116 protein-coding genes and 1 tRNA gene (2 of these 117 cut by a window edge) are annotated in these 115,343 nt (G+C 35.5%); 44 read left to right on the forward strand and 73 right to left on the reverse strand.

The genetic code is table 11. The features are described 5' to 3' along the window. The 3 genes in view from NCE97_RS09330 to NCE97_RS09340 are tightly spaced (at most 53 nt apart) and all read right to left on the reverse strand, a layout consistent with a single transcriptional unit that may run on beyond the window. On the reverse strand, positions 1–89 hold the 5' end (the start) of the coding sequence (locus tag NCE97_RS09330; RefSeq protein ID WP_353778812.1) for a DUF6702 family protein. Its footprint begins 421 nt before the window's first position; 89 of the gene's 510 nt are visible here — the first part of the coding sequence; its start codon is at positions 87–89; its stop codon lies off the left edge, out of view. A 53-nt stretch (positions 90–142) separates the two neighbouring features. Then, entirely contained in the window at positions 143–928 is a 786-nt protein-coding gene (locus NCE97_RS09335) for a carboxypeptidase-like regulatory domain-containing protein (protein ID WP_353778814.1), read from the reverse strand. Then, positions 915–1,757, reverse strand: a complete 843-nt coding sequence (locus NCE97_RS09340; protein ID WP_353778815.1) for a carboxypeptidase-like regulatory domain-containing protein — start codon at positions 1,755–1,757, stop codon at positions 915–917. The genes NCE97_RS09335 and NCE97_RS09340 overlap by 14 nt, the downstream gene beginning before the upstream one ends. 94 nt (positions 1,758–1,851) lie before the next feature. Between NCE97_RS09340 and pepE the strand changes: the two genes are divergently transcribed. Next, positions 1,852–2,559, forward strand: coding sequence for a dipeptidase PepE (gene pepE / locus NCE97_RS09345; RefSeq protein ID WP_353778816.1), 708 nt, complete (start codon positions 1,852–1,854; stop codon positions 2,557–2,559). A gap of 6 nt (positions 2,560–2,565) precedes the next feature. On the opposite strand, the gene NCE97_RS09350 is transcribed toward pepE, so the two are convergent. The 43 genes from NCE97_RS09350 to rpsL all read right to left on the reverse strand — a co-directional run bounded on the left by NCE97_RS09350 (position 2,566) and on the right by rpsL (position 30,101). Next, a complete protein-coding gene (locus NCE97_RS09350) occupies positions 2,566–3,483 on the reverse strand; it encodes a helix-turn-helix domain-containing protein (RefSeq protein WP_353778818.1) in 918 nt (305 codons plus the stop codon). A 23-nt stretch (positions 3,484–3,506) separates the two neighbouring features. Next, positions 3,507–4,262 carry an SDR family NAD(P)-dependent oxidoreductase gene (locus NCE97_RS09355; RefSeq protein ID WP_353778819.1) on the reverse strand — a complete coding sequence of 252 codons (756 nt, stop codon included), beginning with the start codon at positions 4,260–4,262 and terminating at the stop codon, positions 3,507–3,509. A 98-nt stretch (positions 4,263–4,360) separates the two neighbouring features. Continuing rightward, the gene (locus tag NCE97_RS09360; protein WP_353778820.1) at positions 4,361–5,170 is read right to left on the reverse strand and encodes a DUF5995 family protein; all 810 of its coding nucleotides are present in this window, start codon (positions 5,168–5,170) and stop codon (positions 4,361–4,363) included. A gap of 81 nt (positions 5,171–5,251) precedes the next feature. Beyond that, positions 5,252–5,324, reverse strand: a tRNA-Gly gene (locus tag NCE97_RS09365). 48 nt (positions 5,325–5,372) lie between these two features. Then, positions 5,373–5,798 (reverse strand): GNAT family N-acetyltransferase, encoded by a 426-nt coding sequence (locus NCE97_RS09370; protein ID WP_353778821.1) that lies wholly within the window; start codon positions 5,796–5,798, stop codon positions 5,373–5,375. A 1-nt stretch (position 5,799) separates the two neighbouring features. Further along, positions 5,800–6,714 (reverse strand): dimethylarginine dimethylaminohydrolase family protein, encoded by a 915-nt coding sequence (locus NCE97_RS09375; protein WP_353778822.1) that lies wholly within the window; start codon positions 6,712–6,714, stop codon positions 5,800–5,802. A gap of 96 nt (positions 6,715–6,810) precedes the next feature. Next, on the reverse strand, positions 6,811–8,097 hold the full coding sequence (locus tag NCE97_RS09380; RefSeq protein WP_353778823.1) for a citrate synthase: 1,287 nt from the start codon (positions 8,095–8,097) through the stop codon (positions 6,811–6,813). Positions 8,098–8,276: 179 nt separating this feature from the next. After that, positions 8,277–8,708, reverse strand: a complete 432-nt coding sequence (locus NCE97_RS09385; RefSeq protein WP_353778825.1) for a DUF350 domain-containing protein — start codon at positions 8,706–8,708, stop codon at positions 8,277–8,279. 82 nt (positions 8,709–8,790) lie between these two features. Then, entirely contained in the window at positions 8,791–9,894 is a 1,104-nt protein-coding gene (locus tag NCE97_RS09390) for a hypothetical protein (protein ID WP_353778827.1), read from the reverse strand. An 85-nt stretch (positions 9,895–9,979) separates the two neighbouring features. Beyond that, positions 9,980–11,272, reverse strand: coding sequence for a phosphopyruvate hydratase (gene eno, locus NCE97_RS09395; protein ID WP_353778829.1), 1,293 nt, complete (start codon positions 11,270–11,272; stop codon positions 9,980–9,982). A gap of 161 nt (positions 11,273–11,433) precedes the next feature. Continuing rightward, positions 11,434–12,537 (reverse strand): glutamine-hydrolyzing carbamoyl-phosphate synthase small subunit, encoded by a 1,104-nt coding sequence (gene carA, locus NCE97_RS09400; protein WP_353778831.1) that lies wholly within the window; start codon positions 12,535–12,537, stop codon positions 11,434–11,436. 83 nt (positions 12,538–12,620) lie between these two features. Further along, the gene (gene rplQ, locus NCE97_RS09405) at positions 12,621–13,094 is read right to left on the reverse strand and encodes a 50S ribosomal protein L17 (RefSeq protein WP_353778832.1); all 474 of its coding nucleotides are present in this window, start codon (positions 13,092–13,094) and stop codon (positions 12,621–12,623) included. 154 nt (positions 13,095–13,248) lie between these two features. Continuing rightward, complete coding sequence (locus NCE97_RS09410) at positions 13,249–14,241, reverse strand: DNA-directed RNA polymerase subunit alpha (protein ID WP_353778833.1); 993 nt, start codon at positions 14,239–14,241, stop codon at positions 13,249–13,251. A 97-nt stretch (positions 14,242–14,338) separates the two neighbouring features. Continuing rightward, positions 14,339–14,944 carry a 30S ribosomal protein S4 gene (gene rpsD / locus NCE97_RS09415; protein WP_353778834.1) on the reverse strand — a complete coding sequence of 202 codons (606 nt, stop codon included), beginning with the start codon at positions 14,942–14,944 and terminating at the stop codon, positions 14,339–14,341. A 200-nt stretch (positions 14,945–15,144) separates the two neighbouring features. Further along, on the reverse strand, positions 15,145–15,528 hold the full coding sequence (gene rpsK / locus NCE97_RS09420; RefSeq protein WP_353778835.1) for a 30S ribosomal protein S11: 384 nt from the start codon (positions 15,526–15,528) through the stop codon (positions 15,145–15,147). Between the two features lie 105 nt (positions 15,529–15,633). Continuing rightward, positions 15,634–16,008 carry a 30S ribosomal protein S13 gene (gene rpsM / locus NCE97_RS09425; protein WP_353778836.1) on the reverse strand — a complete coding sequence of 125 codons (375 nt, stop codon included), beginning with the start codon at positions 16,006–16,008 and terminating at the stop codon, positions 15,634–15,636. Between the two features lie 2 nt (positions 16,009–16,010). Then, a complete protein-coding gene (gene ykgO / locus NCE97_RS09430) occupies positions 16,011–16,127 on the reverse strand; it encodes a type B 50S ribosomal protein L36 (protein WP_008269159.1) in 117 nt (38 codons plus the stop codon). Between the two features lie 4 nt (positions 16,128–16,131). Then, positions 16,132–16,347, reverse strand: a complete 216-nt coding sequence (gene infA, locus NCE97_RS09435) for a translation initiation factor IF-1 (RefSeq protein ID WP_353778837.1) — start codon at positions 16,345–16,347, stop codon at positions 16,132–16,134. Positions 16,348–16,356: 9 nt separating this feature from the next. Further along, positions 16,357–17,721 (reverse strand): preprotein translocase subunit SecY, encoded by a 1,365-nt coding sequence (secY, locus tag NCE97_RS09440; RefSeq protein WP_353778839.1) that lies wholly within the window; start codon positions 17,719–17,721, stop codon positions 16,357–16,359. A 13-nt stretch (positions 17,722–17,734) separates the two neighbouring features. After that, a complete protein-coding gene (gene rplO, locus NCE97_RS09445) occupies positions 17,735–18,187 on the reverse strand; it encodes a 50S ribosomal protein L15 (RefSeq protein ID WP_353778841.1) in 453 nt (150 codons plus the stop codon). Between the two features lie 14 nt (positions 18,188–18,201). Continuing rightward, on the reverse strand, positions 18,202–18,384 hold the full coding sequence (gene rpmD, locus NCE97_RS09450; protein WP_353778842.1) for a 50S ribosomal protein L30: 183 nt from the start codon (positions 18,382–18,384) through the stop codon (positions 18,202–18,204). 11 nt (positions 18,385–18,395) lie between these two features. Further along, positions 18,396–18,920, reverse strand: a complete 525-nt coding sequence (gene rpsE / locus NCE97_RS09455) for a 30S ribosomal protein S5 (protein WP_353778843.1) — start codon at positions 18,918–18,920, stop codon at positions 18,396–18,398. Positions 18,921–18,926: 6 nt separating this feature from the next. Continuing rightward, entirely contained in the window at positions 18,927–19,283 is a 357-nt protein-coding gene (gene rplR / locus NCE97_RS09460) for a 50S ribosomal protein L18 (protein WP_353778844.1), read from the reverse strand. A 10-nt stretch (positions 19,284–19,293) separates the two neighbouring features. After that, positions 19,294–19,836 carry a 50S ribosomal protein L6 gene (rplF, locus tag NCE97_RS09465; protein WP_353778846.1) on the reverse strand — a complete coding sequence of 181 codons (543 nt, stop codon included), beginning with the start codon at positions 19,834–19,836 and terminating at the stop codon, positions 19,294–19,296. A gap of 12 nt (positions 19,837–19,848) precedes the next feature. Next, positions 19,849–20,247: a 30S ribosomal protein S8 gene (gene rpsH / locus NCE97_RS09470; RefSeq protein WP_353778847.1), complete on the reverse strand. Its 399-nt coding sequence runs from the start codon at positions 20,245–20,247 to the stop codon at positions 19,849–19,851. A 69-nt stretch (positions 20,248–20,316) separates the two neighbouring features. Further along, a complete protein-coding gene (gene rpsN / locus NCE97_RS09475) occupies positions 20,317–20,586 on the reverse strand; it encodes a 30S ribosomal protein S14 (protein WP_353778849.1) in 270 nt (89 codons plus the stop codon). A 3-nt stretch (positions 20,587–20,589) separates the two neighbouring features. Further along, positions 20,590–21,141: a 50S ribosomal protein L5 gene (gene rplE / locus NCE97_RS09480; protein WP_353778850.1), complete on the reverse strand. Its 552-nt coding sequence runs from the start codon at positions 21,139–21,141 to the stop codon at positions 20,590–20,592. 2 nt (positions 21,142–21,143) lie between these two features. After that, complete coding sequence (rplX, locus tag NCE97_RS09485; RefSeq protein WP_353778851.1) at positions 21,144–21,452, reverse strand: 50S ribosomal protein L24; 309 nt, start codon at positions 21,450–21,452, stop codon at positions 21,144–21,146. Positions 21,453–21,464: 12 nt separating this feature from the next. Beyond that, a complete protein-coding gene (gene rplN, locus NCE97_RS09490; protein ID WP_353778852.1) occupies positions 21,465–21,833 on the reverse strand; it encodes a 50S ribosomal protein L14 in 369 nt (122 codons plus the stop codon). Between the two features lie 2 nt (positions 21,834–21,835). Beyond that, on the reverse strand, positions 21,836–22,093 hold the full coding sequence (gene rpsQ, locus NCE97_RS09495; RefSeq protein ID WP_353778853.1) for a 30S ribosomal protein S17: 258 nt from the start codon (positions 22,091–22,093) through the stop codon (positions 21,836–21,838). Positions 22,094–22,107: 14 nt separating this feature from the next. Next, positions 22,108–22,296 carry a 50S ribosomal protein L29 gene (gene rpmC, locus NCE97_RS09500; protein ID WP_353778854.1) on the reverse strand — a complete coding sequence of 63 codons (189 nt, stop codon included), beginning with the start codon at positions 22,294–22,296 and terminating at the stop codon, positions 22,108–22,110. Between the two features lie 11 nt (positions 22,297–22,307). Then, positions 22,308–22,727, reverse strand: coding sequence for a 50S ribosomal protein L16 (gene rplP / locus NCE97_RS09505; protein WP_353778855.1), 420 nt, complete (start codon positions 22,725–22,727; stop codon positions 22,308–22,310). A gap of 19 nt (positions 22,728–22,746) precedes the next feature. After that, on the reverse strand, positions 22,747–23,457 hold the full coding sequence (gene rpsC / locus NCE97_RS09510; RefSeq protein ID WP_353778856.1) for a 30S ribosomal protein S3: 711 nt from the start codon (positions 23,455–23,457) through the stop codon (positions 22,747–22,749). A 9-nt stretch (positions 23,458–23,466) separates the two neighbouring features. Continuing rightward, entirely contained in the window at positions 23,467–23,874 is a 408-nt protein-coding gene (gene rplV, locus NCE97_RS09515; protein ID WP_353778857.1) for a 50S ribosomal protein L22, read from the reverse strand. 5 nt (positions 23,875–23,879) lie between these two features. Beyond that, positions 23,880–24,158, reverse strand: a complete 279-nt coding sequence (gene rpsS / locus NCE97_RS09520) for a 30S ribosomal protein S19 (protein ID WP_299188096.1) — start codon at positions 24,156–24,158, stop codon at positions 23,880–23,882. Positions 24,159–24,168: 10 nt separating this feature from the next. Next, positions 24,169–24,996, reverse strand: a complete 828-nt coding sequence (gene rplB, locus NCE97_RS09525) for a 50S ribosomal protein L2 (protein WP_353778859.1) — start codon at positions 24,994–24,996, stop codon at positions 24,169–24,171. Positions 24,997–25,006: 10 nt separating this feature from the next. Then, positions 25,007–25,297, reverse strand: a complete 291-nt coding sequence (gene rplW, locus NCE97_RS09530) for a 50S ribosomal protein L23 (protein ID WP_353778860.1) — start codon at positions 25,295–25,297, stop codon at positions 25,007–25,009. An 8-nt stretch (positions 25,298–25,305) separates the two neighbouring features. Further along, complete coding sequence (gene rplD, locus NCE97_RS09535) at positions 25,306–25,935, reverse strand: 50S ribosomal protein L4 (RefSeq protein WP_353778861.1); 630 nt, start codon at positions 25,933–25,935, stop codon at positions 25,306–25,308. After that, complete coding sequence (gene rplC / locus NCE97_RS09540) at positions 25,935–26,552, reverse strand: 50S ribosomal protein L3 (RefSeq protein WP_353778862.1); 618 nt, start codon at positions 26,550–26,552, stop codon at positions 25,935–25,937. The genes rplD and rplC overlap by 1 nt, the downstream gene beginning before the upstream one ends. 224 nt (positions 26,553–26,776) lie before the next feature. Further along, on the reverse strand, positions 26,777–27,082 hold the full coding sequence (gene rpsJ, locus NCE97_RS09545; protein WP_007650482.1) for a 30S ribosomal protein S10: 306 nt from the start codon (positions 27,080–27,082) through the stop codon (positions 26,777–26,779). Between the two features lie 11 nt (positions 27,083–27,093). Further along, the gene (gene fusA / locus NCE97_RS09550) at positions 27,094–29,220 is read right to left on the reverse strand and encodes an elongation factor G (RefSeq protein ID WP_353778864.1); all 2,127 of its coding nucleotides are present in this window, start codon (positions 29,218–29,220) and stop codon (positions 27,094–27,096) included. A gap of 6 nt (positions 29,221–29,226) precedes the next feature. After that, positions 29,227–29,703 carry a 30S ribosomal protein S7 gene (gene rpsG, locus NCE97_RS09555; RefSeq protein WP_353778865.1) on the reverse strand — a complete coding sequence of 159 codons (477 nt, stop codon included), beginning with the start codon at positions 29,701–29,703 and terminating at the stop codon, positions 29,227–29,229. Positions 29,704–29,726: 23 nt separating this feature from the next. Further along, a complete protein-coding gene (rpsL, locus tag NCE97_RS09560) occupies positions 29,727–30,101 on the reverse strand; it encodes a 30S ribosomal protein S12 (RefSeq protein ID WP_007094992.1) in 375 nt (124 codons plus the stop codon). A gap of 257 nt (positions 30,102–30,358) precedes the next feature. Here rpsL and NCE97_RS09565 point away from each other — a divergent pair, with 257 nt between their 5' ends. The 4 genes from NCE97_RS09565 (at position 30,359) to NCE97_RS09580 (ending at position 37,836) form a co-directional block, all read left to right on the forward strand. Next, positions 30,359–31,969, forward strand: a complete 1,611-nt coding sequence (locus NCE97_RS09565) for a BamA/TamA family outer membrane protein (RefSeq protein ID WP_353778866.1) — start codon at positions 30,359–30,361, stop codon at positions 31,967–31,969. 130 nt (positions 31,970–32,099) lie between these two features. Next, positions 32,100–35,324: a SusC/RagA family TonB-linked outer membrane protein gene (locus NCE97_RS09570; RefSeq protein ID WP_353778867.1), complete on the forward strand. Its 3,225-nt coding sequence runs from the start codon at positions 32,100–32,102 to the stop codon at positions 35,322–35,324. A gap of 11 nt (positions 35,325–35,335) precedes the next feature. Then, a complete protein-coding gene (locus NCE97_RS09575) occupies positions 35,336–36,961 on the forward strand; it encodes a SusD/RagB family nutrient-binding outer membrane lipoprotein (RefSeq protein ID WP_353778868.1) in 1,626 nt (541 codons plus the stop codon). Between the two features lie 14 nt (positions 36,962–36,975). Continuing rightward, positions 36,976–37,836 (forward strand): hypothetical protein, encoded by an 861-nt coding sequence (locus NCE97_RS09580; protein ID WP_353778869.1) that lies wholly within the window; start codon positions 36,976–36,978, stop codon positions 37,834–37,836. Positions 37,837–37,968: 132 nt separating this feature from the next. Here the strand turns inward: NCE97_RS09580 and NCE97_RS09585 are convergent, their stop codons facing one another. Beyond that, positions 37,969–39,708, reverse strand: a complete 1,740-nt coding sequence (locus tag NCE97_RS09585; RefSeq protein ID WP_353778870.1) for a T9SS type A sorting domain-containing protein — start codon at positions 39,706–39,708, stop codon at positions 37,969–37,971. 206 nt (positions 39,709–39,914) lie between these two features. Here NCE97_RS09585 and NCE97_RS09590 point away from each other — a divergent pair, with 206 nt between their 5' ends. Next, complete coding sequence (locus NCE97_RS09590; RefSeq protein WP_353778871.1) at positions 39,915–41,558, forward strand: aryl-sulfate sulfotransferase; 1,644 nt, start codon at positions 39,915–39,917, stop codon at positions 41,556–41,558. 73 nt (positions 41,559–41,631) lie between these two features. Continuing rightward, entirely contained in the window at positions 41,632–42,366 is a 735-nt protein-coding gene (gene rlmB, locus NCE97_RS09595; protein ID WP_353778872.1) for a 23S rRNA (guanosine(2251)-2'-O)-methyltransferase RlmB, read from the forward strand. Here the strand turns inward: rlmB and NCE97_RS09600 are convergent. Next, the gene (locus NCE97_RS09600; RefSeq protein ID WP_353778873.1) at positions 42,363–43,115 is read right to left on the reverse strand and encodes a rhomboid family intramembrane serine protease; all 753 of its coding nucleotides are present in this window, start codon (positions 43,113–43,115) and stop codon (positions 42,363–42,365) included. The genes rlmB and NCE97_RS09600 overlap by 4 nt on opposite strands. Before the next feature lie 88 nt (positions 43,116–43,203). Here NCE97_RS09600 and NCE97_RS09605 point away from each other — a divergent pair, with 88 nt between their 5' ends. Then, positions 43,204–44,484: a replication-associated recombination protein A gene (locus tag NCE97_RS09605; protein WP_353778874.1), complete on the forward strand. Its 1,281-nt coding sequence runs from the start codon at positions 43,204–43,206 to the stop codon at positions 44,482–44,484. On the opposite strand, the gene NCE97_RS09610 is transcribed toward NCE97_RS09605, so the two are convergent. The 4 genes from NCE97_RS09610 to radC all read right to left on the reverse strand — a co-directional run bounded on the left by NCE97_RS09610 (position 44,481) and on the right by radC (position 48,167). Next, positions 44,481–45,377 (reverse strand): hypothetical protein, encoded by an 897-nt coding sequence (locus NCE97_RS09610; protein WP_353778876.1) that lies wholly within the window; start codon positions 45,375–45,377, stop codon positions 44,481–44,483. The genes NCE97_RS09605 and NCE97_RS09610 overlap by 4 nt on opposite strands. A 98-nt stretch (positions 45,378–45,475) precedes the next feature. Beyond that, positions 45,476–46,165 (reverse strand): YjjG family noncanonical pyrimidine nucleotidase, encoded by a 690-nt coding sequence (locus NCE97_RS09615; RefSeq protein ID WP_353778878.1) that lies wholly within the window; start codon positions 46,163–46,165, stop codon positions 45,476–45,478. Next, complete coding sequence (locus tag NCE97_RS09620; RefSeq protein ID WP_353778880.1) at positions 46,155–47,456, reverse strand: polysaccharide deacetylase family protein; 1,302 nt, start codon at positions 47,454–47,456, stop codon at positions 46,155–46,157. Before NCE97_RS09620 ends, NCE97_RS09615 begins: the two co-directional genes overlap by 11 nt. Before the next feature lie 21 nt (positions 47,457–47,477). After that, positions 47,478–48,167: a RadC family protein gene (gene radC, locus NCE97_RS09625; protein ID WP_353778881.1), complete on the reverse strand. Its 690-nt coding sequence runs from the start codon at positions 48,165–48,167 to the stop codon at positions 47,478–47,480. 55 nt (positions 48,168–48,222) lie between these two features. Between radC and NCE97_RS09630 the strand changes: the two genes are divergently transcribed. After that, complete coding sequence (locus tag NCE97_RS09630) at positions 48,223–48,666, forward strand: DUF1569 domain-containing protein (protein ID WP_353778882.1); 444 nt, start codon at positions 48,223–48,225, stop codon at positions 48,664–48,666. A gap of 12 nt (positions 48,667–48,678) precedes the next feature. Here NCE97_RS09630 and NCE97_RS09635 read toward each other — a convergent pair whose 3' ends face one another. The 3 genes from NCE97_RS09635 to NCE97_RS09645 form a co-directional block, all read right to left on the reverse strand. Then, on the reverse strand, positions 48,679–49,320 hold the full coding sequence (locus NCE97_RS09635; RefSeq protein ID WP_353778883.1) for a hypothetical protein: 642 nt from the start codon (positions 49,318–49,320) through the stop codon (positions 48,679–48,681). 101 nt (positions 49,321–49,421) lie between these two features. Beyond that, positions 49,422–50,777, reverse strand: a complete 1,356-nt coding sequence (locus NCE97_RS09640) for a UDP-N-acetylmuramate--L-alanine ligase (RefSeq protein ID WP_353778884.1) — start codon at positions 50,775–50,777, stop codon at positions 49,422–49,424. A 48-nt stretch (positions 50,778–50,825) separates the two neighbouring features. Continuing rightward, a complete protein-coding gene (locus tag NCE97_RS09645) occupies positions 50,826–51,779 on the reverse strand; it encodes a tetratricopeptide repeat protein (protein WP_353778886.1) in 954 nt (317 codons plus the stop codon). 143 nt (positions 51,780–51,922) lie between these two features. On the opposite strand from NCE97_RS09645, the gene NCE97_RS09650 reads away from it, so the two are divergent. After that, positions 51,923–58,369, forward strand: coding sequence for an alpha-2-macroglobulin family protein (locus tag NCE97_RS09650; protein WP_353778888.1), 6,447 nt, complete (start codon positions 51,923–51,925; stop codon positions 58,367–58,369). A gap of 99 nt (positions 58,370–58,468) precedes the next feature. Further along, positions 58,469–58,849, forward strand: coding sequence for a DoxX family membrane protein (locus NCE97_RS09655; RefSeq protein WP_353778889.1), 381 nt, complete (start codon positions 58,469–58,471; stop codon positions 58,847–58,849). 33 nt (positions 58,850–58,882) lie between these two features. Here the strand turns inward: NCE97_RS09655 and NCE97_RS09660 are convergent, their stop codons facing one another. The 3 genes from NCE97_RS09660 to NCE97_RS09670 form a co-directional block, all read right to left on the reverse strand. Then, positions 58,883–59,401, reverse strand: coding sequence for a DUF4136 domain-containing protein (locus NCE97_RS09660; RefSeq protein WP_353778890.1), 519 nt, complete (start codon positions 59,399–59,401; stop codon positions 58,883–58,885). An 80-nt stretch (positions 59,402–59,481) separates the two neighbouring features. Further along, positions 59,482–60,477 (reverse strand): GTPase ObgE, encoded by a 996-nt coding sequence (obgE, locus tag NCE97_RS09665; RefSeq protein WP_353778891.1) that lies wholly within the window; start codon positions 60,475–60,477, stop codon positions 59,482–59,484. A gap of 97 nt (positions 60,478–60,574) precedes the next feature. After that, entirely contained in the window at positions 60,575–61,684 is a 1,110-nt protein-coding gene (locus tag NCE97_RS09670) for an adenylate kinase (protein ID WP_353778892.1), read from the reverse strand. Positions 61,685–61,844: 160 nt separating this feature from the next. On the opposite strand from NCE97_RS09670, the gene NCE97_RS09675 reads away from it, so the two are divergent. From NCE97_RS09675 to NCE97_RS09755, 17 genes are all read left to right on the forward strand, one after another. After that, positions 61,845–63,002, forward strand: a complete 1,158-nt coding sequence (locus NCE97_RS09675; protein WP_353779214.1) for a 5-(carboxyamino)imidazole ribonucleotide synthase — start codon at positions 61,845–61,847, stop codon at positions 63,000–63,002. An 11-nt stretch (positions 63,003–63,013) separates the two neighbouring features. Continuing rightward, the gene (gene purE, locus NCE97_RS09680) at positions 63,014–63,499 is read left to right on the forward strand and encodes a 5-(carboxyamino)imidazole ribonucleotide mutase (RefSeq protein ID WP_353778894.1); all 486 of its coding nucleotides are present in this window, start codon (positions 63,014–63,016) and stop codon (positions 63,497–63,499) included. Positions 63,500–63,707: 208 nt separating this feature from the next. Next, positions 63,708–65,738 carry a M3 family metallopeptidase gene (locus NCE97_RS09685; RefSeq protein ID WP_353778895.1) on the forward strand — a complete coding sequence of 677 codons (2,031 nt, stop codon included), beginning with the start codon at positions 63,708–63,710 and terminating at the stop codon, positions 65,736–65,738. A gap of 83 nt (positions 65,739–65,821) precedes the next feature. After that, positions 65,822–66,343 (forward strand): hypothetical protein, encoded by a 522-nt coding sequence (locus tag NCE97_RS09690; protein ID WP_353778896.1) that lies wholly within the window; start codon positions 65,822–65,824, stop codon positions 66,341–66,343. A 42-nt stretch (positions 66,344–66,385) separates the two neighbouring features. Then, on the forward strand, positions 66,386–67,168 hold the full coding sequence (locus NCE97_RS09695; protein WP_353778897.1) for a hypothetical protein: 783 nt from the start codon (positions 66,386–66,388) through the stop codon (positions 67,166–67,168). Between the two features lie 167 nt (positions 67,169–67,335). Then, positions 67,336–67,839 (forward strand): GbsR/MarR family transcriptional regulator, encoded by a 504-nt coding sequence (locus NCE97_RS09700; RefSeq protein ID WP_353778898.1) that lies wholly within the window; start codon positions 67,336–67,338, stop codon positions 67,837–67,839. A gap of 52 nt (positions 67,840–67,891) precedes the next feature. Further along, a complete protein-coding gene (locus NCE97_RS09705; protein ID WP_353778900.1) occupies positions 67,892–68,245 on the forward strand; it encodes a hypothetical protein in 354 nt (117 codons plus the stop codon). Positions 68,246–68,288: 43 nt separating this feature from the next. Continuing rightward, positions 68,289–68,606 (forward strand): hypothetical protein, encoded by a 318-nt coding sequence (locus NCE97_RS09710; protein WP_353778901.1) that lies wholly within the window; start codon positions 68,289–68,291, stop codon positions 68,604–68,606. Further along, the gene (locus NCE97_RS09715) at positions 68,593–68,976 is read left to right on the forward strand and encodes a hypothetical protein (protein WP_353778903.1); all 384 of its coding nucleotides are present in this window, start codon (positions 68,593–68,595) and stop codon (positions 68,974–68,976) included. Before NCE97_RS09710 ends, NCE97_RS09715 begins: the two co-directional genes overlap by 14 nt. Next, the gene (locus tag NCE97_RS09720) at positions 68,973–69,872 is read left to right on the forward strand and encodes a TIGR01777 family oxidoreductase (protein ID WP_353778904.1); all 900 of its coding nucleotides are present in this window, start codon (positions 68,973–68,975) and stop codon (positions 69,870–69,872) included. Before NCE97_RS09715 ends, NCE97_RS09720 begins: the two co-directional genes overlap by 4 nt. Beyond that, complete coding sequence (locus NCE97_RS09725; RefSeq protein ID WP_353778905.1) at positions 69,869–70,564, forward strand: YqjF family protein; 696 nt, start codon at positions 69,869–69,871, stop codon at positions 70,562–70,564. Before NCE97_RS09720 ends, NCE97_RS09725 begins: the two co-directional genes overlap by 4 nt. Positions 70,565–70,695: 131 nt before the next feature. After that, positions 70,696–71,370 carry a TetR/AcrR family transcriptional regulator gene (locus NCE97_RS09730; RefSeq protein WP_353778906.1) on the forward strand — a complete coding sequence of 225 codons (675 nt, stop codon included), beginning with the start codon at positions 70,696–70,698 and terminating at the stop codon, positions 71,368–71,370. Between the two features lie 3 nt (positions 71,371–71,373). Beyond that, the gene (locus tag NCE97_RS09735; RefSeq protein WP_353778907.1) at positions 71,374–73,020 is read left to right on the forward strand and encodes a peptidase domain-containing ABC transporter; all 1,647 of its coding nucleotides are present in this window, start codon (positions 71,374–71,376) and stop codon (positions 73,018–73,020) included. A gap of 11 nt (positions 73,021–73,031) precedes the next feature. Beyond that, positions 73,032–74,384 (forward strand): HlyD family secretion protein, encoded by a 1,353-nt coding sequence (locus NCE97_RS09740; RefSeq protein ID WP_353778908.1) that lies wholly within the window; start codon positions 73,032–73,034, stop codon positions 74,382–74,384. Further along, positions 74,384–75,775 carry a TolC family protein gene (locus tag NCE97_RS09745; protein WP_353778910.1) on the forward strand — a complete coding sequence of 464 codons (1,392 nt, stop codon included), beginning with the start codon at positions 74,384–74,386 and terminating at the stop codon, positions 75,773–75,775. Before NCE97_RS09740 ends, NCE97_RS09745 begins: the two co-directional genes overlap by 1 nt. A gap of 95 nt (positions 75,776–75,870) precedes the next feature. Beyond that, entirely contained in the window at positions 75,871–76,425 is a 555-nt protein-coding gene (locus tag NCE97_RS09750) for a sigma-70 family RNA polymerase sigma factor (protein WP_353778911.1), read from the forward strand. A gap of 2 nt (positions 76,426–76,427) precedes the next feature. Continuing rightward, complete coding sequence (locus NCE97_RS09755; RefSeq protein ID WP_353778912.1) at positions 76,428–76,682, forward strand: hypothetical protein; 255 nt, start codon at positions 76,428–76,430, stop codon at positions 76,680–76,682. On the opposite strand, the gene NCE97_RS09760 is transcribed toward NCE97_RS09755, so the two are convergent. Then, on the reverse strand, positions 76,668–77,504 hold the full coding sequence (locus NCE97_RS09760) for a UbiA prenyltransferase family protein (RefSeq protein ID WP_353778914.1): 837 nt from the start codon (positions 77,502–77,504) through the stop codon (positions 76,668–76,670). The genes NCE97_RS09755 and NCE97_RS09760 overlap by 15 nt on opposite strands. Positions 77,505–77,623: 119 nt before the next feature. Between NCE97_RS09760 and gcvP the strand changes: the two genes are divergently transcribed. From gcvP to NCE97_RS09785, 5 genes are all read left to right on the forward strand, one after another. After that, positions 77,624–80,470, forward strand: a complete 2,847-nt coding sequence (gene gcvP / locus NCE97_RS09765) for an aminomethyl-transferring glycine dehydrogenase (RefSeq protein ID WP_353778916.1) — start codon at positions 77,624–77,626, stop codon at positions 80,468–80,470. 182 nt (positions 80,471–80,652) lie between these two features. Beyond that, positions 80,653–81,714, forward strand: a complete 1,062-nt coding sequence (locus NCE97_RS09770) for a 3-oxoacyl-ACP synthase III family protein (protein ID WP_353778917.1) — start codon at positions 80,653–80,655, stop codon at positions 81,712–81,714. Position 81,715: 1 nt separating this feature from the next. Next, positions 81,716–82,501, forward strand: coding sequence for a pyrroline-5-carboxylate reductase (gene proC, locus NCE97_RS09775; RefSeq protein ID WP_353778918.1), 786 nt, complete (start codon positions 81,716–81,718; stop codon positions 82,499–82,501). Beyond that, positions 82,502–83,023, forward strand: a complete 522-nt coding sequence (locus tag NCE97_RS09780; protein WP_353778919.1) for a methyltransferase — start codon at positions 82,502–82,504, stop codon at positions 83,021–83,023. Positions 83,024–83,047: 24 nt separating this feature from the next. Next, positions 83,048–83,896, forward strand: a complete 849-nt coding sequence (locus NCE97_RS09785) for a glycosyltransferase family 2 protein (RefSeq protein ID WP_353778921.1) — start codon at positions 83,048–83,050, stop codon at positions 83,894–83,896. Here NCE97_RS09785 and NCE97_RS09790 read toward each other — a convergent pair. Beyond that, a complete protein-coding gene (locus NCE97_RS09790) occupies positions 83,889–84,698 on the reverse strand; it encodes a DNA/RNA non-specific endonuclease (RefSeq protein WP_353778922.1) in 810 nt (269 codons plus the stop codon). The two genes, NCE97_RS09785 and NCE97_RS09790, sit on opposite strands and share 8 nt — an antisense overlap. Positions 84,699–84,874: 176 nt before the next feature. On the opposite strand from NCE97_RS09790, the gene NCE97_RS09795 reads away from it, so the two are divergent. Together NCE97_RS09795 and NCE97_RS09800 are read left to right on the forward strand one after the other, a co-directional pair. Continuing rightward, positions 84,875–85,612 (forward strand): MlaE family ABC transporter permease, encoded by a 738-nt coding sequence (locus NCE97_RS09795; RefSeq protein WP_353778924.1) that lies wholly within the window; start codon positions 84,875–84,877, stop codon positions 85,610–85,612. Beyond that, positions 85,612–86,379 (forward strand): ABC transporter ATP-binding protein, encoded by a 768-nt coding sequence (locus NCE97_RS09800; protein ID WP_353778925.1) that lies wholly within the window; start codon positions 85,612–85,614, stop codon positions 86,377–86,379. Before NCE97_RS09795 ends, NCE97_RS09800 begins: the two co-directional genes overlap by 1 nt. Before the next feature lie 4 nt (positions 86,380–86,383). Here NCE97_RS09800 and NCE97_RS09805 read toward each other — a convergent pair whose 3' ends face one another. The 3 genes from NCE97_RS09805 to NCE97_RS09815 are packed head-to-tail and all read right to left on the reverse strand — an operon-like array spanning position 86,384 to position 89,521. Further along, positions 86,384–87,853: a DUF389 domain-containing protein gene (locus NCE97_RS09805; protein WP_353778927.1), complete on the reverse strand. Its 1,470-nt coding sequence runs from the start codon at positions 87,851–87,853 to the stop codon at positions 86,384–86,386. Continuing rightward, positions 87,846–88,925: a mannose-1-phosphate guanylyltransferase gene (locus tag NCE97_RS09810; protein WP_353778929.1), complete on the reverse strand. Its 1,080-nt coding sequence runs from the start codon at positions 88,923–88,925 to the stop codon at positions 87,846–87,848. The genes NCE97_RS09805 and NCE97_RS09810 overlap by 8 nt, the downstream gene beginning before the upstream one ends. Continuing rightward, complete coding sequence (locus NCE97_RS09815) at positions 88,922–89,521, reverse strand: SprT-like domain-containing protein (RefSeq protein WP_353778930.1); 600 nt, start codon at positions 89,519–89,521, stop codon at positions 88,922–88,924. The genes NCE97_RS09810 and NCE97_RS09815 overlap by 4 nt, the downstream gene beginning before the upstream one ends. A gap of 93 nt (positions 89,522–89,614) precedes the next feature. Here NCE97_RS09815 and NCE97_RS09820 point away from each other — a divergent pair, with 93 nt between their 5' ends. Continuing rightward, a complete protein-coding gene (locus NCE97_RS09820; protein ID WP_353778931.1) occupies positions 89,615–89,986 on the forward strand; it encodes a VOC family protein in 372 nt (123 codons plus the stop codon). Here the strand turns inward: NCE97_RS09820 and NCE97_RS09825 are convergent, their stop codons facing one another. Beyond that, on the reverse strand, positions 89,987–90,853 hold the full coding sequence (locus NCE97_RS09825; protein WP_353778933.1) for a DUF4349 domain-containing protein: 867 nt from the start codon (positions 90,851–90,853) through the stop codon (positions 89,987–89,989). It lies immediately after the preceding gene. Positions 90,854–90,985: 132 nt separating this feature from the next. Between NCE97_RS09825 and NCE97_RS09830 the strand changes: the two genes are divergently transcribed. The 4 genes from NCE97_RS09830 (at position 90,986) to NCE97_RS09845 (ending at position 93,756) form a co-directional block, all read left to right on the forward strand. After that, positions 90,986–91,879: a hypothetical protein gene (locus tag NCE97_RS09830; RefSeq protein ID WP_353778935.1), complete on the forward strand. Its 894-nt coding sequence runs from the start codon at positions 90,986–90,988 to the stop codon at positions 91,877–91,879. 82 nt (positions 91,880–91,961) lie between these two features. Then, positions 91,962–92,384: a hypothetical protein gene (locus tag NCE97_RS09835; protein ID WP_353778936.1), complete on the forward strand. Its 423-nt coding sequence runs from the start codon at positions 91,962–91,964 to the stop codon at positions 92,382–92,384. 36 nt (positions 92,385–92,420) lie between these two features. Further along, on the forward strand, positions 92,421–93,233 hold the full coding sequence (locus tag NCE97_RS09840; protein ID WP_353778938.1) for a cyclase family protein: 813 nt from the start codon (positions 92,421–92,423) through the stop codon (positions 93,231–93,233). Positions 93,234–93,246: 13 nt separating this feature from the next. Beyond that, a complete protein-coding gene (locus tag NCE97_RS09845; protein ID WP_353778939.1) occupies positions 93,247–93,756 on the forward strand; it encodes a cupin domain-containing protein in 510 nt (169 codons plus the stop codon). Here the strand turns inward: NCE97_RS09845 and NCE97_RS09850 are convergent. From NCE97_RS09850 to NCE97_RS09865, 4 genes are read right to left on the reverse strand one after another with little or no spacing between them, the layout of a single operon-like run. After that, entirely contained in the window at positions 93,746–97,768 is a 4,023-nt protein-coding gene (locus tag NCE97_RS09850; protein ID WP_353778941.1) for an FG-GAP-like repeat-containing protein, read from the reverse strand. The two genes, NCE97_RS09845 and NCE97_RS09850, sit on opposite strands and share 11 nt — an antisense overlap. A 24-nt stretch (positions 97,769–97,792) precedes the next feature. Then, on the reverse strand, positions 97,793–98,434 hold the full coding sequence (locus NCE97_RS09855) for an HAD family hydrolase (RefSeq protein ID WP_353778942.1): 642 nt from the start codon (positions 98,432–98,434) through the stop codon (positions 97,793–97,795). A gap of 3 nt (positions 98,435–98,437) precedes the next feature. Next, positions 98,438–99,121: an SDR family NAD(P)-dependent oxidoreductase gene (locus NCE97_RS09860; protein WP_353778944.1), complete on the reverse strand. Its 684-nt coding sequence runs from the start codon at positions 99,119–99,121 to the stop codon at positions 98,438–98,440. Beyond that, positions 99,114–100,061 carry a M20/M25/M40 family metallo-hydrolase gene (locus tag NCE97_RS09865; protein ID WP_353778945.1) on the reverse strand — a complete coding sequence of 316 codons (948 nt, stop codon included), beginning with the start codon at positions 100,059–100,061 and terminating at the stop codon, positions 99,114–99,116. Before NCE97_RS09865 ends, NCE97_RS09860 begins: the two co-directional genes overlap by 8 nt. Positions 100,062–100,164: 103 nt before the next feature. Here NCE97_RS09865 and NCE97_RS09870 point away from each other — a divergent pair, with 103 nt between their 5' ends. Next, complete coding sequence (locus NCE97_RS09870; RefSeq protein ID WP_353778946.1) at positions 100,165–100,968, forward strand: helix-turn-helix domain-containing protein; 804 nt, start codon at positions 100,165–100,167, stop codon at positions 100,966–100,968. Between the two features lie 58 nt (positions 100,969–101,026). On the opposite strand, the gene NCE97_RS09875 is transcribed toward NCE97_RS09870, so the two are convergent. From NCE97_RS09875 to porU, 5 genes are all read right to left on the reverse strand, one after another. Further along, positions 101,027–102,643, reverse strand: a complete 1,617-nt coding sequence (locus NCE97_RS09875) for a pyruvate dehydrogenase complex dihydrolipoamide acetyltransferase (protein WP_353778947.1) — start codon at positions 102,641–102,643, stop codon at positions 101,027–101,029. A 3-nt stretch (positions 102,644–102,646) separates the two neighbouring features. Continuing rightward, a complete protein-coding gene (gene pdhA / locus NCE97_RS09880; protein WP_353778948.1) occupies positions 102,647–103,645 on the reverse strand; it encodes a pyruvate dehydrogenase (acetyl-transferring) E1 component subunit alpha in 999 nt (332 codons plus the stop codon). A 114-nt stretch (positions 103,646–103,759) separates the two neighbouring features. After that, positions 103,760–104,242 (reverse strand): cytidine deaminase, encoded by a 483-nt coding sequence (gene cdd, locus NCE97_RS09885; RefSeq protein WP_353778950.1) that lies wholly within the window; start codon positions 104,240–104,242, stop codon positions 103,760–103,762. 74 nt (positions 104,243–104,316) lie between these two features. Beyond that, positions 104,317–105,534, reverse strand: a complete 1,218-nt coding sequence (porV, locus tag NCE97_RS09890) for a type IX secretion system outer membrane channel protein PorV (RefSeq protein WP_353778951.1) — start codon at positions 105,532–105,534, stop codon at positions 104,317–104,319. A gap of 63 nt (positions 105,535–105,597) precedes the next feature. Further along, a complete protein-coding gene (porU, locus tag NCE97_RS09895; RefSeq protein WP_353778952.1) occupies positions 105,598–109,458 on the reverse strand; it encodes a type IX secretion system sortase PorU in 3,861 nt (1,286 codons plus the stop codon). A 250-nt stretch (positions 109,459–109,708) separates the two neighbouring features. Between porU and gldJ the strand changes: the two genes are divergently transcribed. The 3 genes from gldJ to NCE97_RS09910 form a co-directional block, all read left to right on the forward strand. After that, positions 109,709–111,403 (forward strand): gliding motility lipoprotein GldJ, encoded by a 1,695-nt coding sequence (gene gldJ, locus NCE97_RS09900; RefSeq protein WP_353778953.1) that lies wholly within the window; start codon positions 109,709–109,711, stop codon positions 111,401–111,403. A gap of 68 nt (positions 111,404–111,471) precedes the next feature. Beyond that, on the forward strand, positions 111,472–112,761 hold the full coding sequence (locus NCE97_RS09905; protein WP_353778955.1) for a UDP-N-acetylmuramoyl-tripeptide--D-alanyl-D-alanine ligase: 1,290 nt from the start codon (positions 111,472–111,474) through the stop codon (positions 112,759–112,761). Between the two features lie 106 nt (positions 112,762–112,867). After that, positions 112,868–115,343, forward strand: the 5' portion of a protein-coding gene (locus tag NCE97_RS09910) for a helix-turn-helix and ligand-binding sensor domain-containing protein (RefSeq protein WP_353778957.1). The gene runs 335 nt beyond the window's last position; the window shows 2,476 of its 2,811 coding nt (coding positions 1–2,476); its start codon is at positions 112,868–112,870; the stop codon falls past the right edge of the window.

Consider the following 115,343-nt stretch of genomic DNA (forward strand, 5'->3'; position numbering starts at 1 on the left):
CTGAAGTAATATTTATGCGCCGATTGAAAAGACATTGTTGACACAAAAAGCATCAGTATTAAAGTCTTCTGTATTAATTTTTTAATCATGATTGCAAATGTAATGTTTTGAAAGAATTCAAAAAGTATTCCATTTCTTAATATTATCCTTTGAGGTTTTCTTTATATGTCGACAGCTTCATTCTTAACAACTCAAGAACAGTAATATCATCTTTTGTTTTACAGTCGGTCACAAAATTATCATCATCACTACAGAAGTAAAAAAACTCTGCAATTTGCGCTTCTGTAAATGTTTCATTTTCAAACAAAGGCTCTAAGTAGAGATCTCTTATTCTCAGCACAAATGTGTTTAATCGCTCTGCTTTTACCCTATTCTTCAACTTTTTCGTTCGCCCACTAATTTTATTCAGAATCTTATAGACATTAACACTTGCAGCTATTCCGTAGAAATAGAAATACTTCCCATAGTCCGCATCGTAAAGTCTGGCTTCATTGAGAGTCATCTGTTTTCCTGTGTATCCAGGTATGCCAACATCATAAAAATTAATATCATCCTTTACTTCTGTATTCGCAATATCAGAAGTCAGATTTCCTGTGAGTACTTTACCCACAATAACCTCATCTAGCTCATTAATCTTTTCTTCGAGTATGATGGTTAATGTTTCAGAGTCTAGATGAGATTGATTGATGATAACATTTTCTGCTTTATACTTTACTGATGAAATTGCTATCGTGTCATTTACTCTAGCTGGGATTACAAAATTCCCTCTGCTATCTGTAGTAGAATATTTTGATTGTGAAAGGTTTAAAATATGAATACCTTCGAGTTCAGTCTTGGCTACAACGTTGCCTTTTAAGGTTTTAATTTTAGATTGGGCTAAACAACTAATTGCTGAAAACAGAAGTATTACAAGACTAATCCTTTTCATTTTGAAGCTTCAAAAACAATTGACTTTTTTGAGACAAAAACTCTAAAAACTCTATCTCTTTCCCTGCCTGAAGCAGACTGTAATCCAGCCCATTGCTTTCAGCATAAGCTACAAAGTCATCGATTTTATCCTCAGGGATGTTGAAGTTGTCTGTCAAGAACTTTGCACTATAGTATTCCTTCAACCTATTTACTGGCACTGCTGGCACATCGTATTTCTTCTGTTCTTTACCTTTTTTCTTTCCGAATAAAGGCTTTATCATAGCACCAATAAGATTTCCAACATTGAGTCCATTGGTAATTATAGGTTGCGACTGCGAGTGCATTGCAATGTTTTCTACAGATGTTTTATAATCATCGGAGAACTCATATTCATCGCTATGCTTTATCCCAAAATAAATAGCATTCATATCTGGATTGAAGGTTCTTACACTCTCGATATCTATATTCAATTCTCCAGAAAGTTCATAGGGTAGAATAACCACCTCGTCTAATTTGTTGACCTCTTCAATTAGATACACGGTCATGCGTTTAGACAACACAACATCCTTACTGATTGTTGCTGAGAAATCCTGAAACTGTAACGCTCCAAATTCTAGTACATCATTCTCTTTAACTCGTATCTCAAATTCACCTTTTTCATCTGTTGTGGTGCCTCTATTTGAGGAAGAATTAAATACAGTAATGCCTTCTAGTTCATCAGTCTCTACTACAACTCTACCTTTTATTAAAGTACGTTCTTCCTGCTGAGAAACACCAGCAAAAGAAAATGCTAGAAACAGTGTGACTAGAATTTTTAGTTTCATCGAAGTTGGTTTAAATCTTTTCATAAAGAACGCATTTATTATTCTTAAAAAAATTGCAAGAGCTTATAAACTTTTGTTAAAGGGTCTATTTACCTAAATTTACAAAAAATATAACGGGTTGAAGAATTTGATTATTGCCAGCACATCAACGGTTCATGGGCAAGAACCTCTAGACTATTTACTAAGCACTTTAGACGTATTATACGCAGCAACAGATACTGTACTTTTTATCCCTTATGCCAGACCTGGTGGAATATCTCATGATGAATACACTGCTAAGGTTCAAAAAGCATTTGACAAAATTGGTAAATCTGTAACAGGTATCCACGAGTTTGAAAATCCGAAGGAGGCTGTAAAAAATGCTAAAGGTATTTTTGTTGGTGGAGGCAATACGTTTGTGTTGGTCAATCAGTTGTATAAAAATGATTTGCTTACAGAAATACAAGATGCTGTAGACAGCGGAACACCTTATCTTGGTACTAGTGCTGGCAGCAATATTTGTGGTCTCAGCATGAATACAACTAACGATATGCCTATTGTATATCCACCTAGTTTTAAAACCTTAGGGTTTGTGCCTTTTAATATCAATCCGCATTATTTAGATCCAGATCCTAGTAGTACGCATATGGGTGAAACTCGTGAAACTAGGATTAATGAGTTTCATAAGTTTAATACACAGCCTGTGGTTGGGCTTAGAGAAGGCAGTTGGTTAGAGGTCAAAGGCGATACAATTACCCTAAAGGGTGAGTTGGATGCTAGAATATTTACTTATGATGCCGCTCCTTATGAGGTAAACACTGGAACGGATTTGTCTGGGTTGAGATAGAAAATTTTAATTGTAAGCCTTTCTAAATTCCAAAGGTGACATGTTAGTTTTGTTTTTGAATAGCTTTGTGAAAGAAGCTGGTCGCTCAAAACCTAAATTATAAGCAATCTCACTAATAGTAAGGAATGTTGTTGACAGTTGTTCTTTAGCTTTATCAATCAACTTATCATGAATATGTTGTTGCGTACTTTGTCCTGTTAGAGACTTCAGCATGCTGCTTAGATAATTTGGAGATAAATGCAATTTATCTGCTACCATTTGCACTGTTGGCAACCCTTTCTCAACTAAATTATCTTCTTTAAAATGTTCTGACAATACTTCCTCTAACTGTCCTAAAATCTGATGATTTGAAATTTTTCGTGTGATGAATTGTCTTTCGTAAAATCGCTCTGCGTAATTGAGCAATAACTCAAGCTGTGCAATTATTATCTTTTGACTAAACTTATCAATATTGGATTGATATTCACGTTGGATATTCTTCAAAATATCCAAGATCATTTGTTCCTCTTTTTCAGAAAGGAAAAGGGCTTCATTGGCGGCATATCCAAAAAAATCATAGTCTTTGATAAGCTTGGACAGCGGTGTATTCCACAAAAAATCTGGGTGTATTAATAGTAAATATCCTGATGGTCTGTGATCTGCAACATTAGGGTTATTTTCTAAACTCATAACCTGATTTGGCGCCAAAAACGTCATAAGTCCTTCATCAAAATCATATTCTTGTTGCCCATAAAATAATTTATACGCAATGTTACGTTTCAGTCCTATGGTATAATAATCTTGCTTCCATTTCAGGGTTACAATATCTGGTGGATACTGCACCTGACTATAGTCCACTAAACTTATCAATGGATGTTCAGGTGCAGCTATGTTAGCCAAATTATGATAATCACCGACTTTCTTGAAATGCTTAATATCTTTCATCACGAAAAAATACTCAAAAAATATTAGACTAGCATACCTCCTGAGACTTCAATACGTTGTCCATTAATCCAACCTGCTTTATCTGAGCATAAGAATGCCACAACGCCTCCTACATCTTCTGCTTCTCCTACTCTTCCTAAAGCTGTGAGACTAGAAATTATAGCTACTTTGTCTTCATCTTTATTGCTTCCTCCAGCAAAATCTGTAGCAATAGCTCCAGGAGCAATGACATTGGCAGTAATTTTACGGTCTCCCAATTCTTTAGCTAAATATCGAGTGAATACCTCTATCCCACCTTTCATTAATGCATAGGCAGACATCCCAGGGAAACTAAATCGTGTTAAACCACTAGATATATTAATAATTCTTCCTTCTTCATTAAGATAAGGTAATGCTGCTTGGGTTAAAAAATATACACTTTTTAAATGTACATTCATCATCTCATCAAACTGTGCTTCATTGGTATCGGATACTAAATTGAACGTTCCAGTCCCTGCATTGTTAATTAGAAAATCGAAGTTGGTATTTCCGTTTTCTTCTTTTAAGTAGTTAGTTGCCTTACTTATGAATTCTTGCCCACTTTGATAATCATTGGCATCAAAAGTAAAGGCTGCAGCTTTTTGGCTTAAAGCTTCTACTTCTGAAATGACTTCTTTCGCCTTGGCTTCGTTGTTATGGTAAGAGAAAATAATATTGACTCCATCTTTTGCTAAACTGATTGCCATATCTCTTCCTAACCCTCTACTGCCGCCTGTAATAATTGCTGTTTTTTGACTCATCTTTCTATTGTTTTTATTTACAATACAAAGTTGTGTCAATACGAACAACCTTACTTTTCCAAATCTATGGTTCTCTTTTCCGAATCTATGATTTGAGTTTAGGCCTCTAGAATTTCAATACGCTTTTTTACATTTCCTTTTTCACCTAGTCGGATTATTCCAAAGATCAGTCGCGCAATGAGTCCAGGAGGGCTGATATAGGATACTATTTCGGCTACTTTAGTATCGCGTTCGGCTATCATGTCTTGCCAGTCCCCTTCTTTTGCAGAAAACAATTCGTTTGCAAACTTCCATGCTCCATCTCGTGCTTCCTTCATGCTAAAATTGATTAGGAAGTCATCGATATCTTTTGTCACTTTTAGAATCTTCTTCAATGTTGGCCAAATTTCAGAGAGTTCATGCTCAACGTCGCTAACTAAACCTGCTAATAGATCATTGATTTTATCGAAATCATTCTTCAAATTAATTAGTGGTTCTTGTCGCTCTGTAACGGTTTCAACAGCAGCTATACCCAAATCTAAATTGATATGTGCATTGATACCAAATAATAAATGTTGTAAGACTATTGGCCAATAGTCCTTGGTTTTATCGAATGCTACGTGCCAACTTTGCGTTAACGGTTCTTCTTTAAAATAACTATTATAGGCCTTTAGATGGCGATTGGCAAAAAGTACATCGAGGCGTTCCATGCGTTGACCGTCTTCAAAATCTCCATTGGCTATTCCTTCTTTTACACTTTGTGTAACTTTCCTGTACAATGCTGCAAAATATCCAGCTGGACTGTTATTCGCCTTACTGGTTTCAATGATGTGGTCTAAAGCTGATAAAACTTCGTCTATGGTATTGGCTTGCATGGTATGATCGATAAAGTAGAAGCATGAAATTACACCAAAGCATCTAATAATCAAAATATTAGAAATGTTTACTGCAAATTGCAACTTGGATTATTCCAATAAAAAAAGGCTCCACGTTTTGGTGAAACCTTTTAGAGCGGGAGACCGGGTTCGAACCGGCGACATTCAGCTTGGAAGGCTGACGCTCTACCAACTGAGCTACTCCCGCAAGTTGGTCCTGCAAATATAATAAAGTTCTCTCTTTAGGAAAGAAAAACTATAGTTTCTTTAAAAAATGATAACCTAGAATTTCATAGCCTTCGTTGTAGTAAAACTTATGCGAAGGATAATTTTGTACATAGGTGTTTAACTCCACGGTTTGACAGCCTTTTTCTTTGGCATATTCGTGTATCCATTCAAAAAAACGCTTACCTAGTCCTTGTCCTCGATAACCATCATCGATGTAAACATGGTCCACTTCCATAGTGTACCCTGCATAATGTCGAGTACAATACCATAAGCCTGTGACACCAATAAGCTTATCATCATCATAGATTACAGCGCACTCATAGTCTTCTTCAACCATTATTAAAAAGCGCTCGTTTAAGGTTTCAGCAGATATCTTATGCTCATTTAGTTTTTCAACCAAAGGCACTACAGACAAAATCTCTTCTTTTGGAAGTATTTGAAACCTAATAGACATTTTAATCTCTAATTAACGGCATCGTTGAGCAACGTAATAAACCTTCTTGTTTGGCAATCTCGGCATAAGGAACTTCTTCAACAGTAAATCCATGAGATCGTAACCATGCGTTAAGCCTTGTGAAATTTTGTTCAGAAATAACGACATCTTCAGATATGGAAAAGATATTACTGTTCATGTTATACATTTCATCTTTTGAAATTTCGAACACGTTTTCTTCTCCGAAGAAATCTACCAGCCATTGGTATTCGCTTTCAACTAAGAACCCATTTTTATGCAAAATAGCTTTTCCTTTTCCGATAGGCTGAAAACAACAATCTAAATGTAGAGCATTCTCCTTTGGGTCGGTATTAGATTTTCTAAGTTCGAAAGACTTGACTGTTTTGTGCGGAAACAATTCCTGAATCGCAATAACGGCATCTGTATTAGTGCGTGCCGTTATATAATCTGGATAGTCTTCACCTGAATAAGTTCCTATAAAGATATAGTCGTTCCAAGGCATTACATCACCACCCTCGACGTGACATTCTTCTGGCAGTTCTATAATATTCTCTGGATTGATTTGATCTAATACATGCTGAATGGCTTTGTACTCTCTATCTCTATCTGGAAGTATATTGGCTTTGATTAGTTTGTTCTCAATCACAAAAGCAATGTCCCTCGAAAAAATCTGATTGTAATCTTTGATTTCTTCTGGGCGAAAAACCTTGACATTGTGCTTCTCAAAAACTTTGGCTACAGCATCCATTTCTTTGACCATATCTTCTTGCTTAGGATATGTTCCAGCTAAGACATGTTGCTTACTCTTAGGGTCGTAACAGTCTTCAGGTTTTGGTGTTGGGCCATTACTCGATGCTGTTCCAAGTACTACGGCTCTAAGTCGGGAGGTTTCGTTATTTACGTTTATAGCTAACATATACTAATAAAAAAATGTCATTCGTTTACCAATGAAGAAGATGGTTACAGAGTTCTTCACTGATTTGGAATGACATTCATAAATTTTAAAGGTCTTTTATCTTTGATCTAATGTCTTGAATGGTCTATGGTTTTCGCCTGTATAAATCTGGCGTGGACGTCCAATAGGTTCTTTGCGTAGTCGCATTTCTCTCCATTGTGCTATCCAGCCTGGCAAACGCCCTAATGCAAACATTACTGTGAACATTTCAACTGGAATTCCCATAGCTCTGTAAATGATTCCTGAATAGAAATCTACATTTGGATACAGCTTACGCTTAACAAAATACTCGTCGTTGAGTGCTTCTTGCTCTAATCCTTTAGCGATATCTAAGATTGGATCTTCTACACCAAGATCTCCTAATACTTCATCTGCTGCAACCTTAATGATTCTTGCTCTTGGATCGAAGTTCTTATATACTCTGTGTCCGAATCCCATTAAACGGAATGGATCTTCTTTGTCTTTGGCTTTAGCCATATACTTCTTAGTATCGCCTCCATCTTCTTTAATGGCTTCTAGCATTTCTAATACGGCTTGGTTAGCACCTCCATGGAGTGGTCCCCAAAGTGCTGAAATCCCTGCTGATAGTGATGCAAATAAGCCTGCATGTGATGAGCCTACAATTCTCACAGTCGATGTAGAACAGTTTTGCTCATGATCTGCATGAAGAATCAATAGCTTATCTAAGGCATTGACTAAAATTTCGTTTTGTGTATAGTCTTCATCTGGTCTCTTGAACATCATCTGAAGTACATTTTCAACATATCCTAAAGATGTGCTTCCATAGTTTAGAGGCTGTCCAAGTTTTTTGCGCATTGTCCAAGCTACAAGCACAGGGAATTTCCCTAGAATTCTAACAATAGCGTTGTACATATCCTCTTCGGAATCTACATTCACTGAAGTTGGATTAAATGCTGTTAACGCACTTGTTAAAGAGGATAATACTCCCATTGGATGTGCTGCCTTTGGAAATGCATCTAATATCTTCTTTACATCATCATCAACTACTGCATGAGACTTTATATCTGAATGAAATTTTTCTAATTCTTCTTTAGTAGGAAGTTCTCCAAAAATCAATAAATAAGCGACTTCTAGGAAATCTGCCTTTTCAGCCAGATCTTCAATGGCATATCCTCGGTATCTAAGAATACCTTCTTCACCATTTAAAAATGTAATTCCACTTTCACAAGACCCTGTATTCTTATACCCAGGATCAATAGTAACTACACCTCCTGTAGCTCCTCTTAGTGTTTTTACATCTATTGCAACTTCATTTTCTGTCCCTGTAATTAAAGGAAATTCGTGTTTTTGTCCGTTAATCTCTAACGTCGCTTTATCTGACATATAGTATTGAATTTTTTAGTTTAATTCCTCTGTCGGAATGGAGACCACGAATTTACGAAATATCTAAGGATTATTAAAGTCCTTAAATAAAGGAATTATTAATTATGATATTCTAAAAATCTATCATAAAAAAGAAGTGATTATTGACATATCAATAAACATTGTTTCGATTAGTTTAATCAATTAAATTTCACCACCTCAGGTTGTGGCACATATATATCCAATAAGAAGATTAAGCTATCCTTGCATATTAGGGTTATTGATATCAAAATACTGGATAGCAGAAGTGCTACAGCCATATTATTTTGCTTCAGTTCACTCATTTCTTTAATATACTTAGTCATAGACTTAAGTAAAGTAAACGAAGTGAACAGAATTATACAAGACATTAAAAACCCTATTAATAGTGCAATTGAAGAATACTTAAATATTTCAAAATACATTGAATCTTGTTTATGAATCCTTATTAACTCTATTGCATTAATAATTGATGGGATAATACCACTCAATAAATAACCAATGCTAAATATTATTCCCGAAAAGAAAATACTTATCGCCAGATTATCATTATTTATCTTTTGATCTTTTAACCTAAAGAGTTTTAATAGCATCTTATAGGAGATAAACATTATTACAATAGATAAAACAATTGAAATAATAATTTGACTTAAAGCTAGATAAACTAATTCCATATTATATATTATTGTGCATAAGGACAAAATCCCAATTATCAATGTTTAAAAAATCTTTAGATAAATAACCTATTGGACAGCCTCTTGCTGTTGTTTCTATAAAATAGTACTTCTTATACTTAAATGCCTTAAATTTTCCAGTAGCTGCGATATTTAATCCTAACATTGAATGTTTGTATTCTTTACTATTTAATATAGCAACATCATAATTGAATCTTGATAGTAATGTAAATAGCAGAACCGTTCTAGTATCACAATCTCCGTGCAAATTGGATATATATTCTGCTGGTGCAAAAAGACCAAACTTTACATTGCCGACGCAAGGTTTAACTTCGTCAATGCTGCAAGAATCTGACAAGACTAAACCATAAGGAATATCCTGAATAGCAGTAATCATTAACTCAGCAAATTGCTTTCTATCCAATTTTTTTTGAATCTGATAATTATAGAATTCTAATGCTAAGTCATCAATCAGTGACTTATCATTCTTCACTAAATTTCCATACAACTTTTCCCATGAGAAAGTATATGTACGATAAATTGTTCTAGTTTTAGCATTAAATCTAGTCCCGGTCTTGTTTGAATAATCTACCCTATTTAAAGATTCCCTGTTTTCTTTAGACTTAACTACACTATCATAATCCACTCTAAATTTCATAACATGCTTTCTTCTACGAAAGTCAAACCAAGTTTGCTTACTCTGATAATACTTCTCATATGATGTTTCGGAACTATCAGTATATAATACGACATCTTCGGTTTCAACAACAGCAACTTCTTTCTTATCAGTCAATGGTTTTGGTAATTGTATTTTAGTTATAAACAAACCAAATACGAATAATACAGCTGCTACTTTCAAAATTTCTTTGAAAAAAAACCAAGACTGATAATCCCTTTTGGTATTTATAACGACTTTCTTGTTGTACACAAGATATCCGATGATCCCAATTAAGATAATGCTAAGGAAAATCAAGGTATGTTTATCATACTTGAAATTGAACAACGCTACAAAAGCAATACAAATAAGCAGCATTATTGAAGCAAACATGAGTATCCCAGATAACAAACCGTAAACAAAACGGAGAAAATTATGTAATAGCTTCATAAAACTCATCAGCTAAAAATACAAAAAGTAAAAGCCTTTCTACTTAAAAGAAAGGCTTTTACTTTTTATTACTTTACAATTGCTTTTAGTTTACTTTAAAAGCATTTGTTCCTGGGTAATATGCGGTTTGCCCCAACTCCTCTTCTATCCTTAGGAGCTGGTTGTATTTTGCCATACGATCACTACGAGATGCTGAACCTGTTTTTATTTGCCCAGTATTTAACGCTACGGCTAAATCTGCAATGGTATTGTCTTCAGTTTCTCCAGAACGATGCGACATTACAGATGTGTACCCTGCATTATGCGCCATGTTTACTGCTGCAATGGTTTCGGTTAGTGTTCCTATTTGGTTTACTTTAATTAAGATTGAATTGGCAATTCCATTTTCAATCCCTCTTGATAAGCGTTCTACATTGGTTACAAACAAATCATCACCTACTAACTGAACTTTATCGCCTACCCTTTCGGTAAGGTATTTCCAGCCTTCCCAATCGTTTTCATCCATACCATCTTCAATAGAAATAATTGGGTATTTTTCGCAAAGTTCAGCTAGATAATCTGCTTGCTCTTGACTCGTTCTCACACTGCCTTTATCGCCTTCAAAAATGGTGTAATCGTACTTACCGTCTTTGTAGAATTCGGCTGAAGCACAATCTAAAGCAATCATTACATCATCACCTAATTTATAGCCTGCATTTGCCACAGCCTTTCCAATGGTATCTAGTGCATCTTCAGTACCTCCTTCAAGGTTTGGAGCAAATCCTCCTTCATCTCCAACAGCTGTACTTAAGTTTCTGTCGTGAAGTACTTTCTTTAGATTATGAAAAATCTCAGTTCCCATTTGCATAGCATGAGAAAAATCTCTTGCTTTTACTGGCATTACCATGAACTCTTGAAACGCAATCGGAGCATCACTATGAGAACCACCATTGATGATGTTCATCATTGGTACTGGTAATGTATTTGCTGAAACGCCTCCAACATATCTATAAAGCGGTAAGTTCAATTCATTGGCCGCAGCTTTTGCAACTGCTAAAGACACACCTAAGATTGCATTAGCTCCAAGCTTGGATTTGTTTGGCGTACCATCTAATTCGATCATTAATTGATCAATCGCATTTTGTTCAAAGACTAAAACACCAAGTAATTCTTGAGCAATAATTTCATTGACATTCTTAACGGCTTTAGAAACGCCTTTGCCCATAAAAGTATCTCCTTCATCTCTAAGCTCAACAGCTTCGTGTTCTCCTGTAGAAGCTCCAGATGGTACTGCTGCTCTACCTAATACTCCGTTTTCAGTAATAACATCTACTTCGACAGTTGGATTTCCTCTTGAATCTAAAATTTGTCTAGCGTGAACGTTAACAATAATACTCATGCGATTTTTGTTTTTTTATTGATTAAAAATTTGAAGCACAAATTTACAAAATACTGTGCCCTTATATTCTATTGGTTTACAGTTTTACATTAAAAAATTACTATTCCGTTTTCGTAACAAAAAAATGGCAAAGATTCTTTAGTTTCTTTGCCATTCTTCTATTAGTTTTTGCTCATATTCTCAATGAACTGGTCAAAGAGATAGGATGAGTCGTGTGGTCCAGGGCTTGCCTCTGGATGATATTGTACCGAGAAACAATTCTTACTTTTCATCTTTATACCTGCTACAGTGTGATCGTTTAGATGCACATGCGTGATCTCGATATCTGGATGAGACTCTGTTTCTTCTCTGTTAATTGCAAATCCATGGTTTTGTGAAGTAATTTCTCCTTTGCCTGTTTCTAAGTTCTTTACAGGATGGTTAATTCCTCTATGTCCATGGTGCATTTTGTATGTTGAAATACCATTGGCTAATGCTATAACTTGATGCCCTAAACATATTCCGAACAATGGTAAGTCTCTCTTAATGATCTCTTTGGCTACTTCTTGTGCTTCCTTTAAGGGTTCAGGGTCTCCAGGCCCGTTGGATAAAAAGTATCCATCTGGTTTGAAAGCTTCCATGTCCTCAAATTTAGAATTGTAAGGAAAGACTTTTATATAGGCATCTCTTTTAGCTAGGTTTCTAAGAATGTTTGTCTTGATTCCTATGTCTAAGGCCGAAATCTTGTATTTCGCATTTTCGTTGCCAAAATAATAAGGTTCTTTAGTGGAAACCTGCGATGCCAACTCTAAACCATTCATATCAGGAATTTCAGCTAATTGCTTTTTCAATCCTTCAATATTATCTACATCAGTAGAGATTAAGGCATTCATAGCACCATTATCTCTAATATAGCTTACCAAAGCTCTGGTATCTACATCTGAAATCGCTAAGATATTATTCGCTTCTAAAAAATCTTGTAATGATTCTGTTGCTCTTGGTCTTGAGTAATCGAAACTAAAGTTTCTACAGATCAATCCGGCAATCTTTACTGAGTTAGATTCTACCTCATACTTTTGTGCTCCATAGTTTCCTATATGCACATTTGTAGTTACCATTAATTGACCATAATAAGAAGGGTCCGTGAATATTTCTTGGTAACCAGTTGCACCAGTATTGAAACAAACCTCTCCAAAGGCTGTTCCTTCTTTTCCTATGGATTTACCATAAAAAATTGTTCCGTCTGCAAGTAAAACAAGGGCTTTTTTACGTTTTGTGTATTTCATGTTTAGAAAAGTTTTACAAAAATCCAAAAAAAAAGGATAAACTAAAAAAGTTTATCCTTGATATTTATTAATGCTTATTAACATTATTCTTCTTCGTTTGAAGCTTGAGTTTCAACTGGAGCTGTTGCAGCTGCTTTGCTACCTCCTCTTCTACTTCTACGAGTAGATTTCTTCTTAGGCTTATCAGCATTGTAAAGCTCGTTATAATCAACTAACTCAATCATTGCCATATCAGCATTATCTCCTAGACGATTACCAAGTTTAATGATTCTTGTATATCCTCCTGGACGATCTCCTACTTTTACAGCTACATCTCTGAACAATTCAGTTACTGCTTCTTTTTGTCTTAGTCTAGACATAACGATACGTCTGTTGTGCGTTGTGTCTTCTTTAGACTTTGTTACTAAAGGCTCAATGAACTGCTTTAAAGCTTTCGCTTTTGCTACAGTTGTATTGATACGCTTGTGCTCAATTAAAGAACAAGCCATATTAGCTAACATTGACTTTCTGTGAGCAGTTTTTCTACCTAAGTGGTTGAATTTTTTTCCGTGTCTCATGACATTTGTTTTAAACCTCTATCTTGCTACAACTCTTTTGAGGAGCAAATTATAAAGGAGTTAATTATTAATTTACGACTTTGAACTTGCGATTTCAGGTTTTATATTTTAGACTACTTGAATTCGTTTATCAAAAATCTGTAATCTAAAATTGTTAGTCTTTATCTAATTTATATTTGCTTAAGTCCATTCCGAAGTTTAATCCTTTAACGTTTACAAGCTCTTCAAGCTCAGTTAAAGATTTCTTACCAAAGTTTCGGAATTTCATTAAATCGTTCTTGTTGAATGATACTAAATCTCCTAACGTATCTACTTCTGCTGCCTTAAGACAGTTTAGTGCACGTACAGAAAGATCCATATCTACCAATTTAGTTTTCAATAACTGTCTCATGTGAAGTGATTCTTCATCATAAGTTTCAGTTTGTGCAATTTCATCAGCTTCTAATGTAATACGCTCGTCAGAGAATAACATGAAGTGGTGAATTAAAATCTTAGCAGCTTCAGTTAAAGCATCTTTTGGATGGATTGAACCGTCTGTAATGATTTCGAAAACTAATTTTTCGTAATCTGTTTTTTGCTCTACACGGAAATTCTCAATGCTATACTTAACATTTTTGATTGGTGTGTAGATAGAATCTGTAAAGATAGTTCCGATTGGTGCAGAAGACTTTTTGTTTTCTTCAGCAGGAACATATCCTCTACCTTTTTCTATAGTGATTTCCATATTGATATTCACTTTTGGATCAAGGTTACAGATTACTAAGTCTGTATTTAATACTTGGAATCCTGAAATGAATTTTTGGAAATCTCCAGCAGTGATTTGCTCTTGTCCAGAAATAGAAATTGATACAGACTCATTATCGATCTCGTCGATTTGTCTCTTGAAACGAATTTGTTTTAGGTTCAAGATCATTTCTGTAACATCTTCTACAACACCAGAGATCGTTGAGAACTCATGGTCTACACCTTCTATTCTTACAGAAGTGATTGCAAAACCTTCTAAAGAAGATAATAAAACTCTTCTTAAAGCATTTCCTACTGTTAATCCGTATCCTGGTTCTAAAGGTCTGAATTCAAATTTACCTTCAAAATCAGTTGAATCAATCATGATTACTTTATCCGGCTTCTGAAAATTTAATATTGCCATGTTTTTTTCTTCGTTTTAATTGTTATTTAGTTGCTCGGTCTAAAAGTTTGAAGAAGACCAGTAAACCCTTTGGCTAAATACCAATATGATTAAATTATTATTTAGAGTATAATTCGACGATGTATTGCTCGTTGATTTGTTCTGGAATCTGGATTCTAGCAGGAACTGAAACATAAGTTCCTTCTTTAGTATCGTTATTCCAAGTAATCCACTCATAAACCTGAGTAGAGTTAGTCAAAGAATTTTGAATAACTTCTAACGATTTTGATTTTTCTCTTACACCTACAACATCACCAGCTTTTAGTTGGTATGAAGGAATGTTTACAACACTTCCATTTACTGTAATGTGTCTGTGAGAAACTAATTGTCTTGCTCCACTTCGAGATGGTGCAACTCCCATTCTGAAAACAACATTGTCTAAACGAGACTCACATAATTGTAACAATACCTCACCTGTAATTCCAGGAGCTGCTGTTGCTTTTTTGAATAGGTTACGGAATTGACGCTCTAAGATACCATAAGTGTACTTCGCTTTTTGCTTTTCCATTAATTGTACTGCGTACTCCGATTTTTTACCACGACGTCTGTTGTTACCGTGTTGACCTGGAGGATAATTTCTCTTTTCGAAAGCTTTATCATCTCCATAAATAGCTTGTCCGAATTTACGAGCTATTTTAGTTTTTGGACCAGTATATCTTGCCATTTTAAATTTGTTTTGAGAGTAGTTATGAATTCAGGTCTAAAATTTAATCCTTCGATAACTATTTGATCTCTCTTGTTATACTTAATTATTAATAAAATCGAAACGTACTTTTAAATTAAAAGGACGTTTCGAAAAAAGTTTTGCAAATATAGTAAGAATCTGATAAACAGTAAGACTTTGTTCTGTCTTAGTTTTTCTGATTATACTCTTCTACGTTTTGGAGGTCTACATCCATTGTGTGGTAATGGAGTTACATCCACGATTTCTGTTACTTCAATTCCAGAATTGTGAATTGAACGAATTGCAGATTCTCTTCCGTTACCAGGACCTTTTACAAATACTTTTACCTTCTTTAATCCTGCTTCTTTTGCAGCTTCTGAAGCATCTTCAGCAGCTAACTGTGCAGCATAAGGTGTATTTTTTTTAGAACCTCTGAATCCCATTTTACCAGCAGATGACCAAGAGATTACGTCACCTTTCTTGTTTGTTAATGAGATAATGATGTTATTGAATGAAGCAGCAATATGAGCTTCTCCAATAGCATCAACAATCACTTTACGTTTTTTTGTACTTGACTTTGCCATATGTTATAGTTTCTAGTTGTTAGCTTTTAGTTGTTAGAATCCTAAACATTTCTATTTCAAGCAGATTCATCTAACTACTAAGTACTAATGACTAATGTCTAATTATTATTTAGTTGCTTTCTTTTTGTTAGCAACAGTTTTACGTCTTCCTTTTCTTGTTCTAGAGTTATTCTTAGTACGTTGACCTCTTAGAGGTAAACCAGCTCTATGACGAATTCCTCTGTAACATCCAATATCCATTAATCGCTTAATGTTCAATTGCGTTTCAGAACGTAATTCACCTTCGATAGTAAAGGTACCTACAGCCTCACGAATCTTACCGATTTCATCGTCTGTCCAGTCCGATACTTTTGTACTTTCATCAACTTTAGCTGTAGCTAAAATTTCTTTTGCTCTACTTCTACCTATTCCATAGATATAAGTTAAAGAGATAACTCCTCTTTTTTGTTTTGGTATGTCTACACCTGCAATTCTTGCCATAATTACCCTTGTCTTTGTTTGAATCTAGGATTCTTTTTGTTAATTACGTAAAGTCTACCTTTTCTACGAACCAATTTACAGTCCGCACTTCTTTTTTTAACTGATGCTCTTACTTTCATCGTATTAGTATCTATAAGTTATACGAGCCTTAGTTAGATCGTAAGGACTCATTTCTAATTTTACTTTATCTCCTGGTAACAACTTAATGTAGTGCATACGCATCTTACCAGAAATGTGAGCAGTCACAATATGACCGTTTTCTAATTCTACACGGAACATTGCATTAGATAATGCTTCGCTTATCGTTCCGTCTTGTTCTATTGCTGCTTGTTTTGCCATAGTATAATATTAAGCTACTGCCTTTCTGTTTTTACCTGTTTTCATCAAGCCATCATAGTGTCTATTCAACAAGTATGAATTTACTTGTTGCATCGTGTCTATTGCAACTCCTACCATAATCAACAAAGAAGTTCCACCGAAAAATAGTGCCCAACCTTGTTGTACGTTCATTAGCTTCACAATAATTGCAGGGAACACTGCGATCAATGCTAAAAATAATGAACCTGGGAATGTTATCTGAGACATGATCTTATCTAGATATTCTGAAGTTTCTGTTCCAGGTCTAATACCAGGAATAAATCCTCCACTTCTCTTAAGATCGTCTGCCATCTTATTTGTAGGTACTGTAATTGCCGTATAGAAGTACGTAAATACTATGATTAATAATGCAAATACAACATTGTACCACAATCCGAAAATATCTGAGAACTCTGTTTGCATCCATCTACCAACTCCAGTGTCCTTCAACATGTCTGTTCCTCCAATTAAGCTTGGTACAAACATAATTGCCTGAGCAAAGATGATTGGCATTACTCCTGAAGCGTTAAGCTTCAATGGTAAAAACTGTCTAGATCCAAATACGTTCTTTTCGTATCCTCCAGAAGCCGTTCTACGTGCATACTGGACAGCAATCTTTCTAACAGCCATTACTAACATAACAGATGCTAAAATGATAACAAACCAAATTACTAGTTCTATAAGGATCATCATGAAACCTCCATTACCTGCTCCACCTAATCTAGAAATTGCATTCTGTACAAATGATTGTGGTAATGTAGCGATGATACCTACCATAATTAACAATGAAATACCATTACCAATTCCTTTGTCTGTAATCTTTTCACCTAACCACATTGCGAAAATACATCCTGTAACTAGTATGATTACTGAAGAAAACATAAAGATGTTTTCTGAGAAACCTGGTAATAATAATCCGCCTAAGGAAGGTTGTCCTGCTAAAGAAGGGATACTAACCAAATAACCTGGTGCTTGTACCAAACAAATTGCTATGGTTAACCAACGTGTTATCTGAGTGATTTTCTTACGTCCACTTTCTCCTTCTTTTTGTAGTTTTTGCAGGTAAGGTATAGCAATACCCATTAACTGTACTACAATAGAAGCAGAGATATAAGGCATGATACCAAGTGCAAATACAGATGCATTTGCAAATGCTCCACCTGTAAAGGCGTTCAGTAATCCTAAGATACCTCCTTCTGTACTACCAGCTAAAGCATCTAGTTTACCAATATCTATCCCAGGTAATACAACTTGTGCTCCAAAACGATACACAAGTAATAATCCTAGAGTAAGAATGATACGATCCTTAAGCTCTGTAATCTTCCAAACGTTTTTTAATGTTTCTATTAATTTCATTGTTTATGGGGTCTTATAAAGTTACTGCTTCTCCTCCTGCAGCTTCGATAGCAGCTTTTGCTGAAGCAGTAAATTTATGAGCAGATACTTTTAATTTTGCTTTTAACTCTCCACGACCTAAGATTTTAACAAGCTCATTCTTCCCTGCCAATCTTAAATCCACGATTGTATCAAAATCTAAAGTGTCTTTTATTTTCTTATCATCAACCAATTGCTGAATAGTGTCTAGGTTTACACCTTGATATTCTACACGGTTAATGTTCTTAAATCCAAACTTAGGAACACGTCTTTGTAACGGCATCTGTCCACCTTCGAAACCAAGCTTCTTAGAATACCCTGAACGTGACTTAGCTCCTTTGTGACCACGTGTTGCAGTACCACCTTTTCCAGAACCTTGTCCACGACCAACGCGCTTCCCTTTATTTTTCACTGAACCTTCTGCAGGTTTTAAATTACTTAAATCCATTGTTTAGTAAATATTTATTTTGTCTCCTCTACAGAAACTAAATGTGAAACTTTATTAACCATCCCAAGGATATTTGGTGTGGCATCATGCTCTACAACCTGACCAATTTTTCTTAAACCTAAAGCTTCTAATGTTAACTTTTGGTTCTTTGGACGATTGATTGCGCTTCTTACTTTTGTTACTTTAATCTTTGCCATCTTATCCTAGATTATCCGTTAAATACTTTTTCTATAGAAATTCCTCTTTCTCTCGCGATAGCATTTGCATCTCTTAGTTGTAATAAAGCATCAAAAGTTGCTTTTACAACATTGTGAGGGTTAGAAGAACCTTGAGATTTTGATAATACATCGTGTACACCAACTGCTTCAAGTACTGTTCTTACAGCTCCACCAGCAATAACTCCGGTACCAGGTGCAGCAGGAATAATATTTACTCTTGCTCCTCCGTACTTACCTTTTTGTTCGTGAGGTAATGTTCCTTTTGTAATTGGAATACGTACTAAGTTCTTTTTAGCATCTTCTACAGCTTTAGCGATAGCAGTTGCAACGTCTTTAGATTTTCCTAAACCGTGTCCTACAACTCCATTCTCATCACCAACAACTACGATAGCTGAAAATCCGAACGCTCTACCACCTTTAGTTACTTTAGTAACACGCTGTACACCAACAAGACGATCTTTTAACTCTAATCCTCCTGGTTTTACTAATTCTGCGTTTTTATATTTCTGATACATAATGTCTTAAAATTTTAATCCAGCTTCTCTTGCGCCGTCAGCTAATGATTTTACTCTACCATGATATAAGTAACCACCTCTATCAAAAGAAATAGTTTCTACACCTGCTTTAACTGCTTTTTCTCCTACTGATTTTCCTACTAATGCAGCAATTTCAGTTTTAGTTCCTTTTGAAGAACTTATGTCTTTATCTCTTGAAGATGCAGCAGCAATAGTCTTACCTGTAACATCATCAACGATTTGAGCATAAATTTCTTTATTGCTTCTAAAAACAGATAGACGTGGTCTAGCTTCAGTTCCTGAAACAACCTTGCGGATTCTGTTTTTTATTCTTTGTCTTCTTTCGTTCTTTGTTAATGCCATAACTTAACTATTAAGCTGATTTACCTGCTTTTCTTCTAATTTGCTCACCAACAAACTTGACTCCTTTTCCTTTGTAAGGCTCTGGCTTACGGAATGAACGAATCTTAGCTGCTACTTGACCAACTAATTGCTTATCGTGAGACGTTAATTTAACGATCGGATTTTTACCTTTTTCAGAAATTGTCTCTACTTTAATTTCTGGTGCAAGGCTCATAACGATATTATGAGAGAATCCTAATGCTAAATCTAATTTATTTCCTTGGTTTGAAGCTCTGTATCCAACACCTACTAATTCTAATTCTTTAGTAAATCCTTTTGAAACTCCTTCAACCATATTAGCAATCAATGCTCTGTAAAGACCATGTTTTGCTTTGTGTTCTTTCTTTTCAGATATGCGACTCAATGTTACAGTCCCATCTTCTATCTTTAATTCTACTCCTGAAATATCTTGAGTTAACTCACCTAGTTTACCTTTAACAGTAACTACGTTATCGTTAACTTCTACTGTTACGCCTTCAGGAATTGTTATCGGGCTATTACCTATTCTTGACATTTCTATTCCTTTTTAATACACGTAACACAATACTTCACCACCTACATTTTCTCTTGTAGCTTGTTTCCCTGTCATTACTCCATGAGAGGTAGAAACAATAGCAACACCAAGACCATTAAGTACTCTTGGCATTTCTTTGGCACCAGCATATTTACGTAAACCTGGTTTACTTACTCTTTGAATTTTCTTGATGACAGATTCTTTAGTGCTTGTATTGTACTTAAGAGCAATCTTAATAGTACCTTGAGCTGAAGAATCGTCAAACTTGTAACTTAAAATATATCCTTGATCGAATAATATTTTAGTCATCTCCTTTTTAACTTTAGAAGCAGGAATCTCAACCACTCTGTGGCCAGCCATCGCTGCGTTTCTAATTCTAGTCAAAAAATCCGCAATTGGATCTGTGTACATAACTAATTGATTTGTGATTTTGGTTTTCGGGTTGGTACCGAACCTTAAATCTGATTATTTAAAATAATATTACCAACTTGCTTTTTTAACTCCAGGAATCAACCCTTTGTTAGCCATTTCTCTGAACGTTACACGTGAGATACCAAATTGTCTCATATAACCTTTTGGTCTTCCCGTTAACTTACAACGGTTGTGCATACGAATCGGTGAAGCGTTTTTTGGCAACTTCTGTAATGCTTCGTAATCTCCAGCTTCTTTTAAAGCTTTACGCTTTGCAGCATACTTAGCAACAGTTTTTGCTCTTTTTACCTCACGGGCTTTCATTGATTCTTTAGCCATATCTTAATTCTTTTTAAAAGGTAAACCTAATTCTGATAATAATGATTTTGCTTCTTTATCAGTTTCTGCAGACGTTACAAACGTAATGTCCATACCAGAAATCTTATTGATCTTGTCAATATCAATCTCTGGGAAAATGATTTGTTCAGTAACTCCTAAATTATAGTTACCTCTTCCGTCAAAACCAGTAGCTTTAATTCCACTAAAATCTCTTACTCGTGGTAATGCAGAAGTAACTAATCTGTCTAAGAACTCATACATTTGCTCACCTCTTAATGTTACTTTGGCACCGATTGGCATTCCTTTACGTAACTTAAATGATGCAACGTCTTTCTTAGAGATTGTCGCTATTGCTTTTTGACCTGAGATCTTAGTTAACTCTTCCACAGCGTGGTCGATTAACTTCTTATCTGCAACTGCAGCACCAACACCTTTAGAGATTACTATCTTCTCTAACTTTGGCACTTGCATTACATTTTTGTATCCAAACTCTTCTGTAAGAGCAGACATTACTCTGTCTTTATACTCTTGTTTTAATCTTGGTGTGTAAGCCATAACTAAATTACTTCATTAGATTTTTTAGAAAATCTTACTTTTTTATCACCTTCCATTCTGTATCCTACTCTTGTAGTTTCTCCGTTTGCCATTAAAGACAAATTAGAAATGTGAATAGAAGCTTCTTTCTCTACAATACCACCTTGAGGATTTTGTGCACTTGGCTTAGTGTGTTTCTTTACCAAGTTGATTCCTTCTACGATGGCTCTATTCTTATCTCTTAATACTTTAAGTACTTTACCTTCTGATCCTTTGTGATCTCCAGCAATTACTTTTACTGTATCTCCTGATTTTATTTTAAGCTTTGTCATCTTAATAATGTATTAAAGCACTTCAGGTGCTAATGATACAATTTTCATGAATTGTTTATCACGAAGCTCTCTCGCTACTGGTCCAAATACACGTGTTCCTCTCATCTCACCTTGTGGGTTTAATAAGACACATGCATTGTCGTCGAATCTGATGTAAGATCCATCTGGACGTCTTACTTCTTTTACAGTACGAACAACAACTGCTGTTGATACGGCACCTTTTTTAATGTTTCCATTAGGTGTAGCATCTTTTACAGTTACTACGATTTTGTCTCCAACTGAAGCGTATCGCTTTTTTGTTCCACCTAGTACACGGATAGTTAATACCTCTTTTGCACCAGTGTTATCAGCTACTTTTAATCTTGATTCTTGTTGTACCATAATTACTTCGCTCTTTCAATTATTTCTACTAATCTCCAACACTTAGACTTACTCATAGGACGTGTTTCCATGATCCTTACAGTATCGCCTTCGTTGCAGTCGTTTTGCTCGTCGTGTGCTACGTACTTCTTCGTCTTTAATACGAATTTTCCATACATAGGATGCTTTACTTTCTTAACTTCAGAAACAACAATAGATTTCTGCATTTTGTTACTCGTAACAACACCTATACGTTCTTTTCTTAAATTTCTTTTTTCCATCTTTAGCAGAATGATTATTGTTCTCTTTTAGTTAATTCAGTAGCCAATCTTGCAACTGTTCTTCTTACAGAACGAAGTTGAATTGGATTGTCTAAAGGAGAAATCGCATGAGCCATTTTTAGGTCAGCGTAACTCTGTTTCATATCACTAAGTTTTTCTTGTAACTCAGCTGTAGATAATTCTTTGATTTCTTGTTGCTTCATAATTCTTTCTATTAAGCTTCGTAATCTCTAGCTATAACAAACTTAGTTTTTACTGGAAGTTTTTGGGCTGCCAAACGTAATGCTTCTTTTGCAACGTCCATTGGCACTCCTGCTACTTCAAATAAAATTCTACCTGGTTTAACAACAGCAGCCCAATATTCTACACCACCTTTACCTTTACCCATACGTACTTCCAAAGGCTTTTTTGTAATTGGCTTGTCTGGAAATATTTTGATCCAAAGTTGCCCTTCCCTTTTCATGTAACGTGTAGCGGCAATACGTGCTGCTTCTATTTGACGCGATGTTAAGAAATTAGAGTCTAATGATTTTATACCAAACATACCGTTAGAAAGTTGGTGACCTCTTCCAGAGTTACCCTTCATTCTACCTTTCTGTTGTTTGCGAAATTTTGTTCTTTTCGGCTGTAACATGTTCTTTTACTTTAAAAAATTACTTTCTACGACGTTGTTTGTTATTACCACGTCCACCTTTTCCTTTTTGTTTAGATAAACCAACTAAAGGAGAAAGTTCTCTTTTACCATATACTTCGCCTTTCATGATCCATACTTTAACACCTAATCTACCGTAAGTAGTGTGTGCTTCAACTAAAGCATAGTCAATATCAGCTCTAAATGTTGATAAAGGAATACGTCCTTCTTTGTAGTGCTCGCTACGTGCCATTTCAGCACCGTTTAAACGTCCACTAATTTGAATTTTGATTCCTTCAGCATTCATACGCATTGCTGCAGCGATAGCCATTTTAATTGCACGTCTGTATGAAATTCGGCTTTCAATCTGACGAGCAATACTTGCTCCAACTAATTGCGCATCTAGTTCAGGTCTTTTAATCTCAAAGATGTTTAACTGAACTTCTTTACCTGTAATTTTCTTAAGCTCTTCTTTTAACTTGTCTACTTCTTGTCCTCCTTTACCAATAATGATACCTGGACGAGCAGTAGTAATTGTAACGGTTACAAGTTTAAGCGTACGCTCAATAATTACTCTAGAAACACTAGCTTTAGATAAACGTGCATGGATATACTTTCTGATCTTATCATCTTCAGCAAGCTTATCTCCATAATCGTTACCACCATACCAGTTGGATTCCCATCCTCTGATAATACCTAAACGATTTCCGATTGGATTTGTCTTTTGTCCCATACTTCTATCTTAGCTTTGTGTGTTATTTAATGAATCTACCACAATAGTTACGTGATTAGATCTTTTTCTAATTCTGTGTGCACGACCTTGAGGAGCTGGACGTAATCTCTTTAACATTGATCCTCCATCTACTCTGATCTCTTTTACAAACAAATCTGCCTCTTCGATATCTGCATCTTCGTTTTTAGCTTGCCAGTTTGCAATTGCAGACAATAACAATTTCTCTAAACGACGTGATGCTTCTTTTGGGCTAAATCTTAATATTTGTAATGCCTTCTCAGCCTTCTCACCTCTTACTAAATCCGCTACTAAGCGCATCTTTCTTGGTGACGTTGGGCAGTTGTTTAGCTTAGCAAAAGCAACTTGCTTCTTCTCAGCTTTAATAGCGTCTGCCATTTGTTTTTTACGACTTCCCATTGCTCTTATTTTTTACCTTTATTTTTTGCACCTGCGTGACCTCTAAAAGAACGCGTTGGTGAAAATTCTCCTAATTTATGACCTACCATATTCTCTGTAATGTATACAGGAACAAACTGACGACCATTATGTACTGCTATTGTTTGTCCAACAAAATCTGGAGAAATCATAGAAGCTCTAGACCATGTTTTGATAACAGTCTTTTTATTAGCTTCTACATTAGCAGCTACTTTTCTTTCTAATTTATAATGGATATAAGGTCCTTTTTTTAATGAACGTGCCATATTATCTCAATTATTTCTTTCTGCGTTCTATAATATACTTGTTGCTCGCTTTAGTTTTAGAACGAGTTCTATAACCTTTAGCAGGAATACCTTTTCTAGATCTTGGGTGACCTCCAGACGAACGTCCTTCACCACCACCCATTGGGTGATCTACTGGGTTCATACGTACAGCGTTTGTTCTTGGTCTTCTACCTAACCATCTGCTACGACCAGCTTTACCTGAAACGATAAGCTGATGATCAGAGTTAGATACTACACCAATAGTAGCCATACAGTTGGCTAGAATCATTCTAGTCTCACCAGAAGGTAATTTTACTGTAGCAAACTTTCCATCTCTTGCCATTAACTGAGCAAAAGCACCTGCACTACGTGCTAATACAGCACCTTGTTTTGGGTGTAACTCTATACAAGAAATAATAGTACCAAGAGGAATCTGACTCAATGGCATTGCGTTACCAATTTCTGGAGCGATTCCACTTTCACCTGACACAACATTTTGCCCAACCTTTAAACCGTTTTGAGCAATAATGTAACGCTTCTCACCATCTTGATAATTCAAAAGAGCGATAAACGCAGTTCTGTTTGGATCGTATTCTATTGACTTAACTTCTGCTGGGACTCCAGTTTTGTTACGTTTAAAATCAATGATACGATACTTCTTCTTATGACCACCACCTAAGTAGCGCATGGTCATTTTTCCTTGACTGTTTCTACCACCAGACCTTTTTTTCGGCTCGAGCAAGCTCTTCTCCGGCTTATCAGTAGTGATGGCGTCAAATCCATTAACTACTCTAAAACGCTGGGCTGATGTGATCGGTTTTAACTTTCTTACTGACATTGTTGTCTAATTACATGTTAGCATATAAATCTATAGTCTCACCTTCCGCCAGTTGTACAATTGCTTTTTTAATAGCATTTGTTTTACCATGTTGAATACCTGTTTTTGTGTAACGGGTTCTTCTATCTGGACGGACGTTTATTGTGCGAACTTTTTCAACAGAAACGCCATAAGCAGATTCAACTGCTTTTTTGATTTCTACCTTGTTCGCCTTTGTATTTACCTGAAAGCTGTAGCAGTTTCTCAACTCGCTATCCATAGTTGCTTTTTCAGTAATAATAGGTTTAATTAAGATACTCATGACCTTTCTTATTTACTTAAATTCGTTTCAATTCCTTCTAATGCGCTTTCTAAAACTACAACTGTGTTAGCATTCATAATTTTATAAGTGCTTAATTCTGAGTTAGTTACAACTTCAGAGCCTTTCAAATTGCGCGACGACAAATATACATTATTATTCGACGCACCCAACACAAACAATGATTTTTTGTCTTGTATATCAAGGGCTTTAAGAACTTCAGTGAAGTTTTTTGTCTTTGGTGTATCAAAGTTGAAGTCTTCTAAAACTACAATTGACTTCTCATTTGCTTTAATAGATAAAGCCGATTTACGAGCCAAACGCTTAACGTTTTTGTTCAACTTGAAACCATAGTTTCTTGGTCTTGGACCAAACATACGTCCACCACCTTTGAACACACCAGACTTGATACTACCTGCTCTTGCGGTACCAGTACCTTTTTGCTTTTTGATCTTACGAGTACTTCCCGTAATCTCTCCACGCTCTTTAGCCTTGTGAGTTCCTTGTCTTTGATTAGCCAAGTACTGCTTTACATCTAAGTAAACAGCATGATTGTTTGGCTCTATAGCAAACACATCGTTAGAAAGCTCAGCTTTTCTACCAGTGTCCTTTCCGTTTATATCTAAAACTGCTACTTTCATTATTTCTCAATAATTACATAAGAGTTTTTGTGACCAGGTACTGCACCTTTTACAACAAGCAAGTTCTTTTCTGGAACTACTTTATAAACTCTTAAATTTTGAACTTTAACTTTTTCGCCTCCCATACGACCTGCCATTTTCATTCCTTTGAAAACTCTTGCAGGGTAAGATGCTGCACCAATAGAACCAGGTGCTCTAAGACGGTTGTGTTGTCCATGTGTAGCTTGACCAACACCACCAAATCCGTGACGTTTTACTACCCCTTGGAAACCTTTACCTTTAGATGTTCCTGAAACATCTACGAACTCTCCTTCTACAAAGTGCTCTACTGTAATTGCATCTCCTAGTTTGTACTCTTCTTCGAATCCTTGGAATTCAACAACTTTGCGTTTTACAGAAGTACCTGCTTTTTTAGCATGACCCATTTGAGCCTTAGTAGCACTTTTTTCTGTCGCGTCATCGAAACCAAGTTGAAGCGCGTTATACCCATCAACCTCTTCGGTTCTGACTTGGGTAACGATACATGGACCTGCTTCAATGACAGTACAAGGGATATTCTTCCCGTTCTCGTCGAAGATGCTGGTCATACCGATTTTTTTTCCAATTAACCCAGACATTTGATTTTAGATTTTAGACTTTAGAAATAAGATTTTAGATTTTTCTAATACTCTTTATTTCCTCTATCTTGTTATTAATTAATTTACTTATTTAAAAAATTTCAGGGACAAAATACGTTTCGTCCCTGAAATGTATTTTTACCGTTTTTCCTTCGCCCGCAGCTCAGGACATGTCACTTCGACTCCGCTCAGTGACCAAATCACCAAGCCTAATCTGTTTTCACTTACACCTTAATCTCTACTTCAACACCGCTTGGTAATTCAAGCTTCATTAAAGCGTCAATTGTTTTTGAAGAAGAACTATAGATATCCAATAGTCTTTTGTAAGAACTTAATTGGAACTGCTCTCTAGACTTCTTGTTTACGTGTGGTGAACGTAACACAGTGAAAATCTTCTTGTGTGTTGGTAATGGAATTGGACCAGTTACAACAGCACCTGTACTTTTTACTGTTTTTACAATCTTATCAGCAGACTTGTCTACTAAGTTGTGATCGTATGATTTTAATTTTATTCTGATTTTTTGACTCATTTCCTTAAGATTTAAGCTTCAACTCCTTTAGCAGCTTTGATTACCTCTTCTGAGATATTAGCTGGTGTTTCAGCATAGTGTGAAAATTCCATAGTTGATGTTGCTCTACCAGAAGATAGTGTACGTAACGCAGTTACATAACCAAACATTTCTGATAACGGCACATTAGCCTTAACAACTTTAGAACCTGCTCTATCGCTCATGTCATTTACCTGACCACGACGACGGTTAAGGTCTCCTACAATATCTCCCATGTTTTCTTCAGGAGTAAGTACTTCTAATTTCATGATTGGCTCCATGATTACAGCTTTTGCAGCTTTTGCAGCAGATTTAAATCCTAGCTTAGCAGCCAATTCGAATGATAATTGATCGGAATCAACATCGTGATAAGAACCATCAGTTAAAGTCACTTTCATAGCATCTACTTCGTAACCTGCTAAAGGTCCGTTTTGCATAGCCATTTTGAATCCTTTTTCTACTGAAGGAATAAATTCTTTTGGAATGTTACCACCTTTGATTTCAGAAACAAACTCAAGACCTTGCTTACCTTCTTCAGCTGGCTCTAGTGTAAATACGATATCTGCGAATTTACCACGACCACCAGACTGCTTCTTGTAAACTTCTCTGTGTTCAGCGCGCATTGTTACTGCTTCTTTGTACTCAACTTGAGGTTGACCTTGGTTTACTTCAACCTTAAACTCACGTTTAAGACGATCAACAATAATATCTAAGTGAAGCTCACCCATTCCAGAAATAATAGTCTGTCCTGAAGCTTCATCTGTTCTTACTGTAAATGTTGGATCTTCTTCAGCCAATTTACCTAAAGCCATACCTAGTTTATCAACATCTGCTTTAGTTTTTGGCTCAACAGCGATACCAATTACTGGATCTGGGAAGTCCATAGATTCTAACACTATTGGGTTCTTCTCATCAGATAATGTATCTCCAGTCTTAATATCTTTAAATCCTACTGCAGCTCCAATATCTCCTGCTTCTATATATTCAATTGCATTTTGCTTGTTAGAGTGCATTTGGTAGATACGTGAGATACGCTCTTTTTTACCTGAACGATTGTTCAATACGTAAGAACCAGCATCTAAACGACCAGAATAAGCTCTAAAGAATGCTAAACGTCCTACAAAAGGATCTGTAGCAATCTTGAATGCTAAAGCAGCAAATGGTTCTTTAACATCTGGCTTACGAGATGTTTCTTCATCTGTATCTGGATTCGTTCCTACAATCGCATCTTTATCAGTTGGCGAAGGTAAGTAACGACAAACAGCGTCTAATAAAAATTGAACTCCTTTGTTCTTGAATGCTGAACCACATACCATAGGAATGATAGACATATCCATAACAGCAGCTCTTAATGCAGCATGAATTTCATCTTCAGTAATAGAGTTCTCATCTTCGAAGAACTTCTCCATTAGGTTTTCATCGTATTCTGCAACAGCTTCAATTAAAGCAGCTCTATACTCTGTTACTTCGTCTTGCATTTCTGCAGGAATGTCAATAACATCGAATGTAGACCCGAAGTTATCTTCGTGCCATACGATAGCTCTGTTCTTAACTAAATCTACAATACCTTTGAAATCTGCTTCTTCTCCAATTGGAAGAACGATTGGTACTGCGTTAGAACCTAGCATATCTTTTACTTGTTGACATACTGCCAAGAAGTTAGACCCTTGACGGTCCATTTTGTTTACAAAGCCCATACGTGGTACTTTGTAGTTATCTGCTAATCTCCAGTTAGTCTCAGACTGAGGCTCAACACCATCTACAGCAGAGAATAAGAATACTAAACCGTCTAATACACGAAGAGAACGGTTTACTTCTACTGTAAAGTCAACGTGACCTGGAGTATCTATAATATTAAAGTGGTATCCTTTGGCATCAGCAGTTGGTTTTCCTTGCTCTGTTGGGAACTGCCATGTACAAGTTGTCGCAGCAGAAGTAATTGTAATACCTCTTTCTTGCTCTTGCTCCATCCAGTCCATAGTAGCAGCACCATCATGTACCTCACCTATTTTGTGTGATACACCTGTGTAAAATAAGATACGCTCGGTAGTCGTTGTTTTTCCAGCGTCAATGTGCGCTGCAATACCTATATTTCTAGTATATTTTAAATCTCTTCCCATTGTTTATTAAAATCTAAAGTGTGAGAATGCTTTGTTTGCTTCTGCCATTTTGTGAGTATCCACACGCTTTTTAACTGCAGCACCTTCTTCTTTTGCAGCAGCTAGAATTTCTGCAGCTAATTTTTGAGCCATAGATTTCTCATTTCTTTTACGAGCGTAACCTATTAACCATTTCATTGCTGTAGAAACTTTTCTATCTGGACGAATTTGCATTGGAATTTGGAATGTAGCTCCACCAACACGACGGCTTCTTACTTCTACGTGAGGCATTACATTAGATAATGCATCTTTCCATAATTCTAAAGCTGTTTTTTCGTCGTCAGTTTTCTTTTCGTCTACAATATCAATTGCATCGTAGAATACTTTAAACGCCACAGACTTTTTACCATCCCACATCATGTTGTTCACGAAACGTGTTACCAACTGATCGTTAAATCTTGGATCTGGTAAAAGCGGTCTTTTTTTCGCTTGTCTTTTTCTCATGTCTTCTTCTTAAAGTTTTTTAATTACTTCTTAGGGCGTTTTGCACCATACTTAGATCTACGTTGTGTACGTCCTTCAACACCAGCTGTGTCTAAAGCACCACGTACAATGTGATATCTAACTCCTGGTAAATCTTTTACCCTTCCACCTCTAACTAATACTATCGAGTGCTCCTGGAGGTTGTGTCCTTCACCTGGGATGTATGCGTTAACTTCGTTACCGTTCGTTAACCTTACCCTTGCAACTTTACGCATTGCAGAGTTTGGCTTCTTAGGTGTTGTAGTATAAACACGCGTACAAACTCCACGTCTTTGAGGACAAGAATCCAAAGCAGCCGATTTACTCTTCTTAGTTATTTTGGCTCTTCCTTTTCTTACTAATTGTGAAATTGTTGGCATATATTTACTATATAAAATTTAAAAACCCCTCTTCTAAGGGGCTGCAAAGGTAGAAATTATATCGAATAATTCAAACCTTACATTGGTTATTTTTGAAACATTATTTTTTTATTCGTTGCAATACATATTTTAAGCGATTTTTTTGCGTTAGATTTGAACCACAATCTCAGTCTGAATATATCTTGAAACAATACTGTTTTTTTCTATTTTTTCTATCCTGCTTTTTACCATTCAACTTGAATGGTCAAAATTTATATTTGAAAGCTGTTGGAAACGATTCTACTGAGACTAAAATCATAGACTCTTTAGGGTACAAAACTACGTTTAAAGATTTTTCTTCTTTAAATATTGAAACAGATTCTTTAAAAACCAGATTACAAAACCTTGGCTATCTAGCTACCAATCTTACCAATCTGTCTAGAGTAAATGATTCTCTTTATAAAGTAACGTACAATCTTAATAAGCGTTACAATCTGGTTAGGGTTTCTTATGATATAGATATTGACAAAAAGTTATTAGAAGCTTTGGCGAAAAATGTTGAAGATGATTATTTTGAAGTTGATATTAACAATCTAGAACGCGTACTAACGATACTCAATAAACAAATTTCGGAAGAAGGTGATCCTTTTTCAACATTGAGACTTACTAATATAATACATGATAATGGGAACTTAACAGCCGATCTTCAAATTACCAAAAAGGATATTTCAAGATCTATTGACTCCATAATTATTAAGGGTTATGAAAAATTCCCAAAATCCTTCATTAAACGTTATTTAAAGATTCGTACCAATCAGCCTTTCAACTTATATAGTATTAAGGAAAAAACTGCGGCTTTAGATAACTTGAGATTTTCTCGTCAAATTAGAGAACCTGAAGTTCTATTTACAAAAGATTCTACCATTATATATATATATGTAGAAAAAGTGAAAAGTAATAGCTTTGATGGTTTTCTAGGTTTTGGCACCAATGAAGACACCAATAAGCTCGAGTTTGATGGTTACCTAAATCTCATCCTTAATAACAATCTGAACTTTGGGGAATCATTTAGACTATTATATAAGAGTGATGAAAATGATCAGCGCACTTTTGATGTTAAAGCTAACCTTCCTTATTTATTTGGTTCGCCACTGGATGTTGAACTAGGTCTTAACATCTTTAGAAAAGACTCCACTTTTTCTAATGTTAGTCAAACTGCTAATATTGCTTACAATATAGATCCAAGGAATAGATTGGGTCTTGGCATTTTTGCAACTACTTCGAGTAACCTTCTAGATAATGGCACATCTACTTTAGATGATTATACTTCAAATTTTTATTTAGCGAACTATACACACACGAGATTACAGAACTATGATGCTTTATTTCCTGTGAATTTTTTGTTCGATATCTCAGCGGGGTTTGGCAAGCGAACTTTTGAATCTGTTGATGAAGCACAAACCAGGTTCACTTTAAATACCTATAAAATATTCAACCTTAATCAGAGAAATAGTATATACGCACGGATAAATGGTGCTTATTTAGATTCTGAAAATTACCTCGAAAATGAACTATTTCGATTTGGAGGTATCAACTCCATAAGAGGTTTTGAGGAAAACAGTCTTACCGCAAATCTATTTGCCGTGCTAAATACAGAATATCGTTATAGATTAAATAGTAGCATCTATGTACATTCTGTAATTGATGCATCGTATAGTGAAAACAATATTGCCAATACGAAATCTAAGCTGTTTGGATTTGGGTTTGGATTTGGATTACTTTCAAAAGCAGGCTTATTTAAATTTAACTACACTTCTGCAAAAACGGAAAACCAAAAATTTAGACTTTCCGATTCTAAAGTACATATAAGCTTAACTGCTCAATTTTAGGGAAAAAGACGTCAAAAACTGTTAAATGTTAATTTAACTTTAACGATATGTTAGTTTTTTTTAAAATTAAAGTTGGTTATTTAACTTTTTATTATGACTTTTGATAATACCTAACTTAAATTTATTCAATATGAAAACAAAGTTTAGTAAATTACTAACACTTCTGTTAGTGTTTATTGTACAATTTGCTTTTGCCCAAGAAATGACAATTACTGGTGCAGTCACAGATGAAGGTGGCCTGCCTCTGCCAGGAGTTAACATTATTGTCAAAGGCACTACAAACGGAACCCAAACAGATTTTGACGGTAACTATACTATTAATGCGAACGCAGGAGATGTATTAGTTTTCTCTTATGTTGGCTTGAAGTTGCAGGAAATTACCATTGGAAGCAATTCCACAATCAATGTGACCATGGTAGAAGATGCAGCTCAATTGGAAGAAGTGGTTGTAACGGCCCAAGGTATTAAAAGGGAAAAGAAAGCGTTAGGTTATGCTGTATCTACCCTTAAGTCTGAGGCTGTTGAAAGCAGACCTGAGCCAGACTTAGCCAGAGTACTTTCTGGAAAAGTGGCTGGTGTTAATGTAACTGGTACTGGTGGTTTAGCTGGTAGTGGTACTAACATTATCATTAGGGGTCCAGTTTCAATTACACAAAACAACCAACCTTTATTTGTGGTTAACGGTGTACCTTTTAATTCATCTACAAATGCAGAAAGTAATGTTACAACTGGTAACGGTTCTGTATCTGCTTCGAGTAGATTTGTGGATCTCGACCCTAATAACATTGAAAGTATTAGTGTCTTAAAAGGTTTAAGTGCAACAGCACTATATGGTGAACAAGGTCGTAACGGTGTAATTTTAATTACTACTAAAGCAGGTAGTACTGCTGCTGTTGACAAAGGCTTCGAGATTTCTGTAAACCAATCAGTGTTCTTCAGTGAAATTTCGAATTTACCTGATTACCAAAATACTTACGGACAAGGTGGTGACAATAGTGTTAATGTCGGATTCGTAGGAACTTGGGGAGGACGTTTTGATGGAAACTTCATCGTAAGACACCATTATAATGTACCTCGTTTAGCAGCTTCATTCCCTGAATTCCAAGGAGTGAATGTAAACTATGCACCTTTCGTGGATAATGTAAAGAACTTCTTTGATACTGGAGTTGGTTATTCTACTTCGATTAACGCAGCTAAGAGTACTGAGAATGTTTCATATAACATAAACTTTGGTCGTACTAACGAAGACGGATTCGTTCCTGGAAACAGTTTCGATCGTTTAAACTTTGGTCTTGGTGGTAACATTAAGCTAAGTAATAAGTTTAGCGTTGCAGGATCTTTCAACTATGTTAACAGTGGATTTATTACGCCACCTGTTTCTGCAAATAACGGTACAGGAAACTTTTCAATCTTTACTAGAACACTATTTGTTCCTAGAAACTTAGACTTAAACGGATTACCGTTCCAAGATCCTATTACAGGAGCTAGTGTATACTATAGAACAGACCAAGAAAACCCTTTATGGTTAGTAGCTAACTCTCAGGAGTCTATTGACGTAAATCGTTTTTACAATTCTATTAGTACTACTTACGATATAACAGATACTTACTCGTTAACTTATAGATTAGGATATGACAACTACACTGAAAGACAACAGTTCTATATGAATAGAGGTGGTGTAAGCAGTGTTGTAGCTACAGCTGGTTTCTTAAAAACTACATCTGGTACAAATACTATTTGGGATCACAGTATCTTGTTCAATATTAATGGACAGGCAATTACTGATAAGATTTCTTTAAATGGAACTATTGGTGTTAACTCTAACTCTGAGACGTATGAGAAGTTTGGTATTTTCAGTCAAAACCAATTAGTATTTGGTTTAATTGATCACAACAACTTCGTATCTCAAAGTAACGTAGATCCATTTGGTAGTGAGCTAGACTTTAAACAAACAGTAAATAGAGCTGGTGTTTTTGGTCAGTTAGAATTTGGTTACGACAACTACTTATTCTTAACGTTAGCTGGTCGTAATGACTGGACATCAACAGTAGAAGAAGAAAACAGATCATTATTTTATCCAAGTGCTTCTGTGTCCTTTATCCCAACATCTGCGATAGAAGGATTGAAGTCGGATGCTCTTAACTATCTTAAATTCCGTTTCGGATATGGATCATCAGCTGGTTTCCCACCTGCTTATAGTACTAGACCTGTGTTTAGTTTAACTACTGCGGCGTTGACAACTGGTGGAGGTACTGCTATCAATACAATATCTCCAGACCCTAATGCTCCTAACCCAGACTTGAAGCCAGAGCTTCACAGAGAATTTGAGGCAGGGGTTGAAAGCCGCCTATGGAAAAACCGTATCAATTTAGAGGTGAGTGTATACAAGCGTTTCTCAGAAGACCAAATTGTATCTGTAAACTTACCTAGTTCTACTGGTTCTAGAACTTCTGTTGCTAACTTAGGAGAGTTAGAAACACAAGGTATAGAAATCGATTTTGGAATTTCTCCTTTTAAAGGAACTGAAAGTAAATTCCAATGGGATTCTAACTGGAACTTCTCAGCTTATGAAAATGAAGTAATAAAAACTGATGGTAGTGGTGGTGAATTGTTCATCGCAGGTTTCTCTAACTTAGGTAACTATGCTATTGAAGGACAACCTTTAGGTGTAATTAGAGGTAGTTATGCTGTTACAGATGCTAACGGAAACTATTTAATCAACCCTACTACAGGTAATATTATAGATAGCCAAGCAATTGGATTGGATGATGAAGTTATTGGAGATCCAAATCCAGATTGGAAAATGACTTCGATTAACACGTTTAGCTTTGGTAACTTGAGCTTATCTGCTCAAGTAGAATATACTCATGGTGGTGATATTTCTTCAAACACAATAGATAACTTATTGAGAAGAGGTGTTACCAGAGATACAGAAAATAGAGAAGGTACTCTTGTAATTCCTGGTTTCTTAGCTGACCCTTCAACTGGAACACCTCTTGTTGATGGATCTGGAAATCAAATTCCAAACAACATTCAGCTTGGTACTAATGAGGTATACTTCCTTAACTTCTTAGACCCAGCAGGTCAAGCTATTTATGATGCTTCTGTTGTTCGTTTGAGAGAGATTGCTTTAACTTATACTTTACCAAGAAAGTTCTTAGAGAAAACACCTTTTGGTTCGCTTTCTTTCACAGCTTTCGGAAACAACCTTTGGTATTGGGCTCCAAATGTGCCTAAGTACACAAATTTTGATCCTGAAGTTATTAGTACAGGTGTTGGAAATGGTCAAGGTTTAGAATTCCAAACTGCACCTACGGCCAAGAGATTTAGTTTCAGTGTTAAAGCAACATTTTAAAAAAAAAGATTATGAAAACAATAAAATCAAGATTTAAACACTTCTTTGTTCTTTTACTGCTATTGGCATTTAGTTGTGAGACTACAGATTTGGATCAATTGACCGATCCAAGTAATCCAACGCCAGATAGTGCTGACCCTAACTTATTATTTAATGCAGCACAATTAAACTTCACATTAGCTATAGCATATAATGAAGATAATGAAGATGGACTTAATGTTAGAGCAGCTGAAGCAGCTCGCATGCAACATTTATTTGGAGCCTATGTTGGGCCTTTCTCACTTACCTCTGCATCATTAGATGATTCTTGGGAGAATATGTACCTTGGTGCTCTAAAAGAAATTAGTGAATTAATTCCAATTGCAGAAGAAGCAGATCAGCAAGGAACAATTGGAGCAGCAAAGGTAATCCGTGCTTATACCATGGTTACTTTGGTAGATATTTTTGGAGATGTGCCTTTCTCGGAGGCTGTACAAGGTTTAGCTTTTCCAAATCCAAGTTTAGATGAAGGGCAAAGTATATATGATGCAATGCTTCTAGAACTTGATGATGCAATTGCTAGATTGAGCACTCCAAATGCTATAATGCCACAAAATGATTTATTCTATGGTGGTGATGCTAATAAATGGATAACTGCAGCTAGAACACTTAAGTTAAAAATGTACTTACAGATGAGACTTATTGGTAATTTTAATGCAGAGATTAATGCATTAATTAGCCAAGGTGTTATTTCTGATCCTGCTGATGATTTCCAATTTCAGTACTCTTCTGTAGTTGCACCAACAGACAGTAGACATCCATACTATACATTAAATTATGACTCAGATGGTGCAGATGATTACTTAACGAGTTATTATGTATACTTATTAAAAGATGACAAAGGATTTAATGATCCTAGATTACGCTACTATTTCTACAGACAAACGACTATTGTACCGACAGAAGCAAATCAGTTCTTAGAATGTGCTGGTCTTAACTTAGAAAATTATTGCTACCTAGGAGATTTATACTGGACGAGAGATCATGGTAATGATAATGGTGTTGCACCAGATCAGTTATTAAGATCTACTTACGGTTTGTATCCTATTGGTGGAGCATTTGATGCTGACAACTTCCAAGCAGTTACTAGTAATACTGGAGCTAGTGGAGCAGGAATCTTCCCATTCATGCTATCTGCTTATGTTAAGTTCATGTTAGCAGAATCTGCTTTAATGTCTGGAACAACTGGTAACCCAAGAGCTTTATTAGAAGAAGGTGTTAGAGCATCAATGGATAAAGTTTTAAACTTCAATCCTGGTCAAGTTGACCCTGCATTTGCAGCAAGTATGACAGATGTTGATGATTATGTTAACTTTGTATTAGGGCAGTACGATGCTGCAGCTAATGATACTGAAAGACTGGATGTTATCATGAAGGAATATTACATTGCGCTTTGGGGTAATGGTATAGAGGCTTACAATAACTATAGAAGAACTGGTTTACCTAGTGACATGTCGCCTCATGTATCAACTCCTGGAGACTTCCCAAGATCATTCATGTATCCTGCGATTGAGGTAAATGCTAATGCAAATGTTAGCCAAAAAACTATTACGACTAAAGTATTTTGGGATAATAACCCAGATAATTTCATAGATTAAAAAACGTATAGAAAATGAAAAAAGTTAAATTTATTATCAAACTATTCATGGTTCTTGCATTAGTTGGAGTTTTCCAATCGTGTGAGGATGATGAGAAAAACAGACTTGATGAGTTTCAACTCGGAGGGTTTGTAAGATTTCAAGACCCTTTCCCTAACGTGGTAAACATCTCTGGACTTTCTGAAGTTCCTAATATATCTGTGCCTGTAGTTTTTGAAGCACCAGATGGAAATGTAGTATCGTATACAATGCGTGTAGCTGCTTCTGTAGGTGGAACTACTTACGGCCCTGTAGATTTCGGACCTGAGATTACATCATTCCCAACGGCATTTAACATCACTATGTCAGACTTAGCAACTGCTTTGAATGTAGATCTTGCTGATGTAGGATTTGGTGACACTTTTGGATTTACTGGAAGAGCAGTAAATACGGATGGTGATGTCTACGAAGGAAACAATCCTCTAACTTACGATGCAGAAACTGGAACTGCTGGAGGTGGAAATAACTCTGGTGATTTAATCGCTGAAGCTGGTTATAGAAACGCATTTGAGTTTGCATTTGCAATTCCATGCCCTCCTATTACTAATCCTGCTGCTGGAGATTGGACAATCAATATGACCGATCTTTATGGAGATGGTTGGGATGGAGCTTTCCTTACTGTTAGTATAGATGGTACTGAGACTAATTATGACATTGTTGATGGTGACTCTGCTGTTCATGTATTCAACGTTCCTGCTGGAACTGCTGAACTAAGATTCACTTACACAAGTGGTAGTTGGGAAGAAGAGCACATCTATGAAGTTGTAGATCCAGGAAGTAATACTTTCGGTCCATTTGGTCCATTCCCAGAAATGTGTCCAAGCATAGGCTTATAGTAATTACTTAAATAACTATATAAAAAAGAAAGCTGCTAAAAAATTTTAGCAGCTTTCTTTTTTATTATACCCGAGTTATTGGTTATTTGAATATATCTAGGTTAATCTAATTATATCTAAGTTATTTAAGTTTTATTCTTTAATGAACTTCATCCATCTTTTCTTATTAGAAGACGTGTACGATACTTTTAATAAATATAGACCAGATTGTAGGCTTGAAACATCAAAGCTTATTAAACTACCGTTATTATCATAATGTGTTTCACTTACTTTGTTACCAAGAACATTAACAATAGTCAGTACAACATCTTCTGATTGAATTCCTTCTATATTGATTAACGCTTTTGCAGGATTAGGAAATAAACTAAGCGTCTCTATATCGTTCTCACCAATTGATAAAGTAGAACCTTCAACAATATTAAGTAATTGATTAGCATTAACATCGAAGAGTATATCTTCAAGACCACTCAGCCATTTTACTTTTACATAATCAACCTCTGTATTAGAGCCGAGCCCAAAAACCTCAGTAGCAGAATTCTGAGACAAATACCCTTCTCCACAAAGCGTATAGCGATATTGAATGTCTCCATTTATAGAAATCTCTATGATTGAGCCTATACCATCTTTATTACTTTGAGTACCTTCTAGCTTTACTTTTAACCAATTATTAGATGTTACGGTATTATTCTTCCATAAATCTACTGGATCATTTTCTGTATTACTAACAATAATATCTACCAGTCCATCATTATCTATATCGCCTATGGCATTAGAGTGACTTGCCTGACTGTCGTTAAAAAAGCCATTGCTAACATCTTCTTCAAAATCAATTCCTCCCAAATATTCAAAGAAAATCGATGAATTATGAACTGTTGAGCCATCTAATGAACTACTAACATATAAGTCTAAATCCATATCATTTTCAGCATCTAAAAAAACAGCTCCCCAGCATACTCCAAAAGTTAATGTCCCAGATGCTGTAGCAATATCTGAAAAGGTTCCATCGCCATTGTTCTTTAAAAACACATTACCATCATCTGGACTGTTTGTTACATATATATCAAACCATCCATCACTATCAAAATCATCTATGGTTACAGACATAGCATCTATAGCAACATTGGTTCCTGATATTATACTAACATCTGTAAAAGTTCCATCGCCATTATTCCTGTAAAGTATGTTTGGATTAAAAACTCGATCATTAGCGATATAAATGTCCTGCCATCCATCATTATCAAAATCGAAAAAGGCCGAACAAAAAGATAGATGCCCAACATCGCTAATTCCTGCAGTAGTACTTACATTTGTAAATGTACCATTCCCATTATTTCTGTATAGGTAATTAGGCACTACTTTGGCAGGATCAAAGCTCGAAAGAAAAACATCTAGATTACCATCATTATCTATATCTCCCCACGACGCGCCATAAGTATATATATTATTTAACGGTAACCCAGTAATTGGCGTCACATCTATAAATGTATTATTTCCATCGTTTCTCAATAATTTATTTCCACTTGTGAAACTCGTAACATAGATATCCTTATCTCCATCATTATCGTAATCTACCCAATTCATCGCCTTAGTTTCATATGTCAAATCTGGCATGGTGAAAAATTGCTCAACGAATGTCCCATTGACATTCTTAAAAAAACGTACGGGTTGATTCTGATCAGTTGTAAATGTTAGGTCATCCCACCCATCATCATCGAAATCAAAAAAGGTAACACCATTACCTATATAGGTATTACCACATGTAAAATCTAAACCAAGATCTTCTGCTACATTTTCAAAATTAATTTGAGCATGGAGAAGTGGTATTGAGAGTAAAGTATACAGAAATATTTTAAGGCTAAAAGAAGGTTTCAAACTAGTATTTTTAAGCGTTTTGACTCCTAAAATTATAAAATTTGCCGAGTTATACCCAACTTAATAGTTTTTTAACTCGTTTTGATGCACATCTGGTAAGTAAAAGCCTTATAATCCTTAAGTTTTTGACCAAATTTTGACCTAAGCATTAAATTATTGTTAGGTTTGTAAAAAAAATTGCGACAAATCCTTAAACTACTCACTACATGAAGAAAAAATTACTTTTAAACTTATTCTTAGCTTTCACCATTTCATTTTCGTTTTCTCAAAATACTGTTGGAATAATTTCAGCTGAAAATGGTGTTCAAGATGGGTATACGCTTTTCACCAACCATACGACTACATTCTTAATTGACAACTGTGGTAGATTAATTAATCAATGGGATAGTGCATTCATTACAGGTGTAGCGGTGTACTTATTACCAAACGGAAACATACTACGTGCTGGACGCAGTGTTGGTACTAGTACTATTGGTTTTGGTGGTCAAGGTGGAATTATAGAGATTTTTGACTGGGATGGTAATATTGTTTGGCAATACGAGTATAGTACAGAAGAGCACAGACAACATCATGATGTCTTTCCGATGCCAAATGGTAATGTGCTAATTCTAGCTGCAAGTGTGGTTTCTGAAGCAGATGCCATACAAGCTGGAAGAGACCCAAGTTTTATTACTGAAGGTTTAGTATACAATGAGCGTATTATTGAGGTAGAACCTGTTGGTTTTGATCAAGGTAATATTGTATGGGAATGGAATATTTTTGATCATCTTATCCAAGATTTTGATAACACAAAAGACAATTTTGGTACTGTTGCCGATAATCCTCAAAAACTTGATGTCAATTTTTTGAATGGCGGTTTAGGGGACAAAAATTGGTTGCATGTTAACTCCATACAATACGATCCTGTATTAGATCAAATAGTAATCAGCTCAAGAAACCTCAGTGAAATATGGGTGATAGATCACTCTACCACTACAGCTGAGGCAGCTACAGGATCTGGAGGTACTTACGGTATGGGAGGCGACTTGTTGTATCGTTGGGGAAATCCACAATCTTATAGACAAGGTACAGAAGACGATCGCCAATTGTATGGACAACATTACCCGCACATTATTGGTCAAGGCTTAGAAGATGAAGGCAAGATTATTGTTTTTAATAATGGTAATGGAAGAACGCCTGGTTTTTCTGAAGTGTTCATATTTGATCCACCTGAAGATAGTCCTGGCGTGTATTCTTACACAGCAGATACTGCTTATGGACCAGCTACTCCAGAGTTCAACTATTCTGGCAACTCAATCTTTGGTGACTTTTACTCAGCCATTGTAAGTGGTGCTCAAAGATTACCAAATGGAAATACCTTAATTTGTGAAGGAAGAACAGGAGAGTTTTTTGAAATTAACGAAATAGGAAACATCGTATGGGAATATGTAAATCCTGTGAATAATGCAGATGGGACTTTCAGTACTCAAGGAGATCCGCCATCACCTCAAAACCTTACGTTTAGAGCATTAAAGTATGCGCCTGACTATGGTGCTTTTGTCGGTAGAGATCTTACTCCTGGAGCTCCATTAGAGTTAAATCCAGATTTAATGCCTTGTGACAATCTTAGTGTTGATGAGTTTGAGTTGAACCCTGTATCGCTCTACCCTAACCCAACTAAAGATTTTATTTCTATTGAAAGTAATATAACTATCAACAGTTATGAAATCTATGATCTTTTAGGTAAAAAAATCGCTTCTAATGAGCTTATAAATAATTCTATTAATGTTAGTGATTTAAATTCTGGAATGTATATCCTGAATTTATATTCTGACTCTGGTAAGACCAGTAAAAGAATTGTGAAGCAATAGATTTAAAATTAACACACATATTTTAGAAGCCATTCCAATTAGAGGATGGCTTTTTTAGTTTACTTTTGCGCTAATGAAAGATGATACTACCATATTCGGAATACGTGCTGTAATTGAAGCCATTAACTCTGGAGAAACTATTGATAAGGTTTTTATACAGAAAGGATTGCAAGGTAATCTGTTCGCAGAATTAGATCAATTGATACGAAAAGAAAACATTAATGCGTCTTACGTTCCGGTTGAAAAGCTAAATAGAATTACAAGGAAAAACCATCAAGGGGTTATTGCTCATATTTCACCTATATCCTACTGGAATATTGAAGAATTGGTAGCCTCTACTTTTGAATCGGGTAAAACTCCGCTTTTCTTATTACTAGATCAACTTAGTGATGTTCGAAACTTTGGTGCTATCATCAGAACTGCAGAATGTACAGGTGTCTCTGGTATTATTGTTCAGAAAAAAGGTGGCGCCCCTGTTAATGGAGATACTGTAAAGACTAGTGCTGGAGCAATCTTCAAAATTCCTATTTGCAAAGTAGATCATATTAAAGATGCCATGTTCTATATGCAGTCTTCTGGCATTAAAGTGATCGCTGCTACTGAAAAAGCTGATGATACTATTTATAAGGTTGATCTAAAAGATCCTTGTGCCATCATTATGGGTTCAGAAGGAAAAGGTATATCACCTTCAGTATTAAAATTAGTAGATGAGCAAGCTAAACTGCCTATTTTAGGTGAGATACAATCGCTCAATGTTTCTGTTGCGTGTGGAGCATTTCTATATGAAGCAGTGAGACAACGAAGTTAATCCTCTCCTCTATTCTCTTTGTATTTATATCTAATGATAATTCGTTTTGGAGGCGAAGGTGCTTCCTCAGGTAGTTCTTCATCATTACCAATAGATTCTATGAAGTTTCCATCTTCATCAAAATGTTTCATAAACTCATCGTCGTCTTCATTATAGTCTGGTGCTTCCCAAAGGTATCGTTCTGGTTTTGCGATTTGTTTTCTAAAGATCAAGGCAAAGACAAGCCCTGTGATAAGCCCTGCTAAATGCCCTTCCCACGAAATGCCTTGCTTTACAGGAAACACATACCATATCATACTACCATATAAAAACACAACAAGCAATGACAAGGCAATTAACCTGTAATGCCTTGCGAATACTCCCTTAAAGAATATAAAGCTTACCAAAACATATATAAGCCCACTAGCACCAATATGATTGGCTGGTCGCCCAATAAACCAAGTAATTAAACCAGAGAGTAATATGCCGTATAGAATCACCTTCCAGCTAATGGCTCTATAGAAGTAAAATAATGCCATAGATAAGACGAACAATGGAATCGTATTGTGGTACAGATGTGTCATGTCTCCATGGATAAAAGGACTAAATACCACGCCTCTAAGTCCTGTGAATGTAAGCGGATAAATTCCGAAGGCTTTAAATCCTGAAAACACTCTTATCTGAAACCAAAAGGTTAGCCATATCAGTAGTACAAACAATAAAGGGTAGGCAATTACACCTGTTGAATATTTGAATTGAGACTGGCTCATGCTCTAAATTTATTACAATCCTGTCAAATATCTAGCCATTAGCATTTATAATGAAAAATTGTCATTCGCATTTTCGTAATTTTACATTATGAATACACCTTTAGCGGAACGACTGAGACCAAAAACTCTAGAAGACTACTTAAGCCAAAAGCATCTTGTTGGCACAAATGGCGCACTAACACACCAAATAAAACAAGGAGTGATACCCTCGATGATTTTTTGGGGACCTCCTGGAATTGGCAAAACAACACTTGCTAATATTATTGCTATTGAATCTGAACGCCCATTTTATAAGCTTAGTGCTATTAACTCTGGCGTGAAGGATATTAGAGAGGTTATTGATAAGGCTAAAAAAAGTGGTGGTTTATTTACCGCAAAAAATCCCATTCTTTTTATTGATGAAATCCATAGATTTAGCAAATCTCAGCAAGATTCGTTACTGGAAGCAGTTGAGAAAGGTTGGGTAACATTAGTTGGTGCTACGACAGAGAATCCGAGCTTTGAGGTTATTTCAGCATTATTATCACGTTGTCAGGTTTATGTATTGAATTCATTCGGAAAGTTAGAGCTAGAGCAGTTATTAGAAAGAGCCATAACTCAAGATGAAATTCTCTCCAAGAGAACTATTTCATTGAAAGAAACCGAATCTCTATTAAAACTATCTGGAGGAGATGCACGTAAATTGCTCAATATTTTTGAATTGATAGTCACTTCTTTTGACAAAGATGAAGATGTTATTATCACGAATGATATCGTTGAAGAAAAAGTACAGAGCAATACGGTTCGCTATGACAAAACTGGTGAACAGCATTACGATATCATTTCAGCATTTATTAAATCCATAAGAGGAAGCGATCCTAATGCAGCTGTATATTGGTTGGCCAGAATGATCGAAGGCGGTGAGGATGTAAAATTTATTGCCAGACGTTTGGTTATTCTTGCGAGTGAAGACATTGGAAATGCAAATCCTACAGCTTTAGTATTGGCTAACAACACCTTCCAAGCTGTCTCTGTAATTGGGAATCCAGAATCTCGTATCATACTCAGTCAATGCGCTACATATTTGGCTAGTTCTCCAAAAAGTAACGCGTCTTATAAAGCCATAAAACAGGCACAACAGCTTATTAGGGAAACAGGTGATCTTTCCGTACCACTATCTATAAGAAATGCACCTACAAAGCTTATGAAAGAACTTGGTTATGGAGACGATTATAAATATGCTCACGAATATGAACAGAACTTTGTAGCTCATGAGTTTTTACCAGACTCGATCACTAATACAACTTTCTATGATCCAGGTAATAATCCTAGAGAACGCGCGCATCGCGAATTTTTAAAACAACGTTGGAAAGACAAATATGGGTACTAGAACTTAATGCTAAGCCCTTTAGACTTCAAGCTTTTACTATCATTTTCAGCATAAATCCAAACATCTCCTTTTTTATAGACTATAGCGTCTTCACCCTTTACGATAAAAACATCTTTCACTCCAGAGTATAATAAAACCATAACTTTCTTTGGTGTGGTATCCACCAATTGAAAACCATTATCTATAGGTTGGGCATAAAGTACATCTGCTTTTTCTTCTACTTTGGTTTCGGCTGTTTCCTTAACTTCTTCTACAACATCTTCAACTACGCTAACGGCTTCGTTAACAGCTTCACTAACGTCTTCTTTCATTTCTGTTTCTACTACATCAGTTTCCTTCTTCTCTTTTAGAGCTTTCACTTCTTCTTCTAGCTCCTTTATTTTGGCTTCGGCTGTTTTTACCTCTTCTTCGTTTGAGCTACTCACTTTTAATGATCTAGACAGTACAGCATCACTGGGTTCGTATGTATAGGATAAGGCTCTAATAGAATTGAAGGCTTCTCTTAAGGCAAGATTGTATGCTTTAGCGTATTGTTTTTCTTTGCTCTCTCCTATTCCGGAAGACAGTACTATATTACCATCGCAATCCACAAGGTCGATTTGTAGTTTGGTCCTTAAAAATCCTTTTATTTTTTTTACTTCGGACGTAAGTCCCAAACACTTGTTATACGTTAGATCTTCTGGAAACTCATCACCAACCATATAAGCAGTAAAACCATATTTATTGAACAAAAACTTGGTCAACGAGTTTAGTTGGTACTTATCTTTCCCAGAATTGAACTCATATTGATCTGGTACGATGATATATTTATAGTTGTTGATACTCTTTTGGCCAAATGCTATTAATCCAAAAATGCATGCGATAAATGTGATGTAAAAATTCCTAACCTTCATATTCAAAAAAATTACTGATATAGCTGTAAAGATACACTTTGCGTGTTAGATATTATTATGGATGCAGAGATTATTTTAAATCGAAAAAACAGACGTAATTATAAATACTTTTTTAATTCTATAAGCTCATTGACTTGCTTAATGTCTTCTTTGAGATGTTCTTTTCTGTAGTTAAAGAAAATAGCATCCATACCTATATTTAGTGCGCCTTGGACGTCAGCTTCCAAGTTATCTCCAATCATCACACTTTCATCATTCTTAGCATTTGCAGATTTTAATGCGAAATCAAAAATATAGGGATTGGGTTTTTTGACACCTGCTTGTTCGGAGTTTGTTACTGTTTTAAAATATGTCGAAATTCCAGACGTATTCATTTTCTTTTGTTGCGCTTCTTCAAATCCATTGGTAATGATATGCAGCTCATAATTTGCTTTCAAATACTCCAGAATATACATCGTGTTATCAAACAAGTGATTAAACGTAGTAAGATGCGTAATATAGTCTTCTGATAATTGGTTAATGATAGTATCGCTTATTTCATGATTTATGCTATCAAAACTATCCTTCAATCTTCCGTATCTAAGTTCTGGCTTTTTGATACGTTCCTCTCTGTAAAGTTTCCAGTAGTCAAGATTTATGGGTTCATAGGCTCCTAGGAAATCGTCTAAATTAATTTTGAGATCATGAAGTTGGAATATTTTTTCAAATGCCAAAGCAGAGTTTTTATCAAAATCCCAAAGGGTGTGATCTAAATCGAAAAAAACGTGTTTTACTTTTTTAAGCTTCATCTGTTGATTCTAAAATAAGCGTGAATAACTCTCTGAACCCTTTCCAGCGTTCATTATCGCTAAATGTATAATTGTGAAATACTGGGACAAATGTCCCGTTAACTTGTTTTACTTTATCAATAAGTCGTAGTAATGTTTCTTTTTTGTCTAGTTGAGATTTGTGCTTCAATAAGGCATAATCGAAACATTGAAATGGGTTGACTTGCAGTGGCGTTTGTATTTCGTAATCTAAATCGTAAAACTGAAACGGTGTACATGTTCCTGCCCTAAACCCAAGGTGATTGATGTAACCCATTGTATAATCTTGATTGACTTCTAATTCGATCAGATTTCTGTAAGACTCGGGTAAATTGAGTTTAGAATATGAATTACGAGTGGCTTCTAGTTTAAAATTGGTAATGCTCTCGAGCTTTTGCTTTTCTTTCTTTAAAATATTGATATCCTCAAGTGCAAAATAAGATGCCTTTAGCCCAATCTTACAATAATCTGAAACCGATTTTATTAAGGATACAAATGCTCTTTTATTGGTACTTATGTTTTTATCGAAAGTGGAATAACTGCCAATTAAAAAGAACACTATAAACTTAGAATTGTAATGCTTCTGCTTAGTGATAATCCACTTAAAGGTATCGTAAGGATCTCGTACAAATCCTGTTAATGTTGAGTATCGTTTATATAGTTGTCTCAACTTCAACCTGAAAAGATCTCCTAGAGTACCTCCAACAGTTCTTAATAACCCTTTATTTTTGAAGTAATATGCCATAGGTACATCTATAACGGGTTTCACAGAATAGTGTCGCTCAGGAAAGTCGAAATCTGGAAATCGCTCTACTAAAATTTCTTTAAGCTTATAGGCCCAAATGTCTACCACTGGTTGGTCTAAGAAATCGTGTTTATATGCAATACTCTCAGTTGCCAAATATCTTCCGTATTCGTCTTTTACATGAGGCAGATATTCTTCATAACGGCTTAGGAGGTAAAACGAGGCTGCAAAAATATCGTAGGGTAAATTGCTCCGCTCACCTGTTGAGAAAAACCCAATGGTTGTATCCCAATGCTGTACTGAAACATCTATATCTGAAAGCCCTTGCTCAAAAAGTATGCTGTGACTTCTAATGAAAATCTCACCGCTCAGAGGCTGCCTAGTATAAGACATTTTCAAGCTATTGTGTGCTATAAAATCTTCAACTTTATCTGTAAATGTTACAGGAATACCCAAAATTCGTTTACAAACATGTTTGAATGTAAACGTAAGCCTAGGCGTAATTTTATGGGTATAAACTAGAAGCATTTAAGGTTTCAAAAAAAAGCACTACAACATCTGTTCATCAGCAAAGCTAAAGTACGCTTTTTCTGTAACGATTAAATGATCCAATACTTTTATATCCAAACTTTGTGCAGCTAGCTTTAGTTTTTTAGTAAGCTGTTGATCGGAAAGGCTTGGTTTTAATGCGCCAGATGGATGGTTATGCACCAAAATTAAACCTACTGCTCCAACTTCTAATGCTGTTTTTAAGACCAAACGAACATCAACTAAGGTTCCTGTGATGCCGCCTTTACTAAGTTGTTGCTTGCTTAGAATTTTATTAGAGTTGTTTAAGTATATAATCCAGAATTCTTCGTGTGGTAATTCTCCAATAATGGGTTGCATTACTTCAAAGACAGAAGCACTAGATATTATTTTCTTTTTCTGTGTTGCTTCTTCACCTCTTCGTCGCCTGCCAAGTTCTAATGCTGCAGTAATCGTTATTGCCTTAGCTTCTCCAATCCCTTTAAAATTCATTAGTTGGCTTAACGATAGTTTTCCTAATTCACTTAGATTATTATTGGTACTAGCTAAAATTCGTTGGCTTAGCGCAACTGCACTCTCATCTTTGTTTCCGGAGCCTATAAGTATGGCTACTAGCTCTGCATCGCTTAATGTATCTTTTCCTTTATCTCTTAATTTCTCTCTGGGTTGATCATCTTGTGACCAATTTTTTATTGTAAAAGTTGTACTCAAAATATGCTATTAATTCTAGATAAATATCGTAAATTTCTGGTGCAAAATTCATATTATGAAATCTATTTTTGAAGAATCTTCTTACAACGAGTTAAAGTCCCGTATTAGTAACCTTAATGAGAATTCTGAAGCTGCTTGGGGAAAGATGAATGTTGGTCAAATGGTTTGGCACTGCCAAGGTCCTCTCAATATTATTTTACAAAAAACCGATTATGGCATGAAGCCGAGTTGGGTTGCAAAACTATTTTTCAAAAAGTCTTTATACAACGATAAACCCTGGCGAAAAGGGCTACCTACTGCAAAGTTTCTCAAAACAAATGATGACAAAAACTTTGATACTGAGAGGGAGCAACTAGTCGCTTTAATGGATGAAGCCTACTCGCATAGAGAAAAAGCAGAATGGGAGCCACATCCTGCTTTTGGGTATTTTACTGCACAACAATGGGGACAAATGCAGTACAAACATCTAGATCATCATCTAAAGCAGTTTGGGGTCTAAGAGATTGATGAATCACTGAACATTGTAGGAATCTAATCGTCTTATAATAGTTGGTATGCTTTGAGATATGAACGAAGCGGTTTCATAGATAAGCCCTACTCCTTCCGAATAATAAAAACGATCCAAACCTGGAGTTTGAATACCACTATTATTTATGAGATAACGTTCAGAATAGATACAATCAAAAGTACCAGATTCTACATCCAATATTTCTGTACCTTCTCTTAAGGCTTCATAAATATTTCCATACTCGTACTCAGCAAGTAATCGTTCGGCAATATCATTATTGACAAACTTAACTTTTCCTTCAGGGTTAATTAATTTCCCTTCAAATTCTCTAAGCCATTCAAAATGCTCTCCATTGGGATTGCAGAAGGATATTCCCTCCTCATTTCCTGTAGTCCATCTTCGAAACTTAAAATACGAATTGCCCGCAATTTCTTCCAAAGCAACAATAGAAATAGAATCAATAACACCTATGTCATCATATTCCTCTGAGTTAGGATTATATCTATAGTTCTTGTACACCCAAGAATTGCCTACCGTGAGTGCATAAAAATTACTCTCTTGAGAATCTTGATTTTGTGAATCCTCATTAGAATTACAGGATAAAATGATTGATGCAAAGCATACATAAAAAAAGATACGTTTCATAACAGTGATCGTTTAGTTAATTAATGAAACGTAATGTTGCTTATAGGATGTATTAGGTTGGTTTACAGATTTAACGCCATAATTACCAACTTATTGCAACTTTATGAGATAAGTTGCTTAACCTCATCAAAATCTAGCCCTCCATAATTTCCTGAACTCATAAGCAATAATGCCTTGTTGGAGAAATCCTGTGAGAACAGAAATGACTTAAAATCATCTGGGTTGGTATAGATTATTAAATCATCGCGCTGAAAAGCATCAGCAATCTGTTGGTGCGTTACTTCTTCAAGTTTTTTAATCTCTACAGCATGTGGCGAATAAAATACTACTGCGACATCAGCTGCATCCAAAGCACCTCTATATTCTTTCAAAAATTCAGCATTGAGGCTACTATAGGTATGCAACTCTAAGCAAGCCACTAAAGTTCTGTTTTTATATTGTTCCTTAACAGCTTTTGTAGTCGCTTCTACTTTACTTGGCGAGTGCGCAAAATCTTTATAGGCAACACTGTTCTGGCTTTCGGCAATCTTCTCTAAGCGCTTACTAGCACCTTTGAACGTAGCAATTGCTTCGTAGAAATCATCTTCATCGATGCCCATGTGTTGGCAAATCCATTTAGCGCCAGCTAGGTTGTTCAAGTTATGCTTTCCAAAGACTTCGATAGGCAAATCACCTTCGGAAGTTTCAAGAAGTGTTTGTCCATTTTCAACCGTATATTCTGGCGTTCTATATGGCAATTTTCGTATTTGATTTTCTGAAGCTTCCACAACATCTTTAACGGCTTCATCTTCTTCATTATAGTTAATGCTTCCACCTTCAACAATACTATCTACAAATATTTTGAACTGCTCTACATAGTTTTCATAGGTAGGAAACACATTAATATGATCCCAAGCTATGCCACTAAGCAAGGCGATATTTGGTTTGTACAAATGAAACTTAGGTCTTCGATCGATAGGTGAGCTTAAGTATTCATCACCTTCAAGAACTATAAAATCATTATCCTCAGTAAGCTTAACCATAACATCAAAGCCTTCAAGCTGAGCGCCAACCATATAATCGACATCTCTGTCATGATAATGCATTACATGCAAAATCATAGATGTAATCGTGGTCTTGCCATGGCTTCCACCAATGACAACTCTCGTTTTGTGTTTGGATTGTTCGTACAAAAACTCAGGATAACTATAAATCTTCAAGCCTAGTTCTTGTGCTTTCAATAGCTCTGGATTATCAGCTTTGGCATGCATACCCAAAACAATAGCATCTAAATCTGCTGTGATTTTTTCAGGAAACCAACCAAATGATTCAGGTAATAATCCTTTAGCCTCTAAACGTGATTTTGAAGGATCGAAAATAGTATCATCGCTTCCTGTGACTTTATATCCTTTATTATGAAGTGCTATCGCAAGATTGTGCATGGCTGCTCCGCCAATAGCTATGAAGTGAACATTCATGTATTATCGTTTGAAACAAAGATCAAATTCCAAATTGCAATTTCCAAATCACAATTGAAGAATCTTTTCTTTCTCTTTTAATGCTTGTTTGAAGTCTGCTCGTATCGAAAGCGCTTGGTTAATATAGTCTAAGGATTTTTCCTTATCCTTCTTGTGTTTGTAGATTTGAGCTAGCCTATAATACGCCCACTCTACTGGGACACCATCCTTCACCGAATGGTTATCTATAAACCGAAGTAAGCACTTCTCACCCTTATTGAGCTGTACATTGTAGTCTGCACAAACCTTCCCTATTTGATAGTGCAATGCATTGCGTTGATGTTTTTCGTTAGCAGCTTCAATATTGGAAATTGCATCATTAGGTTTATTCTCCTTTTCATAGAGCGATGTCAACTTCCCATAACAGGTCAAAGATCCTCCAACTTGTATTGCTTTTTTGTAATATTCTTCGGCCAATTCTGGTTCGTCGTCATACTCGTAAATATATCCTTTGGCTAGGTATCCATCAACCATAGATAATTCCTCGAGCTCATTGGCATACTTTAAAGACTTCCTTTTGCTTCCGCCTACGATTCCTGGAAGTTGCATGTACAATTCTACTAAAGCCCAACGCGCATCAATGTGTGTTTTGTCTAATTCGGCTGCCTTAAGAAACGCTTTTTTTACATCGCCAATTATTCCCAAAGCCTTTAGCTTACTAACCGATAAGGCTTTCATACCTAAAGCTCCTCCATACTTATAATGATAGTCAGCATTAGACCCATCTGCTTTTACTAATTTCTTGTACTGAGGAATAGCATCATTCCATAGCGTTTGATGCCCATAAGCATCACCAAGCAACTCAATAGCCCTTAAATCTTCGGGATGTTCTGATACATAGTTAACAAGATATGTTTCGGCTTCCTTGAACTTTTTTGCAGTAAATAAGGCGTCTATATCGTCCAAGGACGATTGTCCAAAAACCAAACATGGGAATAGTAGAAATAAGGCTAAATGCTTCATCGATATTTTTGTCGAAAACACAAAATTAAACTTTCTAATTGACGTTTAAAATAACTAACTTAACTCAATCAACGATTAGTTTAACTCATTTGTTGTTTTTTGGAATGGCTTTTGAATATAATATTGTCGTAAAATCGATTTTAATGAAACACTATCTACACATATTTATGATTGTTCTATTTGCCTCCTTCTCTCAAGCCCAAGAAAACTATGATTCTTTGTGGGAAGAAGTTGAAAAACTAGAACTTGAAGGCTTACCAAAATCTGCCTTAAAAATTGTAGAATCCATAGACTCCAAGGCTAAGAATGAAGCTAATAAACCTCAACAAATTAAAGCTCTACTGTACAAAAGCAAATTTGCATTAACCTTGGAAGAAGATTCGCAGTTGAGTATTGTAAACACGTTTAAATCTGAAATCGAAGCCAATGAAGTTCCGATTAAAAATGTGCTAGAGAACATGCTTGCAACATTATACTGGCAGTATTTTGAACTGAATAGATGGAAGTTTTACAGACGTACGAATACCGATACTAAGATTGATGAGAATGATTTTAGAACCTGGGATTTACAGACTTTATTTAATGAAGTTAATCTGCATTACCAAAAATCCCTCGAAAATGGCTTAATCCTCAAACAGGAACGCCTCGAAGACTATGATTTATTGCTTAGAAAAGCCAGTCGGTCTAAGGTTTATCGTCCAACATTGTATGACCTTCTGGCTCATAATGCGCTTGAATTTTACAAAAGCGATGAAAACAGCATTACAAAGCCAGCGTATCAATTTAAGATTGATGTCCCTCAATACTTAAGTGACTCAGAAACTTTCATGAATTTGAATATCGAATCTAAAGATTCATCATCATTACAGCTAAATGCTTTAAAACTTTATCAAAACCTTATAAAATTTCACGATAAGGATAAGGAAAAACATACATTGGCTGAAGTGGATATTGAACGCTTAAAATTTGTTCACCAATATGCCACCTTCGATAATAAAACCGAACTTCTTCTCGATGTGCTCAAAGCCAAAAGTGAGCAATACAAAGACCTAGAAGCTTCCGCTTCATATAATTTTGAAATTGCTTCAAACTACTTTCAAATAGCCAGAGGTTCAACATATAATAGTAAGAAGCATCGTTGGATACTTAGAGACGCTCTTGAAATTTGTAATAGTGTAAAAGCAAAGTTTCCTAATACTCGAGATGCCAAGAATTGTGAAGTTTTGAAGCAAAAAATCCTAAGTGAATCTTTAGATATTATCAATGAGTCTTATGTTCCTGTAGACAAACCATCACGCCTTTTGGTGAACTACAGAAATGTAAATCAACTAAATTTTGAAGCTTATAAAGTCACTATCGCTGAGTTAAAACAAATTCATAATATCAATAAACCAGACAATAAGCTAGACTTTTTTAAATCCAAAACACCAGTTGAAACTTGGCAAGCCAACCTTAAAAATGAATACGATTACCATGCACATTCTACCGAGGTTGTTATACCAAGGTTAGATCATGGAGTTTATGTCATTTTGGCTAAAACAAATACAGAACGAAATACTTTTGCCTTAAGCAGTATTCATGTCACCGATCTGGCATTAGTTGAAAAGAACGAAATTAAGAAGCACGTCTACCAAGTTATTGATCGTAATAATGGTAAGCCGGTTTCTGGAGCATCGGTTCAGATGAGCTATAGAATTAATTATAATGGCTCAGCGCTTTCAAAATCTTATACTACGGACAGGTATGGTCAGTTTAGTATATCGAGACCTTCTTCGTCTAGATATTATGATATAAAGTTTGATGTTACCTATAGCAATCAGACTTCCCACTTTGGTGAATACTATATCTACAGATCCTATAATCGTGATCGTAGAAGCCAAAAAAAGCAATATCAAAGTTTTTTATTTACTGATCGAAGCATTTACAGACCAGGCCAGACTGTCTATTTCAAAGGCATATTTATAGAAAGAGAAGACAATACTTCAAAATTAGTTGTGGATGAAACTGTTTTTGCGACACTCTTTAATACCAATGGTGAACAAATAGCAGAGCTAGAATTTGACACCAATGATTTTGGGTCCTTCAATGGTGAATTTATTTTACCAGCAGGTGGACTTAATGGGCAATATTACATTCAAGTATACTCTACATTGGGTTCTTTAAAACAAAATTTTCATTTCTCTGTCGAAGAATACAAACGTCCTAAGTTCGAAACCAAATTCGAACCCATTACTGAAACTTACAAAGTCAATGACAGCATTACTGTAAAAGGCACGGCATTAGCATATGCAGGTAGTAACATTACAGATGCAAAAGTGGTTTATAGAGTACATAGAAAAGTACAATATCCAAGGTGGTATTTTTGGTCTAGAAGCTGGTTTGTTTCAGAACCTCAAGAGATCACTTTTGGTGAAACGACTACTGATGACTCTGGGAATTTTGAAATTGTATTCCCAGCACTTCCAGATGATAGTGTCGATAAAGCTGGATTACCTGTTTTTCAATACGAAGTCTCTGCTGATGTCACAGATATCAATGGTGAAACACGAAGTGCCACAACCATTGTCAACGTTGGCTATCATGCTATGACTGCTAATATGTCTTTGACATCTCGCATTGATAAAACAAAAAAGGATCATAAACTCTCTATTGATACCAGAAATCTTAATGGTCAAGAAGTTCCTGCAACAGGCACCATAAAAATCTATAAGTTGAAAGCACCAAACGCAGTGCTAAGAGAACGTGCTTGGTCTGCTCCTGATTATCAAGAAATCCCTGAAGAGGAGTTTAAACGTCTTTTCCCAAATGAAGCCTATACCAATGAACACCTTCCTAAATTCTGGGGGAAAGGTGACCTCGTTTTTAATGTCGATTTCAATACTGAAGACTCTAAAGAAATTGCTCTGGGAAAGCTCAAAAAATGGACCTCTGGTTTATATGTGGTCGTCTTAGAAAGTAAAGATCGCTTTGGTCAAGATGTAAAAGATGAAGTGAGAACTGTATTATATAGCGATGATGACAAAACATTAGCAGATAATCAACTATTTGACATTACTACCAATAAAGTAACTTACAAGCCTGGTGAAGCAGTTGTACTAACAATGGGCTCTGCAGGAAATACTTTTGTAACCTTACAAGTAGAAAAAGATCACAAAACCATTGACACGCAAATCATTGAATTGTCCAACAATAAGAAATCAATAACGATTCCTGTTACTGAAGACGATCGTGGAGGCTTTGTAATCCATTATAGTTTTGCAGCATATAATGGTTTTAGAAATGGTCGTAAATCTATATCTGTACCTTATCCAAAAACTGATTTAGATATTGAAACCACAACCTTTAGAGACAAGTTACAACCTGGTCAAGAAGAAACCTGGAGTTTTAAAGTCAAAGGACCAAAAGGCGATAAAGTCAGTGCAGAATTGTTGGCAAGCATGTACGATGCATCATTGGATCAATTTAGAGGACACAATTGGACCTTTAATCCGATTCAGAATCCATATTATTATTCCCAAAGTAGGTTTCAGACTAATAATAGTTTTAGTACAACCAATTTTAGATTATATAATCTAAGAACGAAAATAAGTCTATATGACATTCAGAATTATGATCAACTAGATTGGTTTGGTTTACATTTTGGAAATCAATACACAGCTAGAAGAAAATATTTGAGATCTATACGAAATATCCCTTCAACATATAACAGTAGTTCAAAAGCTGATATTGAATCTGGTACAGTAAAAGGAGTTGTGAAAGATGAAACTGGGCTTGCCTTACCTGGTGCTAATGTTATTATAAAAGATACAACAACTGGGACGCAAACAGACTTTGATGGTAATTTTGAGATTAAAGTTGAAAAAGGATCAACTCTAGTGGTAAGTTATTTAGGTTACAAAACGCTTTCGGTAATAATTTCTGATGATAATTACTATAATATTTCATTAGGTGAAGATTCAGAATCTTTAGATGAAGTAGTTGTAGCTGCTTATGGGATTAAAAATGAAAAGGCTAGCTTAAGTGCTATTGTTACCAGTGAAGAGGTTGTTGAAGAAAGTTGGGCTCCGAGAAACGCTGATGGTGATTACTTTGGTTATACTACCAATTCTGAAAAAGCAAAAAGCTATGAAGATGATGAATTTAATGATTTCAATTACTATAGAGGTAACAAAACTTTAGAAGAACAAAAAGAAGAACAGACAAGTTTCGATAACATCAAAATCCGTAAAAATCTTCAAGAGACAGCATTCTTCTTTCCAACATTAAGAACAGATGAAGACGGTAATGTGAGTTTTAATTTCACTACCCCTGAAGCACTAACAAAATGGAAATTACAATTGCTAGCACATACCAAGACACTCGAAAGTGCAACAACGAGTTTGGAAACCGTAACTCAAAAAGAGTTGATGGTCATTCCTAATGCACCTAGATTCTTAAGACAAGGAGATCGTATTGTCATTAGCACTAAAATTGCGAACCTTTCAGATAATTCATTAACTGGACATGCTAAGCTAGAATTGACAGATGCTGTGACAGGTAAAGCTTTAACTAATGCACTAATCATAAGTGACACTTCGACTCCGCTCAGTGTCCAAGACTTTTCTGTAGATGCTAAAGGCAATACACAAGTATCTTGGTTATTGCAAATACCAGATACCGTTCAAGCTGTTCAATACAAAGTACTGGCAACCTCAGGTGATTTTAGTGATGGTGAACAAAATGCATTACCAGTATTAACCAATAGAATGTTAGTGACAGAAACACTTCCTATGTGGATTAGAAGTAATGAGACCAGAACATTCACTTTAGATAAGCTAAAAAATGTGTCTTCTAGCTCGCTAAAGCATCATAAGTTGACCCTAGAAATCACTTCCAATCCAGCTTGGTATGCAGTACAAGCATTACCTTATTTAATGGAATACCCTTACGATTGTAATGAGCAAACATTCAGCAGGTATTATGCCAATGCATTGGCAAGTCACATCTCTAATTCTAACCCTAGGATTCAAGAGGTCTTCAACCAATGGAAAGGCACGGATGCATTACTTTCTAATCTGGAAAAGAATGAAGAACTGAAGTCTATTCTCATTCAGGAAACACCTTGGTTAAGAGATGCGCAAAGCGAGACTGAACAGAAGAAGCGTATCGCACTATTATTCGACCTTAACAAAATGAATAATGAATTGAGTAGCGCTATGCGTAAGCTTAAACAGAATCAATTGTCTAATGGTGCTTGGCCTTGGTTTAAAGGCGGTATGGCTAATCGCTACATCACACAGCACATTATTTCTGGTTTTGGACATTTAAAACAGCTTAATGTCACTTCGTCGTCGCTCAGCGATCAAGATCAAATGATTAAAAAAGCAATTCAGTATTTAGATTCTGAGTTTGTTCAAGAATATCACGATCTAAAAAAGTGGAATAAGAATGTCGATTTAACTAAAGACCATTTGACTTACACTCAATTGCATTATCTATACATGCGTAGTTTCTTTAAAGACATAGACACTTCAGAAGAAACCAAAGACATTATGGATTATTACTATGGACAGATCAAAAAATATTGGTTAAGCCGCTCTCTGTATTCAAAAGGATTGATGGCTTTGATTATGCATCGAAAAGATGATGATGCTATGGCTGGTAAGATTTTGAAATCTCTAAAAGAAACAAGTATTACTTCGGAAGAGTTGGGTATGTATTGGAAAGCCAACACCTCATCTTGGTACTGGTACCAAGCTCCTATTGAAACTCAAGCGTTAGTGATTGAGGCTTTCTCTGAAGCAGGTCATATCATTCAGGATGAAACCAAGAATCGTGAAACTATTGACAATCTCAAGATTTGGTTATTAAAAAACAAGCAAACCAATCAATGGAAAACTACCAAAGCTACTACCGAAGCTGTGTATGCACTATTACTACAAGGTAGTGATTGGTTGAGTGTAACTGATGCTGTAGATGTTTTGGTAGCAAAAAACCCAATAGACCCTACGACATTAGAAAATGTAAAGGTTGAAGCTGGCACAGGTTATTATAAAACTGCTTGGAATGGCAATGAGGTTAAATCAGAAATGGCTGACGTACAACTCACCAAGAAAGGCAATGGTATCGCATGGGGAGGTTTGTATTGGCAATATTTTGAAGACTTGGATAAGATTACTTCTGCAGAAACGCCTCTAAGTCTCAAAAAGAAATTATTCCTTAAAAAGAATACCGATACTGGCGAGCAAATCTCTGAAATTACGTCTAGTACTAAATTAGAAGTAGGTGACTTAGTTAGAGTTCGTATAGAATTGCGAAGCGATAGAGCTATGGAGTTTGTCCACATGAAAGACATGAGAGCTGCAGGCTTAGAACCTGTAAATGTATTATCTAGATACAAATGGCAAGATGGTCTTGGGTATTATGAAAGCACCAAAGATGCCTCAACCAATTTCTTCTTTGACTATTTACCAAAAGGCGTTTATGTTTTTGAGTACGATCTAAGAGTCAATAATGCTGGAGACATGAGTAATGGCATTACAACGATTCAAAGCATGTATGCTCCAGAATTTACAAGTCATAGTGAAGGTGTTAGAATCAGTGTAGAGTAGCTATTTGTTAGTAATTCTGTTAATAGGCGACTATCTAGACATAAAAAGGAGACCTATTATTCCTTAATTTTAAGATTACTAACTAATAATTATTTTATTATGAATCCAAAAGTTAATATGGTCCTAAGGATCCTTTTAGGGCTATTCGTTTTGTTTTTTGGTCTTAACAAATTAATTCCAGACGGAATTATTGAAATGCCTCCTCCAGAAGGAGATGCGCTTACCTATTTTACTGGTTTGGCGGTGTCTAAAACATTGACCCTCGTCGCTATAGTAGAAGTTGTAGCAGGTTTAGGATTGATCTTTAATAAATATGGTGCATTACTCGCACTAATATTAATGAGTGTTTCTGTAAATGCCTTTTTGTTTCATGCTGTGTTAGATCCAGGTGGTATTGGAGGTGCAGCTGCACTAATCGTATTAAACATCTTAGTAATTATAGGTTACAAAGACAAGTATAAAGACTTGCTCGCAGGATAAACAAAAAAAGAGGCTTAAAAAAGCCTCTTTTTTTTATTGTTTTGGTGGATACTTCGATAGAATTTTCTCCACTAATGCTTTAAAGTTAGCTTCACGTTTTTCTGGTGTGGCATTCGGATTATAACTACTTTCACTTACAGCTTGCCAAAATAAACTCTCTCGGTCTTTATCGACAAAATCCAGAATAATCTGTCTACTCAATTTTGAAGAGCCAATGGGTAACCCGATAGAAATTCCTCCACCAACATTACGACCTCCACCACCAACGCCGACACCAACATTACTGCCATTATTGTTTTGATATTCTGAACTCTTTATATCAATATAAAAATCGGGATCATCAGACTTTTGAAAGCCTCTTGCTTGCATTGCAGCATCTAACTCATTTAATAAACGTTTCATATCCAGTTCACTCAATCCAGATTTAATATCAGAGAAATAGTTATACGTTTTATATTTTGTGAAGTCTGTCTTTTTATCGTAATCGTAGTTTACCGTAGCGCCACAGGACACCAACACTAAACTCAATACAAGAAGTTTTAAAGTTTTCATTTTCAAGAATTTTGATTAAAGATACTCAAAAATCATACCTCTTTAGGGTCAAAATACGTTAAAACGGAAAGAAAAAACTATTAATTCAACAGTTTCCAAAGTCTATCTTTCAGCTCGGTAAGACCTTGTTGAGCAACCGAAGACATAAAAAGATAATCAATAGGTAATTTTTCGTCTAGCTCTACTTTCATTTCAGCTTTAAGCTCATCATCGAGCATATCACATTTAGAAATTGCAATAAGACGTTCCTTGTCTAGCATTTCAGGATTATAACGCCTTAATTCATCGAGTAGAATTTCGTATTGCTTTGCAATATCATCTGCATCTGCTGGGATGAGGAATAGCAAAATAGAGTTACGCTCTATATGTCTTAGAAAATAATGCCCTAAGCCTTTACCTTCAGCAGCGCCTTCAATAATTCCAGGAATATCAGCCATTACAAAAGTCTGATATCCTCTGTATTCCACGATACCAAGATTAGGCTTTAAAGTCGTAAACTCATAGTCTGCAATTTTTGGTTTTGCAGAAGTCATCACAGATAATAAGGTAGATTTTCCAGCATTAGGAAATCCAACCAAGCCAACATCTGCAAGTACCTTAAGCTCTATGGTGATACGCTTCTCCTCCATGGGTAAACCAGGCTGTGCATATCTTGGTGTTTGATTTGTTGGGCTTTTGAAATGCCAATTCCCTCGACCTCCTTTTCCACCTTCGCAAATGATTTTTTCTTCGCCTTCTTCTGTAATTTCAAAAAGGACAGCATCTGTTTCGGTATCTCTTACTACAGTTCCAAGAGGTACATCGATATAGACATCTTCACCATCTGCTCCTGTACTTCGTCCACTACTTCCGTGTCCACCATGGCCTGCTCTAAAATGTTTTTTGAATTTGAGATGGTACAATGTCCAAAGATTGCTATTACCTCTTAGAATAACATGACCACCTCGTCCACCATCTCCTCCATCAGGACCACCTTTAGCAATATATTTTTCTCTATGTAAGTGTGTAGATCCCTTACCTCCGTTTCCAGAAGCAACATAAATCTTTACATAGTCAACAAAATTTCCTTCAGTCATGACATTGTCATTCCCGTGAAAACGGGAATCTTTTTTAGAATTTCTTGGTTTCTTGCTTGCCCTTCGACTTTGCTCAGGGTACACGCAAGAATGACAACTATAGCGTATCTATAACACCACTCAAACGCTGTGTAATCTCTTCGATACTCCCTACTCCATCAACACCATAGTATTTACCTTGGGCAGAATAGTAATCCTTAAGAATAGCTGTTTTATCGTAGTACTCTTTAATTCGGTTTCTAATGATGCCTTCATCTGCATCGTCTGGTCTTCCGCTAGTTTTACCACGTTCTAGTAAACGTTGTACTAAGATTTCATCATCAACCTCTAGAGCTATCATTGCATTAATTTGAGAATCCTTGCTATTCATCAAATTATCTAAAGATTCAGCTTGAGCATTTGTACGAGGAAAACCATCAAAAATAAACCCATTGGCATCAGCATTTTTTTCAACTTCAGCATTAAGCATATCTATTGTCACTTTATCTGGTACTAAGTCACCCTTATCCATATAAGATTTGGCTAGCATACCAAGTGCTGTTTCATTTTTGATATTAAAGCGGAACACATCTCCTGTTGAGATATGCACCAGATTATATTTTTCTTTTAGAAAATTAGCCTGAGTGCCTTTTCCTGCACCAGGAGGACCGAACAATACGATATTGGTCATGTGTTGTGTTGTTTTTAATTGAAATACTTCCGGATATTCTCTTCCCAAACCATCATAATCCAGACCATATCCTACAATAAACTTATTTGGTATTTCTCTACCAACATAATGCAGCTTAAAATCCTTTTTGTAGGCTTCTGGTTTAAAAAACAAGGTAGCAATCTTCAGCTCTTTAACCTTTTCATTCTTAAAAATGCGATATACCTCAGCTAAGGTTTTCCCAGAATCAATAATATCTTCGAGGATAACCACAGTACGCCCAGTAAGGTCTTGAGTAATGCCTATTAATCGTTGAATATCTTCGGTAGACTTCAACCCTTCATAAGAAGCCAGCTTAATAAAGGTAACTTCACAAGGTTTTGGGTACTTCTTCACAAAATCACTAGTGAACATAAAAGACCCATTAAGTATCCCAACAAAGACAGGAACTACGTCTCCTAAATCAGCAGCAATTTCATCAACCATTTTCTGAACAATATCATCTACTTCTTGCTCAGAAATAAATGGTTTGAAATACAAATCATGAAGCTTAATCACTTGTTTTTAAATTTGAGAAAGGCAAAGATAATCAATTGATTCGCGTTTTACGATTTTTGATTTATGAATTTAACTTCTTCCATTATTAAGTGTATTTTTGTGGTGAATTAAAAAAAGCTAAGTTCAATCTAAAAAGATTCTCATTTTTGTGGGAACCAACATGAATTACTTTTCTTCAGATTTTAAATTGGGCATACTAGGTGGTGGCCAATTGGGCAAGATGCTCCTTAACGATACTCGAAAATTTGATATCTACACCAGTGTTCTGGATGCAAGTGCTGAAGCACCTTGTAGAATAGCTTCAAATGAATTCCATCAAGGAGATTTGATGGATTTTGATACTGTTCTCAACTTTGGTAAGAACGTCGATATCTTAACAATCGAAATAGAAAATGTCAATGTCGATGCTTTGGCAGAGCTCGAAAAACTTGGTAAAACGGTATATCCTGCTTCAAAAACGCTGAGGACAATTCAGAATAAAGCTAGGCAAAAACTATTTTATACAGATCATAATATTCCAACAGCAAGTTTTGTGAGATTTGCTTATAGTTCTGAAATAAGAGATGCGGTTTTAAACGGAAGTTTGTCCTATCCTTTTATTTGGAAGAGTGCTCAATTTGGGTACGATGGAACAGGTGTGAAAGTTGTTAGATCTGAAGACGATCTTACAGCACTTCCAAATGTTGAATGTATTGCTGAAGAGTTAGTCGATTTTAAAAATGAGATTGCGGTCGTTGTTGCTCGATCTTCTGACGGTGAAGTAAAAACCTATCCTTTGGTTGAAATGGAGTTTCATCCTGAAGCTAATCAGGTAGAATATGTCATTTGTCCTGCGCGATTGCCACAATCTGTTTTTGACAAGGCTGAGCAAGTTGCTTTACAAGTCTCAGAAGCTTTTGAACATGTTGGGTTATTGGCAGTAGAAATGTTCTTAACCAAGGATGATCGCATTTTGGTGAATGAAGTAGCGCCAAGACCTCATAATTCTGGACATTATAGTATTGAAGCCAGTTATACTTCGCAATTTGAACAGCACCTCAGAGCCATTTTAGGTTTACCTTTGGGCAACACAGAAAGTAAAGTAGCTGGAGTAATGGTGAATCTGGTTGGAGCTGAAGACCATACAGGCAATGTGCAGTACAATAATCTAGATTCTATTTTGAATATGGATGGTGTCACGCCACACATTTATGGCAAAAAGCAAACACGACCATTCAGAAAAATGGGTCATGTAACCATCGTCAATGATGATGTCAATGAAGCAAGACGAATTGCAGAAGAGGTAAAGAAAACTATTGAAGTAATAAGCACTAATTAATAACAGATTTTATGAGTAAAGTAGGAATAATAATGGGAAGCAAAAGCGACCTTCCAGTGATGCAAGATGCTATCGATATACTTAAAGAACTCAACATAAATACTGAAGTGGATATTGTGTCTGCTCACAGAACACCAGACAAAATGTTCGATTATGGGAAACATGCCCACGAAAGGGGTATTTCGGTAATTATTGCAGGTGCTGGAGGTGCTGCTCACCTTCCGGGTATGGTTGCATCATTATCGCCCCTACCTGTCATTGGTGTACCAGTAAAAAGTAGCAATTCTATTGATGGTTGGGACTCTGTATTATCCATTCTACAAATGCCAGGTGGTGTCCCTGTAGCAACTGTTGCTCTGAATGGTGCTAAAAATGCAGGAATCCTTGCTGCTCAAATCATTGGAAGTGCTGACAAAACTGTTTTGGACAGGGTGATTCAGTATAAAGAAGGCTTGAAAACGAAGGTCATTGAATCCTCAAAAGACCTTAACAATTAGGCATAAAAAAACCCCGAAAAATCGAGGTTTTAAAGCTATTAATCAATAATTTTCTGAGTAGTAAAACTCTTTAAGAAAATTTGTTGAACAAAAGTAAAAATAAATTTTATACCAACAACCAAAAAATCGGTTAAAATTCACAATATCAGCTTAGTAGTAAGAAAAATAAGACGCGAAACTAATCTGAATTTATAATAAAATAACGAGAATGAATATCCTAAAATCAACATTTTCAACTAAATATAACACAGCCCCTTTTTCAAAAATAAATACTGAAGATTTCAAGCCTGCAATCATTCATTGTATTGAGGAAGCTAAGTCCGAAATCGACACCATAACTAATAATGAAGAGGCAGCAACTTTTGAAAACACCATTGAAGCTTTGGAGTATTCTGGTGAGCAGTTAGATAGAGTTACCAGTATTTTTTTCAATTTGAATTCTGCTGAAACCAATGAAGACATTCAAAAGATTGCTCAAGAGGTATCACCACTACTTTCAGAATTCAGTAATGATATTACCCTCAACGAAGGGCTTTTCAAAAGAGTAAAAGCTGTATACGATATTAAGGATACTTTAAACCTTACTACGGAACAGCAAACACTTCTCGATAAAAAGTATAAGAGCTTCTCAAGAAATGGTGCCAACTTACCTGAAGACGATAAGCAAAAATTGAGAGCCATTGACAAAGAATTGAGCCAACTGAAACTGAAGTTTGGTGAAAATGTCCTGGCAGAGACGAATGCTTTTGAATTATTGATTACTGATGAAAGTGATTTAAGCGGATTACCAGAAGGCGCAAAAGAGGCAGCAAAGCAAATGGCAGAAGCTAAAGGTAAGCAAGGTTGGATGATTACACTCGATTATCCTAGCTACATTCCATTTATGACCTATGCTGATAGCAGAGCCCTTAGAGAACAACTTTCAAAAGCCTTTGGCAGCAAGGGTTTCAAAAATAATGACTTAGACAATCAGAATATTGTCTTACGAATCGCAGCACTTCGTTATCAACGTGCACAACTTTTGGGTTATAATACACATGCGCATTTTGTTTTAGAAGAACGCATGGCTGAGACTCCTGAAAAAGTTCAAGAATTTCTGAATGATCTATTAGAAAAATCTAAGCCTGCTGCTGAAAGAGAGTTTAAGGCTTTGGAAAATTTTGCTAACAAACTAGATGGTATTGATACACTTCAAAAATGGGATTCTGCCTATTATTCAGAAAAACTAAAACAAGAGTTGTTCAATCTTGATGATGAAAAACTGAAACCATACTTTAAACTAGAAAATGTTATTGATGGTGCTTTCGAGACCGCAACAAAATTGTTTGGCTTACACTTTAAAGAAGTTAATGATATTGACAAATATCATGAAGATGTATTGACTTACGAAGTACTCAACGATGATGGTGATTTAGTTTCAATATTCTATGCCGATTTTTTCCCTAGACCAGGAAAACGCAATGGTGCTTGGATGACTTCTTTTAAACCGCAAATGGTAAAGAATAACGTCAATGAAAGACCACATGTGTCTATCGTATGCAACTTTACGAAACCAACTAAGAGCAAACCTTCATTATTAACTTTCAATGAGGTTAGAACCTTGTTTCACGAGTTTGGTCATGCCTTGCATGGTATGCTGGCAGACACTACCTATCCAAGTTTATCTGGCACGAATGTCTATTGGGATTTTGTAGAATTACCTAGTCAAGTACTAGAAAACTGGTGTTACGAAAAAGAAACTTTAGAGTTATTTGCAAAGCATTATGAGACTGGAGAGTTGATTCCTATGGAATTGGTTGAAAAAATCAAAGAATCTGCAACATTCAATGAAGGTATACAAACCCTGAGACAATTGAGTTTTGGACTTTTAGATATGAGCTGGCATGGTATTGACCCAACAAGTATAACTAATGTAAAGCAACACGAAGAAAAAGCTTTTGAGTCTACGCAATTGTATCCAGATGTAACAAGCAATTGTATGAGTACGGCTTTTTCACACATATTCCAAGGTGGATATTCATCTGGATATTATAGCTACAAATGGGCTGAAGTCCTAGACGCTGATGCTTTTGAATATTTTAAAGAAGAAGGTATCTTCAATAAAGAGGTTGCAAACAAGTTCAAAGACAATGTACTTTCTAGAGGCGGTACCGAAAACCCAATGACCTTGTACAAGCGTTTTAGAGGCCAAGCACCTAAGCCTGAAGCCCTATTGAAAAGAGCCGGGTTGATATCATAAAAAAGGAATGGTTTTTGTGTTTTAACGTGAAGGTTAAACGAACACCTATATAATTACTATCTATTAATCAAAATACAAAACGAATGAAAAATTTGGCCCTAATTTTAACCTTACTTCTTTTGGTAAGTTGTAACAATGATGACGAAAACAATAATATAACTAGTGAAACGCAAATTGATTTAGTTACAGGGATTAATGTCAGACAAGATGAATTTTCCACTCCAATACAATTAGGAAACCCAAATGTTTTTACCAACAATCAATTTATTACCTTTCCAAATCCAGCTACTGAAGCTTTAAGTCTATTGTCACCTCAGGGTATTACTGATGTTTGGATTGTACCAGCCAATGCAGATAAGATATATCAAGAAACAAATTTTAGTTCAATATTAAACTCTGACTTGTATGCTGAAACTTTAATTCAGCAGAATACTGAATTGGGATTTTCTGATCTGAATTCAACTAACCTTATTCTGAATTTAGAAGACTTATCTTCTGGATATTACAAGGTTTTTGTTAAAATCAATGGATCTATATTTTGGGAAAATATCTATATCGCAGGCAATAATTTTGAAATTGATGATCTGATAAATTATTGGAATTAAAACCGAACAATAATAGATAATTGCTAAAGGCGTTCATAATATATGCGTATTGCTAAATATTTTGGACACTTAATTTTCATTCTATTCTTAACAGTATTGACCCAAGTTGGAGGTATTGTTTGGTTACTTTCACTATACATTGCGCATAAATTCAAAAAGAAAAAGCGTTTTGTGTTTCCAATACTATATTTGGTATTCAGTTTAGCGATTATTCCTCCTTTAGCAAGTTTGGCTGGACGCGAACAATTGCCTTTAACTAGAGATGAACTTAAACCCAGAAACTGGATATATCCTTTACTTAACAGAAATTATGTAACGCCAGAGCTCCAAAAGCTCTTGGATGATGCTTCAACGAATCTTACAAAGCAGGGAATCACCATAACCTATTTAGATGCATCGTTTCCATTTATTGACGGTTTTTCACTCTTACCTCATCTAAGCCATAACGATGGGAAAAAAGTAGACCTTTCGTTTATGTACAAAGACAAGAATGGGAAACTAACTAACAAAAAACCATCCACATCTGGTTATGGAACATACGTAAATAAGGATAACAACCAAACCAATTCATATTGTAAGAATAGCGGATACTGGCAATACGATTTTCCTAAATACTTAACTTTTGGCTCTAGAAATGATATTACATTCAGCAAAGAACATACTAGAATTTTAATCAAAGAACTTCTCTCCTATCATTCAACTCAAAAAATCTTTATTGAACCTTACCTTAAGCAAAGTCTAGGTTTTGAGAACGAATCCAAAGTTAAATTTCATGGTTGTAAAGCTGTACGCCATGATGATCATATACATTTACAAATAAAATAGCTTACTTTCTTATTGTCATTCAGAAGGCGTGAAACGACTGAAGAATCTTTTATAATTAGATTTCTAATTTCATTCTGAATGACATTACAGAAAAAATAAACTTTCACTAATTATTGAAAGTTTAAAAATTTTTATATATTTGTTCTGTAAAGCAATAACAAAACAACGTGGAATATCAAGAAGCAAAAGAAAAATTTATCAGTACCTGGGGAAGTTTGGGCTCGCTTTGGGGCATCAATAAAGCCATGGCACAGATACAAGCACTTTTGTTTATCTCTACCAAACCCCTCTCAATGGAAGATATTATGGAGCAGTTGAAAATATCTAGAGGCAATACCAGCATGAACCTTAGACAGCTTATGGATTGGGGAATTGTCACTAAAGAATTGATTCCTGGAGAACGTAGAGAATACTTTACTACTGAAAAAGACGTACAAGAATTGGCAAGAATCATTGCAAAAGAACGTAGTCGTAGAGAAATAAAACCAGTAATTAAAGTCCTAAAAGACGTATCGAGCATAAAAAATGATAAATCTGCAGAAACCAAAGAATTAATTAAGCAAACTAAGGCTTTGCATGATCTAACTGAAAACGCTGATAAAATCATTAACAAACTAGTGAATCAGGAACAAAACTGGATGACCAAAACCATTATGAAATTGTTCAAATAATTTTTTTAAATCATACTTTCAATTTTTTCTGAAAGTTTAAAATATAAGAAAAATGAAAATATTTAAATCTACTCTCTATAAAATCAACATAGCATTAATAATTATTAATACGCTACTTATCATCATTCCCTATTATGCACTTTTATTCTTAATGGTTCTTGGAGCTTGTCAAGTTCTATTAGCATTAATCATTGGACTTTTCTTAAATCAGTTAGATAAAGACGGAAAGATCAAATGGATAATCTATATGGTTTTGACATCCATAGTTTTATCTACTATGTATTTAACTGGCAAACAAATATTGAAACTTGACTTTGCAGCAGTAATGATCTGCATGTTCATATCTATCGGTCTGGCTTTCTTAAACCTAAACATCACTTATTTATTCTCTAAAAATGAATCTTAATATCATTACATACATCATCTATTTACCCATCATTTGTTTCATAATGATTAAGATAGGTTGGCTGTTTTATAAGAATGGTGAAGTCTTTCTTCTAAATCTTTTTAACAACAATACAGATCTCGTAAAGAGTATCAATAACCTATTACTAGTAGGCTATTATCTCACTAATATTGGGTATGCTATCATAAGCATTTCATACTGGAAACAGATTGACTCTATACCAGAAATGCTAAACTCATTATCAACTACACTTGGAAAAATAATATTGCTTTTAGCCTTAATGCATTATAACAACATTTTTTGGCTGAAGTATTTAAATAAATCTAAACTCTTAAAATCAATACATCATGGAAAACTTTAGAATTGTAATCGGTTATCTTATTTATTTACCAATAGTAATTGTACTTACTGTATTCACTTCAAAAATGTTATTCAAAAATGGTAGACTCTTTATGATCGACATTTTTAAAGGCAAAGAAGACATCGCTCTCGCTACGAACAAACTATTCGAAATAGGTTTCTACCTCATCAACATTGGCTTTGCTCTGTTCATTATGGAAATTCACACATATAGCAGACATGAAATCAGCTACCAAACCTTAATGGAAATTTTGAGCAAAAAAATAGGAGGTTTCACAATCTATCTGGGATTAATGCTCTTCTTTAACATGTTCCTGTTCTTTAGAGGTAGACGTAAATCTAGACAATCAGTAAAAATTGTTCAAAAATGAAAACAATCATTATCGCAGGAGGTTCAGGATTTCTGGGACAAGTTCTTGAGAAATACTTATCGGGAAAAGGATATGATATTAAAATCCTTACGAGACATCCAAAGAAAAGTAACCACATTTTTTGGGATGCAAAAACCTTAGGGAAGTGGGCAAATCAACTCAACAATACGGAAGCTCTTATTAATCTTACAGGAAAATCAGTAGACTGTAGATATACAGACAAAAACAGAAAGCTTATCTACGATTCCAGGATAGACTCAACACATGTTATTGGTCTTGCGATTAATCTATGTGAGCATCCACCAAAAGTTTGGCTCAATTCCTCAACAGCAACAATTTATAGAGGATCTAAAACAACAGAAATGACAGAAGCTAAAGGTGAGATTGGTAATGATTTTTCTATGAACATAGCTAAATCTTGGGAATATGAATTCAACTCTATAACCAATCCAAAAACCAGAAAGGTTTTACTTAGAACATCAATAGTACTTGGAAAAAATGGTGGTGCTATGAAACCCCTCAAGAAACTCACAAAGGTTTTCTTAGGCGGTAAACAAGGTAGTGGAGACCAAAAACTAAGTTGGATTCATGAACAGGATTTTGCTAGATCCGTTGAATTCCTGATTAATCAGCCTGAGCTGGAAGGCGCATTTAATGTTTGTGCTCCAAAACCCACAGATAATAAAACATTCATGTCAGTACTTAGAAAATCATTGAAAATTCCTTTTGGACTTCCACAACCAAAATGGTTAATAGAAATCGGAGCACTACTAATCGGTACAGAATCAGAATTGGTTCTCAAAAGTAGAAATGTAATACCAGAAAGGTTATTGAAACATAACTTCAATTTTAAATTTCAAAATATAAACTCAGCATTGCAAAATCTATCAATATGAATTTCTTGAAAGCAAAATGGAAAAACCTCATTCTGATCAACTATGTGATTGATCCCAAGATTTTATTGCCATACGTTCCTAAGCATACTACTCTAGATTTTTATGACAATAAATGCTACATCAGTCTTGTTGGATTCTTATTCGAAGACACTAAAGTATTAGGCATAAAGTTTCCGAAGCACATCAATTTCGAAGAGGTCAATCTTAGGTTTTATGTAAAACATAATGAAAAGCGTGGCGTCGTATTCATAAAAGAAATTGTTCCAAAACCATTAATTACAAGTATAGCAAATGGTATTTATCATGAACATTATGAAACTCATGAAATGAGTCATCTCAATAGTGAGGAAATGAATACTTATGGATATCAATGGAAAGTAAATGACAAGTCGCAATCTTTTAGAGTAACAACCAAGGAATCTCATATTCCTATAGAGGAAAACTCAGAAGCAGAGTTTATTGCTGAACATTATTATGGCTACACAAAACATAAAGACAAAACTTTTGAATACGAAGTAAAACACCCTACATGGCATCAAAAACAAATTCTAGATTACAATATTAATGTAGACTTTGGAGAGACTTATGGTAAGACGTTCGAATTTTTAAATCACGTAAAACCTTCATCTATAATCTTTACCGAAGGTTCTCAGGTGTCTGTAGAGAATAAAACTACTATTAACGCTGATTAATAATTTAGATATCAACAACCAAAAGAGGCCACTGTATAGGTGGCTTTTTTTATTGAACAAAACCTAAATAAGTGTTAAAATTTCTTTTTTAATAGTATTACTATTATATTTGCACTGTTAAATTTTAAATTATGGATAGATTACTTTCAGTTTTTAAAATTACAGTGCCAGAGAAAATCTTCTTGAAAGACCCTGAGTCTTCAAGCTTGGGCAAGAAAATTGTAAGCCACGGTATAGATCTAATCGACGAAATTGGTTTCGAGGCCTTTACCTTTAAAAAGCTTGGTGCTAAAATTGGCTCCAACGAAAGTTCCATCTATCGCTATTTTGAAAGTAAGCATAAGTTTCTACTCTATTTATCCTCCTGGTATTGGGCATGGATAGAGTATCAATTAGTTTTTGAAACACACAACGTCAGCGACAAAAAAGAAAAGCTGACCAAAGCCATACACATCCTAACAAGAAGTATTAAAGAAGATTCCAAGTATTCTCATATTAATGAAGTGACGCTGAGCAACATTATAATCAACGAGAACTCTAAGTCTTTTATGACCAAAGAAGTAGACCAAGAAAATAAAGAAGGTTACTTTGAGGTTTATAAGCGATTGGTACACAGACTTAGAGACATCATTTCAGATTACAATCCTGAGTATAAGTACTCATCTAGTTTGGCAAGTACAGTATTAGATGGAGCTTTACATCAACATTTTTTGAGAGCGCATTTCACATCAATGACCGATTGTGATAAAACCACTACACCTTCAGAATTTTTTATCGACTTAACCATTAATACTTTAAACCCTTAACATATGACTCCTTGGCAACGTTTCGTTGGCCTGTTAGAGTTAGAGAAGAAAGATATTTTCCAAGTCTTTTATTATGCAATTTTCTCTGGTCTAGTAGCCCTAACCTTACCGCTTGGAATTCAAGCAATCATAAATCTTATTCAAGGCGCTCAAGTCTCAACATCTTGGGTCATCCTTGTAATTCTAGTAACTGTAGGTGTAATTTTTGCAGGATTGCTTCAACTGATGCAACTACGCATTATTGAGACCATTCAGCAACGTATCTTTATGCGAGCTTCATTTGAGCTGAGCTATCGCTTTCCAAAGATAAAGTTCGAAGCCCTTAGAGATTACTATCCACCTGAGTTGGCAAATCGCTTTTTTGATACGCTAACCATACAAAAAGGGCTTTCAAAAATCTTGATCGATGTACCATCCGCATTGCTTCAAATTATCTTTTCGCTCATTCTGTTATCGTTTTACCATCCTTTTTTCATCATCTTTGGTCTAATTGTGTTGGTGCTTGTTTTTGTAGTGTTCAAATTCACAGCAAAGCGTGGTTTAGCAACCAGTCTAGACGAGTCAAAGAACAAGTATAAAGTAGCACATTGGATTCAGGAGATTGCTCGTTCTGTAGTAAGTTTCAAGCTATCCGGAAAAACGAATTTAGCAGTACACAAAAACGATGCTTTAGTGGTTTCATACTTAAAAGCTAGAGAAAGTCATTTTAAGGTGTTAATGCTTCAGTTCATACAAATGATTAGTTTCAAAGTGATTATTACCGCAGGTCTACTCCTTGTTGGTGGAGCTTTGGTACTTAATCAGGAAATGAACATTGGTCAATTTGTAGCAGCAGAAATCATCATTTTATTAGTCATTGCATCTGTAGAAAAACTCATATTAGGACTAGAATCGTTCTACGATGTCCTTACCGCAATAGAAAAGCTTGGACAAGTTGTGGATAAGGAGTTAGAGCCACAAGAAGGAGAGCAACCAGATTTTGATGAGAATCTTGATATTGAACTAGATAACATTTCTTACGAAGTTGAAGATAGAGAGAATCCTATACTAAGTAAGATTAACCTTAAGATAAACAAGTCTAGTCGCATCCTAATTCAAGGTGAAAGTGGTGCTGGAAAATCGAGTTTGTTAAGGTTAATTGCTGGAGTTATAAAACCTACAAAAGGAAATATTTTTATCAATGGATTATCCTCCAATAGTATCCTCACAAATCATTATAGAGCAAATTTGGGATTATCACTATCCGAAGAAGCTCCATTTGAAGGTACACTAAGAGAAAACATCACTTTTGGAGATACTAGCATTTCAGATGAGAAAGTCCTTTGGGCTATGAAAAAAATAGGACTAACCGAGTTTCTAAAAACTCAACCTCAAGGTCTTAACACCATGCTCTATCCTGAAGGAAAGCGTATGTCATACAATATTTCAAAGAAGATTGTCCTAGCGCGAGCTATTGCCAAAGAGCCAAAGCTTTTAGTATTGGAAGACGCCTTAGACCAATTCAATGTAGAAGAGACTAATGCAATTATAGATTTCATTACAGACTCAAGTAATCCATGGGCTTTAGTAGTTGTGAGTAGCAACTCTCGCTGGCAAGGCAATTGCCAGCAAGTCATTAAGCTAGGTAATGGACAAACAACTAATTCTTAAAACCTGAAAAGATGCTAAATATTTCTAACAATCATTTACATAAAAAGGTTTCATTAAAAAGATTCGAATCTGGCAAAATAATGCTCGAAAAGAGTTACGGAAAAAGCTTCAGAAAGTTTCTTCTAGCAGCTTCAATCATTCTTATCATAGTTATGTTTTTACCATGGACGCAAAACATAACTGGGAAAGGATTAGTAACCACATTAACACCAGATCAACGACCGCAAACTATTCAGTCTCAAATTCCAGGACGTATTGAGCAATGGTATGTAAGAGAAGGTGATTTTGTAAAAAAAGGTGATACCATTCTTCGTATTTCTGAAATAAAGAGTGATTATTTTGATGATAAATTGGTTGAAAGAACTGGAGATCAAATCAAAGCAAAATCGTCTTCCGTAGAAGCTTATAGAAATAAAGTTGAAGCGAAGAAAACTCAAATCGCTGCACTCAAAAACGAGCAGGTTCTAAAAACCAAACAAGCTCAAAATAAGCTTAGACAATCTAAACTAAAAGTACAGAGCGATAGCATTGATCTCGAAGCTGCCAAAACCAATAAAAGCATTGCAGAAACACAATACAATCGTATTTTGGATTTGCAAAAGGATGGCTTTATGGCTGTAAAAGATGTTGAAGCAAAACGCCTCAAACTACAAGAAACCCAAGCGAAGCTTATATCTCAAGAGAACAAATACATTGCGAGTCAGAATGATGTTATAAACGCAGAAATTGAGCTCTCTAGAATCAATGCAGAATATATTGACAAAATATCTAAAACTCAAAGCGAATTACTTACTGCGCAATCCTCGGGCTTTGATGCCGAAGCACAAGTCACAAAGCTCGAGAATGAGTTTACAAATTATCAACGCAGAAGTGATTTACTACACATAGTAGCACCACAAAATGGTTTTATTAATAAAGCTATAGTTGGCGGAATCGGAGAAGCTTTCAAAGAAGGGCAAGCTTTGGTAGGCATCATGCCAGCAAATTATGATCTCGCAGTAGAGACTTTTGTAGATCCTATTGACTTACCTCTTGTTCATATTGGCGAACAAGTTAGGGTACAATTCGATGGTTGGCCAGCTATTGTGTTTTCTGGATGGCCAAATGTTAGCTATGGTACTTATGGTGCCAAAGTTGTTGCCATCGAAAATTTTATTAGTTCTAATGGCAAGTATCGTATTCTCTTAGCACCAGACAATAATGATCAGGAGTGGCCTGAGGCACTTAGAGTAGGCTCTGGAGCCAAAACCATTGCCCTATTGGAAGATGTTCCGATTTGGTTTGAGCTATGGCGAAAACTCAACGGCTTCCCACCCAACTATTATCAACCCGAAACAGCAACTGCAACCAAGTCTAAAAAGTAATGAAGCGTTTAATCTTATACATAGTAATGCTTTCATGTAGCCTTTTGTCTTCGCAAGAGTTAACAAACACATTGACTCTTGAAGAGTATCTCGGCTATGTAAAAACCTTTCATCCATTAGTAAAACAAGCTAATCTTGTAGTTACAGAAGGCGAAGCAAAACTCTTGAAATCCAGAGGTGCTTTCGATCCTAAGATTGATGTGGATTATGACCGAAAGAAATTTAAGAACACAGAATATTTTGACAAACTAAATACAACATTCAAAATCCCTACTTGGTTTGGAATCGAAATTAAAGGTCAGCTCGAACAAAATGAAGGCGTCTTTTTAAATCCCGAAGCCGATGTGCCATTAGACGGTTTATATAATGTTGGTGTATCAATTCCTGTAGCTAGAGGATTACTCATCAATGAAAGAATGGCCGTTTTGAAGCAATCCAAATTGTTCTTGAACCAGAGTAAAGAAGACAGAAAACTCTTAGTCAATGATATTCTCTTTCAGGCCACAAAAGCTTATTTCAATTGGTTGCGCTATTATAATGAAAGAGAAGTATACAGAACTTTTCTAGACAATGCTTCGATTCGATTCAATGGAATAAAACGAAATTTTGAAACTGGACAATCAGCCGCTATTGATACCACTGAAGCCAGAATTGCACTCAATAGCCGAAAATTAAGCTTAGAAAATGCAAAGTTAAAACTAGTCAAAGCACAGCTAAACCTATCTAATTTCCTATGGATTCAAGATACACCAGTAGAATTAACCGACGATGTGATTCCAGATGCAAATACACAGAGTGTTATTGATGAGTCTCTAGGACTTGCATCATCTAACCTTACTGGGTTTGACATTAATGCGCACCCAAAACTACAATCTCTTAATTATAAATATGAAGGTCTCAAAGTAGAGCGTCGGCTCAATAGAAATAGTCTATTACCAAGAGTAGATCTTGAGTATAATTTTCTATCTGAAACTCCAGAAATTGCAAATTCCTTCAACACTGCAAATTATAAAGCAGGAGTTAATATCTCTTTTCCATTATTTTTAAGAAAAGAACGTGGGAATTTAAAGTTAGCTAACGCTAAGATGCAAGCCACCGAATTTGAAATCGATGCCACCAGAATAAGTTTGAATAATAAAATTAATAGCATAAACCAAGAAATTGAGTCCTATGCTATTCAATCAGACTTAACTACTGAAATTGTTTCAGACTATCAAAGACTTTTAACAGCTGAGGAACGCAAATTCACTGTTGGTGAAAGTTCCTTGTTCTTAATCAATTCAAGAGAGTCCAAACTTATAGAGTCCAGACTAAAGCTTATCGATATTAATAATAAGTTATTTAATGCCAAGGCAAGCTTGTTTAATAACCTAATTTTTGAAAATTTATAACATGTCAAATTTTCCCTTAATAAGGCTAAAAAGCTCCAATATTGGAATTGCTAATTTTTTTATCCTATTTTTGAAGGGATTTTACGCTAACATTTATGGCCAACCATCAAATAGAACCAAATAAGTGGATAGAGCGTTACAGCGACTATCTCTTTAATTACACCATCTCTAGAGTCAATGATAGAGACATGGCGCAAGATTTGGTGCAAGACACTTTTCTTGCTGGTCTTAAATCGATGGCTAATTTTAAGGGAGAGGCTAGTGAAAGGACGTGGCTAATCTCAATCTTGAAACGAAAAATCATAGATTATTATCGTAAAATCAATTCTAATAAAGGTAAAGCCGAAGTAAGGATGTCTTATAATAGCGACTCCGAAACCGAAGGCGATTGGCTTGAAGAACGTGTTGCAGACCCTTTTGACAAAACGGCCGAAGACACTATAGAAAACTCTGAACTAGGCATGGCTATTCACGATTGTATAGGCAAACTACCAGAAAAACAAGCTACAGTTTTTAAGATGAAAACTTTATTAGGCTATGAAACAGAAGCAATTTGTAATGAATTAGATATTACTGCGTCTAACCTTTGGGTTATCATCCATAGAGCAAGAACTGCTATGGCGGATTGCCTTGAGAAAAATTGGTTTTAATAATGGAGAAACGCTTTTTATTCATAAGCTGTGAAGAGGCTAAACATATATGCGATAAGTCGCAATATAATGAGGCTACTACTTGGGAAAAGATTAAATTAAATATTCGTCTATCCTGGTGTAGGGTGACTCGTGCATACTTTAAACGTAATACTAAACTCACTGAGGTTGTTAATGCATCTAAAGCAGATTGCCTTAAGCCAAATGAGCGTGAAGCAATGGAGCTAAAATTCAAAGAAGAATTAGCCAAACACTAGCAGCATAACTAACCACCATATTGGGATACTCTCTACCCAAAACGCGCTGTAATACTTTCCCTGTCCTGTTTTAGAAAACACTAAAAACAATAATGTGATGCATGTTGTTACTAAGACAATTGCGGCACTGTTGGCGTTAAGACCTGTTTTAAAAAATTCGATAAAATAAAATACAATCAAGAGTAGTACCCCTAAAGTCTTGGTTTCTTTTACACCAATTTGTTGAGGCAATGTAGCTAGTTTCAAACTATCATACTTAAGATCTCTGATTTCAAAGGGAAGCATTAATACAATGACTAGTAAAAAGCGCTGAATCAAAGTCAAAATAACATCAGTAGTAAATAAACCAGCATCATTATTAATCAAAGGAATGCACACAGTCACACCAGCCCAGACCAAAGCAATCACATAAATTTTCAGCCCGCTGATACTTCTTAAATTCTGTTGATTGTCCAAAAATATTTTTTTCGGCAAAAAAGGTATGGCGTACAAAAATGTAATAACTCCGAAACCTGCGAGATATCCTAAAGTTCGTAATTCCAATTGAAAGGCATAGTAGCATAGTAACAGAAAACAAATTGCAGAAAAAACCTGAATTACTTTCAGCCAATTTGCCAGACTTCGATGATGAAACTTAGCAAGTCCAAAATACTTGATGAAATTGTAACCAGTAATCGTTGCGAAAAAGATGAAATACAATACATTTTCGTCATACCCTAACCCAAACTCTTTCAACGTAATCCATGCCAAAGCATATACTGCTAAAGCTACATGTATACTAGCATTTAGATAAAAATCGAAAACCTGTTTTAAGTAACGCACCTTACAAAAATAACCAAAGTGTTAATAACCCATTTATTTCGTTAAAAACTTAGATTCTCGTTAACAAAAAAACGTGACTTATTCCGTATTTTTGCACTTCGTAAAACAACTAGATCTTAATGAACACAACTTCTTTTGCACTCCGTCACATAGGTCCCAGAGAATCGAATCAAAAAGCAATGCTGAAAACCATTGGTGTAGACTCTCTAGAACAACTTATCTACGAAACCGTTCCAGATGATATTCTTCTTAAAGAAGGTCTAAATTTGGATGAAGCAATGAGTGAGCAGGAATACCTAGTTCACATCAACGAGTTATCAAAAAAGAACAAAGTCTTTAAAACATATATTGGTCTTGGATATCACCCAACCATTCTGCCAGCTGTTATTCAAAGAAACATTTTAGAAAATCCAGGATGGTATACAGCATACACACCTTACCAAGCTGAGATTGCTCAAGGACGTCTAGAAGCTCTGCTCAATTTCCAAACTATGGTAACCGACCTTACTGGGATGGAAATCGCTAATGCATCTTTACTAGATGAAAGTACTGCTGCAGCCGAAGCAATGAGTTTATTATTTGCTGTTAGGGAGCGTGCTCAGAAAAAAGAAGGTATCAACAAGTTTTTCGTTTCAGAGCATATTTTACCACAAACGCTGTCTGTCTTAAAAACTCGAGCTATTCCTATTGGCATAGAATTAGTAGTTGGTGATGAGGATAGTTTTGAATTTTCTTCTGAGTATTTTGGAGCCATGCTACAATATCCAGGTAAGCATGGTCAAATTACAGACATTAAAAGTTTCATTGAGAAAGCGAAAGATGCTGGAATAAAAACTGCTGTAGCTGCTGATATATTGAGCTTAGTAATGCTTGAAGCTCCAGGTCAGTTTGGTGCTGATGTTGTTGTTGGTACGACGCAACGATTCGGAATTCCGATGGGTTATGGAGGTCCTCACGCAGGATATTTTGCCACAAAAGAAGCTTATAAACGAGACATTCCCGGAAGAATCATTGGTGTTACCAAAGACATGAATGGTGGTCGTGCGCTACGTATGGCACTACAGACTAGAGAACAGCACATCAAGAGAGACAGAGCTACTTCAAACATTTGTACAGCACAAGTATTATTGGCTGTGATGGCAGGAATGTATGCAGTGTATCATGGCCCTGGGGGATTAAAATATATAGCTAATGGAGTTCATGCAAAAGCAAAAGCTCTTGCCAGCAGTATAGAAGCTCTAGGCTTTGAACAACTAAATAGTAGTTACTTCGATACCATTGCTATCAAAGTCAATGCTAAGAAATTGAAAAAAGCTGCCGAAAAACGTAAAAACAATTTTAATTACATAGATGACGAAACCGTTTCTATCTCATTGAATGAAACGACTTCTGATAAAGATTTAGAATACATACTCAAGATATTCTCAAAATTATCTGATAAAGATTCTTCAACATTAGAAGGAAATATTAAGAATGTTATTCCTGAAAGCTTAGGACGTAAAACCGAGTTTTTAACTCTAGATGTTTTCAATTCGTATCATTCAGAAACTGAATTGATGCGCTACATCAAGAAGCTAGAACGAAAAGATTTAGCTTTAAACCATTCCATGATTTCTTTAGGGTCTTGTACCATGAAATTGAATGCTGCTGCAGAAATGCTTCCGTTAAGCATGTTCAAATGGGGAAATATTCACCCATTTGCACCAAAAGAACAAGCTAAAGGCTATCAAATCATTCTGAAAGAACTAGAAGATCAACTTACAGAAATTACAGGTTTTGCAGCGACGTCTTTGCAACCAAACTCTGGTGCGCAAGGAGAATTTGCTGGACTAATGGTTATTAGAGCTTATCATGAGTCTCGCGGTGATCATCATCGAAACATTTGCTTAATTCCTTCATCTGCTCATGGTACCAATCCAGCAAGTGCAGTTATGGCAGGAATGAAAGTTGTTGTGACTAAATCAACAGAAGAAGGTAATATTGATGTAGAAGACTTACGTGAAAAAGCAGAATTGCATAAGGACAATTTAGCTGCCTTAATGGTGACTTATCCTTCTACGCACGGTGTTTATGAATCTGCCATTAAAGAAATTACGCAAATTATCCACGACAATGGTGGTCAGGTTTATATGGATGGTGCTAATATGAATGCTCAAGTCGGACTAACCAATCCTGGAGCTATTGGTGCAGATGTATGTCACCTCAACTTACACAAAACCTTTGCAATTCCGCATGGTGGTGGTGGCCCAGGTGTAGGACCAATATGTGTCGCTGAACAATTAAAGCCGTTCTTACCTGGAAACCCAGTTGTAAAAACAGGAGGCAAAGAAGCTATTACTGCGATTTCAGCTGCTCCATTTGGCTCAGCATTAGCATGTTTGATTTCGTATGGCTACATCAAAATGCTTGGTGCAGATGGATTGAAGAAATCTACAGAAATTGCTATCCTAAATGCCAACTATCTTAAGTCAAGATTACAAGGTAGCTTTGATACGCTTTATTCTGGTGAGATGGGAAGAGCTGCTCACGAGATGATTGTGGATTGCAGACCTTTTAAAGCCAATGGTATTGAGGTAGTCGATATTGCTAAACGTCTTATGGACTATGGTTTTCATGCACCAACTGTGTCTTTCCCTGTTGCTGGAACCATGATGATTGAACCTACGGAAAGTGAAAGTAAGCAAGAAATTGATAGATTTTGTGATGCCATGATGTCCATCAGAAAAGAAATAGACAATACCTCTAAAGAAGACCCTAACAATCCTTTAAAGAATGCACCTCATACCGAAGAGATGCTAACCAGTGATGAATGGTTGTTACCTTATTCTAGACAAGAAGCTGCATTTCCTTTAGAGTATGTTAAAGACAATAAATTCTGGCCAAGCGTACGACGTGTAGATGATGCTTACGGTGATCGCAATTTAATTTGTACTTGTGCTCCTATTGAAGAGTACATGGAAGTTTAGGCAAAAAAGACATTCTTAATAAAAAAACACTCAGAGTATTGGGTGTTTTTTTGTGTTTTTTCCATTATTATCCGTTTTTATTACATTTTTCATAAAAATTTCACTTTAATCCATTGAAAAACAATAATAAGAAATGGAATTAGTTAGTTTTGAAAGACCAACCGCTAACTAAAACTTTTGTTATGGCCATAAAAATCACTGGTTCAGGCAGCTACATCCCAAGTAGTGTAGAAAAAAACGAAGACTTTCAGCAGCATAATTTCTTAGCCTCTGATGGCATCCCGTTTAAACATGAAAATACAGTTATCATTGAGAAGTTCAAAGCCATTACAGGAATTGGTGAACGACGCTATGCGCTAAACCATCTAAATGCTTCTGATCTTGGCTTTTTTGCAGCAGAAAAAGCTATCGATGATGCCAACATCGACCCAGAGACTATCGATTATATTATTGTTGCTCACAATTTTGGAGATGTAAAACACAATACTATTCAAAGTGATATTTTGCCTGCTCTTGCATCTAGAATTAAGCACAGTCTTAGAATAAAAAACCCTAAGTGTGTGGCTTACGATATCTTGTTTGGCTGCCCAGGCTGGGTAGAAGGTGTTATTCAAGCTAAAGCATTTATTAAAGCCGGAATGGCTAAACGATGTTTAGTTATTGGTGCTGAAACATTGTCTAGAGTTGTGGACAAGCACGACAGAGATTCTATGATTTTTTCTGACGGTGCTGGAGCAACAATTGTGGAACTCGATGAAAACGCCGAAGGTGGAATTCTTGCACACGAGAGTGCTAGTTTCACTTATGATGAAGCTTACTATCTATACTTTGGAAATTCAAATAATAAAACACTTTGTCCAGATACACGCTACATCAAAATGGATGGTCGCAAAATCTATGAGTTTGCTTTAACTAATGTTCCTCAAGCAATGAAAACTTGCTTAGACAATAGCGGTGTAGACATTTCCGAAGTAAAAAAGATATTCATCCATCAAGCCAATGAAAAAATGGATGAAGCTATTCTAAAACGTTTTTACCGTTTGTACAGAGCAGAAATCCCAGAAGGTATTATGCCGATGAGTATTCAAAAATTTGGTAATAGTTCTGTTGCTACGGTTCCGACACTTTTCGATTTGGTAAAAAACAATAAACTAGACAATCATTCCCTTTCCAAAGGTGATGTTATTATCTTTGCAAGCGTAGGTGCTGGTATGCACATTAATGCGATTGTTTATAGATATTAATATGACAAAAAAAATAGCCATTATTGGTGGAGGCAATCTAGGCAAGTCTATTGCTAATGGACTTCTTGCTAATAATTTTGAAGCCTCTAATCTTACTGTAACACGAAATAAGGTTGAATTACTAAGCGATTTGGCTGCTAAAAACGTCAATGTCTCCAATGACAATCTAGGCGCAGTTAAGCAATCTAATATTATTATTATTGCTGTAAAGCCTTATAAAATTGCTGAAATCTTAGAATCGGTTAAAGATGAAATTAACTCGAATAAAATTCTGATTTCTGTCGTCAGTGATTTTACTATTGAAGCTATGGAGCGTTACCTGTCTGAAAAGCCAGTAATTTTCAGAGCGATGCCAAATACTGCCTCCTCTGTAAACGAATCTATAACCTGCATTGCTTCTCAAAATGCTTCAGAAGAAGACATAAAAGAAGTTTCAACAATATTCAATGCTCTAGGAGAAACTATCCTCATTAATGAACAACTCATGGATGCTGCTACAGTACTTGGCGCTTGTGGTATTGCCTATGTTCTTAGATTTATTAGAGCTATGATACAAGGTGGTATTGAAATAGGTTTTGATGCTAAAACAGCGACCAAAATAGCGACACAAACTGTAAAAGGTGCCAGTGAGTTATTATTGCAAGGCGGCAATCACCCTGAAGCTGAAATCGATAAGGTAACTACACCAAGAGGTTGTACTATTGCTGGGCTCAATGAAATGGAGCATAGAGGGTTTAGCTCCGCACTCATCAAAGGTGTTAAAACCTCGTATGATAAAATAGCATAGATGTACGAAAATACGTTTCCTGAAAAGCGGTTTAAGTTAACCCTAGAGTTTTTGCAAAAGCATATTTCTAAAGAAGAATCTATTCTAGATTTAGGCATCAGCAATCCGCTCTCTAAAATAATGAAATCGCAAGGTTATTCAGTAAGTAACACTTCTGGAGAAGATTTGGATGAAGATGTTACAGGAGTTATTAATTCTAATGCTGAAGTTGTAACTGCTTTTGAAATTTTTGAACACCTTCTCTCTCCGTATACAGTCTTAAAGTCTATAAAAGCAAATAAACTAGTAGCCAGCGTTCCTTTAAAATTATGGTATGCCTCAGCATATAGAAGTAAAACTGATGAGAGAGATAGACATTACCATGAGTTTGAAACATGGCAATTCGATTGGCTTTTAGAAAAAACTGGCTGGGTTATCAAAGATCGTAAACAATGGGCAAATCCAGTAAATAAGATTGGTTTTAGACCACTGTTACGCCGCTTTACACCTCGCTATTATATTGTTTACGCAGAAAGAGTGTAACTTTACTTCAAAATTCACTTTCTGTTGAAAATTTACATCATCATTCCTGCGCATAATGAAGAAGACTCAATTGGGTTGACCTTACAATCACTTTGTGACCAGACTGTAATACCAAAACAAATTGTTGTAGTAAATGATAATTCAACAGATAATACTGCTAGCATCATTTCATCTTTTGTACAGAAGTACCCTTTTATTTCATCCATAAATTCTACCTCATCAGACGAACATTTACCTGGTTCAAAAATCATTAATGCATTTAATAAAGGACTAGAAACATTGAATGATGACTATGATATTATCTGCAAATTTGATGCGGATTTAATCTTTCCAAATCACTATTTAGAACAATTAATAACGCATTTCAATTCGAATCAAAAAGTTGGGATGGCTGCAGGATTTTGTTATATACAAAAGAACGATAATTGGGTGCTCGAAAATCTAACTAAGAAAGATCATATCAGAGGTGCGCTAAAGGCTTATAGAAAGGCTTGTTTTAAGGACATAGGAAAACTAAAAGCTTCTATCGGTTGGGATACCTTAGACGAGTTATTAGCTCAATATTATGGTTGGTCTATTATAACTGATGAATCGCTTCATGTAAAACATCTAAAACCTACTGGAGAGAGTTATAATAAGACTGCTAAATATCTTCAGGGTGAGGCTATGTATAAGATAAGACTTGGGGTTATCTTAACCTTCATCACAGCTTTGAAAATGGCTTTAAAAAAGAAATCATTTTCCACATTTACAGATTATGTTGTTGGCTACAATAAAGCAAGGAAGAAAAAAATTCCTTTTTTAGTGGATGCAAAACATGGTAAGTTTATCCGGTCCTTGAGGTGGAAAGGTATTTTAAACAAGTTTAGTTAAAACTCCAGTCTTTGTAGCTCGAAGACGATTCTAATTGTTCTTCTATATCATCAGAAAGTTGAGGGAAAAAGTCAATCTTGGTAAGCGCTTCTATATCATCTACTGACACTACAAACTCATACAATGGCTTGTCAGAACCTTTATGATCCATCAAAAAAGCTAGCACTTTTGGGTTTCCCTTGTTATAGTCAATTAATACTTTGTAAAATTGTTTCGGAACTGTTACTTGCTCCTCTCCTATGCTTTGCAACCCATCTTCCAAAATACCCCCAGTGACTACAAATACACCATCATATTTTCTTGCCCAGTATCTGACTTTTTGCTCAAGGCGATTCCAAACACCTGAATTAAAATCATGCTTTTGAGGACTTATATTACTCGTTAGAAACGTTTCATCATGAGCTTCTTTAGTAAATCGTCTATCTCCTGCCGGACATAAGTGCCCTCTATCATATCCTGAGTTTTTATAATTCCGCCAATGAGCCGCTTTAGTCTTTACAGCTCTATCAATTTCAAAATAAGGGCGTTTGTGATTTGTTGATGATAAATGAGATGCTTTCAATTCGTACGCAACCCACTCGGCTTGCTCATGCGCTTCAGCATAAGATAGAGAATAATTATTGTGATGCACTATTTGACCTGTAGTACTCGTCGGCAGAAAAAACTCGTTAATGTCTTTTCCTATGGTAGTTTCTCCTTGTTTTATTTCTGGTGTATTCACTTCTTCGAAATACCATTTTGCTACATATACTGCAACTAGAATGAGTATCGCTATAAAGGAATAGATTGATTTTTTATTCATAAACTATTTAATCTGAAGCAAACACAAATGGCAACTATAACCCTTATAACCATTTTGATTATTCTGTAGATGAATATTTACTTTGAAGCCAAAAATACAGCTTTTAGTATATCTTAAATTAATTTTAAGGTCAAATACTCCCAAGTTTTTTTACTTTAGCATTTACAAATTTGCCAATGACGTATCTGCATAATATAGGCGCTTATTTTTTGATGATTAAAGAGATGTTTCGCAAACCAACGAAGTGGTCTGTGATGAAAACTTTGATCTTAAAAGATATTGATGATCTAATCATCGGGTCACTCGGAATAGTCGCCTTCATTTCGTTTTTTGTTGGAGGTGTTGTAACGATTCAAACAGCTTTGAATATTAGCAACCCTTTAATTCCTAAATATCTTGTTGGGTTTGCTACACGTCAATCTGTAATATTGGAATTCGCTCCAACGTTTATTTCTATCATTATGGCAGGTAAAGTTGGCTCATTTATTACTTCGAGTATAGGAACCATGAGAGTTACTGAGCAAATTGATGCTTTGGAAGTAATGGGAATTAATGCCATTAACTATTTGGTGTTCCCTAAGTTCATTGCGTTAATGTTGTATCCTTTCGCTATTTCTATAGCAATGTTCCTTGGGATTCTTGGTGGAATGGCAGCTTGTGTTTATGGAGGTTATGCAACTCTAGAGGATTATATCACAGGAATTCAAACAGATTTCCAGACATTTCATATTATTTATGCCTTTATAAAAACTTCTGTATTTGCTTTTGTTTTGGCTACAATCCCTTCTTTTTACGGATATTATATGAAAGGTGGAGCTCTAGAAGTTGGTAAAGCCAGTACAACGTCGTTTGTGTGGACGAGTGTGGTTATTATTTTATTGAATTATTTACTAACCAGCTTATTACTAGGATAATGATAGAGGTAAAAGATGTACATAAATCATTCGGCGATGCTCATATTTTGAAAGGCATAAGCACTTCTTTTGATAAGGGAAAAACGAACTTGATTATTGGACAAAGTGGTTCTGGTAAAACTGTGTTTTTAAAATGTTTACTAGGTCTCTTCACTCCTGAAAAGGGCTCTATATCTTATGATGGAAAGGTTTACGGAGAGCTTAGTGATGACCAAAAACGTGATCTTAGAGCCGAAATGGGAATGGTATTTCAAGGCAGTGCATTGTTCGATTCTATGACCATTATGGAGAATGTGATGTTCCCATTACGAATGTTCACCAAAATGTCTAAAAGCGAGATGGAAGATAGAGCAGATGTGGTACTGAAACGTGTGAATCTGCCCGATGCTCATCACAAAATGCCTAGTGAAGCTTCTGGTGGTATGCAAAAGCGTGTTGCCATTGCTCGAGCTATCGTGAACAATCCTAAGTATCTGTTCTGCGATGAACCAAATTCTGGTTTAGATCCAAAAACTGCTATCGTTATTGATAATTTAATTCAGGAGATTACTGATGAGTATCAAATGACTACAATCATCAACTCCCATGATATGAATTCTGTAATGGAAATTGGAGAAAAGATTGTGTTCCTCAAAGATGGCTTAAAAGCTTGGGAAGGCTCAAACAAAACAATCTTCAAAACAGATAACGAAGCGGTTACCAATTTTGTGTACTCTTCTGAGCTATTCAAAAAAGTTCGTAAAATGTATCTAGAAGAAAACGATTAATCTTCTACTCTACTACAAGCGTATCTAACTTTAACTTCTCCTTAAACCAATCCTTTAGTTTTCCTAAATCTTTGGTCTTTTGCTCTTGTGTAGTTAAAGAATCCACCCATTGGAATGTAAAAATTGATAACGTATCAATTTTAGAAAAGTTTGATGTAATTCGTTTTGAGTACGATACAGCTTTTAAGTTTTCGTAGTTAATTTTTGCTTCTGTCACTAAATCTTCAAAAGGAATCTGATCTTTTTCCAATCTTGATAAGGTTCGGACACGACCTTCCAAAAATGATATTTTCTGACTTTGTGAAAGCAAATCTAGAGAATCTCGAGTTCTCAATTCTTCCATATACTCTAGATTATTGATTGCTCTATTTTTAACTTGATTAACGGCTAAGGTTGACCCTTTTAAAGCGGAATATTCAGCATCATTAAACCTAGCTTCCAAAAGCTTTCTTGTATCTTCAGAAATCTCATCGGTTCCAAATGGAATCAATTCAATAATAGAGCCTCCTTCTGGGTTATAAATAGGATTGGCGTTTTTCTTTATGTAATTACTGTTTGGAAGTGTTTCTAGTTCATTTTCTATAAATGCGGCAGCAGCCGTTTCAAAACGTGTTTCCTTTAATACACTAATAAATGTAACGGTAGGCCAAATCATTACCACCAAAGCAATCAAACCAGCTACTCTAGCTATGCGGCGGCGCTTTTTAGAATTAGCATAGCGCAACATCGGAAAGCGCAATAGTTTTAAGACAATAAATGTTGCAAGAGCAATAAAAATAGTATTTATGGTGAACAAATTCATTGCTCCACCGAAGTAAGATAAATTACCTATAGATAGTCCATAACCTGCTGTACAGAGCGGCGGCATTAAGGCCGTAGCAATAGCCACACCAAAGATTACTGATGCTATGGTTCCTTTTTTTGTTCTAGCAATAATTAAGGCTAAACCACCAAAAAAGGCAATCAATACATCTCGAATATCTGGCTGGGTTCTTCCTAATAGCTCTGAGGTATCTTCACTCAGAGGAAAGAGCCAAAAAAACAAAAATGCCGTTATCAAACTCAACACAATCATTGTCGCTAAATTGATCAGAGAGCTTTTTAGTGTATCAATATCGTTTAACGCAATGGACATCCCTACTCCAAGAATAGGGCCCATTAATGGAGAAATTAACATGGCTCCAATTACAACAGCAGTACTATTTGCATTAAGCCCAACGGAGGCAACAAAAATGGAACAAATCAAAATCCACGAAGTAGCACCTCTAAATGGTATATCTGCTTTAATGGCAGCTATAGTAGCATCGCGATCTGTGTCTTCGCGAAAATCTAATAAGTTGCTCATAAAGTCTTTGATGCTTGCAAAAAATCCTTTTGCATCTTTCTTTAAGGCTTCCTTAGATTGTTCTACAGCTTGTTTTTGTGTAGTTTCTTCTTCGTTAAAATTGAACTTGTTCTCTTGATTATTATCCATAGTGTTCCCCAAATTTGTCTTTCACGCTTTGGAGCGTTTGTTTAATATCTTGCTCCTTCTTCTTAGGAAAGATAAGCAAAACTTCGTCTTTATCAACAATAATGTAATCACTTAGTCCGTCTATCACGACAACTTTATCGTTCGTAGTCCTGATCATATTACCAGATGCATCAACAGTTAAGGTCTTTGCTTTTACAACAGCATTCTTGTCTTCATCTTTGTCTAGCTTGTCATATAAGCTTCCCCAAGTTCCTAAATCATTCCAGTCGAAAGTAGCTGGTAACACATAGACATTTTTCGACTTCTCCATAATGGCAAAGTCTACTGATATGTTTTCTGCCTTGGCATAATTTTCCTGAATAAAATCGTCTTCAAACTCTGTATTGTATAGCTTCATCCCTTGATGAAATAGTTGATACATCTCTGGTTTACTATTTAGAAACGCGTTTACCACTGAGGTCACACTCCACATAAAAATACCAGCATTCCAAAGAAAGTTGCCTTGCTCTAAAAATAGTTTTGCTGTTTCATAATCTGGTTTTTCTCTAAACTGATTTACTGGTTTTATGGAGGTCTCAGAAGCCTTATCATACTCTATGTATCCATATCCTGTGTTTGGAAACGAAGGTTCAATTCCTAAGGTCATGAGCGCATCTTCCTTGGCACAAAATTCGAAAGCTTCTTTTACATTAGCTGTAAAAGCATCTTCATCTTCAATCCAGTGATCACTTGGTGCCACAATCATTACGGCATCTGGATTTTCTTTCTGAATTTTTAGAGACGCATACAAAATACATGGTGCTGTGTTTCGCATTGCTGGTTCTAAAACTACTTGTCGTTTGGTAACCATAGGCAATTGCTCAAACACCAAATCATTGTAACGCTCATTGGTAAGAATGAAGATGTTTTCTTCGGGAATTAGTTTTGCTAATCTTTTGAATGTCTTTTGAATCAATGTATCTCCCGTTCCAAGCATATCATGAAATTGCTTTGGAAAATCTTGTGTACTTACTGGCCAAAATCTTGAGCCTACGCCTCCAGCCATTAATATGGCATAATAGTTTTTATTCATGAATTAATTATTTCTACTTCAGCATTTGGGTTAAAAAGATACAATCGTCCTGTATTAACTTCAATGCATTCAAATCGTTTTCGTCGTTGTTTTCCTTTTTTAAAAATTCTGCCATTATATAATTTGAACTCACTATCTATTGGCACCTCAAAAATATAGGTTTTATCATTAGGAGGATCAAATTGTTTTAAGGCTAATGCTAATTTAATATCTGTATCGCTGCTGGCTTTGGGGTTTTTAAAATGATTTGCCAAAAGTGGTAACACATCCATAGGAAATACATTTGGGTTTAGAAAGGGTAGCATTAACCTTTGAAATGTATGCTTCCATTCTTTTCCATGAGGTTTAATAAATCTACCATATTCCTTATACGCCTCAAAATGAGCAATCTCATGGATTAGTGTAATTAAAAACCGATATTTATTAAGATTATTGTTTACAGTAATTTGATGCATACCATTGGGCAATTGTCTATAGTCACCATGTTTTGACTTTCGTTCTTTTCTGACTTTAACTATCAATTTATCCTGCTTTAGCAGTCTAGTTATAATCTCTTGAGCTCCTTCTGGGATGTATTCTTCTATAGCATTTGGCATGGTGCAAAATTAACAGGTTTTTTCTTAGGTGCATTTCCTTTTCAACCAAAAACAAATTAGTAATTTTAGTACTCTAACTAAACAATAATGTTTATGAAGCTTGGTGCATTTTCTATAAGTTTAAATGTGAAAGATTTAGAAGCGTCTAAAACCTTCTACGAAACCCTTGGCTTTTCAGTCTTTGGAGGCAATATGGAGCACAACTACCTGATTATGAAAAATGGAAATGCCCTGATTGGTTTATTTCAAGGTATGTTCGACAATAATATTTTGACCTTTAATCCTGGTTGGGATGAAAATGCTAATATGCTTGATGCTTTTGATGATGTAAGGGTTATTCAGAAACACCTAAAAACCAATACTATTTCCTTTGAAGTTGAAGCTGACGAATCCACTGAAGGACCAGCCAGCTTCATTATTAAAGATCCTGATGGTAATATGATTTTAGTAGATCAGCATGTCTGATTATTTTTTCTTCATTACCTTTTTTCTTATTATAAAAACAAGGACTGCTGTAACTATCAACAACGGCCAAATATAGATTAAGAATAGCACAAAACGCTCTATGATTTCCCATCCAAAAGAAAAGCCTTCTTTGGTTTTGTCTAGAAAAGTTTTGGAATAAACTTCTGGTTCTTCTTTGTATTCTACGGTTTCGTATAACTCTATATGAATTGTACTAAAAGCTACCTTACTGGTTAAGTATTTCAATCTACCTTGTGAGGCTTCTATTTCTTCTTGTATCACTCTCAACTTTTCCTCTGTTGCCAATATATCTTCAACCGTTTTAGCTCTTTTTCGCAAAATTTCTTCATAGCGCTGTCTTACTTCAAGTTTGGTTTTCAATCTTGTTTGTATATCTACATATTCTTCGGTGACATCGTCGGAGGTTATGTTTTCAAACTCAATAAATTCAGCAACATGACTCATGGAATCAATCATCACATCAAAATATTGTTGCGGAATTTTTATGGTGAATTTATTCTCCTTCCTATATAAGTTATTTTGAAACCTAAGGTCAGAAATGTACGCGTTGCGCGATGCCGCTAATGCTTTTAACTTGCTTGTAGCCCGTTTGATGTCTTTGACTTTGTACCTTACTCTTGCGGTTTTAATTATCTTTAGGTCAGGCGATTTGGGTTTGTTCAATACTTCTAGATCCAGAACTTCTGATCCGCTCTTATCATACTCATAAGAAGCGGCCTCAAAATCATCCTTTATTTCATTGTCTGTTAAGAGTACTGATTCTTTATATGATTCAGAATTATTACAAGCGTTCAATAAGAGTATTATCAAACTAACTTTTACCAACATACTTAGATTTGCTTTCATAATTTTATATTTTTAAAAATGATTTTGATCAAATCTATTTATACCTTTCAGGTATGGTTTGTAAAGCTTTTGTAAAACAATTGTAAATGGTTTTACAATTTTCAAACCACTGATTTTCAGTAATTAAAACATTTGAACGACAAAGAATTATATCATTTTAAACTGCTAAAAGAAGCTGTTTTCAAGGCCTTTTCTGAAAATAAGAAGGTTAGTAAACCTATAGAGGCATGGAAAGGTGAAACTATAGTTGCCTTCCAAGAAGATTTGTTTGAAAAGCTGAAAGCAAAAGTTAGTGAGAAATGGTTTTATACTTACTTTAAAAATACTCCTGAAAAACTACCTCGTGTCGATATGCTCAACCTGTTGAGTAAGTATGCAGGGTATGACAATTGGGATAGTTTTATAGCCTCTAACGAATCTGAAATATCTATATCAAAGAAGAGAAAACCTTGGCTAGCATTATTGGTTTTAATTCCGCTGATCATGGCTGCAATATGGTATTTTAATAATGAATACAACTATCATTTTTGTTTTATAGATTCTATAAAAGGAGAACCTATAACCCAAGTACAGTTAGACATTACTGTGCTCGATAAAAATGAATCTCCTTTATATTTTAAGACTGATAGTTCTGGCTGTTTTAATTACAGTTCCAAAGAAAAGCATATTGAGTTGATGGTTTCCTCGCCATTTCATAAAACAGACACCATCTTTAGGCAACATAATTCTAACAAAAACCCAATAGTAAAGCTAAAAACAGACGATTACGCTTTAATGTTGCACTACTACACTAATAATAAAATTAAGGACTGGAAAGCTCATAAAGCACAACTAACGAATCTGTTTTCTGAAAAGGTACAGATTTATAGACTCTATAAGAACAGTATCAATGTAGAACTGTACACTAAGGATGAGTTTATCAATACATTAACCATCCCTACCAAAGCGCTGAGAGATATAGACATACTGGATAAAACAGTAGTAGATGGAAAGATAACCTCATTAAAATTTATAATGAACGAGTAATATGAAAAAGGTATTATACATATTAATGTTGTTACTGCTTTTCAATTGCAGGAATAATGAAATGCGATCAAATTCTCCTAAAATGTCTACTGAAGATCTTGAAATAGTTGACGATGCATACGACTATGCTGGAAAACCAATGAAATTAGACATTTTTGAGCTAACTACAGATAAGCTTGTAGAGTTTCATGAGCTTATTCAACTTAAAGCCGAGTATCCAAATTTTGAAAATGAAGTTGCCAAAAACTTAAAGGCTTTCACCACTAATGATTCCTTAATAAAAAGACTAGAAAATGCAACGCAGATAATGGATATCAAACAAATTGGTCATAGTATTACAGTGTCTGATTCTGTGCAAAACATCAAAATTCATTTTAAAACTTTGCGCAATGATGAAGAAAAAACAGATTCGATTTTAGCAATTATAAAATCTAAGCCTATCTTTATAGACGGAACTGAGCTACTTTCTAGAAAAGTTAGCTTTTCTGATTTAAAATCCCCTTAATTTATTTGTATCACATCATTAACACCCTAAGGGATCATGAAAAAATTAGTTATTATCATTTTAGTTTTAGCATGCTCATGCAAAGACACTACAGTTAACGAAGTAGCAAAAGAAGAAACTCTCCCGAAACAAGAAAAGATTGTTGACTTGACGCATTCTTTTTCGAGTGAGACCATTTATTGGGTAACTGCAAAACAATTTGAATTAGATACTGTATTTAAAGGACAAACCGATAAAGGGTTCTTTTATTCAGCCAATAACTTTGCAACTGCCGAGCATGGCGGAACTCATGTCGACGCACCTATCCATTTTGCTAAAAACAGACAAACGGTAGATGAAATACCACTGGAAAATCTTATTGGGCAAGCTATAAAAGTAGATGTTTCTGAAAATGCCAAAGGCAACAGTGACTATGAGGTTAGTGTTGAAGATTTTACCAATTGGGAAACAGCTCATGGTACAAAAATCCCTGATGGAAGTATCATTTTACTATATACAGGATATTCTAAGTTCTATCCAGATAAATTGAAGTATCTCGGTACAGAAGAACGTGGCGAACATGCCATTAAGTTATTACACTTTCCTGGGCTTTCTCCTAAAGCTGCAGAGTGGCTTGTTAAAGAGCGTAACATTAAATCTATAGGTATTGATACACCAAGTATAGATTATGGACAATCTGAGTATTTTGAAAGTCATGTCATTTTACTTTCAGAAAATATTCCTGCATTTGAAAACCTAACGAATTTAGATGGTCTACCTAGTGAAGGTTTTAAAGTATTTGCATTGCCAATGAAAATAGAAGGTGGAACAGGAGCACCGCTCAGAATTGTAGCATTAGTCTCTGAATAACAACTTAGAATTTATGACCTTGAAAAAAATTGAACAGATCATTAAGAAGTTGAATCTTAGCCCTCATCCAGAAGGCGGTTATTTTAAAGAAACCTATAGAAGTTCTGGAACGATAAACGAGAATAGTCTTAGTGAAAATTACAAAGGCAATCGAAGTTATTCGACCTGTATTTATTTTCTATTGACTTCTGATACCTTTTCGGCATTTCATAAAATAAATCAAGATGAGATTTGGCACTTTTACGATGGTGCTCCGATTACACTACATATTATTTCTGAAGAAGGAGTCCATTCGAAACATATTATTGGCAAAGATTTAGAAAATGGTGAAGTTCCACAACTAGTTGTACCCGGAAACCATTGGTTTGCTGCTAATATTGAATTACCCGATAGCTATGCTCTAGTTGGCTGTACAGTATCTCCTGGTTTTAGTTTTGAAGATTTTCAATTACCAAAAAGAGCTGAGTTAATTGCCAAATTCCCTCAGCATAGTGATGTTATAACTAAGTTGTCTAATCCTTAATGACAACCATCGTAGATTCACTGTTTACCTTAAGCATATACAGACCAGCTGATGTAGCTGGTGCAAATCTTAACACAGTGACTTGATTGAAGTCGTTATAGGATTTACTAATAATATCTATTTTTCTACCTCTAATATCAAACATTTCGAATGTATCTGTCTCGGAGGTATTGGTAATATTAAAAACTCTGTCTTCAGTAGGGTTAGGATAAATAATGGTCTCCGTATTATTGACAATGATTTCATCCGAATTAAAATAAGGCACAGCAAAGTCGTAAGCTTCTCGTCCTACTTTTTCACCGATAATTCGCCCAGGAATATCATCTGCAGGGGGATGAATTCCTCCCCAGATTCTTGACAAACTACATTGATCTGAAGCATCTCTATATGTTGCCCATTGTAATATAACATCTACCGATGGTCCATCTTCGAACACTAAAAACTCATCCTGTCTGGCGATGAATTCTCCCACTCCTCCTGGGAAAAATTCGCTACCTGTCATGCGTGTCATAACTTCGGCTGCTGCTCTAGAATACGTAGAATGCCCTGATACATAGCCAGCAAAAGGTGGCGTTACAAAGTTAGGTCGTTGATATGGCCACCAACTATCTGCAAGAATCCAACCAACTCCTGCGGTATCTGTTTCTGTATTAATAATGTAATCGTGACCTCTCCATGTATATAATTTTATGCGCCCAACATTCTGATTAAACACACCAGCCAATGGATCTCCTTCTTGGACTATTTCTATAAAACCGTCAATTAGAGGCAATCCAGCTACATGGTAGTTGGTTAAACTTTCATCTGTGCTTTGACCTCTGGTTTCCATAAATCTAATTGCAGAAACTGGCCTTATATAATCGTACCATCCTTTAATGCTCCAAGCAGAAATTGCTGCATCGTGCATGGTTCCTCCTAGAATAAAATAAGCTTTTACATCCCACTCTAATGGATCGAGAATGTCGCCTTCTCCTGCAAAACGTTTTTCAAACTGAGGATTATCATTCACATAATTTAAAATCGTAAACCAGTGTCCTGGTGGTGTTTCAGAATCTGGTCCATCTGCCCAAAATTCTGCCAAAACTCTTGTATAATCACCTCTAGGTACTATTTGTTCTTCATAAGCTTGGCCAGTTACAGGGTTTACGGCATGGCCTTGACTTATATCTCCACCTTCAAAAAAGTTATAAAAGTCTGGGTACTGCTGATAATTAGTTGGCAAATCTTCAAAAGGAATATTACCTATACTTTTTGGAGAAATATCCCAAAGTACGCCATCGTTAGGGTCATTGTGCGATTGCCAAACAGACACCATTGAGAATCCCCATTTATAAGCCAATCCTGGTTCTGTTTCTGTACCAACACTAATATATGGTGGCTCTAATGGGTCATTGTATACTTTATATGGATCTCCATCTCTTTCATAAAAGGACACATCATCGTCGCCCATGGCGAAAGAGTGTACATTACCCCATTCTGGACTTAAGAAGTCTATCACATCACCATCAATTAAATTACCACTTTGATCAACGAATCCATTAAGGCTTAATGGCTGCCAACGGTTTGGATCTATATTAAACGGTAAATCCGTCTGTGTTGGATTTAATGGTGTGTTTATAGGTTCGTAATAGGCATTATCATAACCAGTAGCTTCTCTAGAACCATCTTGCATACCGTAGCTAATGATTGTTTCAGCAATATAGTTACCTAGTGCAGCAGCATTACCAAACTCATAACTTGTTGTCGTAGTGCTAGTGTTATAGCCCAACTGCTCCATGATTAAGTCAATTCTTCCTTGGGTCTCCTCAGCACCTGGAGAGTTCTGAAAACGGTGACTTAGTAAGCGATACATTGCAAAGCTAATGGCTTTATTTCTGGATTCTTCAATACTCTCTATTGGGATGAAGTCTAGTAACTCGCTATTAAATCCATTAACTGAATTACCAATAAGATAAGGTCTAGCTTGCTGATCGTAAATAGCCCAAGCATCGTACATTGCAATACTAGAATGGAATAGATTTCTTGCATGAACTGTCGGTCTAGCAAAATCGCCTCGGATAGCTTCGAGAAGCGCTTCATTCCAGATTCTGGCAATGGATTTATCCTCTGGCGATTGAGAAATATTTAAACTTACATTGAGCGTCACAGGGAGACTATAACAGTCTCCATCAAATTCTCTTACGGTTAGTGTTCCTGTTTCTTCAATATGCCATCTTACAGTAATAGAGTCTGTGCCTTGTCCATCGATAATCTCTCCTCCTGAAACAGTCCAGATTGTAGATGAACCGTCAGCTACTTCGTAAGTATACGTTTCTGTTTCATAAAACCCAGAACTTGTAGAACCTGAAATTACATTCGCTTCTATATACTCGCAAGAATCATCGTTTAGTGTAGCTTCTGGGTTATAGGTACAAGATTCAGGATCCATACAACCGTAAATCTTCTGGCTTGGCTCTATATCCAAAACTTCTAGACCTGTATTTTCTGTTGCCTTAACTGTTGTATTAGCATCTATATTTTGATAGGTCTCTACAATGCCTGATGGCCATGTTATTTTTAACTCAGTAATTGTACTTTCTTGATCGATTCCAAAATGTACAGGAAGCAAACTCTGTCCAAGAAAGCCTACACCTGTATAGTAACGCGATATAACACCACTCGAAGTGGTAAGCTCTAAGGTTGTTCCTATACCATCTCTATTGGATACTGTTCCTTGCAATACAACTTTTAACCACTTAAGATCACTTGGTTGATCAAAACTCAATAGTTTATTGTCATAGAAGTATGATGAACCACTAGCATTAGTTACAAACAAATCTATATCTCCATCATTATCATAGTCAAAATCAACTGCTTCTACACTAATGCTTTCGTCTGCCAATCCTACTTCGGCAGAAGCATCTTCAAATGTTGTTCCGCCTTGCGCATGAAGGTTTCTGAAAAACACGTTTTGCTCTTCACTTCTATCTTCAAACTCATAACCATTCACAACATATAAATCTTCATCTCCATCGAGGTCAAAATCTGCAAATCGTGCTCCCCAAGCCCAACCTGTAGCTGTTATACCATGAGTTTGGGAATCTTCAGTAAAGTTGTTTGAGCCATTGTTTTTTAATAAGGCATTCTCATCGATTCCTGTAATGAAAAAATCAAAGTCGTTATCTAGGTCAAAATCATTTGGTACGATAGCCATATCGTCTATCATGTTATCTAACCCATAGTTTTGTGCATCTTCTATGAATGATGTACCTGATTGATTGACGTATAAATAATTGGGCTCATTAAAATCGTTTGAAACAATTATATCCATCCAACCATCATTATTGATATCGAATGGGAATGGTGTATAACTTGCTTTTGAATCTGTTTCGATCAGACCTACTTCACTAGTTACATCTGTAAAAGTGTTATTACCATTGTTCCTGTATAAGGTATTGGAATCGCATTCATCCCAATCACTGATGTAAATATCTAGAAAGCCATCATTATTGTAATCGAACCATGTTGCTCCGGAATTAATACAATCATTGACTAGTTGTATTCCAGTCGCTAAGGTTACATCTGCAAAAGTTCCGTTGCCTAAGTTAATGAACAACTGCACCTTGAGTGCATGGGTAAATAGAATATCCGGGAAACCATCATTATTGAAATCTCCCCAAGAGACTCCGTATTTAAAGCCTTCTTGTACAAAAGACTCTTCGGTTGTGTCTTCTAGCGTCAACAGGTCTTGCAAGCCTGAAGTCTCCGTAACATCTGTGAAGGTTCCATTATTATTATTCTGAAATAATCTACTAAAACTGGCTGATTGGTTAGGGTTTTCAATAGCATTTGCAACAACAAAAATGTCTAAGTCGTTATCTCTGTCATAATCTGCTACTGCGACACCACTGTTTCCTTGAAGAATTCCAAATCCAGAAAATATCTCTGCGCGTTCAAAGGTTTGACCAAAAGAATTAATAATAGCTAATAGGGTAAAAACTAACGTAGTTTTTAAACGAAATCCTGAGTTCATACATCTCAATTTTTTCAAATATAATTAAATGTAAATCATTTTTACAAGATCAGCCATATTATCAAAATCAGCAGTAGATTTTTCGGATAACTCGTCATTATAATCGTGCTCGGTATATGCAAAGACATCAAAACCCCCTCTATTGGCTGCTTCTATTCCAAGAAGGCTATCTTCAATAACAAGACAATCTTTTGGTGATACGTTCATTGCTTCAGCGGCTAGTAAAAAAATAGAAGGGTCTGGCTTCCATTTCTGAATCGCATAGCAACTAAATATCTTACCTTCAAAATAAGGCAAGAGCCCCGTCAACTCTAAATTTAATCTGATTTTATTCTCTGGTCCGCTAGACGCTACACAATATGGTAAGTCTAGGTTATTCAATACATTTTCAACGCCTTTTATAGGTTTAATATCCGATTTGAATGCTTCAAAAGACTTCTCTCTGTACATGTCTACAAAATCATCTGGAAGCTTTTCTGTGGCTAACTCACTGATTTTATCATAGCATACACGCATTGAATTCCCTTTGAAATGCTTTAGCGCATATTCCAATGTAATGTTTGCGCCATAAGTATTAGCTAGGTCAACAAGAACACCGTTACCGATCAATTCGCTGTCGACCAGTACACCATCACAATCGAATATAACGGCTTTGTATTTTGACACTAATTAGGGTGTTGAGTTAGAAACTTGAAGTAATTTACCGTTGTACAGTTTGTTGCCATTCAAGGCAAAATCAAAAATATAAGATGCCATCTCCTTAGCTGTAATTGGGGCTTCATAACCTGGAAAAGCTTCTTCCAACATTTCGGTTTGTACAGCACCTAGTGCCAACACATTAAATCCAGGACCTGTTTCTTTGTATTCTTCCGCCAGTAATTCTGTGAGTGTAATTACGGCTCCCTTGCTTGAGCTATATGCTGACAAGCCAGGGAACTTCATGCTTCCTTGTACGCCACCCATGGAGCTTATCGTGACTACATGCGCCTCTTTATTCATGTATGGTACAACGATTCTGATCATTTCTGAAACTCCAAAAACATTGGTACGATACACATTTTCAAAATCGTCCATAGTAGTTTCTGAAAAAGGTTTATTCAGAAGTGTTCCTGCATTATTGATAAGAATATCTACTTGCTTCCATTCATTATCAATAAATGTTTTTACTTTATTGTAATCGTCTTCATTATTAAGATCGAAAGAAAATGAAGCGATATTATCGAAATTCAAATTACTGACAGGCTGTGCATTTCTGGACAACGCCAAAACATTGTGTCCTTGACTAGCAAATAGATGTACGAGTTCAAAACCAATTCCTCTGCTAGTTCCTGTTATGATTACATTTTTACTCATTATTCATTACGACTTCCTTGGTTGGTGCATTCATCATGCCTTCTAATGCGGGAACCATTTTAGTTATAAAACTGGTCATGTGATCATAATCCATTTTATCGGCTTCATCATCAACATGATGGTAGTAGTTGAAATTTGTAAAGTCGAACGTAGAGATAGCATGAGCTGGAACCTTGAACTGACTGTAGAATGGATAGTTATCAGATCTCATGAAAAGTTGAAATTCTCTGGCTTTTGGAAAAAATCCAACAATTTCTTCTCCGGCATATCTGTTCAATGTTTCTGCAAAATTTGAGCGTTCGTAACCAGACATATACGATATGCTTTTATCAGCTGCTCTTGGCACACCAATCATTTCAAAATTAATCATGGTATACAAATTAAAGTTACTCTTCTTCAAACGTTCAGCTAAATGTATAGATCCTTTGAGTCCCATTTCTTCTGCTGAATAGAGTGTAAACAAGATACTTCGTTTATTACTTTTTGATTTGGAAAAATATTTAGCCCATTCCATAACAGCTACTGTACCAGATGCATCATCATTAGCGCCATTGGCTATAACATCGCCATCAACTTCTTGTCCCTTTCCTATATGATCGTAATGCGCTCCAAGAATGATAAACTCATTTTTCAATTCTGGATCATTGCCTTCTAACACACCAACAACATTGTATCCTATTATTTCTCCTATGTTGAATGTATCTCGATAGGTTTCAAAATATGGTTTAACATTATGTTTCTTAAAAAAGTTCTCTATGTAAACGGCTGCTTTTTCAATACCTGGAGTTCCCGTGTTTCTTCCTTCCAATTCATCTGAAGCCAAATATTCGAGATTAGACTGGATACTTGATTTTGTTATTACTTCGGAAGGCACAACTTTTTTAGTGCCACATCCAAGTATCAGCGCAAAACTCACTACAAAAAATAAAAGTCTTTTCATACTATAAAAATTAAAGCTTAAAGATAAAAAAATAGATTTCCAGTTGCCGCTAATCTATTCAACATTTCAATAAATTTAGTAACTTGTAGAAAACAAAGCATTTATGCCAACTGACACCAACAGGCATGATCTCATAGATACTCCATTACAGGTCTTAATGGTCATTGAATCTAGCAACTATTTTAATAGGGTTGATAGTCTTCAATTTGATTTGTTTTACCAACGTCTTCAAAATAGTATTCATAAAACCATCAGTAAACATCGTGGCAAAGAAAAACATCTGAAAACCAATATATACTTGGTTACATTCAATTCTGTTGATGATGCTATTTCTTGTGCATTGAAGATTAAACACAACGCGAAATACGTTACTCCAAGCTTTGACAGTTCATACAAAATATTGAATATTGGAATTAATAGTTCTAAAGCTAAATTGGTGGATGAAGCTATTAGAATGGCAACTTATTATTGTGAAGTCGTTTCGGGAGATATTGTTATTTCTTCTGAAGTGAACTCAATTTATCAAGATGTCCATCACAATCCTAAGCTCAATAAGGATAAAATTAGAAGCCTAAAACCTAGGGAAGAAGATTTTTTAAAACGTTTGATGTCCTTTGTGGAAGAACACTGGAATGATTCACAGTTTAGTGTTACGGACTTTAGTCAGAAAATGGGTTTTAGCAACTCTCAGCTTAATAGAAATATTAAATCTCTAACGGGGTTGCCTCCAAATAGTTTCATTAAAAAACTCCGCTTACAACGTGCTTTAAAATTGTTGTACAATCGTAAAGGAACTATTGCCAATGTTGCTTTTGAAACTGGATTTAATTCGCCTACGTATTTTTCAAAATGTTTTTCCAAGCAGTTTGGAATCTTACCTTCTACGTTTTTAAAACAAAACACTTAAACTAAAAAACCTGCTTCAAAGGTTTGAAACAGGTTTATGTCTTATATAAATTTTGCTGTTACACCAACATCGTAACAGGGTTTTCAATATATCCTTTTAATGTTTGAAGGAATTGCGCTCCTGTAGCACCATCAACGGTTCTATGGTCGCAAGCCATCGTAAGCTTCATTGTATGTCCTACAACTACTTTTCCATCTTTAACCACAGGTTTTTCTACAATGGCTCCAACAGACAGTATTGCAGAGTTTGGTTGGTTAATTATTGATGTAAAGCTTTCTATACCAAACATCCCTAAGTTAGAGATAGTAAAGGTGCTGCCTTCCATTTCATCTAAGGTAAGCTTCTTGTTTCTTGCTCTGCCAGCATAATCTTTAACAGCTGCTCCTATCTGCGTTAGACTTTGCTCATTAGCAAATCTCACCACAGGAACTACTAAGCCATCTGGCACAGCAACAGCCACACCAATGTGTACATGGTTATTTAATCGCATCTTGTCATCAAACCACTGAGAATTCACTTGCGGATGTTGACGTAAAGCCAGTGCACATGCTTTCACAATCATATCGTTATACGATATTTTGGTATCTGGCAGTGAATTATATTGTGCTCTAAAAGCGATAGCATTCGCCATATCAAATTCCACATTTAGATAGTAATGTGGTGCGGAGAATTTGGATTTTGCTAAGTTCTTAGCAATAGCTTTACGCATGCTTGAGTTTGGTACTTCATCAAAGTCCTCTTGTCCAGTTGGGACAAACTTGGCAACTGGTGCTGAACTAGCTGCTGCTTTTGATGGTACAAAGTTCTCTACATCGCGTTTTACTATACGACCATTTTCTCCAGTACCTTGTACTTGGGCAAGGTCTATACCTTTTTCAGCTGCAATCTTTTTTGCTAAAGGTGATGCAAAAACGCGTCCATTAGGAGACGTTGTTGTTACTTCTTTTGGGGTGTCAGCTTTTGGAGCTTCGACTTTTGCTTCTGGTTTTGCAGCTTCTACCTTTGGCGTCTCTTCTTTAGAGTCTCCACTTGGCGCTTTATAGTTTTTTGCCAGATCAGCTACATCCGTACCTTCTGGTCCAATAATAGCTAATAATGCATCTACTTTTGCAGATTCTCCTTCATTAAGACCTACATATAATAGGGTACCGGACTGAAAGGATTCAAACTCCATAGTAGCTTTATCGGTTTCAATTTCCGCAAGGATATCACCTTCTTCTACTGCATCACCAACTTTCTTTAACCAAGTTGCTACGGTTCCTTCTTCCATGGTATCACTCAATCTAGGCATGGTAACCACAGTGACACCTTCTGGAATTTCAGCATTACCTCCTTCTGAAGAATCATCATTTGAAACATCTGCGGTTTCTTCACTTTCTTCTGAAGCAGATTCTGATACCGTAACACTTCCGTCTAACAATCCTGAAATATCTTCTCCTTCATCACCTATAATTGCTAAAAGCTCATCTACTTTAGTAGTTTCACCTTCTTGCACTCCTATATGAAGTAGCGTTCCTTCGTAAAAAGATTCGAACTCCATGGTTGCCTTATCGGTTTCGATCTCAGCTAATATATCGCCTTCATTAATCTTGTCTCCAACTTTCTTTAACCATGTGGCTACTGTACCTTCTTCCATGGTATCGCTTAGTCGCGGCATATTAATTACTTCTGCCATAGCTTAGAGTTTATGAGGTAAAAATGGATAATCTTCTTGTTCGTATACGGCATCGTACATGACGTTCTTTTCTGGCCATGGAGAATCTTCAGCAAATTTCTCGCATTCCTTAACTAAATCTTTAACACGCTTATCTATTTCTGCAATATCATCTTCTGTTGCGTATTTTTTATCTAGAATTATATCTTTTACTTGAGTTATAGGATCTATTTTTTTGTATTCTTCAACTTCATCCTTAGTTCTGTAGTGTTGCGCATCACTCATTGAGTGTCCTCTGTAGCGATAAGTCTTCATCTCTAAGAATGTAGGGCCATCTCCTCTACGTGCACGCTCGATTGCTTCATGCATTGCTTCTGCTACCTTTACAGGGTTCATTCCATCTACTGGCCCACAAGGCATTTCATAACCTAAACCTAACTTCCAAATATCTGTATGGTTAGCTGTACGCTCTACTGATGTTCCCATAGCATATCCATTATTTTCACAAATGAATACTACTGGTAGTTTCCAGTTCATAGCCATATTGAAAGTTTCGTGAAGCGATCCTTGTCTTACAGCTCCATCTCCCATGTAACATAAGGTTACAGCGCCAGTCTCGTTATACTTGTCTCCAAATGCCATACCAGCTCCTAGAGGAATCTGCCCTCCAACAATTCCATGTCCTCCATAGAAGCCATGCTCTTTTGAGAAAATATGCATTGATCCTCCTAAACCTTGAGAAGTACCTGTAGCTTTACCGTAAAGCTCAGCCATCACTCTTTTTGGATCAACGCCCATTCCTATCGGCTGAACATGATTACGATATGCTGTTATCATTTTATCTTTAGAAAGATCCATAGCATGTAATGCTCCAGCTAAAACAGCTTCTTGCCCATTATATAAATGAAGAAACCCTCTTACTTTTTGCTGAATGTAGACAGCTGCTAATTTATCTTCGAATTTCCTCCAGAACAACATATCCTCGTACCATTTGAGATATGTTTCTTTCGTTACTTTTTGCATTGGTTATGTCTATTAATTATAAACGAATAACAAAAATAGCATATTAGTTACGAACCAAAAAACAGTAGTTTGTAATTTTTGAGCCTAATTGCAGTAAATAAATTTACTAAATCGTTATAGTACAGTTTTATCGAAAATAAAAGGGAGTAAATTGGACAAAGAATCGGATTTTGCAACCTTACCAACTTTCCCCATAAAATAGATTTCTATTGCAGAGTTTTGCTTTACTTCATACTCAGAAATTGCTTGCCTACAAGCACCACATGGAGGAATTGGAGATTTGGTTTCCTTATCTTTTGCTGATGCCGTAATAGCCATTCTAATTATCTTCTCATTAGGGAAGCGTGCTCCTGCATAATAAATCGCTGTACGCTCTGCACAAAGCCCTGAGGGATATGATGCGTTTTCTTGATTACTACCTGATACTATTTCTCCGTTATCGAGCAATAATGCAGCACCAACCGTAAAATTTGAGTAAGGCGCATAGGCAGTGTCTCTTGCTTCAACAGCTTTTTGCATTAATTCCTGAACATCTGATGGAAGTTCATTAAGGGAATCGTATACTTCTAACGTTGATTCGACAGTAATTTTCTTCATACTTCCTAATGTGTTTAGACAAAAAAACTATTGCGTTAACAATAGTTTTTAAGTAAATAATATTTTAATCAATACTAATATTCATCATACTCGCCATCTCCAAAATTGAACGTCAATGAGAATCTTAGTGTATTTTCTAAAGGACTTTGAACCTTAGATGCAGAGAATAAATAAGATAAATCTACATTAATAATATTGTACTTAAATCCTGCACCTAGTGCAAAGAATTTTCTTGCTCCTTTATCTTCACTTTCATTAAAGTATCCTGCTCTAAAAGCAAATGATTCTTGATATAGATATTCTGCTCCTAATGCCCAAGTAAACTCTTTTAATTCTTCGCTAAATCCACCTGGAGCATCTCCAAATGATTGGAACATTCCGCTAATAAAACTTACATCATTATCTTGTCCTTCAACAATAATTGTTGGTTCGTTTGGATCTTGCTCTCCGTTTGGCTCTGTATCACCTTCTTGAATTGTGTCGACAAACCCTAATACTGGTGGTGTTGGTACTAATAATTTAGCAACCTCAGCAGTAACTCCTAGTTTGTTGTATTCATCAAAGATAAAATCAAATCCACCACCTAATCTTAAGTTAGTAGGTTGGAAGTTTTCTCTACCTCCATCATCATACTTAAACTTTGGTCCTATGTTCTGAATTGCAAATCCTGCTCTCCAACGTCCATTAAAATCGTTGTAAGCTTCTTCTTCACTTTGGTAATATCCAGAAATATCGACACCAAAAGTATTTGCAGCGTTTGCATTTGGATCTACTTGATCTATTCTAAGGTCTGATCTTAGGAAACGCATTGTAACTCCCATAGCAAATTGATCTGCTAAACGTAATGTATAAGCAATATCAGCTGTAAATTCATTAGGCTTTACATTTAATCCTGGATCATCTGGTCCTTGAGTTAATGTAATTTCACCTAAACTAAAGTATTTAAAACTTGCGGATACTGCACTGTTTTCATTAAGTCTATTAAAATAGGTTAAATACCCTATAGAAATATCGTTTACTAATTTACTTAAGTATGGGGTATAGCTTAAGCTAATTCCAGATTTTGTTTCAGAGAATGCATATTTAGCAGCATTCCATTGTTGCGAAAAGCCATCTACTGAAGTAGCTACACCAATATCTCCCATTCCTGCAGCTCTCGCATCTGGGGCAATCAGCATAAATGGCACACCAGTAGTGATTACAGATGATTGGTCTGGAAAAATCACTGTTTCTTGTGCATTAATAAGGTTTAAGCTATAAATTGTGATAAAGGCTAAAACGTATTTTTTCATGTTCAATTTCATATCAGAGTCTAAAGTTGGAAACTTTATAACGAAGGCAAATATAAGTTATTATTAGAGGATTACAAGTTTTTCAATTTTTTCAACTTGTTTATTAAGTGTATTAGATCGTACTTTCAATTTATAAACATAAACACCTTTCCCTATTCTATCTCCAAAATCGTCTCTGCCATCCCAAACAATATCTTTGGATATAGAGCTGGTGTTTTTTGACCCTCCGGTTGTTTGACCATTTAGTGTTCTAACTAATTTTCCTGTAACAGTAAATATTTGCACAGAAATATCTAATGGTTCTGTACTATTGTGATTGAACCAAAACTCTGTGTAATTCACGAAAGGATTAGGGTAATTAAGAACATTTGTAATTGTTAGAGTTTCATCTGCATCAAAGACCATGAACTGAATTTCTGAAGTAGATGAATTATTATAGACATCCCAAGCTTTGAAGGTTAGTGTATGTAATCCAGGTTCTAAATCTCTAAAAGGAAATGATACCGTTCCACTTGTATAATCATCCACATTGGCTTGATAATAATCATTTAATATAAATGGATTTGTTTCATCGCCGTCTAAGATTGCACTTATATCGTGACCTATTCCACTAACTGTATTGATTCCATTATCGTCAGATAGCTTTGCTAATAATGTAGGTGACTCATTTGTAATACCTCCAGAAACAAAGTTCTCATCATTCATAAAGAGTGAAATAAGTGGTGGTGTTTCATCAGCTTCTGCATTTTCATTAATCCCTCCAACTGAAATATCAAAACTACTTCCTGCTTTATCCAAAGCAAATGATTGTTCTACGGCATAGAAGCTAACCTTACCAGGGCCTAAAGGAATTCCAATATCTCTAGGAACTACAAACTCAAACTCGAATTGCCCGTTTTCAACTGTTGCCTGACCTTTGAATATTATATTTCCTAAAGTTTCAAAATCTAAAATAATTAATTGACCTCCTTCTGTAGTATTGTCATTTCCTAAAGTTTGCCTTTGAATAGATTTGTCATAAACGGTAGCCGTTAAAGTACCATTAAAGTTTGTAAGGACATCACCTGATGGATTAGTAACTTCGCCAGAAAGCTTCACTTTATCTAGTGCTTTAAGATCATCTGTATTTCCTCCAATAGGAACATCATTTATCATTGTAAGTCTGATATCAGGCTCTGGAAAAGCCAATTTCATTGCGGGATCACCTATAAAAAATACTAATCGTTTTTGTGAAATCCCGGACACTAAAGGATCAACCTTCGTCAAACGTAATGCTTCAGCCATTGTAGGGTATTCATTCGACCCAAAAGCAAAAAGATGCTTCTCCATTTCTTCGTTGATAGTTCTTCCTGGTGTAACGAATATTTGCCTAGTTGTAGTAATTAATGCAATAGATCCAGCATCTTTATTCCAATAGGTAAACTCTCCTGCTGTTGGCCTGCCTGGATCATCAAACTTTGTATATTCGCAGGTGATAGTTACAAACAAATTGAATTTGCAGACATTATTTATGACCTGAGCATCGTTTTTATCGAAAATTCTTTCTTTTGCCAAACCATCTTCTCCACCATGACCAAAATAGTTCACCACAAGTGCACCAACCTCAATGGCTTCCCTAAAGGCATCATTAACTACAGGATAGCGATCACCTGCAGCCGAAGATTCTTGTTCAAAAGCATCTGCCAAAATCTTCACTGAATTAACAAATGTTTTTTCTTGAGGTATAAAATCTGCTATATTATTGGTGGTTACCTGCAAACTATTCTCCCAAGCTTCATCTACATCATCCGATACTGCCAAGAAATTATTTCTCCAACTGCCAAAAGCTTCTCTTTGGTAATAAGCATCAATTTTATCTACTAACTCTTTGGCTCTTTGAGGGGAGTCTGCTAATATTCTTCCTACTGCTATATCTAATCTATCGCTACCGGTTAAATCTGTACCCTCATCATCATCTAACAATCCAAAGAAATCATCTGAAACAAATGAGCTAGTTAAGCTAAAGCTACTGATAGAATGCCATGATGGTACAAAATTGGTGTTATTAGGGATGCGGTTTTTGTAATCATAGGATCCATCCCCAAAAAGACATAAGTATTTAAGTCTGCCACTCTGGGAAACAGCGTTATTATATACATATCTCACCATATTTCTTATGGCTCCTATATCTGGGTTTCCAGAACTGAACTCTTGATAAATATCATCGAGCGTAAGTACTTTAACCGTAAGATCGTACTGATCCCTATTTATTTGAGCTAATCTTTCGGCTTGATTCAGAAATATAGCAGGCGTAACAATGATATAATCTAACTCCTGAAATTCTCCTTGAGCATTTTGAAAAATTGTTCCTTTAATATCTTGATTAGTAACTGAAGCTGTATTATCTCTTAGTGGTTCGTAAAAATCTAATTCGTCGAAAGCTAAATAGGTTCTAAGCTCTCCAGCCTGAGCATTGAAACTGAATTGGGATGACTGATCAGTATTCATGATACTGTTTACATTGAATTTATCTGTAATATCCCAAATTTCAACAACATTGGAAGCACTACTTAAAGTATATTCAACTATACCAGATGTACTTGCCACACTATTATTTCTAAAAATCAGCTGTTCATTATTAAACGTCAAAGCTCTAGTAGCTTCTATTGAAATATAATCCAAATAGCCTCTTGATGATGGATTACCTGCTTTATCGTACGTTAAAGTCACAGAGATATCATCTGAATTTACAGATAAATTACTATCTAGTTGATTTCCACTAGCCAGAACTGAGTCTTCTAAGTTTACGGCAGAGAAGTTTATCACTCCAATCTCATTACCATTTACTGACACTCCAATACTGGTTGTAGCTTCAGATATACCAGCTGCCAGCACCTTAAGTCTAGCTGGTTGCGTTGGGTCTAAATTTGGGAATGTGAAATCATAAGTGCGTTCTAGTTCAATATCAAATCTATCTCCAAACCACCTTCTACCGAGCTTAGCGAGATTGAATTCATCTACTTCATAAAATTGATAATCTTGAAATGTGTCTATGGTTAAATCTGGTGTCAGATCTGACTGATTCATTGGTTGAATTCGCTTTCCGAGTCCACTACTAACATTTACATAGTAGTAAGACTTTTCAGTAAAAAGGTTGATATTGGTTTCACTTTCTTCATTAAAACCAAATGGCCCTTCAGCATAGAAAAGAATATAATCTCCGTTATCGAAAACACCATCTTCTTCTCCTACAAATTTAACAGCATTCTCTGTAAGGTCTAATGGGTAATCCGCAGAATTTCCCAGTGGTAACATACTACCACCGTTACCAAAAATCTTAATAGTCCTCGGATCCACATTAGTATTGACTCCCAATTGGCTAAGAAAATCTTTAGACAATCTAAAAACTCCAGATTTTTCGACATAAAATCGATGCCACTGCCCTGTACTTAAAACCGAATTAAATATTTCTTGACTATCTGCAGATGAAGTTCCTGAACTTCCATCTCTGCCTGTATTAGAATAATTGACTGAGAAAGATGTAATTCTTTTATACACACCCCTATCATTAATAATTGGTGTTAATTTCAAAAATGCTGAAGTTTTTCCTCTAGCGACAGCATTCTTCAAAATTAATTTAGGTTCAGAAGGAATTGAGTTTCTATCCAGTCCTTTAAGGTCATTTACTGTAATTGTCTCATAAGAAACATTGGATAGTGAAATAGCATTCTCATTGAAAGTTCCAGATATAGGCCATTCTGCAAAAAATATAATTCCTTCTTCTTTACTATAGCTATAATGTGCTTTATTAAATGATGGTAATTCTATAGTAGAGTAGTCATTTTTCAAGAGAATGGTACCATCCCAATCGATATTAAATTCTTTCTGCTGAGCCGAAATAAAAAAGTGGGCAAGCAAAATTAAGGTCAGTGATAGTCTTTTCATAGTAAAATAACGGGTTGTTCCTGTGCTTATTATCGTACGAAACTTTTTTATTCAAAATTACAACAATAATTCTTTTTTAGTCTCGTTATTGGTAAACAAATTACATCGGTGAGAAGTGTAAAAATCCGTTATTATGTTAAAAAAGTGGGATGAAATGCACTTTTTTTTACATTTTGGCAAAAAAAAACGTTGCACTTTTACCTTTAATTACTATATTGCGAGTCAAAATTTAACTAGCTTACTTAAAAGTATGGATATGAAAAATGTCTTTAACGTAAGGATTCTATTAGCCCTAACGCTATCATTGGCGATGTTTAGTTGTAAAAGATCCTCAAATTCATCCAATAGTTCACGTGCAACAGGATGGAGTATTAACAATAAAAAAGGAGGTTTTCAGTACAATACCAAGTTCAAAGAACAAGCAACTGCTCCTGGTTTAGTATTTGTTGAGGGTGGTACTTTCACAATGGGTAAAGTACAAGACGACCCTATGCACGATTGGAACAACAGTCCTAATCAACAGCACATTCAGTCTTTCTACATGGACGAAACTGAAGTAACTAATTTAATGTACATGGAGTACTTAGATTGGTTAAAGAATGTATATCCACCAGATGATCCAAATTTTGCATTAATCTATCAAGGTGCTCTACCAGACACATTGGTTTGGAGAAATCGTTTAGGTTATGCAGAAATGATGACAGAAAACTATCTACGTCATCCTGGTTATGCAGAATATCCTGTAGTTGGAGTAAGCTGGATTCAAGCTGTAGAATTTGCAAACTGGAGAACAGACAGAGTTAATGAAATGTATCTTGAAGATGCTGGATATATCAAAAGAGATGCTAAGGTATCTTCTGATGTTACTGCAGATTCAAACTTTAATACAGACACATATATCAATGCACCATCTCAAACTTACGGAGGAAACGAAGAAATCCTAAAGGGTGGTAAGCGAAAAGTTAGAACTGATGACGATGGTAACGAAGTAGATGTATATGCTAGAAGAGAATCAGGTGTTATTTCTCCAGATTATAGACTTCCAACGGAAGCAGAGTGGGAATACGCTGCTCTTGGTCTTTCTGAATTAAGAAGCTACAACGTATACAGAGGTCGTAAAAAATATCCATGGGATGGCCAGTACACAAGATCTGGTAAGCGTAAGTGGAAAGGTGATCAGTTAGCTAACTTCAAACAAGGAAAAGGTGATTACGGTGGAATTGCTGGATGGTCAGATGATGGTGCCGATATTACGAACCAAGTTAAATCTTATGAGCCAAATGATCATGGTCTCTATGACATGGCTGGTAATGTTGCTGAATGGGTAGCAGATGTATACAGACCTATTGTTGATGATGAGTTTAACGATTTCAACTACTACAGAGGTAATGTATATTCTAAAAACGCTATCAACGAAGATGGTACTGTAAAAATAGCTACTACTGAAGAGATTGTTTACGATACACTTAGTAACGGTAAAGTTATTGCAAGAAACCTTCCAGGTGAGATTGTAACGGTTCCGGTTGACGAAAATGAAACCTATTTAAGAACAAACTTCGATGCTAGTGATAACAGAAACTATAGAGATGGAGATAAAAATTCTTCTAGATACTATAGAGAAAGTTTTTCTGAAGACGATGCTGCTTCAACCAAGTCTAGTGATAAAGAAACAAGAAAAATGTATAACTCTCCTAAGCATAACGTAGAAGTTGATTCTGCTGGTAACATGCTAAGAGAATACGATAAGTCTAATCATAGAACATCATTAATTAATGATAAGGTTAGAGTATATAAAGGTGGTTCTTGGAGAGATAGAGCTTACTGGATTGATCCTGCTCAAAGACGTTACTTCCCACAAGATATGGCAACAGACTATATCGGATTTAGATGTGCTATGTCTAGAGTTGGTTCTAAGAGTAAAGGAAAAGGAAAAAGACGTAACTAATTAAAATATTATATATTTTTAAAAGTCCTAACTAATATGTTAGGACTTTTTTAATTCTCAAAATTCTTATGACCATAGCTTCAATCTATAATCACTTTCTAGAATGTGATTCTGTATGTACAGATACAAGAAAAATATCTAAAAACTGCTTATTCTTTGCACTTAAAGGTGAAAACTTTAATGGTAATACGTTTGCGGATGAAGCCTTAGAACAAGGAGCCAAATACTGTATCGTCGATGAAGAAGCGTATGCTGAAAATGAAAACTCCATTTTAGTTGAAGATGTTTTAACAACATTGCAAGACCTAGCTAGATATCATAGAGAGCAATTGGGTACTCCAATTATTGCTCTTACTGGTAGTAACGGAAAAACCACTACTAAGGAATTAATTAATGCTGTATTAAAAACAAAATACCAAACCCTCGCTACCAAAGGAAATCTCAATAACCATATTGGTGTACCTCTAACGCTTCTTAGTTTAACTAGGGATATAGAAATAGGGATTGTGGAAATGGGAGCCAATCATAAGAAGGAAATAGAGTTTTTATGCAATATAGCCTTACCAGATTATGGCTTAATTACCAATTTCGGAAAAGCGCACTTAGAAGGATTTGGAGGTTTTGAAGGAGTTATTGAAGGTAAATCAGAATTATATAAGCATCTGATAAAACACAATAAACTCATTTTCATCAATTCTAACGATGCTCTACAAAAGCAACAAATAAACGATTACAGCAACTATTATAGCTTCGGAAACACAAAAGGTGTAGATGTAAATGTATTAAATCAAACAAATGGCGAATTTGTTTCGGTACAGTTTGGTGATGAAGTAATAACTTCAAATTTATCTGGCATCTATAATTTCAACAATATAGCTGTAGCCATTACAATAGGTAATTACTTTAATGTATCTGTGCAACAAATTAAAGAAGGTATAGAGAGTTATATTCCTAGCAATAATAGATCTCAGATCATAGAAAACAATTCAAACAAAATTGTCCTAGATGCTTATAATGCTAACCCAACCAGCATGAAGGCGGCTATAGACAATTTTAAATTACTAAAATCTGATGCAAAATATGCACTACTTGGAGATATGTTCGAACTTGGAAGTACTTCAAACCAAGAGCACCAAGAAATTATGTCGTATGCGGAAACTGAAATCGATGGTCAAATCTTGTTTGTTGGAGAAAACTTTTTTCCATGCAATCCATCTTCACCACAATCCTTGAAGTTCAAAAACTTTGATGATTTAGAAGAATATCTTCAAAATAAAACTATTCAAAATTCTTTAATACTTATTAAGGGATCTAGAGGTATGGCTTTGGAAAGAGCATTACCATATCTAAACAACTAATTATCTTATTACATATCAAATTTAAATTGTATAGTTAGAATTCAAACTAAAAACTAACCATACAAAATTGTATATTGTACAATATTACTGTGAAAACACACTTTTTATGTTGTACAATTTTCGCCTCATTGTAATTATACTGTTTGGTTTTAAATTAATCGGATTAAGCGCTCAAGAGTTACCTCCCATCCAGAATTATAGCCCTCAGGACTATCATGGAGAAACTCAAAACTGGTCTTTATCTCAAACCAATTCCAAAACGATTATAGCAGCCAATAACAAAGGGCTTCTCACTTTTGATGGAGAACGCTGGAACTTATACAAATCACCTAATGAAAGTATAATCCGTTCCATTAAAGTTATTGGTGATAGAATATATGCAGGTATGTATAGAGATTTTGGTTACTGGACAGAGAACGAGTTTGGCTCACTAGAATATACATCCATAGCAAGTAAATTAGATATTCCACTCAAAGAAGATGAGCAATTCTGGAAAATTATCGCACTACAAGATTGGATATTGTTTCAGTCTTTGGACAGAATCTATATATACAATACAAAAGACCAATCGTTCAAGATTATAAATTCTGATACTGGTATTACTAAAATGTACGAGGTTAATGATAAAATCTATTTTCAGAAAACCAATCAAGGTCTTTATAAAATAGAAAGTGGTCAAGATATACTGGTTAGTAATGACACAGTTCTGTCGGATTATAGGCTTATTAATGTTTTTGAAGTTAACAATGATCTATTAATTCAAACTCAGGATTATGGCTTTTTTATTCTAAAGGACAACAACTTTAGTGTTTGGAATCAAACGTTAGATGATATTTTAAAGGACAAAAGTGTTTACAACAGTATCCAATTAAAAAATGGCAATTATGCTCTAGGAACTATCTCACATGGATTATTAGTTATAGACAAAGATGGAGCTCCACTCTATAGTATTGACCAAAACAAAGGACTTGGGAACAACACTATTTTAAGCCTGTTCGAAGACTCTGAAAATAATTTATGGTTAGGACTAGATAACGGCCTAAGCTGTATCAATATGAATTCTCCTTTTAGAGTCTACAACGATGACAATGGATTAATAGGCTCTATCTACACTTCAGAATTGTATTCCAATAAACTATTCATTGGTACTAACCAAGGGTTATTCTGTAGAAATCCAGAAGGAGATGATAAATTTCAATTAGTAGAGGGCACACAAGGGCAAGTTTGGTGTCTATTTAAATACGACAACAAACTCTTTTGTGGTCACGACTCAGGAACCTTTGTCATTGACAATTTAAAAGCTAGAAAAATCTCTAATATCGAAGGTGCATGGAATATTAAACCTATTCAGAATAAGCCAAATCAACTAATTCAAGGTAATTATGATGGGCTTTATATCTTAGAGAAAATCAATTCTAACTGGGCTTTAAAGCATAAAATTGAAGGCTATGATATTTCATCACGCTTTTTTGAATTCACTAATCCCAACAGCCTTTTAGTAAGTCATGAATATAAAGGCATAATCTCTCTGAAATTAAATAATGAATTATCTAAAGTTGAAAACATCAGTACAGATGAAAACCTAAAGGGCTTAAAATCTAGCTTACTCAAATACAATGAACAAATTTATTATGCTTTTGATAAAGGTATTTACAAGTACAACGCTTCAGAAAATCAATTCCTTAGAGACTCGCTTCTGAGCAGGACTATTAACCCAAGTAGCTTCGTATCTGGAAAGCTGATATCAGATCAAAAAAACAATCGCTTATGGTCTTTCTCAAATAACGCAATTAACTATACAGAACCTGGGAATTTAAGTGATATACCAAAAGTTAAATCTATTCCTCTACCCTATGAATTGGTAAAAAGTGTTAGTGGTTATGAAAATATATTAGCATTAGATAATAATTCTTACCTCATTGGTACTACCTCTGGATATATCGTTTTTGATTTAAACAAATTAAATAATCCATCTTATCACACCTCTATAAGCAGTATCACCAATACAAAAAACAGAAGCATTAAAACACCAAACAATGTAAGTCTTTCAGGTAGTGGATTGTTTTCCAATGAAGAACACAATCTTGAATTCAACTACAGCATTCAAGAATATGATAAATTCTTTATTGCCGAATATCAATATCAACTATTGGGCATTTATGATGATTGGAGTGATTGGTCTGTAGAATCTAAGCAGCTATTCGAAAACTTGCCATATGGAGACTATACTTTTAATGTAAGAGGAAGAATAAATAATAAAACCACAGAAAACATAGCATCTTATAACTTTAAAATAGAGCGTCCTTGGTACATGTCAAACCTAGCCATTGCAGTATACATAATTGGTTTTGTGCTATTAATAATACTAACACATAATATCTATAGAGGCTACTACAAGAAACAACAAAAACAAATTCTAGAAAAAGGTAAAAGAGATTTAGAATTGAAAGAATTAGAGAATCAGAAACAGATAATGAGAATCCAAAATGAGAATCTAGAAAAAGATATTGAAAATAAGAATAGAGAATTAGCAATATCTACTATGAGTCTCATAAAGAAAAATGAATTCTTAAACACCATAA

The organism is Winogradskyella sp. 3972H.M.0a.05 (genome assembly GCF_040493455.1).
Classification (GTDB): Bacteria; Bacteroidota; Bacteroidia; order Flavobacteriales; family Flavobacteriaceae; genus Microcosmobacter.

What these genes read in the sequence shown, in the direction of transcription:
- NCE97_RS09335 (WP_353778814.1), bottom strand. Translation starts at nt 928, where the DNA reads ATGAAAAGGATTAGTCTTGTAATACTTCTGTTTTCAGCAATTAGTTGT.
- NCE97_RS09340 (WP_353778815.1), bottom strand. Translation starts at nt 1,757, where the DNA reads ATGAAAAGATTTAAACCAACTTCGATGAAACTAAAAATTCTAGTCACA.
- NCE97_RS09350 (WP_353778818.1), bottom strand. Translation starts at nt 3,483, where the DNA reads ATGAAAGATATTAAGCATTTCAAGAAAGTCGGTGATTATCATAATTTG.
- NCE97_RS09355 (WP_353778819.1), bottom strand. Translation starts at nt 4,262, where the DNA reads ATGAGTCAAAAAACAGCAATTATTACAGGCGGCAGTAGAGGGTTAGGA.
- NCE97_RS09370 (WP_353778821.1), bottom strand. Translation starts at nt 5,798, where the DNA reads ATGTCTATTAGGTTTCAAATACTTCCAAAAGAAGAGATTTTGTCTGTA.
- NCE97_RS09375 (WP_353778822.1), bottom strand. Translation starts at nt 6,714, where the DNA reads ATGTTAGCTATAAACGTAAATAACGAAACCTCCCGACTTAGAGCCGTA.
- NCE97_RS09380 (WP_353778823.1), bottom strand. Translation starts at nt 8,097, where the DNA reads ATGTCAGATAAAGCGACGTTAGAGATTAACGGACAAAAACACGAATTT.
- NCE97_RS09385 (WP_353778825.1), bottom strand. Translation starts at nt 8,708, where the DNA reads ATGCTATTAAAACTCTTTAGGTTAAAAGATCAAAAGATAAATAATGAT.
- NCE97_RS09390 (WP_353778827.1), bottom strand. Translation starts at nt 9,894, where the DNA reads ATGAAGCTATTACATAATTTTCTCCGTTTTGTTTACGGTTTGTTATCT.
- eno (WP_353778829.1), bottom strand. Translation starts at nt 11,272, where the DNA reads ATGAGTATTATTGTTAACGTTCACGCTAGACAAATTTTAGATTCAAGA.
- carA (WP_353778831.1), bottom strand. Translation starts at nt 12,537, where the DNA reads ATGAAATACACAAAACGTAAAAAAGCCCTTGTTTTACTTGCAGACGGA.
- rplQ (WP_353778832.1), bottom strand. Translation starts at nt 13,094, where the DNA reads ATGAGACACGGAAAAAAATTCAACCACTTAGGTAGAAAAACTGCTCAC.
- NCE97_RS09410 (WP_353778833.1), bottom strand. Translation starts at nt 14,241, where the DNA reads ATGGCAATATTAAATTTTCAGAAGCCGGATAAAGTAATCATGATTGAT.
- rpsD (WP_353778834.1), bottom strand. Translation starts at nt 14,944, where the DNA reads ATGGCAAGATATACTGGTCCAAAAACTAAAATAGCTCGTAAATTCGGA.
- rpsK (WP_353778835.1), bottom strand. Translation starts at nt 15,528, where the DNA reads ATGGCAAAGTCAAGTACAAAAAAACGTAAAGTGATTGTTGATGCTATT.
- rpsM (WP_353778836.1), bottom strand. Translation starts at nt 16,008, where the DNA reads ATGGCAAGAATTGCAGGTGTAGACATACCAAAACAAAAAAGAGGAGTT.
- ykgO (WP_008269159.1), bottom strand. Translation starts at nt 16,127, where the DNA reads ATGAAAGTAAGAGCATCAGTTAAAAAAAGAAGTGCGGACTGTAAATTG.
- infA (WP_353778837.1), bottom strand. Translation starts at nt 16,347, where the DNA reads ATGGCAAAACAAGCAGCAATAGAACAAGACGGAACGATAAGCGAAGCA.
- secY (WP_353778839.1), bottom strand. Translation starts at nt 17,721, where the DNA reads ATGAAATTAATAGAAACATTAAAAAACGTTTGGAAGATTACAGAGCTT.
- rplO (WP_353778841.1), bottom strand. Translation starts at nt 18,187, where the DNA reads ATGGATTTAAGTAATTTAAAACCTGCAGAAGGTTCAGTGAAAAATAAA.
- rpmD (WP_353778842.1), bottom strand. Translation starts at nt 18,384, where the DNA reads ATGGCAAAGATTAAAGTAACAAAAGTAAGAAGCGCAATCAATCGTCCA.
- rpsE (WP_353778843.1), bottom strand. Translation starts at nt 18,920, where the DNA reads ATGTATCAGAAATATAAAAACGCAGAATTAGTAAAACCAGGAGGATTA.
- rplR (WP_353778844.1), bottom strand. Translation starts at nt 19,283, where the DNA reads ATGGCATTAACAAAGAACGAAAGAAGACAAAGAATAAAAAACAGAATC.
- rplF (WP_353778846.1), bottom strand. Translation starts at nt 19,836, where the DNA reads ATGTCAAGAATAGGTAATAGCCCGATAACAATTCCTGAAGGCGTAACA.
- rpsH (WP_353778847.1), bottom strand. Translation starts at nt 20,247, where the DNA reads ATGTACACAGATCCAATTGCGGATTTTTTGACTAGAATTAGAAACGCA.
- rpsN (WP_353778849.1), bottom strand. Translation starts at nt 20,586, where the DNA reads ATGGCTAAAGAATCAATGAAAGCCCGTGAGGTAAAAAGAGCAAAAACT.
- rplE (WP_353778850.1), bottom strand. Translation starts at nt 21,141, where the DNA reads ATGGCTTACACACCAAGATTAAAACAAGAGTATAAAGACAGAGTAATG.
- rplX (WP_353778851.1), bottom strand. Translation starts at nt 21,452, where the DNA reads ATGACAAAGCTTAAAATAAAATCAGGAGATACAGTAAAAGTAATTGCT.
- rplN (WP_353778852.1), bottom strand. Translation starts at nt 21,833, where the DNA reads ATGGTACAACAAGAATCAAGATTAAAAGTAGCTGATAACACTGGTGCA.
- rpsQ (WP_353778853.1), bottom strand. Translation starts at nt 22,093, where the DNA reads ATGGAAAAAAGAAATTTAAGAAAAGAACGTATAGGTGTTGTTACGAGT.
- rpmC (WP_353778854.1), bottom strand. Translation starts at nt 22,296, where the DNA reads ATGAAGCAACAAGAAATCAAAGAATTATCTACAGCTGAGTTACAAGAA.
- rplP (WP_353778855.1), bottom strand. Translation starts at nt 22,727, where the DNA reads ATGTTACAGCCGAAAAGAACAAAATTTCGCAAACAACAGAAAGGTAGA.
- rpsC (WP_353778856.1), bottom strand. Translation starts at nt 23,457, where the DNA reads ATGGGACAAAAGACAAATCCAATCGGAAATCGTTTAGGTATTATCAGA.
- rplV (WP_353778857.1), bottom strand. Translation starts at nt 23,874, where the DNA reads ATGGGAAGTCGTAAAAAACAAATGGCAGACGCTATTAAAGCTGAGAAG.
- rpsS (WP_299188096.1), bottom strand. Translation starts at nt 24,158, where the DNA reads ATGGCACGTTCATTAAAAAAAGGACCTTATATCCATTATAAATTAGAA.
- rplB (WP_353778859.1), bottom strand. Translation starts at nt 24,996, where the DNA reads ATGTCAGTAAGAAAGTTAAAACCGATCACATCAGCCCAGCGTTTTAGA.
- rplW (WP_353778860.1), bottom strand. Translation starts at nt 25,297, where the DNA reads ATGAGTATCTTAATTAAACCTATTATTACTGAAAAAGCAACTATGGAT.
- rplD (WP_353778861.1), bottom strand. Translation starts at nt 25,935, where the DNA reads ATGAAAGTAGCAGTTTTAGATATAAACGGAAAGGACACTGGTAGAAAA.
- rplC (WP_353778862.1), bottom strand. Translation starts at nt 26,552, where the DNA reads ATGTCTGGGTTAATTGGAAAAAAAATCGGTATGACCAGCATCTTCGAC.
- rpsJ (WP_007650482.1), bottom strand. Translation starts at nt 27,082, where the DNA reads ATGAGTCAAAAAATCAGAATAAAATTAAAATCATACGATCACAACTTA.
- fusA (WP_353778864.1), bottom strand. Translation starts at nt 29,220, where the DNA reads ATGGGAAGAGATTTAAAATATACTAGAAATATAGGTATTGCAGCGCAC.
- rpsG (WP_353778865.1), bottom strand. Translation starts at nt 29,703, where the DNA reads ATGAGAAAAAGACAAGCGAAAAAAAGACCGCTTTTACCAGATCCAAGA.
- rpsL (WP_007094992.1), bottom strand. Translation starts at nt 30,101, where the DNA reads ATGCCAACAATTTCACAATTAGTAAGAAAAGGAAGAGCCAAAATAACT.
- NCE97_RS09570 (WP_353778867.1), top strand. Translation starts at nt 32,100, where the DNA reads ATGAAAACAAAGTTTAGTAAATTACTAACACTTCTGTTAGTGTTTATT.
- NCE97_RS09575 (WP_353778868.1), top strand. Translation starts at nt 35,336, where the DNA reads ATGAAAACAATAAAATCAAGATTTAAACACTTCTTTGTTCTTTTACTG.
- NCE97_RS09580 (WP_353778869.1), top strand. Translation starts at nt 36,976, where the DNA reads ATGAAAAAAGTTAAATTTATTATCAAACTATTCATGGTTCTTGCATTA.
- NCE97_RS09590 (WP_353778871.1), top strand. Translation starts at nt 39,915, where the DNA reads ATGAAGAAAAAATTACTTTTAAACTTATTCTTAGCTTTCACCATTTCA.
- rlmB (WP_353778872.1), top strand. Translation starts at nt 41,632, where the DNA reads ATGAAAGATGATACTACCATATTCGGAATACGTGCTGTAATTGAAGCC.
- NCE97_RS09600 (WP_353778873.1), bottom strand. Translation starts at nt 43,115, where the DNA reads ATGAGCCAGTCTCAATTCAAATATTCAACAGGTGTAATTGCCTACCCT.
- NCE97_RS09605 (WP_353778874.1), top strand. Translation starts at nt 43,204, where the DNA reads ATGAATACACCTTTAGCGGAACGACTGAGACCAAAAACTCTAGAAGAC.
- NCE97_RS09610 (WP_353778876.1), bottom strand. Translation starts at nt 45,377, where the DNA reads ATGAAGGTTAGGAATTTTTACATCACATTTATCGCATGCATTTTTGGA.
- NCE97_RS09615 (WP_353778878.1), bottom strand. Translation starts at nt 46,165, where the DNA reads ATGAAGCTTAAAAAAGTAAAACACGTTTTTTTCGATTTAGATCACACC.
- NCE97_RS09620 (WP_353778880.1), bottom strand. Translation starts at nt 47,456, where the DNA reads ATGCTTCTAGTTTATACCCATAAAATTACGCCTAGGCTTACGTTTACA.
- NCE97_RS09630 (WP_353778882.1), top strand. Translation starts at nt 48,223, where the DNA reads ATGAAATCTATTTTTGAAGAATCTTCTTACAACGAGTTAAAGTCCCGT.
- NCE97_RS09635 (WP_353778883.1), bottom strand. Translation starts at nt 49,320, where the DNA reads ATGAAACGTATCTTTTTTTATGTATGCTTTGCATCAATCATTTTATCC.
- NCE97_RS09640 (WP_353778884.1), bottom strand. Translation starts at nt 50,777, where the DNA reads ATGAATGTTCACTTCATAGCTATTGGCGGAGCAGCCATGCACAATCTT.
- NCE97_RS09645 (WP_353778886.1), bottom strand. Translation starts at nt 51,779, where the DNA reads ATGAAGCATTTAGCCTTATTTCTACTATTCCCATGTTTGGTTTTTGGA.
- NCE97_RS09650 (WP_353778888.1), top strand. Translation starts at nt 51,923, where the DNA reads ATGAAACACTATCTACACATATTTATGATTGTTCTATTTGCCTCCTTC.
- NCE97_RS09655 (WP_353778889.1), top strand. Translation starts at nt 58,469, where the DNA reads ATGAATCCAAAAGTTAATATGGTCCTAAGGATCCTTTTAGGGCTATTC.
- NCE97_RS09660 (WP_353778890.1), bottom strand. Translation starts at nt 59,401, where the DNA reads ATGAAAACTTTAAAACTTCTTGTATTGAGTTTAGTGTTGGTGTCCTGT.
- obgE (WP_353778891.1), bottom strand. Translation starts at nt 60,477, where the DNA reads ATGACTGAAGGAAATTTTGTTGACTATGTAAAGATTTATGTTGCTTCT.
- NCE97_RS09675 (WP_353779214.1), top strand. Translation starts at nt 61,845, where the DNA reads ATGAATTACTTTTCTTCAGATTTTAAATTGGGCATACTAGGTGGTGGC.
- purE (WP_353778894.1), top strand. Translation starts at nt 63,014, where the DNA reads ATGAGTAAAGTAGGAATAATAATGGGAAGCAAAAGCGACCTTCCAGTG.
- NCE97_RS09685 (WP_353778895.1), top strand. Translation starts at nt 63,708, where the DNA reads ATGAATATCCTAAAATCAACATTTTCAACTAAATATAACACAGCCCCT.
- NCE97_RS09690 (WP_353778896.1), top strand. Translation starts at nt 65,822, where the DNA reads ATGAAAAATTTGGCCCTAATTTTAACCTTACTTCTTTTGGTAAGTTGT.
- NCE97_RS09695 (WP_353778897.1), top strand. Translation starts at nt 66,386, where the DNA reads ATGCGTATTGCTAAATATTTTGGACACTTAATTTTCATTCTATTCTTA.
- NCE97_RS09705 (WP_353778900.1), top strand. Translation starts at nt 67,892, where the DNA reads ATGAAAATATTTAAATCTACTCTCTATAAAATCAACATAGCATTAATA.
- NCE97_RS09710 (WP_353778901.1), top strand. Translation starts at nt 68,289, where the DNA reads ATGATTAAGATAGGTTGGCTGTTTTATAAGAATGGTGAAGTCTTTCTT.
- NCE97_RS09715 (WP_353778903.1), top strand. Translation starts at nt 68,593, where the DNA reads ATGGAAAACTTTAGAATTGTAATCGGTTATCTTATTTATTTACCAATA.
- NCE97_RS09720 (WP_353778904.1), top strand. Translation starts at nt 68,973, where the DNA reads ATGAAAACAATCATTATCGCAGGAGGTTCAGGATTTCTGGGACAAGTT.
- NCE97_RS09725 (WP_353778905.1), top strand. Translation starts at nt 69,869, where the DNA reads ATGAATTTCTTGAAAGCAAAATGGAAAAACCTCATTCTGATCAACTAT.
- NCE97_RS09730 (WP_353778906.1), top strand. Translation starts at nt 70,696, where the DNA reads ATGGATAGATTACTTTCAGTTTTTAAAATTACAGTGCCAGAGAAAATC.
- NCE97_RS09735 (WP_353778907.1), top strand. Translation starts at nt 71,374, where the DNA reads ATGACTCCTTGGCAACGTTTCGTTGGCCTGTTAGAGTTAGAGAAGAAA.
- NCE97_RS09740 (WP_353778908.1), top strand. Translation starts at nt 73,032, where the DNA reads ATGCTAAATATTTCTAACAATCATTTACATAAAAAGGTTTCATTAAAA.
- NCE97_RS09745 (WP_353778910.1), top strand. Translation starts at nt 74,384, where the DNA reads ATGAAGCGTTTAATCTTATACATAGTAATGCTTTCATGTAGCCTTTTG.
- NCE97_RS09750 (WP_353778911.1), top strand. Translation starts at nt 75,871, where the DNA reads ATGGCCAACCATCAAATAGAACCAAATAAGTGGATAGAGCGTTACAGC.
- NCE97_RS09755 (WP_353778912.1), top strand. Translation starts at nt 76,428, where the DNA reads ATGGAGAAACGCTTTTTATTCATAAGCTGTGAAGAGGCTAAACATATA.
- gcvP (WP_353778916.1), top strand. Translation starts at nt 77,624, where the DNA reads ATGAACACAACTTCTTTTGCACTCCGTCACATAGGTCCCAGAGAATCG.
- NCE97_RS09770 (WP_353778917.1), top strand. Translation starts at nt 80,653, where the DNA reads ATGGCCATAAAAATCACTGGTTCAGGCAGCTACATCCCAAGTAGTGTA.
- proC (WP_353778918.1), top strand. Translation starts at nt 81,716, where the DNA reads ATGACAAAAAAAATAGCCATTATTGGTGGAGGCAATCTAGGCAAGTCT.
- NCE97_RS09780 (WP_353778919.1), top strand. Translation starts at nt 82,502, where the DNA reads ATGTACGAAAATACGTTTCCTGAAAAGCGGTTTAAGTTAACCCTAGAG.
- NCE97_RS09790 (WP_353778922.1), bottom strand. Translation starts at nt 84,698, where the DNA reads ATGAATAAAAAATCAATCTATTCCTTTATAGCGATACTCATTCTAGTT.
- NCE97_RS09795 (WP_353778924.1), top strand. Translation starts at nt 84,875, where the DNA reads ATGACGTATCTGCATAATATAGGCGCTTATTTTTTGATGATTAAAGAG.
- NCE97_RS09800 (WP_353778925.1), top strand. Translation starts at nt 85,612, where the DNA reads ATGATAGAGGTAAAAGATGTACATAAATCATTCGGCGATGCTCATATT.
- NCE97_RS09805 (WP_353778927.1), bottom strand. Translation starts at nt 87,853, where the DNA reads ATGGATAATAATCAAGAGAACAAGTTCAATTTTAACGAAGAAGAAACT.
- NCE97_RS09810 (WP_353778929.1), bottom strand. Translation starts at nt 88,925, where the DNA reads ATGAATAAAAACTATTATGCCATATTAATGGCTGGAGGCGTAGGCTCA.
- NCE97_RS09815 (WP_353778930.1), bottom strand. Translation starts at nt 89,521, where the DNA reads ATGCCAAATGCTATAGAAGAATACATCCCAGAAGGAGCTCAAGAGATT.
- NCE97_RS09820 (WP_353778931.1), top strand. Translation starts at nt 89,615, where the DNA reads ATGAAGCTTGGTGCATTTTCTATAAGTTTAAATGTGAAAGATTTAGAA.
- NCE97_RS09825 (WP_353778933.1), bottom strand. Translation starts at nt 90,853, where the DNA reads ATGAAAGCAAATCTAAGTATGTTGGTAAAAGTTAGTTTGATAATACTC.
- NCE97_RS09835 (WP_353778936.1), top strand. Translation starts at nt 91,962, where the DNA reads ATGTCTACTGAAGATCTTGAAATAGTTGACGATGCATACGACTATGCT.
- NCE97_RS09840 (WP_353778938.1), top strand. Translation starts at nt 92,421, where the DNA reads ATGAAAAAATTAGTTATTATCATTTTAGTTTTAGCATGCTCATGCAAA.
- NCE97_RS09845 (WP_353778939.1), top strand. Translation starts at nt 93,247, where the DNA reads ATGACCTTGAAAAAAATTGAACAGATCATTAAGAAGTTGAATCTTAGC.
- NCE97_RS09850 (WP_353778941.1), bottom strand. Translation starts at nt 97,768, where the DNA reads ATGAACTCAGGATTTCGTTTAAAAACTACGTTAGTTTTTACCCTATTA.
- NCE97_RS09860 (WP_353778944.1), bottom strand. Translation starts at nt 99,121, where the DNA reads ATGAGTAAAAATGTAATCATAACAGGAACTAGCAGAGGAATTGGTTTT.
- NCE97_RS09865 (WP_353778945.1), bottom strand. Translation starts at nt 100,061, where the DNA reads ATGAAAAGACTTTTATTTTTTGTAGTGAGTTTTGCGCTGATACTTGGA.
- NCE97_RS09870 (WP_353778946.1), top strand. Translation starts at nt 100,165, where the DNA reads ATGCCAACTGACACCAACAGGCATGATCTCATAGATACTCCATTACAG.
- NCE97_RS09875 (WP_353778947.1), bottom strand. Translation starts at nt 102,643, where the DNA reads ATGGCAGAAGTAATTAATATGCCGCGACTAAGCGATACCATGGAAGAA.
- pdhA (WP_353778948.1), bottom strand. Translation starts at nt 103,645, where the DNA reads ATGCAAAAAGTAACGAAAGAAACATATCTCAAATGGTACGAGGATATG.
- cdd (WP_353778950.1), bottom strand. Translation starts at nt 104,242, where the DNA reads ATGAAGAAAATTACTGTCGAATCAACGTTAGAAGTATACGATTCCCTT.
- porV (WP_353778951.1), bottom strand. Translation starts at nt 105,534, where the DNA reads ATGAAAAAATACGTTTTAGCCTTTATCACAATTTATAGCTTAAACCTT.
- porU (WP_353778952.1), bottom strand. Translation starts at nt 109,458, where the DNA reads ATGAAAAGACTATCACTGACCTTAATTTTGCTTGCCCACTTTTTTATT.
- gldJ (WP_353778953.1), top strand. Translation starts at nt 109,709, where the DNA reads ATGGATATGAAAAATGTCTTTAACGTAAGGATTCTATTAGCCCTAACG.
- NCE97_RS09905 (WP_353778955.1), top strand. Translation starts at nt 111,472, where the DNA reads ATGACCATAGCTTCAATCTATAATCACTTTCTAGAATGTGATTCTGTA.